Source organism: Paracoccus sp. SSK6 (assembly GCF_039770665.1).
Lineage (GTDB): Bacteria > Pseudomonadota > Alphaproteobacteria > Rhodobacterales > Rhodobacteraceae > Paracoccus.
Genome location: NZ_JBDPNJ010000006.1, coordinates 1 through 107982 on the forward strand (window position 1 = coordinate 1; position 107982 = coordinate 107982).

Genomic DNA, 107982 nt, shown 5'->3' on the forward strand with positions numbered 1-107982 from the left:
ACGCATGGCGACAACGGCATCGTCGGCGGCTTTCTCGAAGGCGGCCTTTTGTTCATCGTCCAGGTTACCCCAGAGCGACGGCGAGACGAGGATGATCGTCGAGGAATAGACGTGCCCGTCCAGCGTCAGGTTCTTCTGCACCTCGTTCAGCTTGGCCGAGACAATGACGGAAAGCGGGTTTTCCTGACCGTCGATCGCCCCTTGCTGCAGCGCGCCGATCACCTCGGGCCAGGCCATGGGCGTTGGCGCTGCGCCAAGGGCGCGGAAGGCCTCGATGTGAACCGGGTTCTCCATGGTGCGGATCTTCAGGCCCTCAAGATCGGCCGGCGTCTCGATGGGGCCGCGATTGCTGGTGATGTGGCGGAAGCCCTGCTCCCCCCATGCCAAGGCGTGCAGACCTGCGTTCTCGAACTTGGCAAGCATCTCGTCGCCGATCTCGCCATCCAGGACGGCGCGAGCATGTTCCTTGTCGCGCAGAAGGAAGGGAATGCCGAGAACGCCGACTTCGGGAACGAAGTTCGACAGCGTACCATCGGAGGCGATGGTCATCTCGACCGTGCCGAGTTGCAGCCCTTCCAGAACCTCGCGCTCGCCTCCAAGGCCGGAGGACGGGAAGTGGCGGAAGCTGAACTGGTCACCAAGGCTGGCCTTCAGGGATTCCTCGAACGCCTTGGCCCCTGCGCCATAATGGCTGTCCTCGGCCAAGGCATAGCCGATCTTGATCTCCTGCGCAGCAACAGGCGCGGCAAATACCGAACCAAGCAAGGCGGCAGCCATAAAATGCTTCATTTCTCAGGTTCCTCCCTCGGATCGGGCTGAAACTAGCTTCAGCCATACGAGATGCGCAACCTATGAACGCAACATTGAAGAACTTTGATGAAACCGTCCGTCTTTGTGAGTCGGCCGGCAACAGGACTGCAGACATTTTCTTCCGTTTCAAGCCACGGCAATCCTCCTTGGCACGATGATGCGGGCGGCGCCTGCCAGCACAGCAGCGTTCTTCCCCGACCATGTCGAGGATTGCTGCGGCCGTCGCTTTGGAACGACCATCTCCGTGTCTGGCAATTCCTCGCGACAAGCGCCTCAGTTCCGCTTGTTGCTTTACTTGCGCCTACAGACAACTAGACGTTGATCAAGCTGGCCGAACATTCACCTTGGCTGCTGGTTCTCCATATCCCGCAATGGATAAAAGTGAGCCATGACCGCAGACAAGAAGATTACGACCGGAGCAAATGACCGGCCGAAATCCACAGCATCGCGCGAGCTGCGTCAGGAATTCCAGGCGATAGCGGTGCAGTAGGCAATGCTGATGAAGAGCAACTGGATGCAATGCGCGCCGCGCTGGGGATTGAGGACTCCGTCGAAACTGGTGTTGACCGCAGCCTGGCGCTTCAGAAGGACCATCAGAGGAACGATCCGAAAGATAAGTGAGCCCCTGTCGAGGGAGTCGAGGAGATCGACGGTGCCGAGGCTGACGAGGACACCTACGGTTAGTTCCGGCCGAAGCCTTGGGTGCGCGGGCGACACCATATTACGGTGTTATGTCGGAGCCGATTTCGTGAACCGCGCAGCGGATAATACGATCAGCCGCCGCTAGCGTAGCGAGAATGATAATTCGGAAGCCCTTGTCGCCTTCTCATTTTCTAGCGCTTCCGTTCCGCCAGTCCCATGGCATGACGAACTCGATGCGTCAGACGCCACGCCTTGCTGCCCGCGCCACGACCTCCTCGGGACTGAACCGCCCCGGGTTTACCGGCGAGTAAAACACTCAAAGGATGAGCCCTATGTCAAAGCCGAGATTCACCTACCAGGAGACGGTCGATGTCCGAGAGTTCGAGCCGAAGATCCAGAAGCTGCTTGATGACCACGTCGTGGCGATGCCAGCGGAGACCATCATTGAGGTGGTCAACATCAACGATCCCGACGCGCTGAAGGCGGTCATCGAGGAGACGGGCGTCTCCAAAGCCTCAAGGGCGGACCGCATTGCCAGCGCCTCCCGCCGGGCAATCACCGAGAAGATGGATGAAGACCCGACGTTCTACAAACAGTTCTCCGAGTTGCTTGAAGAGACCATTCGCGCCTATCGCGAGAAGCGGCTCTCCGAGCGCGAGTACCTGAACAGCGTCGTAGACCTTGCGAGCAAGGTGGCACGCAAGGATCGGGGCCGGGATGTTCCCGGAAGCATCCGGGGCGATGAGGATGCACAGGCGTTCTTCGGGATCCTGGACGGTCAGCTTAAGACCAAGGGCGATGAGCCGGTGGCCAGCGACGATGCCGCCGCGATCGCACAACAGATCATCGATATCATCAAATCGCACCTGATCGTCGACATCTGGTCGAACGAAGTGGCCCAGAACAATCTGCGCAACCCCATCGATGACTACTTCTTTGACGTCCTTCGCGACGAAAAGGGCATCAACCTCCCCGTGGAGGTGCTCGACGATCTCGAGCTGAAGATCATAGACCTCGCCCGGGCCCGGTTCACGGCATGAAGCGGGAACTGCACTGCCTGCAGTACGGCGAGCAGGAGATCCAGTACCAGATTGTCCGCCGCCCGAGGAAGACACTGGAGATCGGCGTCGAGCTGGATGCGTCGGTGGTGATCGCGGCCCCGGAAGACGCGACACTAGACGCCATCGAAGCCAAGCTGCGGAGGCGCGCGGCATGGGTGACAAGGCAGCAGCGGTACTTCTCCCAGTTCCTGCCGCGCACGCCGGAGCGCAGGTTCGTCGCCGGGGAGACCCATCTCTACCTCGGCGCCAGTACCGGCTGAAGGTCGTCCCGCATGTCCAGGAAGCGTGAAGCTGATCCGCGGCTCCATCGTCGTGCAGACTCACCGGCCGACCAGGCCGGAGGTGACACGCGAACTGGTCGAGGCATGGTACCGCGACCGGGCCCACATCAAGTTTCCGGAACGGATCGAACTCTGTCTCGGTCTGTTCCCGGATCCCGAGGCATTCAGGCCGAAGGGTCTAATCGTGCGCCAGACCCGGCAGGGTGGGGGTCCATGTCCCCGGCCGGACGTCTGTTGCTGAACCGTCGCCCCGTGCAGGCACCGGTCGACGCCATCGACTACGTGATCACCCACGAGCTCTGCCACGTGGCGGAACCTCATCATGGGGCTGCCTTCTTCGAGCTCCTCGACAAGGTGATGCCCGATTGGGAGCGTCGGAAGCAGAGACTGGAACGGGCCATGGCCTGAGAACTTCCGAACCTGGTCGTGGCAGACGTAAACGCGACTCCAATCCAAGCAATTTCAACGGATCGAATTTCATCAATATTTACATAGTCTTATGATAAATTCACCAAATCCGCGCAGTCATTAGGTCCGGAGAATATCGGCCCTGAGAGATCCCTCCGGGGCCTTTTGGCGGCTGGCCCGGTGCTCAGCCCCTCCCGCATAACCCTCGAAAACAACGGAAAAATCCGGCCGCAGCCGGATCGGGAGAACGCTTTCGCGGGGGCAAGTGGCGGACAGTGAGGGATTCGAACCCTCGAGACGGTTCCCCGCCTACACACTTTCCAGGCGTGCGCCTTCGACCACTCGGCCAACTGTCCGTGGGCGCGGTCTAGCCGGTGTCGGCGGCCTGCGCAAGTCAGAGCTTTGAAATACGCTGCTGAAGTTCGGCCAACTGGCGACGAATTTCAGCCATGTCCTCGCCTTCGCTCTCGGCACCGGGCCGCTGCTTGGGCTTGCGGGCGGGCGCGGCCTCCTCTGGCTGGTCGGGCGCGTCCAGATCGGCGGGCTCCGGTCCCGAGGATCCAGTCCAGCCGCCCATCATGGCCTTCAGGAAGGCCTGCTGCTGGCGGTGCATGGCGTCAAAGCCCGGAACGCGGGCCATCGGGTTCGGCATGACCGCCATGTTTTCCATCAGCTTCGACTGGCTTTCGCGCAGCATCTCGAAACTGGCGGCCAGGAATTGCGGCACCACCGATTGCGCGCTGGTGGTATAGCTGCGCACCAGATCGGTCAGAACGTCGATGGGAAGGACGTTTTCGCCCCGGCCTTCGTGTTCGGCAATGATCTGCAGCAGATACTGGCGCGTCAGGTCGTCGCCGGACTTCAGATCCACGATCTTGACCTCTCGCCCCTCGCGGATGAAGGCGGCGATATCTTCAAGGGTCACGTAATCGCTTGTTTCGGTGTTATAAAGCCGCCGGCTGGCATAGCGCTTGATCAGCAGCGGCGTGGACGTTCCGGCCATGTCGGACCCTCGGGCAAACGGTTTCCGACATGATGGGTGCTGCATGCGCAAAAGGCAAAGAAAATTCTGCACCTGCCAAAGGGCTGTCCGGCAGACATGAAAAAAGGGGCGATGTCGCCCCTTTCCTCAGATCACTTGTTAGGCGCGATTATTTCGCGGCGACGGTGGTCGCGGCCTTCTTCACGGCCAGCTGGTTGTCGCGCGCCACGGTTTCCGCAACGGTGCGGGCTTCGGCGGCCACGTCCTTGCCAGCGGTCAGCATCAGGTCAACGGTGTCCATCTGGACCTTTTTCGCCACTTCGGCAAAGGCGGCCATGTGCTCGGCCGCGACTTCGGCGGAAGCCGAGGCGAAATCGCTCAGCGACTTGGCGTAGTCGGACGGTTCCTGCTTGACGACGGCCAGTTCACCCATGCGGGCGATGGTGTCCTTGGCCCAGCGGGCCGAAATGTCGGTCGAACGCTCGGCGGCGGTCAGCGCAACCCGGGCCAGCTTTTCGCCCAGAACGCCCTGCGATTTGAAGGCCTCCTGGAACGACGAGGTGTCGATCGGGAAATTGGCCACCATGTCCTGGAAGGTCTTTGCGAAATCGGGGGTCTTTGCCATGTCAGTCACTCCTATCAGCGCAGCGGAAGGAAGAGATTCGATGAGAGAGGTTTTCCGCAGCTAAGCCATTCTCTGACGGCAATATGAATGCTGCGCCGCGGCATTGCAAGTCTTTTATGCTGCAGCGCAGAAAAAGTTAATCGGCAGGAAAGTAATTCAACGTCATTTTTTGTCATGCCGTTTATCGCTTCTAACAATCACGCTGCCCTTTCATGGACATAGGTGCCGGGCGCAGGCGCAAGGCCCTGGCCGGGATCGCGGGCGGGCACCATCGGCCCTGCCCGTTCCGCCAGCCATTCGCCCCAGCGGGGCCACCAGCTTCCCTCGGTGAACGAGGATGATTCCTTCCAGGCCTGATGGTCCTTGCTAAAATCGCGGCTGCCCATGTAGTGGCCGTATTTCTTCTTGGAGGGCGGGTTGACGATGCCCGCGATATGGCCTGATTCGGACAGAATGAAGGTCTTGTCCGTGGACCCCATCCGCGCCACGCCGCGCCAGCTGTCCTTCCAGGGCGCGATGTGGTCCGTTTCGCAGGTGATCGCGCATAACGGCACCGTCACGTCCGAGATATGCAGCTTGTGGCCCAGCAGTTCGAAGCCGCCTTCAACAAAGGCGTTCTGCTGGCACAGCCCGCGCAGATATTGCATCGTCATCTTGCCGGGCAGGTTTGTGCTGTCGCCGTTCCAGAACAGCAGGTCGAAGGCAGGCGGCGTTTCCCCCATCATGTAGCTGCGGATGGCCGGTCCCCAGACGAGGTCGTTGGGACGCAGGAAGCTCATGGTGCGCGACATCAGCCTGGCGCGCAGCATTCCGTAACGGTTCACCTCGTCGGCGATGCCGTTGACGAAATCGTCCTGCAGGAAGCTGACGAATTCGCCCTGGTCCGAAAAGTCGGTCAGCGTCGTGAACAGGGTCGCCGAATTGACGCGGTCGTCCTCGCGCTGCTTCAACAGCGCCAGGGTCAGCGACAGCGTGGTCCCGCCGATGCAATAGCCGACGACGTTCAGCTTTCGCTGGTCGGTCAGGTCGCGCACCTTGTCCATCGCGTCCACATAGGCCGAGACATAGTCCTCGAGCCCGACATCGGCATAGCTGGCATCGGGGTTCTTCCAGCTGACGACGAACAGGGTATGGCCTTGTTCCACCAGCCATTTGATCAGGCTGTTCTGCGGCTTCAGGTCAAGGATATAGAACTTGTTGATCCAGGGCGGGAAGATCAGCAGGGGCATCTGATGCACCTGGTCGGTCGCGGGCTTGTACTGGATCAGCTCGTAAAGCGGCGTGCGGTGGACGACCACGCCCTCCGATGTGCCGACATTCTCGCCCACCGAAAAGGCGTCCCGGTCGGCCAGCGACACGACGATGTCGCCGCCATTCAGTTCGACATCGCGGACCAGGTTTTCCAGCCCCCTGACCAGGCTTTCGCCCTCGGTCTCGATGGCGCGCTCCAAGGCGTCGGGGTTGGTGGCCAGGAAGTTCGTGGGCGCCATCATGTCCACGATCTGGCTGGTCAGCCAGTTGATGCGGCGGCGGGCCGTATCGTCAGGCAGTTGCAGGTTCTGCGCGGCATCCTTCAACGCCTTGGCATTGATCAGGTACTGCCGCTTGACGAAGTTGAAGTAAGGGTGGCTTTGCCACAGCGGATTGGCAAAGCGTTTGTCGGCGGGGCTGTCGTCCTGCGGCGCGGTCACTTGCCCGCGCGCCAGGGCCATCTGGGCGTTGGCATAGTTCTTCAGCGTCTCGCCCCAATAGGTGACCTGGTTTTCCAGCACCAGCGCCGGCTGTTCCGACAGGGTCTTCAGCCAGGCATTGGCCGCGGTCATCATCAACTCCGGTCCCGGCGCCTCGATCCCCGGATTGGGCATCGACCGGCCCGACAGCGCGGACATCAGCCGCTGGCCCAAGGCCTCGATCCGCTCTATATTCTCGGCCAGCTTCCGGGCGGTCGAGGGAGAGGAGCCGCGCGCCATCGCCTCGGCCTGGGCTTCGGGGGCGCGGCTTGCTGCAGCCGCCTGCTCGGTCGCTGCCGCCTTGTCCAACCGTACCTCGGGCGCTGCAACCTGCGGGGTCGCCTGGGGAACCGATTCCGTCGCTTTTACAGCTTGGCGCTGCCGTTTTGCGGCCTTGCTGCCGGAAATTTCAGCGCCCGCTTCCGCCGCATTTCCTTTTATTGCAATTTTACTTGGTTTTTCGGTAGCTTTCTTTCCGCCATATCCTGCGCTTCTTGCCATGGCTCCGGTTCCCCCCTAATACCGATTCAATGATATGCGCAGGGCGGACAATGCGCAAACATGGGTTTTGGAACCGGATCGGCTCACCCTTGCTTCTTGTCTTGCCGCAGAAGCGAAAGGGCAACGCAGGTGACGATCAAGGGCATCAAGGGCATCGTGTCCTATGACGCGATGGAAACCATTCGGAACACGAACGAATGGATGGGCGCATCGGCCCGCGCCATCGCGTCCTATCCGGTCTTCGCGCTGACCCCCCACCCGATCTTCAAGCTGATGAGCGCATGGGGCCGCGTCACCGAACGCAGCTTTGCCCGCATGGTCATCAAGCCCGACTGGGAAATCCCGCCCATCCCCGGTGAACAGGGCCAGGACCACATCGTCTATGTGGAACCCGTGATGAAGCGGCCCTTCGGCGATCTGGTCCATTTCCGCGTCGCCCGGCGCGAGGTGCAGCCCCGCAAGGTTCTGCTGATCGCGCCGATGTCGGGCCATTACGCGACCCTGATGCGGTCCACCGTCACCTCGCTGCTGCCCGATTGCGAGGTTTACGTGACCGACTGGCACAATGCCCGCGACATTCCCGTCAGCGAAGGCAAGTTCGACATCGAGGATTACACCCAGTACCTGGTCGATTTCATGCGCCACCTGGGGCCGGACACCAATGTCATCGCCGTCTGCCAGCCCGCGCCGCTGGCGCTCGCCGCGACCGCGATCCTGGCCGAGGATGATCCGGCGTCCCAGCCGCGCACCCTGACGCTGATCGGCGGCCCGGTCGATCCCGACGCCGCCGCGACCGAGGTGACGGATTTCGGCAATCGCATGACCATGGGCGAACTGGAACATCTGGTGATCCAGTCGGTCGGCTTCAAATATCGCGGCGCCGGGCGGATGGTCTATCCGGGGCTGGCGCAGCTGACATCCTTCATCGCCATGAACGCCGAAACCCATGCCCGCGCCTTCATGGACAAGATCTGGGCCGAGGCGCGCGGCACCGGATCCGAGGGCGACAAGCACAACAAGTTCTATGACGAATATCTGGCGGTCATGGACATGACGGCCGAATTCTATCTCTCGACGGTCGAGCGGATCTTCAAGAACCTGGAAATCGCCCGCAACCAGTTTGTGGTGAACGGCCGGCATGTCGATATCAGCAAGATCACCGACGTGGCCATCATGACGGTCGAGGGCGCCAATGACGACATCTCGGCCCCCGGCCAATGCGTGGCGGCGCTTGATCTCTGCACGGGCGTTCCGGCGGAAAAGAAGAAGCAGCATCTGGAAGCGGGGGCGGGCCATTACGGCATCTTCGCGGGCAAGTCCTGGCGTCTGAACATCCGCCCGCTGGTGCTGGACTTCATCGACGACAACATGGCGGTGCCCGATTCGATCAAGCCGAAAAGGCGCCGGACCCGCGGCGGCGTGGCAGCCGATTGCGGCGTCACCGATCCGATCGGCGACAGCAGCAAGATCGCGGTCTAGGAACCGGGCCACGCGGTTTCCCGTTGTTCCCGACAGCCGCATGATGCGGCAAGGGGAACACCATGACCGACGACACGCACGCCGCGACCTTCTGGAAACGCCTTGAGGACATCAATTCGGGTATGCTCGGCCTGTCCGAGGATGCCCGGCTGACACCGATGTCCCATTACGCCGAGCCCGAGTCGAACATCCTGTGGTTCATCACGGCAAAGGGGACCGACTTGGCGAAATCGGTTGCGGATGGCGGCAAGCCCGCCGTGCATGTGGTCAGCGACGCGGCCGAAGGGCTGTATGCCAGCATCCACGGCCGCCTATCGCTGTCGGATGACGAGGCCAAGCTGGACGAATTGTGGAACGCCGTCGCCTCAAGCTGGTTCGAGGAAGGCAAGCGCGACCCCGATGTGCAATTGATGCGCTTCGACCTAGCCGATGCCGAGGTCTGGGCAACCGGCGGCAAGCTGTCCTTCATCTACGAGATCGCCAAGTCCAAGGTCACCGGCCAGAAGCCCGACATGGGCGAGCATTATTCGCTGACCTTCTGATCGGGCAACCTGCCGATCCAACCGGCAATCGCAGGCACCAGGTCGCGGGTCAGGTCGGGCGACAACGCCTCGCCCGCGATCACATGGGCATCGGGATCGTCATGCGATCCCGATGCCACCTTCATCACCGTCGCGCCGCCGCCCCATTCCGCAGCCACCCTGGCGCTGGTGCGGTGGTCGATGATGCGGTCGGCATCGGACCAGATGAACAACGCGGGCGTGATTGCGGTGCGGTAATTCCCGTGCCGCGCCCGCCGCAATAACGTCCCGACCGCCAGCACCGCCGATGCGGGATAACAGCTTGTCCAGCGCGCGCGGTGCATGTCGTTGCGGGTGACAAAGCACCGCCCGGGATCGCCCATGATGCGCAGGATCGTCCGGGCGAAGGGCAGGTCCAGCATCCAGGCCCCCCGCCCCCGCAACGCGAAGTTGGGAGAGATCAGGACGATCCCGTCCATCGCCCTGCCCATCTGCGGATCGCGTGCAGCCAGGGCGGTCAGGGTCGCGCCGGTGGACATGCCCAGGACCACGACCTTTCGGCCCATCTGCCGCGCAGCCGCCAGTCCTTCGGCCAGGTCGCGCCACCAGTCCCCGGCGCGGGCTGCGGCCAGTTCGGTCCCGCCCTGCCCATGCCCTGTCAGGCGGATCGCCAGCAGGTTCGCGCCCAGACGGCGGGCCAACTCCTCGGGCAAGGGGCGAAGTTCCGCCGGGCTGGCGGAAAAGCCATGCAGATAAAGGATCGCCAGATCCGTGGCCTGCCCCGGCTTCCCCGCCCATTGGATATAGGATGCGACTTCCGGGCGAATGCCGGCCTCTCTCTCCGCCAGCCAGGCCTGGAGATCGCCGGGCGGGTCGAGCCCGAGGGGATCAGTCCGCAGCCTGTCGCGCGGCCCGAAAACCCACAGCAGCGCCAGCCCGATGGCCAGCGCAAGCGCCAGCTTAAGCAAGAACATCGTCGACTGACCCGGCGATCAGCGCCAGACATTCCGGCGTCGAAAAGCGGTGGTCGGCACCCCTGACCAGCGTCAGGCGGATATCGTCGCCCGTCGCATGATCCAGCAGCCGCATGGCCCAATCGACCGGCACATCCGCATCCGCCGTGCCCTGCAGCATCCGCACCGGGAAGGGCAGCGGCAGCGGCTGGTTCATCACCAGATGGTCGCGCCCATCCTCGATCAGGCGACGTGTGATCACATAGGGCTGCTCGCTGTAATCGCTCGGCAGCGCCACCCGGCCCGCCGTCATCAGCGCCTGCCGCTGGGTGTCGTCGAACCCGGCCCAAAACCCCTGCTCGGTGAAATCCGGCGCGGCGGCGATGGTGACAAGCCCCGCCACCCGCTGCGGCATCGCCCGCGCGACCAGCAAGCTGATCCAGCCGCCCATGGACGATCCGACCAGCACCTGCGGCCCGTCGGTCAGCGCCTGAATCACATCGCGGGCGTCCCCGAACCAGTCGCCGATGCAGCCTTCCTCGAAGCTGCCGCTGCTGTCTCCGTGGCCGGAATAGTCGAAGCGCAGGAAGGCGCGGTTCTGCTGGCGCGCCCAATCATGCAGCCAGGCAGCCTTGGTTCCTGTCATGTCGGACTTGAACCCGCCCAGGAACACCACGCCCGGCCCGCGCCCGTTGCTGCGCTGAAAGGAGATGCGCCGTCCGGCGGGGGTTTCCAGATATTCGCTCATTCACGGCTCTCCTGCGGTGGTGCGCTTATCTTGACAGTTTTCCCGCCCCGGTCCAATGGAGGTCGCATAACCCGCAACCGGGCGTTCCGTGGGCGCCAAACCGACGAGGAGGACGTATGTCCCAGATTTCCCTGAGCTTCCCCGATGGCAATTCGCGCGACTATCCCGCCGGCATCACCGCCGCGCAGGTCGCCGAAAGCATCGCGCCCAGCCTCGCCAAGCGCGCGATCTCGGCCAGCCTGGACGGGCGGCACATCGACCTGGCTTGGCCGATCAACGACAGCGGCGCGATCAGCATCAACACGATGAAGGACGACGCCCCCGCGCTGGAACTGATCCGCCACGACTTCGCCCATGTCATGGCCCGCGCCGTGCAGGAGTTGTGGCCTGACGTGAAGGTCACCATCGGCCCGGTGCGCGATTACGGCTGGTTCTACGACTTCGACCGCGCCGAGCCCTTCACGCCGGAAGATCTGGGCCGGATCGAGGCGACGATGAAGCAGATCATCGCGCTGCGCGAACCTGTCCGCACCGAAGTCTGGGACCGCGACCGCGCCATCGCCTATTACAAGGACCGGGGCGAGCCGTTCAAAGTCGAACTGATCGACCGCATCCCCGAAGGCGAGGATCTGCGGATGTACTGGCATGGCGACTGGCAGGATCTGTGTCGCGGCCCGCACCTGCAGAACGTGGGCCAACTGCCCGCCGACGCCTTCAAGCTGACCCATATCGCGGGCGCCTACTGGCTGGGCGACAGCTCGCGCCCCATGCTGCAGCGCATCTATGGCGTGGCCTTCCGCAACCGCGATGAACTCAAGGCCCACCTGACCATGCTGGAGGAGGCCGCCAAGCGCGACCACCGCAAGCTGGGCCGCGAGATGGACCTGTTCCACATGCAGGAGGAAGCGCCGGGCCAGGTCTTCTGGCATCCGAACGGCTGGAACATCTATACCACGCTGCAGGACTACATGCGCCGCCGCCAGCGGGCCGATGGCTATGTCGAGGTGAACACCCCGCAGGTCGTCAGCCGCAAGCTGTGGGAAGAATCCGGCCACTGGGAAAACTATCAGGAAAACATGTTCATCGTCGAAGTGGACGAGGAACATGCCCGCCAGAAGACCGTCAACGCCCTGAAGCCGATGAACTGCCCCTGCCATGTGCAGATCTTCAACCACGGCCTGAAATCCTATCGCGACCTGCCCCTGCGCATGGCCGAGTTCGGATCCTGCAACCGCTATGAACCCTCGGGCGCGCTGCACGGGATCATGCGCGTGCGCGGCTTCACGCAGGACGACGCGCATATCTTCTGCACCGAGGACCAGATCGAGTCGGAAACGAAGAAGTTCATCGAGTTCCTGGCCGCGATCTATGCCGACCTGGGATTCACCGACTGGCGGATCAAGCTGTCCACGCGCCCCGAAAAGCGCATCGGGTCCGACGAAAGCTGGGATCGCGTGGAAGCCGCGCTTGGCAATGCCTGCAAGGCCGCCGGTTACGATTATGAACTGTTCCCCGGCGAAGGCGCCTTCTACGGTCCCAAGCTGGAATTCGTGCTGCGCGACGCCATCGGACGCGACTGGCAATGCGGCACCTTGCAGGTGGACCCGAACCTGCCGGAACGACTGGACGCGGAATATGTGGGCGCCGACGGCGCCAAGCACCGCCCGATCATGCTGCACCGCGCGGTCCTTGGCAGCTTCGAGCGTTTCATCGGCATCCTGATCGAGAACAGCGCGGGCAAGCTGCCCTTCTGGCTGGCGCCGCGGCAGGTGGTCGTCGCATCCATCGTGTCGGACGCCGACGCCTATGTGGCCGAGGTGGTGGACGCGCTGCGCACCGCCGGCATCCGGGCCGAGGCGGATACCCGGAACGAGAAGATCAACTACAAGGTCCGCGAACATTCGGTGGCCAAGGTGCCCGCGATTCTTGCCATCGGCATGAAGGAGGTCGAGGATCGCACCGTCTCGATCCGGCGCCTGGACCAGCAGGGATCGCGCCTGTTACCGCTAGCCGAGGCCATTTCCGCCCTGAAGGACGAAGCCACGCCGCCCGACTTGCGTTGAATCCGCGTCATTGTCGCAGCTTTCTCGCGTGCAGACCCCCGTCTGCGCGCGTTTCCTTCTTGCGTTTTTTAGCGATTCGTACATCCTCTCAACTGCGTGAGCGAATGCCTTTCTACCGCCTCCCTTCATGGGCAGCCGGAAGTTCGAAAGCGGGCTGCACGGCCTGGCGCAATCCTGCGTCGGGATGACTTGAAGGAGAGAACGGTTATGGCGACCGGAACGGTTAAATGGTTCAACGCCACCAAAGGCTATGGCTTCATCGCCCCCGATGACGGCGGCAAGGACATCTTCGTCCACATCTCGGCCGTGGAACGCGCCGGGCTGACGGGCCTGAAGGACAACCAGAAGATCGCATACGAACTGCAGTCCGGCCGCGACGGCCGCGCATCGGCCAGCGATCTGAAGCTGCTCTGATCCAGCTTTCCAAAGGTTGCGGAACGGCCCGTTCGCGGGCCGTTTTGCGTTGCGGGCGGCAGCCCCGGTGATTGAAAGGACCAGCCATGATCCCCCTGGACATCTTCGCGGACCCCGTCTGCCCCTGGTGCCTGATCGGCAAGGTCGAGCTTGACCGCGCCTTGGAAAGCCGCCCGCATCATCCGTTCCAGATCGCATGGCACCCGTTCCGGCTGAACCCGCAGATGCCCAGGGGCGGCATGGACCGGATCGAATACCTTCATGCCAAGCTGGGCGACCGTGCCGAGGAAGCCTCTCGCGCCGTGGCGCAGCGGGCGGCGGCCCTGGGCCTGACGCTGAACCCCTCGCCCATCGAGCCCGACACGACCGATGCCCACCGGCTGATGCACTGGGCCGGGCTTGAAGGCGCGCAAACGCGGGTCATGTCGGGCCTGCTGCGCGCCCATTGGCAGGAAGCGCGCAATATCGGCGATCCGGCTGAGCTGGCCCGGATCGCGGGCGCGGCAGGAATGGACAGCGATCTGGTGGCCCGCCTGCTGGGCAGCGACGCAGACCGGGCCGAGGTCGCGTCCCGCGAACAGCACGCCCGCGAGCGCGGCATCAACTCGGTCCCGACCTTCATCGTCGCCAACCAGCATGTCGTCAGCGGGGCGCAGCCGGCCAGCCTGTGGCAACAGGTCATCGCCGAATTGACGGGCTCCTGAAAACAAACTTGCACACTGTGCAAAATTTGGTTACAGGACTGGTCTGACCGAAAGGCCCCCTCATGTCCGCGACCGTTCCCGATACAAGCGCAATGCAGCGCCGCTTGCCTCTGCCCGAATTCGTGGCACTGATGGCGTTCCTGTTCGCCACCGTTGCCTTTTCCATAGACGCGATGCTGCCCGCCCTGCCCGACATCGCGGCAGAGCTAACGCCCGACAACGTCAACCGTGCGCAACTGATCCTGACAGCCTTCATGGCGGGGATGGGGCTGGGCACGCTGTTCGCAGGCCCGATCTCGGACGCGATCGGACGGAAACCGGCGATCTTCCTGGGCACGGGGATCTATATCGCCGCCACCATCGCGGCGATCTTTTCCCACTCGATCGAGTTCCTGCTGGCCGCCCGCTTCATCCAGGGACTTGGCGCATCCGGGGCGCGCATCGTCGGGCTGGCTCTGATCCGCGATCTGTATTCGGGCCGGGAAATGGCACGGATTTCCAGCTTCGTGATGATGGTCTTCATCATGATCCCGGCGCTTGCCCCATCCATCGGTGCGGGCATCATCTGGTTTTCGGGCTGGCACGGCGTCTTCGTCGCCTTCATCCTGTTCGCGCTGATTGGTTCGACTTGGCTTGCCCTGCGCCAGGCCGAAACCCTGCCGCCTTCGGAACGCAGGCCCCTGCGCCTTGGCCCCCTGACCGCTTCCGCCCGGGAAGTCTTGTCGGACCGTCAGGTGATGCTCTGCACCGTGGTCCTGACGCTCGGCTTCGGGCAGATGTTCGCGCTGCTCTCCTCGGCCCAGCAGTTGTTCGGGGAAACCTACGGCAAGGGCGACAACTTCCCGGCTTGGTTCGCGCTGATGGCGATCCTGGCCGGCACGGGAACGCTGCTGAACGCGACCTTCGTAATGCGCTTCGGAATGCGGCGGATCGCGAAATGGGCCTATGTCATGCAGACGGGCGTGTCGGCCGTCATGCTGGCGCTGACCCTGACGGATGCCCTGCCCGCGTCCTTGCGCTTTCCGGCCTTTTTCTTCTGGGCCGTCAGCGTGTTCTTCATGGCGGGCGTGACCTTCGGCAACCTGAACGCGCTCGCGCTGCAACGCATGGGCCATGTCGCGGGCATGGCCGCGTCGATCATCGCCGCGCTGTCCACCATCGCGGCGACCCTGATCGCGGCCCCGGTCGGGCTGCTTTACAATGGCACCCCTCTCCCGGCGATGATGGCGACGCTGATATGCTCAGCCTTGGCCTGGTTCCTGATGAACCGGCTGCAGGACTGACACATCCGCTGCGCGTGACTGTCGCGTCACGAAGCGCGCATTGGCAAGGTCGTTTTCCAGGTGCGCCGCAATCTGGCGCGCGTCCTTGCCATAGCCCTGCCACCGCGCGGTCAGGCGGCGCTCCAGTTCCGCCTCCGGCACGTCCAGCCAGACCTTCAGGTCATACCGCAGCCGGTTCCAGGGCGCGGCGTCCAGCAGCAGGTAATTGCCCTCGATCACCACGACGCGGGCGTCGGGGCTGACGACCCCAGCCCCGGCAATAGCCAGTTCGCGATCACGGTCGAAGACAGGAAAGACCACCTCGCTCCTCGGCACCGCCAGCCGCTCGACAAGGGCGGCAAAGCCCTCGACATCGAAGGTCTCAACCGCACCCTTCCGGCTGCGCAAGCCGCGTGCATCCAGCACCCGATCATCCAGGTGAAACCCGTCCATCGGCACCAGCACCGCGTTATCCAAACGACCGACCAAAGCTTCGGCCAGCGTGGACTTCCCCGACCCCGGCGCGCCCGCCACCGCGACCAGAACCCGCGCGCCCTCCAACGCGCGGATCCGGGCCAGCAGCGCCCGCCCTTCTTCTTTGTCGAAATACCTTGGGGGGAGTCCGAAGGACGGGGGGCAAAGCCCCCCTTCCACGCCCGTCATGCCGCCAGAACCTCGGGCACACGCGCCCCGGTCATGTAGGCCACGGCATCCGACATCGTATGCTCCTTGGGATTGATGACGCAAAGCCGGCGCCCAAGGCGATGGATATGGATCCGGTCCGCCACCTCGAACACATGGGGCATGTTATGGCTGATCAGCACGATGGGGATGCCGCGGGACCGCACGTCCAGGATCAGGTCCAGCACCCGGCGGCTTTCCTTGACGCCAAGCGCGGCGGTCGGCTCGTCCAGAATGATGACCCGGCTGCCGAAGGCCGCCGCACGCGCCACCGCCACCCCCTGCCGCTGGCCGCCCGACAGCGTCTCGACCGGCTGACCGATGTTCTGGATGGTCATCAGCCCCAGTTCCGACAGCTTCTGGCGGGAAAAGGCGTCCATCGCAGGCTTGTCCAGCATCCCGAACCACTTGCCCATAACGCCAGGCCGCCGGATTTCCCGGCCCATGAACATGTTGTCGGAGATCGACAGCGCGGGCGACAGGGCCAGGGTCTGATAGACCGTCTCGATCCCGGCCTGACGTGCTTCCAGCGGACTGGCAAAGCTGACGGGCTTGCCGTCCAGCCGGATCTCGCCTTCATCGGGCTGCACGGCGCCCGAAATGGCCTTGATCAGGCTGGACTTCCCGGCGCCGTTGTCGCCGATCACGGCCAGGATCTCGCCAGGATACAGGTCGAAGTCGGCGTGGTCCATGGCGGTCACGCGGCCATAGCGCTTGACCAGGTTGCGGGCGGACAGAAGCGGCTCGGTCATGACGAAATCTTCCTGATCCATTGGTCGATGGCGACGGCGACGATGATCAGCCAGCCGGTCGCGAAAAGCTGCCAAAGCACGTCCACGCCCGCCAACCGCAGCCCCGAGTTGAAGACGCCCACGATCAGCGCCCCGATCAGCGGTCCCAGGATCGACCCGCGCCCGCCGAACAGCGAGATGCCCCCGATCACCACGGCGGTGATGGATTCCAGGTTCGCCTCGAAGAACGAGGTAGGGCTGACCGATCCGACACGCCCGATGGACGACCAGGCGGCTAGGGCACAGATCACCCCCGACACCATATAGACGGACATCAGCACGCGCTTGGTCTGGATGCCCGCAAGCGCCGCAGCCTCGGGGTCGTCGCCCACGGCATAGACTCGCCGCCCCCAGGCGGTCTGGTAGAGCGCATACCACAGGACCGCAAAGACGATTACCATCAGCACCACGCCATAGGTCAGCACCGCCCCGCCCAGGTTGAAGCGTTCGCCAAAGAACTTCAGCAGCGGCGCCTCGGCGTCCAGGGTCTGGCTGCGGATCGTCTCGCGGTTAGACAAATAATAATTCAACGCCAGGAAGATATTCCATGTCCCCAGCGTCGTGATGAAGGGCGGCAGCTTCAGCCGCGTCACAAGCGCGCCGTTCAGCGCCCCGGTCGCGGCCCCCACCGCCAGCCCGATCAGGATCGAGATCGGCACCGGAATGCCGAAATCGACCGACAGCTTGCCCATGATGACGGAAACCATCACCATGACCGCGCCGACCGACAGGTCGATGCCCGCCGTCAGGATCACCAGCGACTGCGCGGCAGCCAGTGTGCCCACGACCGCCACCTGCTGCAGGATCAGCGACAGGTTGAAGGCGGAAAAGAAGTTGGGCGCGATCAGCCCGAAGACGATCACCGACAGCACCAGCACGATGACCGGAACCATGGTGGGGTAGCGGTGCAGGAAATGCTGCACCCGGTCCAGCGCGCCGCGCGAGTGATGCTCGAAGCTGGCGACCGTCTCGGACGGGTTGCGCGCGACCACGGGGTCGGGGGTGTCAGACATCAGGCTCTCCGGGGTTCGGGAAGGGCGGCGGCGTGACACCGCCGCCCGGATGGTCAGGTCAGCCCCAGCACTGGGCCAGGCCCTCGTCCACGCTGATCGACGGCACGCCCTCGACCGGCTCGTCGGTCACCAGGTTCACGCCGGTATCGGTAAAATCCAGCCCCTCGGTCGTCTGCGGCTTGGTGCCGTCCTTGGCGAAGGCGGCAATCGCCTCGATTCCCATGGAGGCCATCTTCAGCGGATATTGCTGCGAGGTCGCGCCGATCACGCCCGCCTTGACGTTTTCCACGCCGGGGCAGCCGCCATCGACGGACACGATGGTCGCATTGCCTTCCATGCCAAAGGATTTCAGCGCCTCATAGGCGCCAGCAGCGGCCGGTTCGTTGATCGTGTAGACCAGGTTGATCGCCGGTTCCTTCTGCATCAGCGCCTCCATCGCCTGGCGCCCGCCCTCCTCGTTGCCCGAGGTCACGTCATGGCCGACGATGCGCGCGTCATCCTCGTCGCCGATGACGTTGTTGTCCTTCACATCGACGCCGAAGCCCTCCAGGAAGCCCTGGTCGCGCAGCACGTCCACCGAGGGCGCACTGGCCGACAGATCCAACATGGCGATCTTGGCCTCCTTCGCGCCGTCGCCCATCTTGCCCGCGGCCCAGGCGCCGATCAGGCGGCCCGCCTCGCGATTGTCGGTGGCAAAGGTCGCGTCCGCCGCGTCGATGGGATCAAGCGGCGTGTCCAGCGCGATGACCAGGATGCCCGCGTCGCGCGCCTGCTTGACGGATTCCACGATGGCCTTGGTGTCAGACGCGGTAATCAGGATGCCCTTCACCCCCGCCGCGATGCAGCTTTCCATCGCCTGCTGCTGGGTTTCGTGGTCGCCGTCGATCTTGCCCGCAAAGCTCATCAACTCGATGCCAAGCTCCTGGGCCTTGGCGGTCGCGCCCTCCTTCATCTTCACGAAGAAGGGGTTGATGTCGGTCTTGGTGATGATGCAGGCCTTGACCGGATCCTGCGCGGCGGCGAAGCCCGCCGACAAGGCCAGGACGGATGCCGCCAGCGACAGGCGCAATGCAGACTGATTGATCATTCTTGAAACTCCTCCGAATGGCGGCACCTCCTCCGCCTTGCCGTTTCAGGAAGCACAAAGCATTTCCCCTTGTCAATAAATCAATCATGTTGACTAATACGGGCAGGAAGGATGACGCCGATGTTGCATGACGTGAAAGGCCGGCTCGATCTCAGCCAGAACGAACGGCAGATCCTGTCGCTGATCCGCAGACGCGGGCCCTTGCCGCGCGCCGCCCTGGCGCAGGCCACGGGCCTGTCCCCGCAGGCCATCACCAATCTGACCAGAAAGCTGATCCAGAACAGGTTTCTTGACGCAGGAGAGGTCGTGCGCGGCAAGGTCGGCCAGCCATCCACCCCCCTGTCGCTTGCCCAGGACGGGGCGCTTTTCCTGGGGCTGAAACTGGGCCGCAGGCTGGTGGAACTGGCCCTGGTGGATTTCACCGGCCAGATAAAGATCCACCGGCAAGAGATATACAGCCATCCCACCCCCGAACGGGTGCTGACCTTTGCGCGTAACGGGATCGCGACGATCCTGGCCTCGATGCCGCAGCCTGACCGAATCGCCGGTCTTGGCATCGCCACGCCCTTTCGCCTGTGGGACTGGGGATCCGAGATGGCGGGCTGGCATGACTTCGACCTGGCCGCCCATCTGAGCGATGAGCTGCCCTTTCCGGTCTTTCTGGAAAACGACGCCAGCACGGCCTGCGCGGCCGAACTGATCTTTGGCCGGTCGGTCCTGCCGCGCGATTTCGTGCATCTGTATATCGCGCATTTCGCGGGCGGCGGCGTGGTCCTGGACGGGCGCCTGCGGGTCGGGCCGCGCCGCAATGCCGGAGCGCTTGGGTCCATGCCGATCCCGGGCGGGCGGCAGTTGCTGGACGTGGCCTCTGTCTCGACTCTGGAGGAGCGCCTGGGCCGGTCCCTGCCGCCCGACGATTCCGGCTGGCAGGTGCCGCAGGATATCGCGGCCCCGTGGATCGCCGAATCGGCGCAGGCCCTGGCCTTCGTCACGCTGTCGGCCACCGCCCTGCTGGACATTCCGGTCGCCGTCATCGACGGCGCCATCCCCCAAAGCACACGCCGCACCTTGGCCGATGCCACCCGCGCTGCCTTGGCGGACCTGCCCGCCGCGGGCATCGACCGCCCCCAGGTCATCGAAGGCAGCCTGGCCCGCAGCGCCCGCATCCTGGGCGCCGCCGCCCTGCCCCTGGCGCATTTCTTCGAACCGGGTGGCGCGCTGACTTGACAGCGCCCCGCGCGTGTTTATAAGCGCGCACTTCATTGGTGTTGGCGGACCCCGCAAGGGGAAGCCTGTCGGGTCTTCGGACCAAAGGACAACGCCCTTCGATAACATGAAAGAAGGAGATCAGCGGTGACGAAACGCACCTCTGCCAAGTACAAGATCGACCGCCGCATGGGCGAAAACATCTGGGGCCGCGCCAAGTCCCCGGTGAACAAGCGGGAATACGGCCCCGGCCAGCACGGCCAGCGCCGCAAGAACAAGCTGTCCGACTTCGGCACCCAGCTGCGCGCCAAGCAGAAGCTGAAAGGCTACTACGGCGACCTGACCGAAAAGCAGTTCCGCCGCATCTATGCCGAAGCCGAGCGCGTCAAGGGCGACACCGGCGAGAACCTGATCGGCCTGCTGGAGCGCCGCCTGGACGCCGTCGTCTATCGCGCCAAGTTCGTGCCGACCATCTGGGCTGCCCGCCAGTTCGTGAACCACGGCCACATCACCGTGAACGGCCAGCGCGTCAACATCGCGTCCTACCGCGTCAAGGAAGGCGACGTGATCGCCATCCGCGAGCGTTCGCGCCAGCTGGCCATCGTGCTGGAAGCCGTCGCCCTGACCGAGCGTGACGTGCCGGACTATCTGGAAGTGGACCACAACAAGATGACCGCGACCTTCGTGCGCACCCCGGCCCTGGGCGACGTGCCCTATGCCGTCGTGATGGAGCCGAACCTGGTCGTCGAATACTACGCCAAGAACTGATCCGTCGGTTCCTGGACATTATCGGGCCGCATCCTTCGGGATGCGGCCTTTTTTCATTTCACGCCGAAGAAGCGATTGCGAACCAGGATGAACCGCGTTTTAGTCGATTTGTCTGCTTATCTCGTTCGCATGGTTTTCGCGATTCCCCTCGATTCGGCGGGATGCCGAGTCTGTTTCCAGGATGACGACATGCCTTACACGACCTCCGTTCCCGACAGCTCGATTGATCTTGAAGCCACCACCCCGATCCTGACCGTTCCCCGACCCTTGTCCTGAACGAGCTTGGAACCCCCGCCGCGTTCGATCGATACGATGTCAATGCGACCTCGGCGACCACGCTGGAGCGGGGCGACACCCTGACCCTCGTGGACGAGACCGGCGCCACCGTGGATACCGGCACCTTCGCCGGAACAGCCGTGCTATCGACCGAAACCCTTTTTGCCGGGGTGGAGACTCCCGGAATTCCGCCGGTTGTTCCCCCTGTGCCCCTGGGAAGCTTGACGGTTCAATTGAACCCGGTCGAAGTGGGCGTCTATACCGACGAGGCCGGCCGCGCTTTCCTGTTGTCGGACCAGCCCCTCAGCGAAGACCGGCTGAGCGTCATCGTCGATTTCAGCCTGATCGGGATCGATCTTCCACCCACGGTCGTGCCGCTCAACGACATCGCCGGCACCCTGGCGGGTATCCCCGTGTTGGCGCCGGTTCTGGGGCCGGTCACAAGCGCCGTCACAAGTCTGGCCCAGCAGGTGCTGGATACGGCATTGCTGTCCCTGGACTATGACCCCGCGGGCACGATGCCGCTGGACGACGACGACGTCGTCCCCTGCTTCACGCGCGGCACCTTGATCCAGACGGCTGATGGCCCCGTTGCCGTCGAGGATCTGACGGTCGGCACTCTGGTCCGCACCCGCGACAATGGCGATCAGCCCATCCGCTGGATCGGCCGGGTCACGCTGTCGCCCGCCCGCCTGCGCGCCCAGCCGAAGCTGCGCCCGATCCGCATCGCGGCAGGTGCGCTGGGGCCGAACCATCCCGCCCAGCCGCTGGTTGTGTCGCCCCAGCACCGGATCCTGGTCCGGTCGGCCATCGCGCAGCGCATGTTCGGCACGGCCGAGGTTCTGGTCGCGGCCAAGCAGCTTTTGCCGCTGGACGGATTCGACATCGCCGACGATCTGGAAACCGTCGAATATTTCCACATCCTGTTCGACCGGCACGAAATCGTCTTTGCCAACGGGGCCGAGACCGAATCGCTCTATACCGGACCCCAGGCCCTGCGCGCCGTCGGCCGCGCCGCAAGAGAGGAGATCTTCGCGCTGTTCCCCGAACTGGAACAGACGGCGGACAAGCCTGCCGCCGCGCGCGATCTTCCCTCGGGCCGCATGGCGCGCAAGCTGGCGATGCGGCATCAGCAGAACCGCAAGCCCTTGGTGGCGCTGCACTGACAGGGTGGCATCCGGCGGCCATGGCTGCCGGATTTCCCGCGCATGACACTTCCTCGGCGCGCCGCGATGGAATAGACGGGGCGCGCAAAGGATGGAAACATGACGCAGATCACCCCCCAACCCGGCATCATGGACATCGCGCTCTACGTCAGCGGCGAAAGCAGGCTGCCGGGGCGCGGCGATGTGCTGAAGCTGTCGTCGAACGAAAACCCGCTGGGATGCAGCGAAAAGGCGCGTGCCGCCTATGCTGCTGCGGCGGCGGATCTGCACCGCTATCCGAACACCGACCACGCCCCCCTGCGCCGGGCGATCGGCGAGATCCACGGCCTCGACCCCGACCGGATCATCTGCGGCGTGGGATCGGACGAGGTTCTGCAATTCGTGGTCCATGCCTTTGCCGGCGCGGGTGACGAGGTCATCACGACCGAGCATGGCTTTTCCATGTATCCCATCCTGGCCCGCATGGTCGGTGCGGTTCCTGTCACGGTCCCCGAAAACGAACGCCGCATCGACGTGGACGCGATCTTGGCGGCGATAACGGACCGCACGCGGATCGTCTTCATCGCCAACCCCGCCAATCCGACCGGCACCATGCTGACGCCGGACGAGGTGCAGCGCCTGGTGGACGGCCTGCCGCCCGCCGTGCTGCTGGTCCATGACGGCGCCTATACCGAATTCGCGGCGGACGCCGATGGCGGCGTGTCGCTGGTGGACCGTCACCCGAATGTCATCATGACGCGCACCTTCTCCAAGATCCACGGGCTTGGCGGGCTGCGCATCGGCTGGGGCTATGCCAGCCGAGAGATCATCGACGTGCTGAACCGCATCCGCCAACCCTTCAACCTGTCCACCGCCCAGATGGCCGCCGCCGAAGCCGCGATCCGCGACACGGGCTTCCGCGACCATTGCGCCGACCTGAACGCCCGGATGCGCGAGCGGCTGCGCAATTCGCTGATCCAGATGGGCATCGGCTGCGACGAAAGCTTTGCCAATTTCGTACTGGCCCGCTTCGCCGACCCGGCCGAGGCCGAGGCAGCGGACGCGGCCCTGCGCGCCGATGGCATCCTGGTCCGCCGCGTCGCGGGATATGGCCTCCCCACCGCCCTGCGCATCACCGTCGGGGACGAGGATGGCGTGACCCGCGTCCTCGACTGCCTGTGCCGCTTCATGTCGGAACGGGGCCGCGCATGACCGTGATCTATGACCGCGTGGCCCTGATCGGCCTTGGCCTGATCGCCGGGTCCATGGCCCATGCCATCCGTGAAGGCGGTCTGGCGCGCGAGGTCGTGGGCTTCGCCCGCAGCGCCGAGACGCGCGCCACCGCGCGCGAGATCGGCCTCTGCGACCGCATCACCGACAGCGCGACCGAGGCGGTGGCGGATGCCGACCTGATCGTCCTGGCCGTTCCGGTCGGCGCCATGGGGGCCGTCGCGGCCGAGATCGCGCCGCACCTGAAGCCCGGCGCGACCGTCACCGATGTGGGGTCGGTCAAGCAGTCGGTCATCGACGCCGTTTCCCCGCATATCCCCACGGGCGTCCATTTCGTGCCGGGCCATCCGCTGGCGGGAACGGAACATTCCGGCCCCCGCGCGGGCTTTGCCAGCCTGTTCCGCAACCGCTGGTGGCTGCTGACCCCCCTGCCCGACAGCGACCCGCAGGCCGTTGCGCGCCTGTCCGATCTGGTCCGCGCCATGGGCGCCAAGACCGACAGCATGGAGCCCGCGCATCACGACCTGGTGCTGGCCGTGACCAGCCACGCGCCGCACCTGATTGCCTATACGATGGTGGGCGTGGCCGATCACCTGCGCCGCGTCACGGACGAGGAGGTGATCCAGTACTCCGCCGCCGGCTTCCGCGACTTCACCCGGATCGCCGCCAGCGATCCGACCATGTGGCGCGACGTATTCCTGCACAACAAGGAGGCGACGCTGGACATCCTGGGCCGCTTCACCGAGGAACTGTTCGTGCTGCAGCGCGCGATCCGCATGGGCGACGGCCAGCAACTGTTCGATTACTTCACCCGCACCCGCGCGATCCGCCGCGGCATCATCGAGGCCGGGCAGGACACCGCCGCCCCCGATTTCGGTCGGGTCGCGACAACGGTCTAGCCTGAAACCCTTTTGCCTGCCGCTGCTCTGTTCTAACCTGGAAAGGTCAACGGGTCGGTGACGATGCGCAGGATTGAATGGGTCTTCGGCTATGGATCGCTGATCTGGGATCCGGGATTTTCGCCGGTCGAGACCGCGCGCGCCTGGGTCAGCGGCTATGCCCGCAGCTTCTGCCTGCGGTCGATCCAGCATCGCGGCACGGCGGCACTGCCGGGGCTGGTGCTTGGCCTTGACGAACAGCCGGGCGGCGAATGCGGCGGCCTTGCGCTGCGGATCGCGGACCGCGACCATGACGAGGTGCTGGCCTATCTGCGCGCGCGCGAACTGGTCACGGACGCTTACCGCGAGGCGATCCTGCCCCTGCGGCTGGAGGACGGCCGCCGGGTCGAGGCCCTGGCCTATGTCATGCGGCGCGACCACGTCCAATATGCGGGCGGCCTTGATCTGGCCGAGCAGGCCCAGATCATCGCGCGGGCGCAGGGCGGGCGGGGGCCGAATGCGGATTACCTGTTCAACACCGCCGCCCATCTGGCGCAGATCGGGCTTGCCGATGCGACAATGGACCAACTGACCGCGCAGGTGCGCAAGCTGCTGGAAAGCGACAGAAACCCGGCGGCCTGACCTTCGGATCGCTTGGCAAGTGAAGGGGCGCGCCCTACACTCGGCCTCCATGACAGCCTTGGCCATGGGAATGCGACCAGTTGACCGAACCGACCAGCAGCCAGCGGCCTGACCGTTCCGACCTTCCGCGCCGGGCAGGGACGGCAAACCGGCGGATCACGGCGACCCGCGCCCAAGGCCCCGCAAGCCCGCATTTCTCTCAGCCGGTGCGGCAGATCGTTCTGATGGTCACGGTTCTGGCCCTGGTGCTGGCGGGGGGATGGATCACCTATGGCCGCATCCTGCCGATCTTCCGGGCGAACCTGTGGCTGAACGGATTGATCCTGACGGTCTTCGCCCTGGGGATCCTGGCCTGCTTCTGGCAGGTGGCGCAGCTGATTCGCTCGGTCAGCTGGATCGAACGCTTTGCCGCGCGCCGCAGCAATGCGGTGGAAAAGGGCATCGCCGCGCGGGGCGGGCTGGACACCAGCGACCAGCCGCCGCGCCTTCTGGCGCCTCTGGCGGCGCTGCTTGGCACGCGGGGGCCGATCGGGGGCGTCATCTCGACCAGTGCGGCGGCTTCAATCCTCGACTCTGTCGCCACGCGCATCGACGAGGTGCGCGACATCACAAGATACCTGTCTAACCTGCTGATCTTCCTGGGGCTTCTGGGAACCTTCTACGGCTTGGCGACGACCATCCCCGCCGTGGTCGAGACGATCCGCACCCTGGCTCCGCAGCAGGGCGAAAGCGGAATCCAGGTCTTCGACAAGCTGATGAGCGGGCTGGAAGCCCAGCTTGGCGGCATGGCGACGGCGTTCTCATCATCCTTGCTGGGCCTTGCCGGGTCGCTGGTCGTGGGCCTTCTGGAACTGTTCGCGACCCACGGCCAGAACCGCTTTTACCGCGAACTTGAGGAATGGATGTCCGGCTTCACCCGTGTCAGCCTGGCCGGGTCCGAAGGCGAAGGCGTCGATCAGGCCGCATTGGCGGGCTTTCTGGAACAGATGGCCGTCCAGATGGACCGCCTGCAGCAGTTGCACGCCGAACGCGACATGCAGCGCGACGATGCAGCGGCCATGGCGGATGAACGGGTCGTGGTGATGGCCCAGGCCATCGAGGCCCTGGTCGGGAGCAGCGCGGCCGAGCAGGAGGCATCCTTGTCCCGCATCGCCGCCCTGACCGAATCCTTGTCGCGCCTCGCCGATGGGCAGGACAGGCTGATCGCCGGGCAGGACCGGCTGGTCGATCTGGTGCGGATGGAGGCGGAACGCCCCGGCATCCCCGCGCTGGACCTGCGCGGGATCGAGGCTGCGCTGAACCGCCTGACCACCGACCTGACCGAGGGGCGCGAGGAGATGGTGGCCGAACTGCGGTCGGACATCCTTGTCCTGACCCGCGCGGTGCGCGCGGCGCGCTTCAACGATCCGTTCCGCGACGACCTGCTGCGCGATCCCTTGGTGTCGCGGGACGGGAGCTGACCCATGGCCCTGCGCCGCGCCGCATCCGGGCACCGCTTTTCGGCCAATATCTGGCCGGGCTTCGTGGATGCCCTTGCCACGCTGCTGATGGTGCTGGTCTTCGTGCTGACGATCTTTACCGTCATGCAATCGGTGCTGCGCGAACAGATCACCGACAAGGATGACACCATTGCCGAACAGGGCCAGACGATTGCCGGGCAGACCCAGACCATCTCGGCCCAGGAACAGCGGCTGGCACGGCTCGGGCAGCAGGTTTCCGCGCTTGGGCAGGCGCTGACCGCGTCCGACGACCGCAGCGCGGCGCTGCAAGGCCAGCTTGCCGATGCCGAAGCCGAGGCGCGCGACCGCGCCGCCCGGATCGCGCGCCTGTCCTCTCAACTGGAAAGCAGCCAGGGGGAACTGGCGCAGGCCCGGTCCCGCCTGACCGATTTCGAGGCCGAGGTCGCAGCCCTGATGGCCGCACGCGCGGCCGACGCGGAACAGGCCAGGGCGCAGCAGCAACAGATGCAGGCCAGGCTGACGGAACAGCAGAATCGCGCCAGCGCCGCCGAACTGGCGGTGGCCGCCGCACGTCAGGAGATCGACGCCCAGGCCGAACAGGCCCGCCTTGCCGCCGCCCGCCGCGAGGCGCTGGAGGCCTTGGTGGCCGACCTGCGCCAGAAAGGCGCGGCGAGCGAGGCAAAGGCGGGCGCGTTGCAGGCCAAGCTGACCGAGGCCGAGGCCGCCCGCCTGACCGACGCCGAAGCCGCGCGCGCCCTGCGCGAACGGCTGGAGAGCGCGGATGCCGAACTGACCGCCATGACCCTGGCACTAGAGGAAAGCCGCAAGCGGGCCGAGGAAACGCTGACCCTGCTGGCGGCTGCCGAGGCTGCCCGCGATGAGGCCACCGCCCAGGCCGCCCGCACCGTGACCGAGGCCGAGCGTCAGGCCGCCCTGCTGGCGACGGCGGAAAAGGCCCTGGCCGACCAGAAGACCCTGTCGGACGACGGCCAGCGGCGCGTGGCCCTGCTGAACGAACAGGTCGCTTCGCTGACGGCGCAGCTTGGATCGCTGCAGGCGCTTCTGGACGCCGCGGGCTACGAGCAGAAGCAGGCGGAACTGCGGGTCGAAACCCTGGGAAAACAGTTGAACGCCGCACTGCTGCGCGCGGCCGAGGAAACCGACCGCCGCCTGACCCTGGAAGAACAGGCCCGCCAGCGCGCCGAGGAGGAGGCGAAGGATCTGGCCCGCTATCGGTCCGAGTTCTTCGGCCGCCTGTCCGAGATCCTGTCGGGCCGCGAAGGCGTGCAGGTGGTGGGCGACCGCTTCGTCTTCCAGTCCGAGGTTCTGTTCCCGCCGGGTGCCACGACCCTGTCACCCGAGGGTCACGAGCAGATCAAGCGCGTGGCCGGGATGCTGTCCGAGATTGCCGATGACATTCCGCCAGAGATCGACTGGATCATTCGCGTGGACGGCCATACCGACAACACCCGGCTTTCCGGCACCGGGCGCTATCGCGACAACTGGGAACTGAGCCAGGCGCGGGCCTTGGCCGTGGTGCGCTACATGATCGACGAACTTGGCTTTCCCGCCGACCGCCTTGCCGCCACGGGATTTGCCGATACGCGCCCCGTGATGCAGGGCAATTCGCCCGAGGCGCTGGCGGCAAACCGGCGCATCGAGCTGAAGCTGACCGAACGCTGATCGCCTGCTGCGGCCCTATACCGGCTTGTCGGCGGGCTTCGCATCCTTGGGCGCGGGAACGCCCGCCATCTGGCGCAGGTGATTTTCGATCTCGGAATTGACCTCGGCCCCGACCAGCACAACGGTCGATGCGAACCACAGCCACATCATCAGCGCGATCACGGCACCAAGCGAGCCATAGGTTTCGTTGTAGTTCGCGAAATTCGCGGCATACCAGCTGAACAGGATCGAGGTGATGACCAGCCCCACGGCGGCGATGACAGCGCCGGGCGAAATCCAGCGCCAGCGCGAATCCGGCGCGTCCGGTCCCCAGCGGTACAGCGCCGCGAGCGCCAGGATCAGGACGCCGAACATGATCGGCCAGCGGATCACCGAAACCCAGGTGCTGGTCGAATCCTCCAGGGGCAGCATCTGCAGCAGGATCGGGATGACCGCGATAAGCCCCAGCATCAGGATGATCAGCACCAGCCCGCCCAGGGTGAAGGCCATGGACACCAGGTTCAGCTTGAGGAAACCCCGTGTCTCGGTCTGGAAGAACGCGACGTTCAGCGCGGAGAGCAAGGCCTTCATGCCGCCATTGGCCGAATAGAAGGCAATCAACAGCCCGGCGATCCCCGCCAGGGACAGCGCGGTTCCCGGAGACGAGGTGATCGATTCGACCTGCCCCCGGATGATGTCCAGCGCCCCCTGCGGCAGGAAGCTGTCCAGCATGTCCAGATGCCCCGCGATCGTCGCCGGATCGGCCACCAGGCCATAGATGGACACGAACGCCGTCAAGGCGGGAAACAGCGACAGAAGACCAAAGAACGTGATCCCCCCTGCGACCGCCGTCACTCGGTCGGTGCTGATCTGCTCAAGGGTGGATTTCGCAATCGCCATCCAGTCGGCCTTGGCCAGGTCACGCAGCCCGACATCCTTGCCGGCCGGATGAACGGCGGGCCGGGTCTGCGCCTTGGCGGACGTGTCAGACGTGGCGTCCGTCTTCATCCCGAACCGCTTGCGCGTGGGATCGTCCAGATCCCCGAACAAGGCGTCAAGGACGCCGGGGGTGGTGCTCCTCATGGGCTGCTCCCGGTCGTGTCTCGATCAAAGCCGGTGGGTGCGGTCGGTGTCGCCCGCGTCCCGCTGGCCTTGTCGGGGCTGTTCGCCGCGCAGGGCCGCGCGCAGTTGATCGGCTGTCGCCGCAAATTCGGACACGACTTCGGTCGCTTGGCGCGCCACGCTGCGGAAGCCGTCCATGGCGACAGCCAGCGACTTGGCAACCCCTTCCAGGCTCTCGGACAGGCGTGTCGAGGTATGGATCAGATCTTCGACGAAGTTGCCCTTGGGGGCTTTCGGGGCCTTGTACGCCTTCGGGGCGTCGCGGTGCTGCGATGCCTCGGCCCGCAGGCGGCTGGCCTGCTGATGGTCGGCATGTTCCTGGGCGCGGACGCGGCGGCGCATCGCCTGGCGCTCATCCTCGTCCATCTGGCCAAAGCGCGGGGCATTGAACTTGCGCTGCGGATGCCTGGGACGGGGATCGTCGGAAATCGCGTCGGCGATTGCGCGCACGGCATAGACCGCCGCCGCCGTTCCACCCGCAACTCCCAGCGCGATGCCGCCCCAGACCGCGATCTTCGTGCCAAGCGCGGGCGTCGGATAGGCCGAGCGCCCGTCGGGGGACATGCGCCCCGAAGCGATCACCCGCCGCGCCTGGAACGACGGCTTGGGACCGTGGTGTCCCGAAGGCACGGGCCGCGGGCCAAAGCGGGTTTCGCTGGTCCGATCCGCCTCGGTCTGCGGACGGTCGTCGTCATGGGTCGGATACATTGCTTCTCTCCGGTCTTGTCGGATTGGTCGAATCCTCAACAGCTTGCGTGGCCGGAATGTTCCCATGCCGGGCCGGGCGGAAATCGAAAACTTGCCGCCGGGTCATTGCACCGGTATGCCCGGCCCCAACCAGGAAAGAGGCCCGCCATGATCCCCCGCTATGCCCGCCCCGAGATGACCGCCATCTGGTCACCCGAGACCCGTTTCCGCATCTGGTTCGAGATCGAGGCCCATGCCTGCGATGCCCAAGCCGACCTGGGCGTCATCCCGCGCGAGAATGCCGAGGCCGTCTGGCACGCCAAGGACGTGGAATTCGACGTGGCCCGCATCGACGAGATCGAGGCCGTCACCAAGCACGACGTGATCGCCTTCCTGACCCACCTGGCCGAGCATGTCGGATCGGACGAGGCGCGCTTCGTCCATCAGGGCATGACCAGCAGCGACGTTCTGGACACGACGCTGAACGTCCAGCTTGTGCGGGCCGCCGACATCCTGCTGGCCGATCTGGACAAGGTTCTGGCCGCGCTGAAGCGCCGCGCCTATGAACACAAGGACACGGTCCGCATCGGCCGCAGCCACGGCATCCATGCCGAACCCACGACGATGGGCCTGACCTTCGCACGCTTCTACGCGGAAATGGACCGCAACCGGAACCGTCTGGAAAAGGCCCGCTGGGAGATCGCGACCGGCGCGATTTCCGGCGCGGTCGGCACCTTCGCCAATATCGACCCGGCGGTCGAGGAGCATGTCTGCGCCAAGCTGGGCCTGCGCCCGGAACCGATCAGCACCCAGGTCATTCCGCGCGACCGCCACGCAATGTTCTTCGCGACCCTTGGCGTCATCGCCAGCAGCATCGAAAACATCGCCATCGAGATCCGCCACATGCAGCGGACCGAGGTGCTGGAGGCCGAGGAGTTCTTCAGCCCCGGCCAGAAGGGTTCGTCCGCGATGCCCCACAAGCGCAACCCGGTCCTGACCGAGAACCTGACCGGCTTGGCCCGCCTGGTGCGCATGGCCGTCATCCCGGCGATGGAGAATGTGCCGCTGTGGCATGAACGCGACATCAGCCATTCCTCGGTCGAACGGGGCATCGCACCCGATGCGACCATCACGCTGGACTTCGCGCTGAACCGGCTGGCGGGCGTGATCGACAAACTGGTCATCTATCCCGAAAACATGCTGAAGAACATGAACAAGTTCAAAGGGCTGGTCATGTCGCAGCGCGTTCTGCTGGCGCTGACGCAGGCGGGCGTGTCGCGCGAGGACGCCTATCGCCTGGTGCAAAGAAACGCCATGAAGGTCTGGGAACAAGGCGCTGATTTCAAGGAAGAACTGCTGGCCGACCCCGAGGTGACGGCGGCGCTGTCCCCGGCCGAGATCGAGGAGAAGTTCGACCTTGGCTATCACACCAAGCACGTGGACACGATCTTCCGCCGCGTGTTCGAAACCGACCAGAAATATCCGTCGTAAACCGCGCGTTAGGAAAGCTCTGCCAGATTGGCCGCAGGGACGGTCGATCTGGACAGGGTTATGACGATACAAACAGGACTGAACCAACGGCAAAAGGCGGCGGTGATCGTGCGCCTTCTTCTGGACGATGACGAGGCGTCGAGCCTGTCGCGGCTGGACAGCGAAAGCCAGACCCTGCTGGCCGAGGAAATGGCGGGGATGGAACTGATCGACCGCCAGACCCGCGACGCGATCATCACCGAATTCTGCGACCGGCTGGAATCGGTCGGCGTGACCTTTCCGGGCGACCTGGACGGCACGCTGGCGATGCTGGGTCAGCAACTGTCCGAGGACAGCACCGACCGGCTGCGCCGCCGCGCGGTGATCCAGGGCCGGGGCGATCCCTGGGCCCGCATCGGCGCCCTGCCCGCCCCCGCCGTCCTGTCTCTGGCCAACAGCGAAGCGGTCGAGATGGTGGCCCTGATGCTGTCCAAGCTGCCGGTGGAACGCGCCTCCGAGGTCTTCGTGGGCCTGCCCCGCGAACGGGCGCGGGCAGTGGCGCAGGCCATGTCCATGACGGCGGGTGTCACGCCCGAATCGCTGCATCGCGTCGGCCTGATCCTGCTGCAGGCGGCCGAGGCCCTGCCCCGGCCCGCGATTTCCACTCCTGCTACGGACCGGATGGGCGCGATCCTGAACTTCGCCACCGCCGATCTGCGCGACGACGTGCTGGACAGCCTTGACCGGCACGACGCCGATTTCGCGGGCGGCGTGCGCAAGGCGATCTTCATCTTCGCCCATATCCCCGCCCGCGTCATGCCCCGAGACATCCCCCGCATCGTGCGCGAGGTCGATCAGCCCATCCTGGTCCGCGCGCTTGCCGCAACCGACGAGCCCGAGGCGGCCGCCGCCGAGTTCATCCTGACCAACCTGTCGCAGCGCATGTCGGACGGGCTGCGAGAGGAGCGAAACGACCTGGGCAAGCTGCGCGCCTCGGACATCGAGGAGGCGATGACCGAGGTCGTCTCGGCCATCCGCCGCCTTCAGGAGGCGGGCGAGATCACGCTGATCCTGCCGCAGGATGACGGGTAAGGGTGCTTGCGCCGCACCTGCGGCCGGCGGATAAGACGGCATGACAAATTCCATCGCCATCGCGATTGTGGTCCTGATCCTGGGCCTGTTCGTCGCCGATCAGCTGTGGCTTCAGTGGCAATTGCCGCTGATGGCGGCGCGGATGGTGGATGGCTTCATCGAATATCTCAGCTTCTGGCGCTAACAGGGGGCTGACGCGTCCCAGGGCATTTGCATCACCCGAAACAGCGCGATACAGGGTCGCAACATCATCTGGTCGAGGGAGTGAACCATGGCTGTCAAAGTTGCGATCAACGGTTTCGGGCGGATCGGCCGGAACGTCCTGCGCGCCATCATCGAATCCGGGCGCACCGATATCGAGGTCGTCGCGATCAACGACCTGGGCCCGGTCGAGACCAACGCGCATCTGCTGCGCTATGACAGCGTGCATGGGCGCTTTCCGGCGCAGGTGACCGTCAATGGCGATTCCATCGACGTGGGCCGCGGCCCCATCAAGGTCACGGCGATCCGCAACCCGGCCGAACTGCCCTGGGGCGACATCGATGTCATCATGGAATGCACGGGGATCTTCGCCTCCAAGGAAAAGGTCCAGCCGCATCTGTCCACCGGCGCCAAGCGCGTCCTGATCTCGGCCCCCGGCGACAATGCCGACAAGACCATCGTCTTCGGCGTGAACGACGACACGCTGACAGCCGAGGATCTGGTCGTCTCGAACGCAAGCTGCACCACGAACTGCCTGTCGCCCGTGGCCAAGGTGCTGAACGACAGCATCGGCATCGCCAAGGGCTTCATGACCACGATCCACAGCTATACCGGCGACCAGCCGACGCTGGACACGATGCACAAGGATCTGTACCGCGCCCGCGCCGCCGCCCTGTCGATGATCCCGACCTCGACCGGCGCCGCCAAGGCCGTGGGCCTGGTGCTGCCGGAACTGAAGGGCAAGCTGGACGGCGTGGCGATCCGGGTGCCGACGCCCAACGTCTCAGTCGTGGACCTGACCTTCGAGGCCAGCCGCGACACCACGGTCGAGGAAATCAACGCCGCGATCAAGGCGGCGGCCGACGGCCCGCTGAAGGGCATCCTGGGCTATACCGAGGAGAAGCTGGTCTCGTCCGACTTCAACCACGACCCCCATTCCTCGGTCTTCCACATGGACCAGACCAAGGTGATGGAAGGCCGGCTGTGCCGCATCCTGACCTGGTACGACAACGAATGGGGTTTTTCCAACCGCATGTCCGACACGGCGGTCGCCATGGGCAAGCTGATCTGACTGAAACGGCGGGGGAAACCCCGCCGTTTTCCTTAGCGGATCTTGGTCAGGCGGCGCGAATTGGCCCGCGTCCGCTTGCCATAGGGCCGCAGGGCCGCGGCCATCATCCGTTCGGCGCTGTGGCCCCGGCCTGCCGCCTGGGCAATCGCGAACATCGCCTCGGTCGCGGCCGCCTGCTTTTCGGCGACCATGCGGAACGGCTCTCCGGGCGCCTGCGCCATGAAGCCCATCATCCCCGCCGTTCGAAGACCGATGACCATCTGCGCTTCGATGGCCATTCGGGCGAATTGCGCCCACAAGCGGACGGGGTTCCTGGGCATCATGGGAAGCATGGCGTCATCCTTTGGATCATCGGGCCAATCTGATGCGACGCAAACGTCAAGACAAGTGCGACTGTTGCACGGGTGCCTGCCATTTTACGCATGGCGCGCTTGGCAACGATCCCGTGCCGTGTATAGAGGCGGGCCATGACCGACCGCATCACCCTTCGCCGCCCCGACGACTGGCACCTGCATCTGCGCGACGGCGCGATGCTGGCAGCCGTCGCACCCCATTCCGCGGGCTTCGGCCGCGCGATCATCATGCCGAACCTGGTGCCCCCCGTGGTGACGGGGGCGCAGGCCGCAGCCTATCGCGACCGCATCCTGGCTGCCCTGCCGGAAGGCTCTGCCCTGCAGCCGCAGATGACGCTGTACCTGACCGACGCGACCGACCCCGCCGATGTGGTGGCGGCCTTCCAGGGCGGCATCATCCGCGCGGTGAAGCTGTACCCCGCCGGCGCCACGACCAATTCCGCCAGCGGCGTCACCGATTTCGACCACGTCCAGCCGGTCCTGGAGGCGATGGCCGAGGCTGGCGTGACGCTCTGCGTCCACGGCGAAGTTACCGACCCGGCGGTGGACATCTTCGACCGAGAAGCCGTGTTCATCGACCGCGTGCTGGAGCCGCTGCGCCGCCGTACCCCCGGCCTGCGCGTCGTAATGGAACACATCACCACCAGCGACGGCGTGGCCTATGCCCGGTCGGGCGGCGACGATCTGGCCGCGACGATCACCACCCATCACCTGGTCATCAACCGCAACGCGATCCTCGCAGGCGGCATCCGCCCGCACTACTATTGCCTGCCCGTCGCCAAGCGCGAATCGCACCGCCTGGCGCTGCGCGAGGCCGCGACCAGCGGCGAGGCGCGGTTCTTCCTGGGCACCGACAGCGCCCCCCATGCCGACAGCGCCAAGCTGCAACCCTGCGGCTGCGCGGGCTGCTTCACCGCGCCGAACACCATGTCGATCCTGGCCCAGGTCTTCGAGGACGAAGGCGCCCTGAACCGCCTGGAAGGCTTCACCAGCCTGCATGGCGCGGCCTTCTATCGCCTGCCCCCGAACGAGGACCGGATCACGCTGGTCAGGCGTGACGCCCCCGCCACCTACGCCACGCAGATCGACGCCGGTGATGAGACCGTGACCGTCTTCGACCCCGGCTTTCCCCTTTACTGGCATCTGGAGGACTGATGAGCCTGACCTTTCCCGCGCGCGAGGAGATCGCCCGCCTGTCCGCCCGGATGCTGCTGGAAATCAAGGCCGTCGATTTCAACGCCGCCACGCCCTTCACCTATGCCTCGGGCCTGAAGGGGCCGACCTATGTGGACTGCCGCCGGATCATCAGCTTTCCGCGCGTCCGCCAGACCCTCATGGATTTCATGGCCGCGACCGTCATGCGCGACGCGGGGTTCGAAGCCTTCGACAATGTCGCGGGCGGTGAAACCGCTGGCATCCCCTTCGGCGCCATGGTCGCCGAACGGCTGGGCCTGCCCATGACCTATGTCCGCAAGAAACCAAAGGGTTACGGACGTAATGCCCGGATCGAGGGCGTGATGAGCGAGGGCCAGCGCGTGCTGCTGGTCGAGGATCTGACCACGGACGGCGGCAGCAAGCTGTCCTTCGTGGACGCGATTCGCGACACGGGGGCCACCTGCGCGCATACGGCGGTGATCTTCTACTACGGCATCTTCCCGGAAACCACGCAGCGTCTGGCCGATCATGGTGTCACGCTGCATCACCTCTGCACCTGGTGGGACGTGCTGGCCGAGGCGAGGGCGCAGGCCGTCTTTGACGCGCAAACGCTGGCCGAGGTCGAGACTTTCCTGACCGATCCGCGCGCCTGGCAGGCCGCGAACGCCTGACTTATCCACAAGCCATCCACAGATCGGCCCCCTGAAATCGCACCGCGCGGCGTTCCCCGCGTGGCGCATCGGGTGTAGAACTGGAACAAGAACAAAAGGGGGCAGCACATGACCAACCTGCGCGCCATCATTCCGGGCCAGCCTGTCAGCGCCGAGGATACGCCCTCGATCCCCTTTTCGCTGGAAGCGGAACAGCAGCTTCTGGGCGCGCTGCTGACAAACAACGACGTGTTCGACCGCGTCAGCCAGATCATCAAGCCGGACCACTTCTATCACCCGGTTCATTCGCGCATCTTCGAGATCTGTTCCGAACGCATCCGCAAGAATGCCCTGGCCAGCCCTGTCACCATCAAGGCCTTCCTGGAACATGACGAAGGGCTGAAGGAACTGGGCGGCGCCCCCTATCTGGCGCGGATCGCGGGGGCTGCGATCAGCGCCTATGCCGCGCGCGACTATGCGCAGATGATTCGCGAATTCGCCCTGCGGCGGGAACTGATCCAGCTGGGCCAGGACATTTCCGCACGCGCCGCGACGGTCGAGGTCGGCGACGAGGCCGAGGAGCAGATCAAGGCCGCCGAACAGACGCTGTACAAGCTGGGCGAGGCTGGAACCGCGGAACGGGGCTTCCAGTCCTTCCTCAAGGCCGTGACCGGCGCGGTGCAGGCCGCCAACGCCGCCTATCAGCGCGACGGCAAGCTGTCAGGAATCTCGACCGGGCTGATCGACCTGGATGGCAAGATGGGCGGACTGAACAATTCCGACCTGATCATCCTGGCGGGCCGTCCCTCGATGGGGAAGACCTCGCTGGCGACCAACATCGCCTTCAACATCGCCAAGGCGCACAAGATGGGCGAACGGCCGGACGGGACCATCGGCACGGTCGAAGGCGGCGTGGTGGGCTTCTTCAGCCTGGAGATGTCGGCCGAACAGCTTGCCGCCCGGATCCTGTCGGAAGCGGCCGAGGTGCCCTCCGAACGCATCCGCAGCGGCAACATGGACGAAGCCGAGTTCCGCCGCTTTGTCGAGGCCGCACATGCCCTGCAGAACTGTCCGCTTTACATCGACGACACCCCCGCCCTGCCGATCAACCAGCTTGCCGCTCGCGCCCGCAAGCTGAAGCGGACGCATGGGCTGGACGTGCTGATGGTGGACTATCTTCAGCTTCTGAAGGCCGCATCCGCCAAGGACAGCCGCGTCAACGAAGTGTCGGAAATCACGCAGGGCCTCAAGGCCGTCGCCAAGGAGCTGAACATTCCGGTGATCGCCCTGTCGCAGTTGTCCCGCCAGGTGGAAAACCGCGACGACAAGCGCCCGCAACTGTCGGACCTGCGCGAATCAGGGTCCATCGAACAGGACGCCGATATCGTGATGTTCGTGTTCCGCGAAGAATACTACAAAGAGCGCGAAAAGCCCTCCGACAGCGACCTGGACGCCATGGCCAAGTGGCAGCAGGTGATGGAGCAATGCCACGGCAAGGCTGAGGTCATCCTGGGCAAGCAGCGCCACGGCCCCATCGGCACGGTGGAACTGTCCTTCGAGGGCCAGTTCACCCGCTTTGGCAACCTGGCGAAGGACCGGCAGTCGCAATGGGACTAGGCCTGCCTGTCCCCGCCGTCACCATCGGGTTGCTGATCGCCTCCAACGTCTTCATGACAGTGGCCTGGTATGGTCACCTGAAGTTCAAGACCGCGCCGCTGCTGACGGTGATCGCCGTCAGCTGGTTCATCGCGCTGTTCGAATATATCCTGCAGGTGCCCGCCAATCGCATCGGCCACGGGCATTTCAGCGCGGCTCAGCTGAAGACCATCCAGGAGGTCATCAGCCTGACCGTCTTTGCGCTATTTTCCTGGCTTTACCTGGGCGAGAAGATCGGCTGGCAGCACGGCGTGGGCTTTGGCCTGATCTGCCTGGGCGCCTGGTTCATCTTCCACGATTTCGGCTAGGCGCCGGCGCGTGCCTAGTGGGTCCAGGGCGCGCGGCGGTCGGTCGCGAAATTCTCGCCATAGCCGCGCGGGCGGACATTGGCGGCGCGCCTGTGCGGCGTCTGGACCACATAATCCAGGCCGTTTTCGCGCGCGTAATCCTCGGCCTGCTTCAGCGTGTCGAAGCGCAGGCGGACCTGGCTTTGGGTGTCGTCCGCGCTGATCCAGCCCATCAGGGGGTCGATCTCTCGCCCGACGGGCGGGAATTCCAGCACCCATTTCCTGGTCCGCGCAGTGCCGGACTGCATGGCATTGCGGGCGGGTTGATAGATGCGAGCGCGCATGAAAAGCTACCTTTCGGGGGCATGTCTTAGGGGACTTATCGCCAATGACGCCGCCCGGTTCAAGGGCCGGAACGCCTGTCCGCCGACGGCGTTGAGGCTGCGACTGCAACCAGAGGAGGTTTCCATGCCGTTTCGAACCGCTGCCGCCCTTGCGCTGCTGGCCCTGCCCGCTGCCGCCCAGGACACCGCCGCCCCCGCCGAGGGCGAAGCGCCGATGATCGCGGAAATCAAGACGGCCGAGGGCGAAAGCCGGGGCACCGCCACCGTGGTCGCGACACCCTCGGGCATGATGCTGGTCACGCTGGAGTTGCAGGACGTACCCCCTGGCATCCACGGCGCGCATATCCACATGACCGGCGAATGCACGCCCCCCGATTTCGAATCGGCAGGCGGGCATCTGGCGGGCGACAAGGAACATGGTGTGATGTCCGCGAACGGACCGCATCCGGGCGACCTTCCCAATATCCATGTCCCCGACAGCGGCAGCCTGATGGTCGAATACTTCGCCGCCGGACTGACCAAGGAAATGATCGCGGACGAGGATGGATCGACCATCATCATCCACGAACATCCCGACGATTATGTCGGCCAGCCGTCCGGCCATGCCGGCGGCCGGATCGGCTGCGGCACCTTCGCCGAGGCTGGCTAGGTCATTCGCCCGCGGCGGCGTCCGCGAAAGGCGCCGTCAATTCGGCCCTTTTCGCGGTCTTGTCATAGATGCAGACCATCCGGTCCCGCCCTTCTTCATAGCCTACCGTGACCAGGGCTGCCCCATAGCTTTCGGATCCGAACGGGTTGACCTCGACGGCGACTTTCGCGTCGGCTGGCGCCTCGATCAGGGCGCGGCAGGATTGCTCGACGGCGGCGCGGAACTCCTCCCATGCCTCGTCGCTCGAACCCCAGGCCATCGCGGGCAGGACCGTAACGAGAATGGCTGCAAGTCCTTGTTTCATCGTTTCTCTCCTTTCGCGGCACAGCAGGGAACGCCTGGGCCGCGCAATCGTTCTGCCTCAAACACAGAGAGGTGATCGAATGCCATCGGCCCGCGCAATGCTTTCCATTCTGGCCGCAACCACCTTGGCCGCCTGCACGGACTACGGCTTGACCGTGGCCGCGACGCGGTGCGACCTGAGCCAGCACCAGCAACTGGTGGGCATGAATATCGGCGAGGTTTATCTGCCCCCGCAACTGCATCGCCGCGAAATCAATCCGGGCCAGTTGGTCACTATGGAATATCAGCCGGGACGGCTGAACATCTTCCTGGATCCGAAGGGCTGGATCACCAAGGTGACCTGCGGCTGACCGCGATCACCCCCCCGCCCGGTCCACCTGGGCAATGGCGCGGGCAATCGCCTCGGCAATGGTCAGGTCGCTTGTGTCCAGCACGACCGCATCATCGGCGGGCTTCAGGGGCGCTGTCGCCCGTTCGCTGTCGCGCCGGTCGCGTTCCTGCAATTCGGCCAGCATCATCCCTGCATCCGCGCCAAGTTCAGCCGCGCGCCGGGCAGCGCGGATCTGATCCGAGGCCGTGACATACAGCTTGACCGCCGCGTCGGGGCAGATCACCGTGCCGATGTCGCGCCCGTCCAGAACCGCGCCGGGTTCCTGCATGGCAAAGCGCCGCTGGAAATCGACCAAGGCGGCGCGCACTTCGGGGATGGTGGCAACGCGGCTGGCGGCCTGCCCCGCCTGGGCGCTGCGCAGGTCGGGTCGGGCCAGGTCATCAGCGTTCAGCGTCTGCGCGGCCAACACCGGATCGCCGCCCTTGGCGCCGGTGGCCCGATACAGCAGCCCGGTGTCCAGGTGGTGAAAACCGAAATGCGCGGCAAGCGCGCGGGCGATGGTGCCCTTGCCCGAGGCGGCGGGTCCGTCGATGGCGATGATGAATGGCATGGGTCAGGTCAAACAGGTTGCGCCCCTGCATGGCATGGCGGCGCGGGAAAGGTCCAGTTGCAATCGGACAAAGAAAAACGCCGGCCCCGCAGGACCGGCGTATATCGTCAGGACGGCAGGATCAGGCGCCGCTGAGGGTCTTGGCGACCTCGGCCGCGAAATCCTCTTCCTTCTTCTCGATGCCTTCGCCGACGGCGACGCGGGCATAGCCGGTGATCTCGACTCCGGCCTCTTTCGCGGCCTGTTCGACCGTCAGGTCGGGGTTGATGACGAAAGCCTGGCCCAGCAGCGTGTTTTCGGCCACGAACTTCTTCATCCGGCCCGGGATGATGTTGTTCTGGATCACGGCTTCGGGCTTCGGCTTGGCCGAGGCGGCGTTCTCTTCCATGGCCTTGGCGGTCTGGACTTCCAGTTCGCGCGCCAGCAGCGTCTGGTCCATGGTCGCTTCGGACAGCGACAGCGGGCTGGTCGCCGCGATGTGCATCGCGAACTGCTTGCCGATGGCCTGCGCCTTGTCCTTGTCGCCCTTCAGCGCGACCAGAACGCCGATCTTGCCCATGCCTTCGGTAGCGGCGTTGTGGACGTAGGAGACAACGGTGTCGCCTTCCAGGACGTGCAGCCGGCGCAGGGTCATGTTTTCGCCGATCCGGGCGATGGCGTCGGTCAGCACTTCCGACACTGCCTTGCCGTTCAGTTGCGCGGCCTTCAGCGCTTCGACATCGGTGGCGGTGGCCAGCGCCACTTCGCTGATCTCGCGGACCAGTTGCTGGAAGTCGGCGTTCTTCGCCACGAAGTCGGTTTCCGAGTTGATCTCGACGGCGACGCCGCGGCCATCGGTGACCTGCACGCCCACCAGACCTTCGGCGGCGACGCGGTCGGCCTTCTTGGCGGCCTTGGCCAGACCCTTGGTGCGCAGCCAGTCGATGGCGGCTTCCATGTCGCCGTCGGTTTCGGTCAGCGCCTTCTTGGCGTCCATCATCCCTGCGCCGGTCGTTTCGCGCAGCTCTTTCACCATCGCGGCGGTGATAGCCATGATCCGTCTCCTTTGATCAACGCGTCAGGCGGGGCATATCCCCGCCTGACGACAATTCCGTAAAAGTTCCGTTCACCAATGCCGATCAGGCGTCGGCGGTCGCCTGTTCTTCGGCGGGCTCGTCCAGAAGCTCCTCGGGGGCTTCCGCCAGGGCGCCGACATCGACGCCAGCCGCGCCCATCTGGGCCGACATGCCGTCAAGCGCGGCGCGGCTTGCCAGGTCGCAATAGAGCGCGATGGCGCGGGCCGCGTCGTCGTTGCCCGGGATGATATAGTCCACGCCTTCGGGCGAGCAGTTGGTATCGACCACGGCCACGACCGGAATGCCCAGCTTTTTCGCCTCGGCGATGGCCAGGTCTTCCTTGTTCACGTCGATGACAAACAGCAGATCCGGCAGGCCGCCCATGTCGCGGATGCCGCCCAGCGAGGCTTGCAGTTTGTTCTGCTCACGCTCAAGCTGCAGACGCTCTTTCTTGGTCAGGCCCTCGGCGCCGCCAGCCATGGTTTCGTCGATGGCCTTCAGGCGGCCGATCGACTGCGAAACGGTCTTCCAGTTGGTCAGCGTACCGCCCAGCCAGCGGTGGTTCATGTAGAACTGGGCCGAACGCTCGGCCGCGTCGGCGATCGGCTTCTGCGCCTGGCGCTTGGTGCCGACGAACAGCACGCGGCCGCCCTTGGCGACGGTGTCGCGCACGACCTGCAGCGCCGCGTCCAGCATGGGAACGGTCTGCGTCAGGTCCAGGATGTGGATGCCGTTGCGGTCGCCATAGATGAATTCCGCCATGCGCGGATTCCAGCGCTGCGTCTGGTGACCGTAGTGAACGCCAGCTTCCAAGAGCTGACGCAGGTTGAATTCGGGAAGCGCCATGTCCATGTCCTTTCCGGTTTGCGCCTTGGCAGGGGATTCAGGGCGGATGCCCCAACCGGTGGACCTTTTGCGGATTTCTCCCGCCGAAGGCCCGCCCCTGCCTGTGAAGTGTCGCGCAGATAGACCCTGCACGGGCAATTTGCAAGGGGTCTGAAGGATATGGGCCGAAACCTGTCCATCCAGTCAAATTGCGCAAACAGCGAAGGTCGGGCAACATCAGCTTATTAGAGGGTTCCTATCATGTCCGACGACAGATTGCGGCTTGGGCGGCACTACGATTTTCACGAAGTTCTTGCGGACGGGATCGTCCACGGGATCGGCGTCGCCCTGGCCCTGGTCGGCGTGACCGCATTGATCTTTCATGCCGCCATCACGGCGGACCGGGCGGATCTTCTGGCTGCGGCGATCTATGGCGCGGGGCTTATCCTGACGCTGGCCGCGTCCTTCACCTATAACATGCTGCCGCATTCCCCCCTGAAATGGTATCTGCGGCGGGTCGATCATTCGGCCATCTTCATCCTGATCGCGGCGACCTATACGCCCTTCCTGCACAAGGCCGCGTCCGACCCGACCGTGCTGGCGCTGCTGGTGGGCATCTGGACGATGGCGGTGCTTGGCGTCGCGATGAAATGCCTGCTGCCGGGCCGCTACGACAGGCTGGCGATCCTGCTCTATATCCTGATGGGATGGAGCGGGCTGGTGGCCTTTCGCCCCATTGCGGACACCTTGCCGCCAACCTCGATGCTGCTGATCGTTGTCGGGGGCGTTGTCTATACCGCAGGGGTGATCTTCCATGTCTGGGAACGCCTGCGCTTCCAGAACGCGATCTGGCACGGCTTTGTCGTGACCGCCGCCGCCATCCACTACGTCGCGGTCCTTGTCGCCGTCTGATAGCGATAACCCGATTTGCGCCCTTGTGGGGCAAAGCGCTTGCATCGCCCTTCGCCAGCGGGCAGTTTGCCCGCGAATTGCGGTAGATAAGGTGCGCCATGAACCCTGAACTCCAGTCGCAAAAGACGCGGGCGCTGTGCAGGCTGGCCCCGGTGATCCCGGTGATCGTCATCAAGAACGCCGAACGGGCGGCGGGTCTGGCCCAGGCCCTGGTCACCGGCGGGCTGCCGGTGCTGGAAATCACGCTGCGCTCGGACGCGGCACTGGACGCGATCCGGGTGATGTCGGGCGTGTCCGGCGGGCATGTGGGTGCGGGAACGGTGCTGACGCCGGACGACGCGAAACGCGCCAAGGACGCGGGCGCGACCTTCGCCGTCTCGCCCGGCCTGACCGACCGGCTGATCGCCGCCTGCGAGGAGGTGGAGCTTCCGCTGCTGCCCGGCGCCGCCACCGCGTCCGAGGTGATGCGCGCCGCAGATGCGGGCTATGACATGCTGAAGTTCTTCCCGGCCGAGGCCATCGGCGGCGCGCCCGCGCTGAAATCGCTGGCCGGGCCGCTGCCCAGGATCAGCTTCTGCCCGACCGGCGGCGTGTCGTTGGCCAATGCGGCCGAATACCTGTCCCTGCCGAACGTGGTCTGCGTCGGCGGCAGCTGGATCGCCACCGACGCGGATGTCAGCGCCGAGAACTGGGGCGCCATCCAGGAACGCGCCCACGCCGCATCCCGGCTGAGCCGGGGCTGATCTTGGCCCCCGACGACAGGCGCGCCCGCCGCAACGTGATCGTGCTGGTCGCGGCGCAGGCGATCCTGGGCGCGCAGATGTCGGTGATCTTCATCGTCGGCGGCCTGGCGGGGCAGATCCTGGCGCCAAACCCCTGCATCGCCACCCTGCCCCTGTCGATGATCGTCCTGGGATCGGCGCTGACCGCACGTCCCCTGGCGCGCTTCATGCAGGATCGCGGCAGGCAGGCCGGGTTCCTGCTGGCCGTTCTGGCAGGCGGCATGGGCGCGGCCCTGGCGGCCTGGGGCCTGTCGTCCGGGTCGTTCTGGCTGTTCATGGCCGGATCGCTGCTGACCGGCATCTACATGTCCGCGCAGGGTTTTTACCGCTTCGCCGCGACCGATCTCGCGTCGGAGGACTACGCCCCCCGTGCGATCAGCTGGGTCATGGCGGGCGGGCTGGCGTCGGCGGTCATCGGCCCGGCCGTGGTGCGCGTGACCGACGGCCTGACGGCGGTCCCGTTCCTGGCGACCTATCTGGCGGTAATCGGGCTGAATGCGCTTGGACCCTTCCTGTTCGCGTTCCTTGACAGCCCCAAGCCCGCGCCAACCGAGACGGGTCAGACGGCAGGCCGCACGCTGGCCGAACTGCTGCGCCAGCCGCAGATCGCGGTCGCGATGATCTGCGGCATGGTCGCCTATGCGCTGATGAACCTGGTGATGACCTCGACCCCGCTGGCGGTGGTGGGCTGCGGCTTCGCGCCCACGGATGCGGCGAACATCGTCAGCGCGCATGTGCTGGCCATGTTCGCGCCCAGCTTCTTCACCGGCCACCTGATTGCCCGCTTCGGCGCCGAGAAGATCGTCGCCCTTGGCCTGCTGCTGCTGGCCTTCGCAGGCGCCACCGCCTTGTCGGGGGTTGAACTGTCGCATTTCTTCGCCACCCTGATCCTGCTGGGGATGGGCTGGAACTTCGGCTATATCGGCGCCACCGCCATGCTGACCCGCGCCCACGCACCCGAGGAACGGGGCCGCATCCAGGGCCTGAACGACGCGGTGGTCTTCGGAGGCGTGTTCCTGGCCTCGCTGTCCTCGGGCGGGCTGATGAATTGCAGCGGTGGATCGGTCGTCGCGGGCTGGAACGCGGTCAACCTGGCGATGCTGCCCTTCCTGGTGCTGGCGGGCGGGTCGCTGATCTGGCTGGTGCTGCGCCCGAAAGAGGCGTAGCGCGGGGGCCAGCCCCCGCACCCCCGGGATATTTAAGCTCAAGTGAACATCAGAACAGGGATTTCTGTTCCGGGGACTTGGGTTTGCGGGACGGTTTCGGGGGCGCTCCTTCGGGGCGGGCATTGATGCGGCCCTCCGCAAACTCAAGTTCAAACTGCGGCACCTGCTGCGCGGCTTGGGCCGAGGTGATCACGCTATCGGGACCATGCACGACGACAAAGCCTCGCTTCAGCGTTTCCTTGTAGCCCAGCGACAGGCGCAGGCGGTCCACCCGTTCCATCGCCTGTTTTCGGTTGTGGATCGCCCGCCGCGTCCCCTGATCCAGCCGCCGCGACAGATCGGCCAGCTTCTGGTCCTGCACGGTAATCGCCCGCCGTGTCGTCACCATCACCCGCGCCAATGACGCATCCAGCCGTTCCTGCAGCGCCGTCATCCGATCCCGCCGCCGCTCCAGCCGCCGTGTCGCTGCGGCATCCAGCCGATGCTCCAGCCGATGCAGCGCGTGACCCTTGCCATCCATGAACCGCCGCAACAGCGCAACCGGCATGGGCCGCACCGCCAGTTGATGCCTGCGCGCACGGACCAGCCCGTGCAGCGCGGGATCCAGCCGCCCCGCCCACAGATCCAGCCGCTGCCGCGCCGCTTCGGTCAGCGCCGCAGGGCGGCCAAGCGCACGGGACAGATCGCGCAGCCGCTGCCTGGGCCGTTCGACATGAACATTGGCGCAGCGCGTCAAGCGGGCCTGTGATTCCGCCAGCCGCGCCGACAGTTCGGCCAGCACCGGCACCGCCATTTCCGCCGCAGCGGTCGGCGTGGGCGCCCTCCGGTCGGACGCGAAGTCGATCAGCGTTGTGTCTGTCTCGTGCCCCACCGCGGAAATCAGCGGGATGCGGCTTTCGGCAGCCGCGCGGATCACGGCCTCCTCGTTGAAGCCCCACAGATCCTCAAGGCTGCCGCCGCCCCGCGCGACGATCAGCAGGTCCGGGCGGGGGATCGGCCCACCCTGGGCCAAGTCGTTGAAGCCCCGGATCGCGGCGGCCACCTGCGGGGCGCAGCCTTCACCCTGGACGGCCACCGGCCAGATGATGACGCGCGTCGGAAAGCGGTCGCGCAGCCGGTGCAGGATGTCACGGATTACCGCACCCGAAGGCGAGGTCACGACCCCGATCACGCGCGGCAGGGATGGTAATGGCCGCTTGCGCGCCTCGTCGAACAGCCCCTCGGCCGCAAGGGCCTGACGGCGCTTTTCCAGCATCGCCATCAGCGCGCCAAGGCCCGCAGGCTCGATCTGATCGACGATCAGCTGGTATTTCGACTGGCCGGGAAAGGTGGTGATGCGGCCGGTGGCGATGACCTCCATTCCCTCCTCGGGGCGCTGCGCCAGCCGGGACGCCTGCCCCTTCCAGGTCACGGCGGCCAGAACCGAGCGGTCGTCCTTCAGGTCGAAATACAGATGCCCCGAGGACGGGCGCGAGACGCGGCCGATCTCTCCGCGCACGCGGACGCGGCCGAACTGATCCTCCAAGCTGCGCTTGACCGCGCCCGACAGTTCGGAAACCGTGAATTCATGGGCGTTGCTGCCCGGCGCGTCTTCCAACAAATCCATGCGTCTTGTTCCCTTCCGCGCCCCAGACTAGAACGCCGCGACCAGAAGCGAAAGGGCGGCCCATGAACATCCTGATCCTTGGCGGCGGCGGGCGCGAACATGCGCTGGCCTGGGCTGTCCGGCAGAACCCGAAATGCGACCGCCTGATCGTGGCGCCGGGCAATGCGGGCATCGCCAATATCGCCGAATGCGCCGACCTGAACATCCTGTCGCGTGCCGAAGTCCTGGAATTCGCCCAGGAAAACGCCATCGACTTCGTGGTAATCGGCCCCGAGGCGCCCCTGGCCGCAGGCGTGTCCGACGCCCTGCGCGATGCCGGTTTCCTGGTCTTCGGCCCGTCCCAGGCAGCCGCCCAGCTTGAGGCGTCCAAGGCATTCACCAAGGAAATCTGCGACGCCTGCGGGGCACCGACCGCCGCCTGGGCCCGCTTCACCGATGCCGCCAGCGCCCGTGATTATGTCACCGCCCAAGGCGCGCCTATCGTCGTCAAGGCCGATGGTCTGGCCGCCGGCAAGGGCGTCACCGTCGCCGAAACCGTGGATCAGGCGCACGGGGCCATCGACGCCATCTTCGACGGCGAGTTCGGCGAGATGTCGGTCGTGATCGAGGAGTTCATGGCGGGCGAGGAAGCCAGCTTCTTCATCCTCTGCGACGGCACCGATTGCCTGCCCGTCGGCACGGCACAGGACCACAAGCGCGTGGGCGACGGCGACACCGGCCCGAATACCGGCGGCATGGGCGCCTACAGCCCCGCCCCGATCCTGACCGAAGCCTTGCAGGAACAGGTCATGGCGCAGATCATCCGCCCCACGGTGGCGGAAATGGCCGCGCGCGGAATGCCGTTCCAAGGCGTCCTCTATGCCGGGCTGATGATTGACGGGGGTCGCGCCCGGCTGGTCGAATACAATGTCCGCTTCGGCGATCCCGAATGCCAGGTGCTGATGATGCGCCTAGGCGGGCAGGTGCTGGACCTTCTGCTGGCCTGCGCCGAGGGACGGCTGGCGGGCCTGTCAGTCAACTGGGCCGACGATTACGCGCTGACGGTGGTTATGGCCGCAGCGGGCTATCCGGGAAGCTACCAGAAAGGCAGCATCATCAAGGGGCTGGACAGCCTGTCCGAAAGCAGCTTCGCCATGACCTTCCACGCAGGAACCGCCAGGAAGGATAACCAGACCATCGCCACCGGTGGCCGTGTCCTGGCCTGCACCGGACGCGGCGCCACCTTGGCCGAGGCGCACGCCCGCGCCTATGCCCAGGTGGATGCCATCGACTGGCCCGAGGGCTTCTGCCGCCGCGACATCGGCTGGCGCGCGCTCTAGGCTTCCTCTTCACCCAAATATCCCCGCCGGAGGCATCCGACGGGGACACAGGCGCCACCATCACAGGTTGGAATACAGCCCTTCATAGATCGGCAGCAGCGTGTCCGTTTCGAACAGGCTGCTGACCGAGGTGCCGTTCCAGATGTTCAGGATCGCCTGCGTGAACATCGGCGCGGTCGGCACGATGCGGATGTTCGGGGCCGATTTCACCGCATCGGTCGGCTGGATCGAATCGGTGATGACCAGCGACTTCATCACCGACTTGCTGACGCGTTCCACCGCCGGGCCGGACAGAACGCCATGGGTGATATAGGCGTGAACCTCGGTCGCACCGCTGTCGGTCAGGGTCTGCGCAGCCTTCACCAGCGTGCCTGCGGTGTCGCAGATGTCGTCCACGATGATGCAGACCTTGCCTTCGACATCGCCGATGACCGTCATCTCGGCCACCTCGCCCGCCTTCTCGCGACGCTTGTCCACGATCGACAGCGGCGCACCGATCCGCGTCGCCAGTTCGCGGGCGCGGGCCACGCCGCCCACGTCGGGCGACACGACCATCAGGTCGTTCATCCGTCCCCGGAAATGATGCTGCACATCCAGGGCAAAGACCGGCGCCGCGTAAAGGTTGTCCACCGGAATGTCGAAGAAGCCCTGGATCTGGGCCGCGTGCAGGTCCAGCGTCAGGACGCGGTCGATGCCCGATTCGGTCAGCAGGTTCGCCACCAACTTGGCGCTGATCGGCGTGCGGGCCTTGGCGCGGCGGTCCTGGCGGGCATAGCCGAAATAGGGGATGACCGCCGTGATCCGCGCCGCCGACGACCGGCGCAGGGCGTCGGCCATGACCATCAGTTCCATCAGGTTGTCGTTCGCCGGATTCGAGGTCGGCTGGATGATGTACATGTCCTCGCCGCGCACATTCTCGTAGACCTCGACGAAGATTTCCTGGTCGTTGAAGCGTTCCACCCGCGCATCGCAGAGGCTGACATTCATCCCCCGGTGCATCGACATGCGCCGGGCAATGGCAGCGGCCAGGGTGCGGTTGGCATTGCCGGAAATCAGCTTGGGTTCGGTCATGACGGGCATGGAAGGGGGCCTTTGCACGGGGATTCGCCAGATTGCGCCCGCCTTAGCACCCGGCTAGCCTGCGGGCAAACTGCAAGGGGATCGTTATGGCTAACATCGACTACTACTTCGGAACGATCAGCCCCTGGGCCTATCTGGCAGGCGACCGGCTGGAACGGATCGCCGAACGGCACGCTGCAACGATCACCTACAAGCCGCTGGATATCCTTCAGCTTTTCGACCGGACAGGCGGCGTTCGGCCCTCCAGCCGCCACCCCAGCCGGATGGAGTATCGCGCACAGGAACTGCCCCGCTGGGCCGATCACCTGGGGATGGCCCTGAACCTGAAGCCTGCCCATTGGCCGGTGAACATGGCGCCGTCTTCCTATACCATCATTGCCGCGCAGCAGGCAGGGGACGGCGACCTTGGCGGGCTGGTGCAGGGCTTCCTGCGCGCCGTCTGGGCCGAGGAGCGCGACATCAGCGACGATGCCGTCATCCGCGACATCCTGGGCGCGCATGGCTTCGACCCCGCCTTGACCGACAAGGGCCTGTTTATCGGCGCCGAAACCTATGGTCGCAACCTGGAACAGGCGGTCGAGGCTGGTGTCTTCGGATCGCCCTTCTATGTGGTGCGGGAAAGCGGACAGAAGTTCTGGGGCCAGGACCGGCTGGATTTCCTCGACCGGCATCTGTCCACGCTATGACCGGCATCCACAAGCGCCACTGGCCGGGCGACAAGGACCGCCCGGCACTGGCCCTGCATTGCATGATGGGCAGCGCGGGCTATTGGGGACCGATCGCCAGGCGGCTGGAGGGTCGCGCCGATCTGACCAGCTTCGACATGCCGGGGCATGGCCGCAGCGGGCCTTGGGTCCAAGGGGCCGAGGGACCGGATTTCCACACCGCCGTCACCCGGATCGCGGCCAGCTTCATCGACCGGCCGCTGGATCTGGTCGGCCACAGCCTTGGTGCGACCGTCGCCCTGCGCATCGCGGTGGCAGCGCCCGAGGCGGTGCGCAGCCTGACCCTGATCGAGCCCGTGCTGTTTGCCGCGGCGTCCGATGTTGAGCAGAAAGAGCGCGACCGGATCATTGCCGAGCATCTGGCCCAAGGCCGCAGCGAGGATGCCGCCCGCGCCTTTATCGATGTCTGGGGCGCGCAGCCCTTCGATGACCTGCCCCCGCCTGCCCGCCAGACGATGACGACGCAGATCCCTCTGGTGGCAGCGGCCGACGAGACCCTGACCCATGACCGCGCGAATATCCTGCGGGCTGGCGGGCTGGAGGCCATCGACGCCCCTGTCCTGATCATCGTCGGAGAGCGATCCCCCACCGTGATCCACGGTATCGCCGATGCCTTGGCGGAACGCCTTGCCGATGTGGGCCGCGCCACCGTGCCGGGGGCTGGTCACATGCTGCCCCTGACGCATCCAGACGAAACCGCCGGACTGATCGCGGTCAACCTCGACCGCGCCTAGAGCGTGAAGTCGTCGTCATGCCGGACCGCGCCGATGGCCAGCCATTCGGCGCGGATCCGCGCGACCCTGGTGTCGCCCCAGGTGCGGAAGACGATCTCGAAGCCCGTCGTGGCGATCTGTTCGGCGCAGATATCCGCCCGCTGGTTCGCCCCACCCTCGATGTCCCACATGCCGGTGGTCACATAGACCACCGGCGGCGCAGCGAAGGGCTCTGGGAATGTCACGGCCTGGCGGACAGCGCGCGGCCCCTCGCCCGACCACATGACGCCCTGATCCTCGAAGGCGGAAAACAGCAGCCTGGATCCCTGGCAAATTCCCACCGCATGATGACCAAACCGCTGCATTTCCCGTCCCCTGCCTCAAATCCCCGCCAGGTTAACCGGGCGGCAGGGCCGTGGAAACTTGCCAATAGGACAGGTTGCGGCAGGGCTCAGGCAAAGGCTTCCTCGAAAGCCCGTTCCAGAACTTCTATCCGGCCCTGCCCATCGACCAATGCGGCATCGAAGCGCATTTCAGGCAGCGGCGCATGGCCTTCCTTTTCGCAATATTCCAGCGCCGCGCGCATGATGCGGCCCTGCTGGGCTGCGCCCAGCCGCTGCGCGGCTTCGCCATGCGTTGCGGATTGCTTGACCTCGACAAAGATCAGGCATTGCCCGGCCTGGCAGATCAGGTCGATCTCTCCCGCCTTGCCGCGCCAGCGTCGCGCAAGAACCGTCATGCCCCTGCCTTCAAGATGGCGGGCCACGCCATCCTCGGCCAGGGTTCCCGCCAGATGAGCAAGCCGTCCGCGCGTGCGCCGGGCAGCAGACACCGGCTTGGGCGCCACCGGCTGAGCCCAAGCGAAATCCGATCCCCTGCCATAGCCCATGTTCACCCCTTGCCTTTGTCCAAGGACAGCGCGATCTGGTAAACATCGCGCCGCGCCAATCCCAGTTCCGCCGCGACCTCTTTCGCCGCGTCCTTTACCGTCATCCGTTCCAGCCGGGCCTGAAGCGCCTGCCGGATCGTGTCGTCATCGGCCATCACGGCACCCGGCCGATCGACCAGCATCACGACCTCGCCCTTTAGGGCGGCCATGCGCGGATCCTGCGCCAGTTCGGCAGCGGTGCCCCGGATCACCTCCTCGAACTTCTTGGTCAATTCCCGCGCCACCACCGTAATGCGATTCGCATCAACCTCGCAGATCTCTCTCAATGTCTGGTTAACGCGCCGGGGGCTTTCGAACAGGATCAGCGTGGCATCGACCCCCATCCACTGCCGCAGCCACGTCATCCGCGCCCCCTGCGTCGTCGGAGGAAACCCCGCGAACAGGAAGCGGTCCGATGGCAGCCCCGACAGGCTGAGCGCGACAAGGGGTGCGGAAGGTCCGGGGATCGCATGGACCCGGTGGCCGGCAGCGGCGGCCTCTCGGGCCAGGCGGAAGCCCGGATCGGCCACCAGCGGCGTCCCCGCGTCCGAGGCATAGGCGACGCTTTGCCCCTGTTCCAAGGCCGCCAGCAGCGCGGGGCGGGCGCGGTCGCCGTTGTGGTCGTGATACGGCAAAACGCGCCGCCCGCGCAGGGGAACGCCATGGATGTCCAGCAGGTGGCGCAGCACGCGCGTATCCTCGGCCGCCAGCACATCCGCCGCGTTCAGCACGTCGAGCGCGCGCAGCGTGATGTCGCGCGCGGTGCCGATGGGCGTCGCCACGAGATACAGGCCCGCGTCGAGCCGCTTCGCCTCGACATGGGCGGCAAGGCGCTGCGGGGGCTGGATGTCCATTGCGTTTTCCTTCCGACTGATTGCCAAGCCAGCCTCTTGGTCCTAGGCTACCCGCATCTCGGCGATACCTTACAGCAGGGAAGTTTCATATGGTCGTTTCCGCCACAACCCGGCCCGGTGCCGGATTGCGCCGCGTCTTTGCCGGTGCCGCTGCCATCCTGTCCGCCTTCCTCCTTGCGGCTTGCGAGCCCACGGGCGGGTCGCAACAGGCCAGCGGTCCTGCCATCGGACCGCTGATCAACCCCGGAGAGCCGGTGCGCGTTGCCCTGCTGGCCCCCGGCGGCAGCGGATCGGCCGACCTGGAATGGCTGTCGCGCAGTCTGAAGAACGCCGCGCGGATGGCTGCGGCCGATGCGCAGGGCGCCAATATCGACCTTCGCGTTTATGACACCGGCACCAGCACGGCGCAGGCCGTGGCGCAGGCCAATGCCGCCGTGGATGCCGGGGCGCAGATCATCGTCGGCCCGCTGTTCGCCGAAGGCGCGAATGCCGTGGGCAATGCCATGCGGCCGCGCAACGTGAACGTCCTGACATTCTCGAACAATGCCGAGATCGCGGGCGGCAACGTCTTCATCCTGGGCAACAGCTTCGCCAATGTCGCCAACCGGCTGGTCGCCTTTGGCGCACGTCAGGGCAAGCGCAACATCTATGTCGTGGCCGAGGACGACATCGCGGGCCAGCTTGGCGGCCGCGCGATCGAGACCGCCATCGCCCGCAACGGCGGGCGCCTGGCCGGGCGCAGCAACCACCCCGTCTCGATCAGCGGCATCGACGCCGTGACCCCGCAGATCGTCGCGGCCGCCCAGTCCGGCAAGGTCGATGCGGTGTTCATGACCGCCAACAACCAGGCGGTCCTGCCCTATCTGACCGAAAAGCTGGCCGCCGCCGGGGTCCGGTCGCCCGTCACGCAGATGATGGGGCTGACCCGCTGGGACCAGCCCGCCAACCGCATCGGGATGCCGCAACTGCAGGAAGGCTGGTTCGCGATCCCGGACCAGGGCCTCAAGTCGCAGTTCGACGCCCGCTATCGCTCCGCCTATGGCGAGCAGCCGCATGAACTGGCAAGCCTTGCCTATGACGGGGTCGCGGCCATCGCCTCGCTGGTGCGCAGCGGCAAGCGCAATGCGCTGACGACCACCGGGCTGACGCAGAACGCGGGCTTTACCGGGGTTGGCGGGGTGTTCCGGCTGCGCCCGGACGGAACCTCGGAACGGGCGCTTGCGGTGGCGACCCTGCGCGGCAACCGGCTGGTCATCCTTGATCCTGCCCCGCGCGGCTTTGGCGGGGGCTTCGGGTTCTGATCTTGGCCGACCTGCCCGATACGACTGTTCGGCAAAGCGCCCCGGCCCTGTCCGGGGCGCATCCGATCTTTGACCCTGCCAGTTTCCTGCCGATCCTTGACCAGGCCCTTGCCGGGCTGACCGACCGCAAGGAAATCCGCGCCCGCACCGTGTCGCTGCTGTCGGACGCACGGGCCGAGGCGATGCGCGACATCGAGGCCGGGCTGGCCAGCCATCCCCGCGCCGCGCGCGAAACCGTGCGGGCCATCGCCAGCCTGACCGACGGCATCGTCATCGCCACCCATCACGTCGCCACCACCTGCCTGCATCCGCAGCAATCCCCTTCGGACGCCGAACGGCTGGCGGTGCTGGCCGTCGGCGGCTACGGCCGGGCCGAGATGGCGCCGCAATCGGACGTGGACCTGCTGTTCCTGACGCCGTGGAAGATCACCGCCTGGGCGGAAAGCGTCGTCGAATCGATGCTGTATATCCTGTGGGATCTGAAGCTGAAGATCGGCCATTCAATCCGCAGCGTGGACGACTGCATCCGCCTTGGCGCGAGCGACATGACCATCCGCACCTCCTTGGTGGAACACCGGCTGGTGACGGGCTATGCGCCCCTGGCCGAAGAGCTGCGCGAACGCCTGTGGACCGAGCTTTTTTCCAAGACCATCCCGGAATTCATCGAGGCCAAGCTCGATGAACGCGCCGCCCGCCACCAGCGGCAGGGCGGGCAGCGATATGTCCTGGAACCCAACGTCAAGGAGGGCAAGGGGGGCTTGCGCGACCTGCAGACGCTGTACTGGATCGCGAAATACATCCATCGCGTGGACCGCGCCGCCCAACTGGTCGATCTGGGCGTCTTTACGCGGGAAGAACACCTGGCCTTCTGGCAGGCCGAGGATTTCCTCTGGGCCGCGCGCTGCCATCTGCACCTGATCGCGGGCCGCCCCGTGGACGTGCTGTCCTTCGACATGCAGGTCGAGGTCGCGCGCCGCATGGGCTACAAGGACACCTCGGCCCGGCGCGGGGTCGAGTATTTCATGCAGGATTATTTCCGCCACGCCACCCATGTCGGCGAGCTGACCCGCGTCTTCCTGACCGAGTTGGAAGCCCGTCACGTCCGCAGCGCGCCCTTCCTAGGCCGGCTGTTCCGCCGCCGCCGCAAGATGAAGCCGGGATTCACCGACCAGCATGGCCGTCTTGGCATCGCGAACGACGCCGAGTTCCTGAAGGATCCCCTGAACATCCTGCGCCTGTTCGAGGAAGCGTTGCGCACCGGCATCCTGATCCATCCCGATGCCATGCGCCTGGTCGCGGCTAATCTGGACCTGATCGACGACAAGGTCCGGTCGGACCCCGAGGCCACACGCATCTTCATGGACCTGCTGCTGAAGCACGGCAATCCCGAACGGGGTCTGCGCCGCATGAACGAACTGGGCGTGCTGGCGGCCTTCATCCCCGAATTCGAACCCGTCGTGGCGATGATGCAGTTCAACATGTATCACCACTACACGGTGGACGAACATTCGATCCAATGCGTCGCCGCCCTGGCCGAGATCGAACGGGGCGAGCATCCCGAGGATCTGCCCCTGTCCAGCGAGATCATGGAAACGGGCATCAACCGCCGCGTCCTCTATCTGGCGACCCTGCTGCACGATATCGGCAAGGGACGGCGCGAGGATCACTCGATCCTGGGCGCGCGGCTGGGGCGGCGGATCGCGGCACGCTTCGGCTTTTCGCAGGATGACATCGACACGGTGGAGTGGTTGATCCGCAACCACCTGCTGATGTCCGACGTGGCGCAGAAGCGCGACATCGCCGACCCCCGCACGCTGCGCGACTTCGCCAAGGCGGTGAAGACCCGCAAGCGTCTGGACATGCTGCTGGTCCTGACCGTCTGCGACATCCGGGGCGTCGGCCCCGGCACCTGGAACAACTGGAAGGCCGCGCTGCTGCGCAAGCTGCACACGGATACCGCCGAGGTTCTGGAAAACGGGCTGGAGGAGCTGAATCGCGACCGCCGCCAGAACGAGGCCAAGCGCAGCCTGCGCCACATGCTGATCGCCAAGGGGTGGGAGGCCAGGGCGATCCGAACCGAACTGGGACGGCATTACGACAGCTATTGGTCAGGCCTTCCGACCGAGACGCAGGCCACCTTTGCCGAACTGCTGGGCGATATCGGCCCGGATGAAATCCGCACCGACCTGCGCGCCGACCATGACAGGGACGCCACGCGGGCGGCCTTCGTGCTGGCCGACCATCCGGGCATCTTTTCCCGGCTTTGCGGGGCGCTGACGCTGATGGGCGCGAACGTCGTGGACGCGCGGACCTATACGACGCGCGACGGCTTTGCCACGGCCGTCTTCTGGGTCCAGGATCCCGATGCCCGCCCCTTTGCCGAAGACCGGCTGCCCAAGCTGCGCCAGACCATCCTGCGCACGCTCAAGGGCGAAATCGTCGCGCGCGAGGCCTTTGCCACCCGCGACAAACCCAAGAAGCGCACGCGGGAGTTCAGGTTCCCCACCCATGTCACCTTCGACAACGAAGGCAGCGACATCTATACCATCATCGAGGTCGATACCCGCGACCGTCCCGGCCTGCTTTACGACCTGACCCGGACGATGGCCGCGAACCATATCCAGATCGTCAGCGCGGTCATTGCCACTTTCGGCGCGCAGGTGGTGGACAGTTTCTACGTCAAGGATATGTTCGGCCTCAAACTGCACAGCGATGCCAAGCGCGACGCCTTGGAAAAGAAACTGCGTGCGGCCATCGCCGACGGGGCAAAACGGGCAGAGGCATAATCCATGAAATCGGGACTGGTGCGGGGATTCCTTTCGGTAGGGATCTGGACCTTCGTGTCGCGTGTCTCGGGCTTTGTCCGCGATATCCTGATGGCCGCCTGGCTGGGCAGCGGCGCAGTGGCCGACGCCTTTTTCGTGGGCCTGTCGCTGCCCAACATGTTCCGCCGCTTCTTTGCCGAGGGCGCGTTCAACACTGCCTTCGTGCCGATGTTTTCCAAGAAGCTGGACGACCGCACTGATGCGCAGCGCTTCGCGTCCGAGGCCTTTTCAGGCCTCCTGATGACTGTGCTGCTGCTGTCCGCCGTCGCCATGGTCTTCATGCCGGTTCTGGTCTGGCTGATGGCCTCTGGCTTTGCGGGGGACGAGCGTTTTCCGCTGGCCGTGCAATATGGCCGGATCATGTTCCCCTATATCCTGCTGATCTCGCTGGCTTCGATGATCTCGGGCGTGCTGAACGCCAATGGCCGCTTCACCGCCGCCGCCGCCGCGCCGGTGCTGCTGAACCTGCTGTTCATCGCCGCCATGGCGATCGCCTGGTGGCAAGGCTGGGACGTGGGCCTGACGCTGGCCTGGGCCACGCCCCTGACCGGGATCGCCCAGCTTGCGCTGGTCTGGTGGGACGCGCATCGCACCGGCTGGAGCTTCCGCCCCCGCCGCCCGCGCCTGACACCCGACATGCGCCGCCTGCTGGCCGTGGCCCTGCCTGCGGCCTTTGCCGGCGGCGTCGTGCAGATCAACCTGCTGGTGGGCCGCCAGGTCGCCAGCCATTTCGAGGGCGCGATTTCCTGGCTGTCCTATTCCGACCGTCTGTATCAGCTACCCCTCGGCGTCGTCGGCGCCGCCGTGGCCGTGGTCCTGCTGCCCGAACTATCCCGCCGCCTGCGCGCGGGCGATCACGCCGGCGGCCAGTCCGCCTATTCCCGCGCGACTGAGTTCGGCCTGTTCCTGACCCTGCCCGCCGCCTTCGCCATCGCCGTGATCGCGGAACCCATGGTCCGCACCCTGTTCGAACGCGGGGAGTTCACCGCCGAAGATACCACCCAGACGGCCCGCGCGCTGCTCGTCTATGCCTTCGGCCTGCCCGCCTTCGTCCTGCAGAAGATCCTGCAACCGCTGTATTTCGCGCGCGAGGACACGAAGACCCCCTTCCGCTATGCCCTGTGGTCGATGGTCGTGAACGCAATCGTGGCCTTCGGGCTGATGCCGGTTTTCGGCTTCCTGGCCGCTGCCCTTGGCACCACCGTCGCGGCCTGGATCATGGTCGCGCAACTGTGGTGGGGCACGCGGACCATGGGCGATTCTGCCCGTGCCGACACGCGCCTGCGCCGCAAGACGCCGCTGATCGTGCTGTCATCGGCGCTGATGGCGGGGGCGCTGTGGCTGATGATGGGCTGGCTGGACCGCGCGGGCGTCAGCCGCGTACCGGGCCTTGCAGCCCTCGTCTTCGGCGGTGCCGCGATCTATTTCGCGCTCAGCTTCGCGACACGCGCCTATCGGCTGTCGGATCTCAAGGCCTCGGTCCGGCGCGGTTAACGCGCCCGGATCTGGCGCAGGACCCGCTGCACGCCGCCATCGACCAGCAGGAAGCTGAGCAGGAAGCCCGTGGCGAAACCCGCGAACTCGGCGATCCAGCCGTAACCGGCGCCGCCGAAGACGATGCCGAAGACAAGCTGGAACGCCAGCAGCATCCCGATCAACATGAAGGCGCGCATCCGGTTGGCATGGACCGCCCCAAGCCGCGACCACAGCAGGAAGGTGAAGGCACCCACCAACCCATAAACCGCCGGATAGCCGCCGATCAGCGGTCCCGGCCGGCCGGGCAGGATCGAGATCGCCGCCGTGTAGACCAGCGCGCCGCCGATGGCCGACCCAAGGAACAGCGCCGCGACGGCCCAGGGCCGGAACTCCCGCGCTATCATGTTGCCCAGCGCCAGCGTGAAGACCACGACGAACAGCGCATGGGTGAAGGACGAATTGACGAAGCTGTAGGACAGGATGCGATAGATCTGGTCCCAATCGATCGCGCCCAGTTGCCACATGCGCTGCACCATTTCCGGCGCAAAGGCCGTCATCTGCATGGCGGACAAGCGCAAGCCCACGCCCTGCGCCCCGCCGACCAGACCCGTCTGGCCCAGCAGGAATACGATTTCCCCAGCAATGGCAGGCAAGGCAAGCGCCCAGAGGACCGCAGGCAGCGGGTTGAGGGGCGAGGTGGGCATGGCCTGGCGCATCGGTTTTCCTTCGCGGTTGCGGTCGCTTTGGGCAAGGGCTAAGCCACTGGCAGCGAAAATCCAAGCAGGCCCGACATGACCGAGACGACGAAGACCCGTTTCACCCCCCGCATCTTTTCAGGGATCCAGCCCTCGGGCGGGCTGACGCTTGGCAACTATCTGGGCGCGCTCAAGCGTTTCGCGGCGCTTCAGGGCGATCAGGCCGAGACGATCTATTGCCTTGTGGACCTGCACGCGATCACCGTCTGGCAGGATCCCGAAACCCTGCGCCGCAACATCCGCGAGGCCGCGGCGGCCTTCATGGCGGCGGGCGTGGATCCGCAGCAGTCGGTCCTGTTCAACCAGAGCCAGGTCTCGGCCCATGCGGAAATGGCCTGGCTGCTGAACACCGTGGCGCGCGTCGGCTGGATGTACCGGATGACACAGTTCAAGGACAAGGCGGGCAAGAACACCGAAAACGTCAGCCTTGCCTTGCTGGCCTATCCTTCGCTGATGGCCGCGGACATCCTGACCTATCAGGCGACCGCCGTGCCGGTGGGCGAGGACCAGAAGCAGCACATGGAGCTGACCCGCGACATCGCCGCGAAGTTCAACCACGACTATGGCGTCGAGCATTTCCCGATGACCGAGCCGCTGATCGAAGGCGCGGCCACCCGCGTCATGTCGCTGCGGGATGGGTCCAAGAAGATGTCGAAATCCGATCCTTCGGACGCCAGCCGCATCAACCTGACCGACAGCGCCGATGCCATCGCGCAAAAGATCCGCAAGGCCCGCACCGACGCCGACCCCCTGCCCGGCAGCACCAAAGGCCTGAAGGACCGGCCCGAGGCGCGGAACCTGGTCAACATCTATGCCGCGCTTGCCGACGAGACGCCCGACCAAGTCCTGGCGCGGTTCGAGGGACAGGGCTTCGGCGCCTTCAAGCCCGCGCTGGCGGACCTGGCCGTCGCCTCGCTGGAACCGATCACACGGCGGATGAACGACTACATGGCCGATCCGGCGGAAATCGACCGCATCCTGGGCCAAGGCGCCGTGCGCGCGGATGAGATCGCGACCCCGATCCTGGAACGCACGAAAGAGATCATGGGCCTGCTGCGCACCCGGCCCTGATTCGTCCCGCCTTTCCAAAGCCGCCGATGCCCCATGCATCGGCGGCTTTTTCATGCGGGTCTCATGCCCGCTTTCCGAACTCCCGACTTAATCTGTCAACTATTTGTTTTTGCTGGATTTTCCTTGCAGACAGGAATGCGCCGCGTTATACGGAAGCCAACAAAGCCAGCCAGCGAACCCGCCAGCCAGCTTTTCGGACCCCAGCAAGCCAGCTTCACGCCAGTCCGCCCGTGGTCCTGCCTGCCAGCATCATGCCAGCACCCGCACCGCTATCGCCAGCAAGACAGCCCCGCGCCATCCCGCCAGCCTATAGCGACCGCATCACCTCTGCCGCGATCTCGAAGCTGCGCAGCCGCGCCGCATGGTCGTGGATCTGCCCGGTCAGGATCACCTCGTCCGGGCGATGCTGCGCGATCAGCGCCTGCATCTGGTCCCTGACCTGCCCCGCATCGCCGACTGCGCTGATCTTCAGCGCCTGATCGACCATGTGGCGCATCTGCGGTCCGATCTCGGCATCCAGGTCGCGTACCGGGCGCGGCAGCTTGCCGGGCATCCCGGTCCGCAGCCGCGCAAAGGCCAGTTGCATCGAGGTCCGCAGATACTTCGCCTCCTCCACGTCATCGGCGGCAAAGACGTTGATCGCGATCATCACCTGCGGCTTGTCGTTCCAGGGGCCGGGGCGGAAGCGGTCGCGGTAAATGGCAATGGCCCGCTCCATGTCGGAGGGCGCGAAATGGCTGGCAAAGGCATAGGGAAGGCCAAGATGCGCGGCCAGTTGCGCACCGAAGAGGCTGCTGCCCAGGATCCAGACCGGCACATTCGTCCCCTCGCCCGGCAAGGCACGCACCGGCGCGCCGGGACGTTCGGGGCCAAGATAGTCCAGCAACTCGACCACATCCTGCGGAAAGCTGTCGGCCGTCGGATCGCGCCGCAGCGCGCGGATCACGGCGCCATCCCCGCCCGGCGCGCGGCCAAGGCCCAGGTCGATCCGATCGGGGAAGGCGGTCGCCAGCGTCCCGAAGGATTCGGCCACCGTCAGCGGCGCATGGTTCGGCAGCATGATGCCGCCCGCCCCGACCCGAAGGCGGGACGTGGCCTGCGCCACCAGACCGATCAGCACCGCCGTCGCCGCGCTGGCGATGCCCGGCATGTTGTGGTGTTCCGCCAGCCAGAACCGGCGATAGCCCCAGCCCTCGGCCTGGCGCGCCAGGTCAAGCGTGTTGCGGATGGCGTCCTGGGCTTCGAAGCCCTCGGGGACGGGGGACAGGTCGAGAAGGGAAAACGGAATGCTCATCCTGTCGAGTTATGGTCTTGCCCTCCGAATGCAAGCGACCGGCTGCAGATTCTGCAACCGGCCTTCTTCTTTGCCCAAATACCCTCGGGGGTGAATGGCGCGCCTGCGCGCCAGAGGGGCGCGAGCGCCCCCTGCCGCTCAACCCATCTTGCGCAGATAGGTCCAGGTCGGCACGCGGGCATTGCGGGCCACAGACCAGCTTTCCGCGTCGCCCAGATAGACGAACCCGCAATTGGTCAGAACGCGGGCCGAGCCGGGATTGTCCTGGAACGCCTCGGCAAACAGCGTCCGAGCCTTGTGCGGATTGGCGCGCACCAGGGCATCGACCGCCTCGGTCGCGAAGCCGGTATTCCAGAAACCCGCGCCGATCCAGAAGCCCAGTTCGGACTGGTTGCCCTCCATCCGCGTCAGGGACACAACGCCCAGCAGTTCGGCCAGCTTGTTCTCGGACCCGTCGATGGCCCAGACATCCTCGGTCCGGTCGGGCGACAGGGCGCGGGCCACGAAGCCTTCGGACGCGCCCGGCGGCAGCGGATGCGGGATCGCCCGCGTTCCTTCGGCCACGCGCTTGTCCGAGGTGTAATGCGCGATCATCCCCGCATCCGAAGGACGCAGGGGCCGCAGGACGAAACGTTCGGTGGCGATGACGGGCTGGTTCAGCGCGGAGTCCGATATCTTCAGATCGTCCAAGCGCGTTCCCTCCCGCATCGGTGCAGACATGACCATCTTCCCTCCCCGGAAAACAGGCGGGGGACCGGCTTCCGCCGATCCCCCTGTAACACTGAAATGTTAAGCTCGGGTTACTCGGCTGCTTCGAGGGTCGCGGGAACCACCGAAATAAAGGTGCGGCCCTTCAGGCCCTTCTTGAAGGTCACCTGGCCATCGGTCAGCGCGAACAGGGTATGGTCCTTGCCCATGCCGACATTGTCACCCGCCCACCACTTGGTGCCGCGCTGACGCACGATGATGTTGCCGGCGACGGCTTCCTGGCCGCCATACAGCTTGACGCCAAGACGACGGCCAGCCGAATCGCGACCGTTGCGGGACGAACCGCCTGCTTTCTTGTGTGCCATGGGTCAGACTCCTTACGCGTTTTCTTTGGTGCGGGCGCCAACGGCGGTCTTCACGCCGGTCGATGCCGCGCCTTCGGCCAGAACGTCGGTCACGCGCAGCAGGGTCAGCTGCTGGCGATGCCCGCGCGTGCGCTGCGAGCTGTGCTTGCGGCGGCGCTTGACAAAGGTGATGACCTTGTCGGCCTTGATCTGGTCGATCACTTCGGCCTGCACGCAGGCACCGTCAACCAGCGGGGCGCCCAGGGTCTGGCCGACCATCAGGATTTCGTTGAACTGGACCTTGTCGCCAGCCGCGGCATTCAGCTTTTCAACGCGCAGGACATCGCCCGCCTGCACCTTGTACTGCTTGCCGCCCGTCTTCAGAACCGCGAACATCGCATCGTTTCCTTCGTTTCCGCGTCCTTCGGCCCCGGATCGCTCCGGCGTTCGGCCTTGCCGCCTTCGGACAGCGCATCCCCTGCAAGGGGATGGGTTTCAAAATAACACGCCGGCCAAGAGCATGTGCCCGGCCGGTCTGGCTGCATATGGCGGAAGGCGTCCTGCAAGTCAAGCAGGCAACAGTGGCGATATTTCCCTGTCCGCCTGGAACCCCTGCGCCGGGCAGGGTTTCCTCATCTCCCCTCAAGGACATCGCCCATGCAAAGTTTCACCTGCCCCGCCTGCAACACCCGCGTGTATTTCGACAACCTGTTCTGCGCCTGCGGCCAGCCCTTGTTCTATGAACCCGAGGCCCGCGCCATGGTGAACAAGGCCGATCCATGCGCCAAGCGAGACAGCATCCAGTGCAACTGGGCGGTGGTGCCGGGCAAGACGCTGTGCCGGTCCTGCGCCATGTCCGACACGGTGCCTGCCCTGAACGTGGGCGACAACCGGCAGCTTCTGGAACGGGCCGAGCGGGCGAAACGCTGGGTGCTGGCGAACCTGTCGAACTGGCAGTGGTTCACCGATGCCGACGCAGGGATGCGGCCGCATTTCCAGATGCTGTCGGAAAATACCGGCACCGGCCGGGCCGAGCAGATCATGATGGGCCATGACGACGGCGAGATCGTCATCAACGTGACCGAGGCCGACGAGCTGATCCGCCTGCAGCGCCAGCATCAACTGGGCGAGCAATACCGATCCATGGTCGGCCATTTCCGGCACGAACTGGCACATTTCCTGTTCGACCGGCTAGCCGCCGCGCCGGGCTTCACCGACGAATTCCGCCCCCTGTTCGGGGACGAGACCGCTGACTACGCCGCCGCCCTGCAAGAGCATTACGACAACCCCAAGGATCCGGGCGAAGACTTCATCACCGCCTATGCCACGTCCCACCCGCACGAGGACTGGGCCGAGACGGTGGCCCATCTGCTGCACATGGTGGATTTCACCGACAGCTTCGTCAGCGCAGGCCTGTCGATGAAGGGAGTGCCCGAGGGTTATCAGCCCTATGCCGACCAGAATGCCGACAACCTGCTGACCATCGCGGCCGCCGTCGCCATCGCCATCAACGACATCAACCGCGCGCTGGACAATTCGGACCTGTATCCCTTCATCCTGACGCCCAGGATCCGGGAAAAGATCATCTTCGCGCATGGCTGGATCAGCAACCATGCCGAACGGGGGGCTTAGGACGCCGCCTTTTCCTCCAGGATCAGCCACTCCTCCTCGGCCTCGGACAGCGCCTGCTGGCGTTCGGCAAGCGCCTCGGTTGCCTTCTGGAACTTGGCGGGGGCGGTCGTGAACAGGTCGGGCTGCGCCAGGAACTCGGACAGCTTGGCGATCTCGGCCTCCAGCCGCTCGATCACGGCAGGGAGCGCGTCGAGGCGATGGCGTTCGGTGAAGGTCAGGCCGGATTTCGCGGCCTTCGGCTTCTCGGGTGCGGCCTCGACCTTCTTCGGCGCGGCTTCCGCAACAACGGGCGCATCCTCGCCCCGCTGCGCACGGTAATCGGACCAGCCGCCCGCATAGACAGTGGCGCGGCCATCGCCTTCCATCGCCACGGTGGTGTCGGCCACCCGGTCGATGAAGTCGCGGTCGTGGCTGACCAGCAGCACGGTGCCGTCGTAATCGCCCAGCAGATCCTGCAGCAGGTCCAGGGTTTCCACGTCCAGGTCGTTCGTGGGTTCGTCCAGCACCAGAAGGTTCGACGGGCGCGCCATCAGCCGCGCCAGCAACAGCCGCGCCTTCTCGCCCCCTGACAGGCTGCGCACCGGCGCGCGGGCCTGCGCATCGTCGAACAGGAAGTCCTTGAGATAGGCCACCACATGCCGCGGCTGGCCGCGCACCATGACCTGATCGGCACGCCCCGAGACGCGCATGTCAGGATCGCCCGTCAGCGATTCCCACAGTGTCTGGTCGGGGTTCAGCGCCGACCGGGTCTGGTCGAAAACCGCCAGTTCCAGGTTGGTGCCCAGCGTGACCGTGCCCGCGTCGGGAACGATCTCTCCGGTCAGCATCTTGATCAGCGTGGTCTTGCCCGCGCCGTTGGGGCCGACAAAGGCCACCCGGTCGCCCCGGTTCACCAGCAGGTCGAAGGGCCGCAGGATGGTGCGGGTGCCGAAGGCCTTGGCAATGCCCTTGGCCTCGATCACCTTCTTGCCAGACTGCGGGCCGCTGTCCAAGGCCATGGCCGCCGTGCCCTGCCGCCGGATCTGGGCGCTGCGTTCGGCGCGCAGCGCGGCAAGCGCGCGAACGCGGCCCTGGTTGCGCTTGCGGCGCGCGCTGATGCCTTCGACGGCCCAGCGGGCCTCGGCCTTGATCTTGCGGTCCAGCTTGTGGCGGGCGTCATCCTCGGCGGCCCAGACGGCCTCACGCCAGTCCTCGAAACCCTCGAAGCCCTTTTCCTGGCGGCGCACCTCTCCCCGGTCGATCCACAGGGTGGCGCGGGTCAGGCGGCGCAGGAAGGCGCGGTCGTGGCTGATGATGACGTAAGCCGCGCGGGTCTGGGACAGGTGATCCTCCAGCCAGCCGATCGCCTCGATGTCCAGGTGGTTGGTCGGTTCGTCCAGCAGCATCAGTTCGGGCGCCTGCGCCAGCAGCCGGGCCAGGGCAGCGCGGCGGCGTTCCCCGCCGGATGCGGTATCAACGGGACGCGCGGGGTCGAACTTCAGCCCCTCGGCGGCCATTTCGACGCGGTAAGCCTCGGACTCCGGCAGGCCGGATGCCGCGAATTCGCCCAGGGTGGCAAAGCCCGACAGGTCGGGATCCTGCTCCATATAGCCGGTGGACACGCCTGCGCTCAGGACGACCTCGCCCCTGTCTGGCTCGACCAGGCCCGCCATGACCTTCATCAGCGTCGATTTGCCCGATCCATTGCGGCCCACAAGGGCCACCCGGTCGCCCGGCTGGATGGTCAGGGACAATCCGTCGAAGACGGGATCGCCGCCAAAGGTCAGGGATATGTCGGTCAGTTGAAGAAGGGGTGCGCGTGCCATGCCCCGCGCCCTATCGCGGGCCGAACGCAGGGTCAATGGAGACACCCGCAGGCAGGGGCTTGCATGACGCGCAAAGGACAATCACAACAGCGCCACGAGGCAGGAGATACCCATGGCGCGCAAGATCATCATCGACACCGATCCCGGTCAGGACGACGCCGTGGCGATCCTGCTGGCGCTTGCCAGTCCCGAACTGCAGGTGCTGGGACTGACGGTGGTCGCCGGGAACGTGCCGCTGCCGCTGACGGAACTGAACGCGCGCAAGATCGTGGAACTGGCCGGGCGCCCTGACATCCCGGTCTTCGCAGGCTGCGACGGGCCCTTGTCGCGCAAGCTGGTCACGGCCGAGAATGTCCACGGCCAATCGGGACTGGACGGGATCGACCTGCCCGAACCCGCCATCGCCCTGCAGCCGCAGCACGCCGTCGATTTCATCATCGACACGCTGCGCCGCGAACCGGAAGGCACGGTGACGCTGGTCCCCGTCGGGCCGCTGACGAACATCGCCCAAGCCTTCCGCCGCGCGCCCGAAATCGTGGCCCGCGTCCAGCAGATCGTCCTGATGGGCGGCGCCTATTTCGAGGTGGGCAACGTCACCCCCGCCGCCGAATTCAACATCTATGTCGATCCCGAAGCCGCGGTCGAGGTCTTTGCCGCAGGCGTGCCGCTGGTCGTGATGCCGCTGGATGCCACGCACCAGGCGCTGACCTCTCGCGGCTGGATCGAGGGGATGCGCGCCCTGCCCGGCCGCTGCGGCCCGGCCATCGCAAGCTGGACCGATTTCTTCGAGCGCTTCGACAAGGAAAAATACGGAAGCGAGGGCGCGCCGTTGCACGACCCCTGCACCATCGCCTGGCTGCTGCGCCCCGACCTGTTCGAGGGCCGCGAGATCAATGTCGAGATCGAGACCGAGGGCCGCTTCACCACGGGCATGACGGTGGCGGACTGGTGGCGCGTATCGGGGCGCCCCGCCAATGCGCTGTTCATCCGCAATCTGGACCGGGAAGGCTTCTTCGACCTGCTGACCGAACGGCTGGCACGGCTTCCCTAGGGCGGATCGGCAAATATGGCCGAACGGGCGGGATCAGGAAACGCATGCGTTTCCCTCGCCCGCGTGTGACGGTGCCATCAGGAACGGTGCCATCCGCAATTCCGAGAGGCCAGCGCCCGACCCGGTGGGCGGGAAGCGCCCGCCGGGTCGGGCGCTGACCAGGCTTTTCGGGCCCGACGGTGCGGATGGATATGTTGGCACGTGGCGAAGGCGATGGCCTTCGCCAGACCGAACACGGCAGGGGTGTAAATGCCGCCCCGGCTAGGGCTTGCTGCCGGGCAAGGGCACGGTCCCCGCGCCGTCGCCCAGTTCCTTGTTCAGCCGCGTGACCAGATCCTGCGTCAGGTCGATGGCGTCCAGGGACACAAAAACCGTGCGCCGGTCCAGAACCGCGACCGCGCCGCGTTCCTGCATCATCTCACCCATCAGGGGCAGCGCGGCGCGATAAAAGGCCACACGATCTGCCTCGGCCCAGGCATTCAGCTCCTGCACGACCTGGGCACGCTGACGCCGAACCTCGGTCGCGCGGATGTCAAAAGCCTCGGCCTGCTTGCGAAACTCGGCCGGATCAAGGGTGCCGCGCTGCTCGGTCAGCTTGGCTTCCTCGGCCGACAACTGGGCGGCAAGGCGCTCGTTTTCGGCCTCAATCTTGCCGCCTTCCTCCTCCAGCACACGCTGCGTCCGCTTGCCCCAGTCGGAGGCCGCAAACAGCGCCTCCTGATCGACGGTCAGGATGGGCGCCCCGGCAAGGGGCTTGGCATCGGCGGGGGTGCGGATCGTGCGCGACGGCAGTTCCGGCGCATCTGCCGTGCCGTCCGGCACACCCTGCGCCGCAGCGCCGCCCGCCATGGCAAGCAGCGCACCGGCAGCAAGCAGCCGCGCGAGCCGCATCAGAACTTCGTCGAGATGGTCAGGTCGAAGTTCTGCTCCTCGTCATAGTCTTCCTTCTTGAGCGCCTTCGAGAAGTTGAACCGCAGCGGGCCGATGGGCGTCGTCCAGAACAGCGACGCCCCGACCGAGGCGCGGATGTTCATTGAATCATCCACGATATTGCCATTGGTGCCGACCGTGTCGTCCAGGCCCCAGATGGACCCGACATCCGCGAACAGACCGCCCGAGATCCCGTATTCCTCGGGCAGGCCGACGGGGAACTGCGCCTCGGTGCGGACCACCCAGAAATAGTTGCCGCCCAGACCATCCTCGTTCTCGGCCGCGAGGTCGCGCGGGCCGATGCCGTTGGGCTCGAACCCGCGGATGCGCGTGCCACCGCGATAGCGGTCCAGGATCCAGGTCGAATAATCGCCATAGGAATGGATTGCCCCTGCCTCGAATTCGGCGCGCAGGGTGACCTCCTCGCGCCAGGCATTGCTTTCCACCCCGGCCAGGGCGCTTGTGGTCACGCTTTTCGTATCACCGCCAAGGCCCGCAAAGTCCTGCGAAAAGCGCAGCTTGTAGCTGGTCAGCGGATCCAGCCCGGTGATGCGCGTGTCCCACAGATAGCTGTAGCCAAGCGCCGAGGTGACGCGCTGCCCTTCCTCGCGTTGCAGGATTTCCGAACTGTCATCCTCGACCCCGCCCAGCGTTTCCTTGGACAGGCGATAGCGCAGTTCCAGCCGCCCGTTCTGGGAAATCGGAAACTCGATCGACGGACGCACCCCCACCGAACGGGTGTTGTAGTCCGAGTTCAGCGCCTCGGTGACGTTGTAATAGGTGTTGAAGCCGAAGCGCAGGTCGCGGCCCAGGAAATAGGGTTCGATGAAGGTCAGCGACGACGACTGGTCGCCATCCGCAGTCGAAATCGACACCCCCACCGTCTGCCCCCGGCCCAGGAAGTTGTTTTCCTGCAAGGACGCGTTCAGCCCCACACCGGATGCCACGCCATAGGACGCCCCGAAGGACAGCGAGCCGGTCGGCTGTTCTTCCACGTTCACATCGACGATCACCTGTTCGTCGCTGCTGCCGGGGCGGCTTTCGACCTGGGCGTCGCTGAAATAGCCAAGCGCGCGGATACGCTCGGCCGCGTTGCGGATTTCGCGCGGGCTGAAGGGATCGCCCTCGACCGTGTTGAACTGGCGGCGGATCACCTGGTCCAGCGTGGTCGTGTTGCCCTCGATGTCGATGCGTTCCACGAAGACGCGCGGGCCACGGGTGATGGCAAAGGTCAGGTCCAGCGTCTGGTTCTGCGGATTGCGCGTCACGCGGGGTTCGATGTTGACGAAGTTCAGCCCCTGCTGGATCGCCACCGTTTCCATCCGCCGGATGGTGTTGTCGATGGCGGCGGGGTTGTAGATATCGCCCCGGCCAACCCGGTTCTGCGCGGCGAATGCCGCCGCATCGACGCCCGGAATTTCCGAGACGGTGTTGACCTGCGCAAAGCGATAGCGCGGCCCTTCCTGGATGTTGAAGGTGATGTAGAAGGCATCGCGTTCGCGCGCCAGTTCCGGCGCCACGGCCTGCACCCGGAAATCGGCATATCCGCGCGAGCGATAGAAGTCGGTCAGCAGCTGTTCGTCCAGTTGCAGCCGTTCGGGGGCAAAGGTGTCCCGGCGGATGAAGGTGCGCAGGATGCCCGCCTGCTTGGTATCCAGCACGTTGCGCAGGCGGCGGTCGCTGAAGGCGCGGTTGCCGGTAAAGCCGATGCGCTCGATTTCCGTCACATTGCCTTCGCGGACCTCGAAAACCAGATCGACACGGTTGTCGCTGCGGCGGATGATGCGCGGATCGACGCGGGCGGCCAGGCGGCCCTGCGCGGCATAGGCCTGGGCGATGTTGTTCGCGTCCTGCAGGGCCTGGCTGGGCTGATAGACCCGGCGCGACTTGCTTTGCACGACCTCGGCCAGTTGCTCGTCCTTGATGCGGCGGTTGCCCTCGAAGCTGATCTGGTTGATCGTCGGATATTCGCTGACCCGGATCACCAGCACGCCGCCTTGCGGAACGATCTCGACCGTCTCGAACAGGCCGGAGTTCTGCAGGCGCTGCAGCGCGTCGTTCAATTCGCCCGCCGACACGTCCTGGCCGCGCGCGATATTGGCATAGGACAGCACGGTCGCCGGTTCGACCCGCTGCGAACCCTCGATCCGCACGTCGTTGAAGACATAGGCTGCCGCAGCACCAGGGATCAGCGCCGCCGGGGCCGAGATCGTCAAGGCGGTCATCAGCGCGACCGCGCCCTTGCCCAGTTTCCGTGTCATTGCTGCCCCTCTTGTCGTCAGCCGGCCTTGGCGCTGCTTTCGGCGCCTTCTTTTGCGTCAAGCTTGTGCATCAATCCGCCTGCCCTGTCAAAAGCGCATCGCGGTCAGGGACAGAAAAGATCGTTGGTGAGCCCGAAAATCATCAGCGACAGCACCGCCGCCATGCCGATCGCCGTCAGCAGGTTCAAGGCCCTGTCCGAGGGCGGGCGGCCCGTCACGGCCTCCCAAGCATAGAACATCAGGTGCCCTCCATCCAGAACCGGGATCGGCAGCAGGTTCAGGAAGCCGATGGCCGCCGACAGGACCGCGATCCACCACAGGAAGCTGCCGCCCCCCGCGCTTGCCGCCTGCCCCGTGCTTTCGGCGATGCTGATCGCGCCGCCCAGGTTGCAGGTGCCGATCTGGCCCGAGATCATGGCCCACATCCCCTCCAGCGACGAGGTGATGATCCCCCAGGTCTGCACCACGCCCAGCCACAGCGATTCCAGCGGCCCTGCCTGCCGGGTCGCAGGCGCGAAGAAGCTTTCGCCCCCCGTGACGCCGATCAGCCAGCGGCGTTCATAGCCGCCACCCTCGGCCGGCAGATCCTGCATCTTTGGGACCAGCGTGTAATCCGCGACGTCTTTGCCGTGACGCCAGACCTGCAGGGCCAGCGGCTTGCCCTGTGCGGCCTCGACCGCTCCCCGCATCTGAGTGAAGCGACTGACAGGTTGGCCTTCGATGGCCGTCACCACATCGCCCGCGCGCAGGCCCGCCTCGGCCGCGGCGCTGCGCGGGGCCACACCGCTGATGCGGGCGGGCATGGGGTCGGGGCCGCGCACGGTGATCTCGGTCCCGTCGCGCTGCACCGTCCAGTCCTGGTGATCGGCAACCGGCAGGGTTTCCGCGATCCGGCCGATGTCGCGCCAGGTCTGAACCGGCTGGCCGCCCACTGCCAGGATCCGGTCGCCCGGCTGCAAGTCGTTGACGATGCCCGGCGGGGCCTCCGCGATGGTGCCGACCTGCGGCTCCTCGGTCGGCAGGCCCTGGAACAGCGCAAAGCCGCCGAAGACCAGGATCGACAGCACGAAGTTGAAGACCGGCCCCGCCAGCAGCGTGGCAAAGCGCGCCCAAAGCGGCGCCCCCGCCAGCGTTTGCCGCCGCAGCGCCGGATCGACCGGGCGGCCGGTGCCCGCGCTGGCGGCATTCGCATCGCCCAGGAAACGCACATAGCCGCCCAGCGGGATCGCCGCCACCTGCCACAGCGTGCCCCGGCGGTCGCGGCGCGACAGCAGGCGGGGGCCGAAACCCACGGAAAAGACCTCGGCCCGGATGCCCGACAGCCTGCCGATATAGTAATGGCCGAACTCATGCACCGTGACGATCGCCGCCAGCGCCACGAAGAAGGCCGCCAGCGTCCACAGCGTGCCGCCGAATTGCGGGATCAGGTCGGTCATGCGGCGGCTTCCTTGCGTGCTTCGCGGTCCCAATGCAGGACCGTCTCCAGGTCAGCCGGATCATCGCCGAAGCCCGCGCGCGCCGACAGGGCCTGCAAGGTCATTTCCACGCGAGGCGCCATCTGCGTGAACCCGATCCGGCCCGCGATGAAGTCATCCAGAGCCTGTTCCTTGGCCGCGTTGAAGACGGCACCCGCCATGCCGCCCGCAGCCATCACCTCTCGCGCAAGGCGCAGGGCGGGCCAGCGGACCTCATCCGGCGCGCGGAAGGTCAGGCTGCCAAGCGCGGCCAGATCCAGCGGCGCGACCGGCAGCGGGACGCGGTTGGGCCAGTTTAGCGCGAAGCCTATGGCATGGCGCATGTCGGGCGCGCCAAGATGGGCGATGGTGCCGCCATCGACATGGCTGACCATGGCGTGAATGATCGATTCCGGGTGGACCAGAACGGTGATCTGATCGGGGCGGAGACCGAAAAATTCCTTCGCCTCAATCACCTCCATGGCCTTGTTGAACATCGACGCGCTGTCGATGGTGATCCGCTGGCCCATGGCCCAGTTGGGATGGGTCGAGGCCTCGGCCACCGTCGCCGCCGCCAGCCGCTCCAGTGGCCAGTCGCGAAAGGCGCCGCCGGATGCGGTAATGGTCACATGCTTGACGGATTCGAGGATATCCTGTCCAAGCGCCTGAAAAATGGCTGAATGTTCGGAATCAACCGGCAGGATGGTCGCCCCACTGGCCTTGGCGGCCTTGCGCAGCAGCGGCCCGGCGCAGACCAGCGATTCCTTGTTCGCAAGTGCCAGAACGCCCCCTTGCGCCAAGGCGGTCAGCCCCGGAACCAGGCCCGCAGCGCCCACGATGGCGGACAGAACCCAGTCGGCGGGCCGCTGCGCGGCATCGACCAAGGCCTGCGGTCCTGCCGTGGCCTCGACCCCGCTGCCGGCCAAGGCATCGCGCAACTCGCCCAGCAGTTCGGGATGCGCGGTCACGGCGACCTCGGCCCGCAACTCGCGCGCCATCTGCGCCAGCCGCGCGATGTTGCGCCCTCCGGTCAGCGCGACCGTATGATAGGCCGCAGGTCCGCCCGCGCGGCGGATCAGGTCAACGCCATTCGCCCCGACCGAGCCGGTGGCGCCAAAGATCGAGATGCGCCGCATGGGTCAGGTCACCGTCGGAAGATAGTCCAGAAGCTCGATCAGCATCGTCGCAAGCACCGCGCCGGTGACCGCGTCGAACCGATCCATGAAGCCGCCATGGCCGGGGATCAGGTTGGAACTGTCCTTGACCCCTGCCCGGCGCTTCAGCCAGCTTTCCGCGATGTCGCCCATCTGTCCCGCAAGGCAGACCAGGGGCGATATCCAGATCAGCAGCCCGTCGCCATGCCCGGTCGCATAAAGCACCGCGCCTAGCAGGGCCGCGCAGATCCATCCGGCGACCGTTCCCGACCAGGTCTTCTTGGGGCTGAGCGACGGCCAGAACTTCGGCCCCCCGATTATCCGGCCGAAGAAATAGCCCGCCGTGTCCGACAGGATCACGATCCCCATCAGCCACAGCACGAAGGACAGCCCGAACTGTTCGCGGAAGCCGACCAGGCCATAGGCGACCAGCAGGATCGCCAGTCCGAAGATCGCATAGGTCCAGCGGTCGCGCGTGGCGGCGCCGGGGATGCCCGCGACCAGCGGAAACAGCAGCGCCAGGATCGCCGCCGGATGGTCGAACATCTGCGCCACGACCTGCGACATGAAGGCAATGACCGCCAGCGCAAAGGGCCGCCAGGCGCCGAAGATGCCGGGATGCAGCCGGGGATTCTTCCAGCCGGTCATCGCCGCCAGTTCCCAGAAGGTGATGGCCGAGATCAGCGCCATCGCCAGCCGCAGCCAGACGCCCGTCGCCACCGCCAGCATGATGCCGATGCCCAGCAGCACCAGCGTCGAGGCGACGCGGCGCGACAGGTCGGCCCATTTGCCCGGAGGAGGCTTCACCGCGTTGACGCGCCCGGCGCTCATACGCCCCCGAAGCGGCGGTCGCGCAGGCCAAAGCGGTCCAGGATCTGCGCAAGGTGGTCAGGCGTGAAATCGGGCCACAGGGTCGGCGTGAATTCGTATTCCGCGTAAGCAGCCTGCCAGGGCAGGAAGTTCGAGGTCCGCGTCTCGCCCGAGGTGCGGATCACCAGATCCGGGTCGGGATGGCCCGCAGTGTCCAGGCAGGCAGCCAGATCGGCCTCGGTCGGCGTCTCCACCTCGCCCCGCGCGATCTTCTGCGCCAGACGGGTTGATGCGCGGGTCAATTCGTCCCGCCCGCCGTAATTGATCGCGACCGTCAGGTTCAGGTGGCTGTTGCCCGCCGTCCGCGCCTCGATCGAGGACATCAGCGCCTGCAGCTTGTCGTCCAGCCGTTCGCGCCCGCCGATGAAGCGCAGCCGCACGCCCTCGGCAGCCATACCCTCGGCCTCGTACTGGATATAGCGGCGAAAGATCTTCATCAGACCAAGGACTTCCTCGGTCGTGCGCTTCCAGTTCTCGGTCGAGAAGGCATAGACGGTCAGCCAGTTCACGCCCAGGTCGGGACAGGCACGGACGATCTGCTTGACCCGCTCGGCCCCGCGGCGGTGGCCCACCAGCCGGGGCCAGCCGCGTTCGGTGGCCCAGCGGCCATTGCCGTCCATGATGATGGCGACGTGACGAGGCCGCTGATCGACCCCGCCCGATGTCAGCAGCGGTGCGGTTTCAGCGGCCATCACTATCCCTCAGACCTGCATGATTTCGGCTTGCTTGCCTTCCAACGCCTGATCGACGCTGGCGATCATCTTGTCGGTCAGCTCTTGCACGGCGGTTTCCCAGAACTTCTGGTCATCCTCGGGCATGCCGTTCGACTTGCCCTTCTTGATCTGGTCCATGCCGTCGCGGCGCACGTTGCGGATCGCGACGCGGGCGCTTTCGGCATATTGCGCGGCGACCTTGGTCAGTTCGCGGCGGCGTTCCTCGTTCAGTTCGGGGATCGGCAGCATGATGATGGTGCCGTTCAGCTGCGGATTGATCCCCAGGCCGGATTCGCGCAGCGCCTTTTCCACCTTGCCGACCATCGACTTGTCCCAGACGTTGATCGTGACCATGCGCGGTTCCGGCACGTTCACCGTGCCAAGCTGGTTGATGGGCGTCATCTGGCCATAAGCCTCGACCTGCACCGGTTCGATCATCGAGGCCGAGGCGCGACCCGTGCGCAGGCTGGAGAACTCATGGCGCAGACTTTCCATCGCGCCCTTCATCCGCCGTTCCAGGTCGTCGATGTCGATTTCGATGTCCTCTGCCATGGGGAAACTGCCTCTGTCCTTGAATTTTGTCTGCTTGTAGCGGGATTTCCAGATCTTGGCAAAGCCTTTGCCCCGCGAATCGGCAGCCGTCCGCTGCCAATGCGGGGTTGCCGGACGGCCCTAGTTATGCACCCGCGTATAGGTGCCCTTGCCTTCCAGGATCGTGCGGAACCCGCCCGGTTCGTCCAGCGAGAAGACGATGATTGGCAGGCGGTTGTCGCGGGCAAGCGCGATGGCCGACGCGTCCATCACGCCCAGATGCTTCTGCAGCACCTCGTCATAGCTGACCTCGCCGTAACGCTTGGCATCGTCGTGCTTTTTCGGATCCTTGTCATAGACCCCATCGACCTTGGTGCCCTTGAAGATCGCCTCGCAATTCATCTCGTTCGCGCGCAGCGTGGCGGCGGTGTCGGTGGTGAAATACGGGTTGCCGGTGCCTGCCGCGAAGATGACGATCCGCTTCTTTTCCAGGTGCCGGATGGCGCGGCGGCGGATATAGGGCTCGCAGACCTCGTCCATGCGGATGGCGCTGATCACGCGGCAATGCAGGCCCTTGGCCTCCAGAGCGGATTGCATGGCCAGCGCGTTCATCACGGTGGCGAGCATCCCCATGTAGTCCGCCGTCGTCCGCTCCATTCCCTGGGCGCTGCCTTGCAGGCCGCGGAAGATGTTGCCGCCGCCGATGACCATGCAGACCTCGACCCCCATTTTCTGGACCGATTCGACCTCGTCGGCGATGCGCGCGACGGTGGGGGGGTGCAGGCCATAGCCTTGGTCGCCCATCAGCGCCTCGCCCGAGATCTTCAGCATCACCCTGCCGTATTGCGCGGGCGCCGCGCCCCCAAGAACGTTCATGTCGATTCCTTCGTGTCAGCGCCGGTCGCTTTCATCGCAGCGCAAAATGTCGCAAAAGGCGGCCGTGATCAACTGCCCGAAAGCCGCCCTGCCGTGATCGACATGCACCAGATCGACCCTGGGCGCCACCTGCTGATCGCGGGGCCCACCGCCAGCGGCAAGTCGGCGCTGGCGTTACGCGTGGCGCGCGATCAGGGCGGGCTGATCGTCAATGCGGATGCGCTGCAGATCTGGTCCTGCTGGCGGGTGCTGACGGCGCGTCCCTCGCCGCAGGATGAGGCAGAGGCACCCCACGCGCTTTACGGCCATGTCGCACCGGGCGTCACCTATTCCGTCGGCGACTGGCTGCGCGACGTGGCAGGGCTGCTGGACCGGCGGCTGATCATCGTGGGCGGGACCGGGCTTTACCTGACCGCGCTGACGCAGGGGCTGGCCTATGTGCCGCCTGTGCCCCCTGCCATCCGGGCCGAAGGGGATGCCCGGCTTGCATCCGACGGCGGGCTGGCGCGCATGGTGGCCGATCTTGACCCCGCCACCCGCGCCCGCATCGACCTGCAGAACCCCGCCCGCGTCCAGCGCGCGTGGGAGGTGCTGACCGCCACCGGACGCGGGCTGGCAGACTGGCAGGCCGACACCCCGCCGCCGCTGATCGGCCCGGATGACGCGCAGCGCATCCTGGTGACGGCGGACCGCGACTGGCTGGCCGACCGCATCGCACGGCGCTTTCATGCGATGATGCGGCAGGGCGCGCTGGAGGAAGCCCGCGCGATTCTGCCCTCCTGGGATCCCGCGCAGCAATGGGCGCGCGCCATCGGTGCGCCCGAACTGATCGCCCATCTTCGCGGTAAGATGGATCTGCCCACCGCGACGGAACGCGCGATCATCGCCACCCGGCAATATGCCAAGGCGCAGCGCATCTGGTTCCGGGGTCGGATGAAGGACTGGCAGGCCGTGATGTCCGACCCGGGAAACACAGCAGGCAACTGATCCTGCCTGAACGGCGTTGTGTCAGAAACGCCCCTCGGCGATAATTCGCTTATTGTCCTTCATGTCAGGCGAATCTCATGTCCGTGTTCGAGCATTCGCAGTGGAAAACCGGCTTTCCGTTCTCGGCCAGCAGGATCCGGTCCGGCCGCCCGTTGCAGGTCAGCGGCGTCAACGCGCCAGTGATTCCCGAAGCACCTGAACGGTTGCCCGATGTCCTGTCGGCCACGCCGCCCATCGACAGTCCCGTGCCTGCCGCCATGCAGCCTGCCTTGCGCGAAGGCCATCCCATCGGCCGGCAGCACGGGATGCGGATCCTGCCGATGGAGGCCTTTGTCTGGGGCAGCCGGACGCAGCCGCCGCAGCCGCGCACCCGCCCGGATCACGTGCTGATCTGGGTCACGGAAGGGCGTGCGCAGTTCGACCTTCCCCGTGATCGCTTCTGCCTGCGGGCGGGCGACCTGCGCCATATCCCGGCAGGCACGGCCTTTGCCGCCTTGCCCGCAAAGGGAGCGCGGGGCCATGTCGTCCTGATTTCGACCCGTCTTGGGACGCAGGCGGATCCGCCCTTGCCCGATCGCATCATGGCCGCCCATGTCGGCAGCCACGCCGCGCAACTGGACGCCACGCTGCGCGCCATCGCGGTCGAAACCCCGGACAGCGACCCCGCGATGTTGGCCTGCCTGTTGAACCTGCTGTCATTGCGCCTGCGTCAGCTTGCGCCAAGCAAGCCCCATGGCGCGTGGGAATCCAACCTGCCTGATCTTCCCCTGATCGACCGTTTCCAGGCATTGGCCCGCCAGCGGCTTGGCGAATGCCCTTTGGTTGCGGAACTGGCCGCCGAACTGGGCAGCAGTACGCTGCTGCTGGATCAGGCCTGCCTTGCGGCGCATGGCAAGCGCGCGGTGGAACTGGTCCACGATCTTCGGCTGGAATGCGCGGCCCGGATGCTGCGCGAAACTACGCAGCCGGTGCAGCGCATTGCGGCTGACCTGGGCTATTCAAGCCACGCCCATTTCACACGCGCCTTCGTCTCCGCAACCGGACGCAGGCCCGAGGTGTTTCGCGCTCAGTCCTGCTGATCGGCAGGCTGCCTGCCGCGAAAGCCGGTGGCGACGACGAATTTCTCGGACGAATCGCTGCGGCTGGCGGGCGGCTTGACATTGGCGACCTTGTCGAAGTTGCGCTTCAGCATCGCCTGCATCTCGGTTTCCGCCCCGCCCGCCAAGACCTTGGCGACGAAAGTTCCACCGGGTTCGAGGATGTCGAAGGCCAGCGCCGCCGCAGCCTCCACCAGGGCAACGATGCGCAGGTGGTCGGTGCCCTTGTGCCCCGAGGATGCGGCGGCCATGTCGGACATCACGACATCGGCAGGACCGCCCAGCCATTCCTTGACCTTTTCGTCCGCGCCCTCGGACAGGAAATCAAGCTGGTGGATTTCGGCCCCGGCAATCGGATCGACCTCTTGCAGATCGACGCCCAAGACCTTGCCGATGGCCTTGCCGCCCTTCTCGCCAAGCGCGTTCACACGGACCACGGCGACCTGGCACCAGCCGCCGGGCGCGCAACCCAGATCGACCACCCGCGCGCCGGGCACCAAGAAGCGATACTTGTCGTCCAGTTCCAGGATCTTGTAGGCCGCGCGGCCGCGATAGCCTTCGCGCTTGGCGCGGGCCACATAGGGGTCGTTCAACTGCCGTTCCAGCCACAGCTTGCTGGACAGCTTGCGGCCCTTGGCGGTCTTGACCCGCACGCGCAGGTCGCGCTGCCCCCGCCCACTGGATTTGCCCTCGCGGCTTCCCGGCGCCTTTGTCATTCATGCCACTCCGTTCAGTCCTTCCGAGGCCAGCACCCCATCGCGCACCATCTGGGCATAAAGCAACCCCTCTCGCAGCCCGCGATCCGCAACCGACAGCTTGCTGGTGGGCCAGATCCGCATCAGCGTCTGCAGGATCGCGGCGCCCGACATGATCAGCGCGTGGCGTTCGCGCCCAATGCGCGGGTCGGCGCGGCGACCGTCGGGACCAAGCTGCAAGTATGAATGGATCACCCGGTCGATCTGGGTGCTGGTCATCTCCAGCCCGTCCACCTTGGTCCGGTCATAGCGGCGCAGGCCCAGGAAGCTGGCCGCAACCGTCGTGACCGTGCCCGAGGTGCCGATGATCTGGAACCCCTCGTCCGGCGAGCCCTGGGCATAGGGGGTGAAGCCCGCCAGCATTTCCTCGAAATACCAGCTCATCAACGCAAAGCGGCCCTGGTCGTCCTCGACATCCGCGAACTGGTCGCGCAGCGTCGCCACCCCCAGCGGCACGCTGATCCAGTCCACCACCCGCGCATCCCCCGGCTGCGGATTACCGAAGCCGTCCGACAGCCGCATGATCGCGCGCGGGCGTTCCTTGGGCTCAACATCCTCAAGGTCGATCCAGACCAGCTCGGTCGATCCGCCGCCGATGTCCACGACCATCAGCGTTTCGGTCTTGTGGCTGACCAGCGGCGCGCAGGAAATCACCGCCAGGCGGGCCTCCTCCTCGGCGCTGATGGTCTCGATCTGCAACCCCGTCTCGCGCCGGATCGTGCGCAGCAGGTCGCGCCCGTTGCGCGCGCGCCGGCACGCCTCGGTCGCGACCAGGCGCATGTTGCGCACGCGGTGCTGCTCCAGCTTGCGCCGGCAGACCTGCAATGCGTGGACCGTGCGCGCCATCGAACTGCGGGACAGCCGTCCCGAAGCTTCCAGCCCCTGCCCAAGCTGAACGGGCTTGGAGAAGCTGTCGATGACCTGGAACTGACTGCCCTTCGGTCGGGCAATCAGCATCCGGCACGAGTTTGTGCCAAGGTCGAGGGCAGCATAAAGCGCCCCCTCCTCGGGGTTTCGGGTGCCAGACGGCTCTACCGCAGGTTTCGGGAACGCGTCCGCACCCGCAGGACGCTTGGGCGCCATGACAACACGCCCTCCGATATCAAGTTGAACAAAACGTAACCTGCGCCCCCCGGCCATTCAAGGGGCGGCAAATCGGCGATTGTCGAACAGGTGCCAGTCGGTTGATAACGGTGCCAAGTTTAGCGCCAGGATGCCATGCCGACCACCTTTCTGACCGGACCCGTCGCGCCCCTTGCCGGGACCACTGCGAACAGCGCCATTGCCAAGTCGCCTGTCGCTGGCCCCTTGTGGCTTGGGTCTGAGGGATTGCAGGGCGACGCGCAGGCCGACCGCCGCGTCCATGGTGGCCCGGAGAAGGCGGTCCATCACTATCCGCTTGATCATTACGCGGACTGGCGCGCCGACTTGGGCGACCTGGCCCTGCTGGACGCGCCGGGGGCGTTCGGAGAGAATGTTTCGACAAGCGGCATGACCGAGGAGACGGTCGCCGTGGGCGACATCTTCCGGCTGGGCGGTGCCTTGATCCAGGTGTCGCAAGGCCGCCAGCCCTGCTGGAAGCTGAACCACCGCTTTGGCATCCCCGACATGGCGCGGCGCGTGCAGGACACGGGCCGGACGGGCTGGTATTACCGTGTGCTGCAACCCGGCCTTATCTCGCCTGGAGACGAGCTTGACCTGATCGACCGGCTGGCCCCCGACTGGACGCTGCGGCGGCTGTGGCGGGCCATGTATGTGGACCGCCTGAACCGCGCCGAACTGGAGGCCATCGCCGCCCTTGACGTGCTGGCGGAAGGCTGGCGGCGCTATGCCACCCGCCGCCTGGAGAGCGGCCGAATCGAGGATTGGCGCCCGAGGCTGGAGGGCAAGGCATGAAGCCCCCCTTGGTGATCTCCATCCAGAGCCAGGTCGTCCACGGCCATGTCGGCAACTCCGCCGCCGTCTTTCCCATGCAGGCGGCGGGTCTGGAGGTCGCGGCCATCCCCACGGTGATCTTTTCCAACACGCCGGATTACCCGACCCTGCGCGGCGCGCCCGTGCCGCCGGATCTGTTCGCCGACCTGCTGCTGGGGGCCGACGAACGCGGCCTGCCGCAGCGCGCCGCTTGGCTGATGACCGGCTATATCGGCTCGATCGAGGTCGGGCACATGGCGGCCGAGTTCGTGGCGCGCTGCAAGGCGGCCAATCCGGGCCTGCGATACATGTGCGATCCGGTGATGGGCGATCACGGGCCGGGCCTTTACGTGCCCGCCGAACTGGCGGACATCATGCGCGACCGGCTGCTGCCGCTGGCCGATCTAGCGACGCCGAATTCCTTTGAACTCGGGCACCTGACGGGCCGCGCGATCACCGGCATGGCCGACCTGCAAGCCGCCGCCGCCGACCTGCGCATGGCGCCGGGCGCCACCCTGGTCGCCACCGGCTGCGTGCTGGAAGACAGCCCCGCCGATCATCTGGAAAGCGTCATCCTCGGGCCCGATGGCGCCACGCGCCACCCGATCCGCCGCCTGCCCATGGCCCTACCCGGCACCGGCGATCTGTTCGCGGGCTTGATTGTGGCGTCCCTGGGCAAGGGGCGCAGCCTGTCTGACGCGGTCGGGATGGCGCAGAACCTGACCTCGACAGCGCTGGCCCATGCCGACCGGATCGGCGCGAACGAGGTGGTCCTGTCCGAGCCCGGCTTCCGCGCCGCCCTGCTGACCCTGTGACACCGGAGGAGAAGATGGAGATTGGCAGCGACCTGCCCGATGCCACCGTGGCCCGCATCCGCGACAGTTTCGCCCGGCAAGGCCTGATGAGCCTGCTGGGCGCCGAACTGGCGGATGTGAAGGCCGGGCTGGTCACGATCCGCCTGCCCTTTCGGCCCGAACTGACGCAGCAGCACGGCTATTTCCACGCGGGCGGGACGGCGTCGATCGCGGATTCGGCGGGCGGCTATGCGGGATTCACGCTGTTTCCCGACGACAGCTCGGTCCTGACGGTGGAATTCAAGCTGAACCTCATCAATCCGGCGCAGGGCGACTGGCTGGAGGCCCAGGGCCGCGTCGTCAAGCCGGGCCGCACGCTGACCATCTGCCAGCTGGATGTCTGGGGCATCGCCCCCGGCAAGCGCGTCCATGTCGCGACCGGGTTGCAGACGCTGATCTGCGTGCAGGGCAAGCCCGCCTGACATCGTGACAACCTGCGCCTGTTAGCGTAAACGGCCGCGAAACATGCGGAAGGATTGCATCATGTCACAGGCTCGGATCGGGCTGATCGGATTGGGGACGATGGGCGCGGCACTGGCGCTGAACATCGCCGAGAAGGGGTTTCCGATTGCGGTCTGGAACCGCACGACCGCCGTGACGCGGGCCTTCGCGGCCGGTGCCGGTGATCTGGCCGAAAGAATCGTCCCGACCGAGACGCTGGCCGATCTGGTCGCGGCCATCGCCCCGCCGCGCGCGATCATCCTGATGGTGCCTGCGGGCCAGCCGGTCGATGACCAGCTTGCCGCCTTGGCGCCGCTGCTGGATGCCGACGACCTGGTGATCGACGCGGGCAACGCCGATTTCCACGACACCAACCGCCGCAACGCTGTCGGCCTGCCTTTCCGATTCCTGGGCATGGGCGTGTCGGGCGGAGAGGAAGGCGCGCGCCACGGCCCCGCCATCATGGGCGGGGGCGACGCGGCCGACTGGGCGCGCGTGGCCGATGTGATGACCGCCATCGCCGCGCGGGCCGAGGACGGCACCCCCTGCGCCGCCCGCATGGGCGATGCGGGCGCCGGGCATTTCGTGAAGATGGTCCATAACGGCATCGAATATGCCGACATGCAGATGATCGCCGAGGTCTATGGCCTCTTGCGCGACGGCATGGGCATGGAGGCCGCCGCGATCTCGGACATCTTCGCGCATTGGAACCGGGGCGCGCTGAAATCCTATCTGATCGAGATTTCGGGCATCGTGACCGCCGCTGCCGATCCGCATAGCGGCAGGCCGATGGTGGACGTGATCCTGGACCGCGCGGGACAAAAGGGCACCGGCCGCTGGACCGCCATCGAGGCGCAGCACCTGTCGGCCCCGATCCCGGTGATCGAGGCCGCCGTGATGGCGCGCAACGTGTCCGCCCGGCTGGACGAACGGCTGGCGGGTCAGGCGCTGTTCGGCGCGGCGCCGCAGCCCTGCGTCATTGATCCGCAGGTGCTGGAACAGGCGCTGATCGCGGGCAAGATCCTCTGCTATGCGCAGGGCTTCGCGATGATCCAGGCCGCCTCCGACCGATTCGGCTGGACGCTGGACCTGCCCGAGATCGCGCGCGTCTGGCGTGCGGGCTGCATCATCCGATCCGCCATGCTGAACGACATGGCAGCCGCCCTGGCCGCCGATCCGATTCGCAACCTGATCATGGCGCCCTTCTTCGCCGGGCTGATCGAAACCGCCATGCCGGCGCTGCGTCAGGTCGTGTCGCAGGGCGCGGCTGCGGGCCATGCGCTGCCTGCCCTGGCATCCGGCCTGATGTGGTTCGACCTGATGCGCACGGGACGCGGCACCGCGAACCTGATCCAGGCGCAACGCGATTTCTTCGGCGCGCACGGGTTCCAGCGGATCGACGGTCTTGACGATCCGCACGGGCCCTGGGGCATTTCCGCCTGACGGAAAAAGGCAGGCGCTCGGGTCGCCTGCCCCTTTTTCGGCGAACGGTTAACGCTGGCGAATCTCGCCCGACGCCGGATCCACGCGTATCTCGACCTCGCGGTTATCAGTGGTCTGGTACTCGACCTCCCAATAGCCGTCGTCGTCCCATGACACGTCCGAGATATAGGACAGGTCGCCGCCCAGGCCGGTCTCCAGCTTGGACACCACATGCGACAACGGCAACGACCCGGCCGGAGGCGTCTGCTGCGCGGCCAGGACCGTGGGCGCGGCGATCAACGCCGCCAGCGCGACTGCGGGAACAGTGGCTTTCATCGGAAAACTCCTTTCACGTGGTGACGCAATCAACCGCTTGGCCGCCCAGGGGTTCCTTCGCGGGATTGCGGTCAGCCCTTGCAGGACCAGCGGGCCGCGCCTATATTCGACCTGTCCGGGGCAACCTGGACTATGGACATAAACGCGCATGGAATAAGCGGATCGGACCCGGGGGCGGTACCCGGCGACTCCACCAGATCACCCTCGTTGGGGGGCCTTGGGGTCGAAACAGGATCGACGAACGTCTAAAGATGTTTGCTTTGTCTCGGTGAGCTACCACCGTTATCGGTGCAAAATGTACAGTTGCCAACGACAACCGTGCTCCGGTCGCTCTGGCTGCGTAAGCAGCTCGGGTAACCGAAAACTAAGCCCTTGCGCCTAGCAGCGTAAGGCGGGGCCCGCAGGAGCCTGGCAACAGAATCCTGCATTTCCAACCATTTGCCCGATATGTCTGCCCAGGCGCCTTCATGCCGCTGATCCGGGCATCGCAGGTTTCTTGCCCAAGCGTAAGCCGCCCCCCTTTTCAATACCCGTCATATGCCTATGCTGGCCGGGAATTCGAAGGGGACTGGCATGGCGCGAACCGGAATCGACTATGGCGGAATGATGCACCGCGCGCTGCAGGGGCTGATCGCCGACGTGCTGGAACGCGTCGCCGAACACGGCCTGCCGGGGGATCACCACTTCTTCATCACCTTCGACACGCGCGACGAAGGGGTCGAGATGGCCGACTGGTTGCGCGAACGCTACCCCGAGGAAATGACCATCGTCATCCAGCACTGGTTCGACAACCTGACCGTGGACGACGAAGGCTTCACCGTCACCCTGAACTTCGGCAACTCGCCCGAGCCGCTGCGCATCCCCTTTGACGCGCTGCGCACCTTCGTCGATCCATCCGTCGAATTCGGCCTGCGCTTCGAGACGCAAGAGGCCGAGGAGGACGATGAGGACGAAGAAGGCGAAGGCACCGACGGCGAGGATGGCGACGACAGCCCCGACGGCGCCCCCAACGGCGGCGGCGAGGTCGTGCAGCTGGATCGCTGGCGGAAATAGCGAAAGGGGCGCCTGAAGCGCCCCGAGATCAGACCATCATTTCCTTGGTCGCCGACAGCTTCAGGTCGGGATGGTCGCGCTGCACGCGGTCGATGTCCCATTGCAGCCGCGTCAGATAGACCAGATCGCCGTCATGGTCCTGCGCCAGATGGCCCTTGTTGGCATTGGCAAAGGCCTCGACCTTGTCCTTGGGGCCGGTCACCCAGCGGGCACTGGTGAACTGCGAGCCCTCGAAGCGGACGGGGATACCGTATTCGATCTCGATCCGGCTGGCCAGGACTTCGAACTGCAACGCGCCCACGACGCCGACGATGAAGCCCGACCCGATCATCGGCTTGAAGACCTTGGCCGCGCCTTCCTCGGCGAATTGCATCAGCGCCTTTTCCAGGTGCTTGGCCTTCATCGGATCGGTCGCGCGCACCGATTGCAGCAGTTCCGGCGCGAATGACGGGATGCCGGTAAAGCGCAGCGCCTCGCCCTCGGTCAGGGCATCGCCGATGCGCAGCTGGCCGTGGTTCGGGATGCCGATGATGTCGCCCGCCCAAGCCTCCTCGGCCAGTTCCCGGTCGGCGGCGAGGAACAGCACCGGGTTCGACACCGCCATTGGCTTCTTCGACCGGACATGCAGCAACTTCATGCCACGTTCAAAATGCCCCGAGGCGAGGCGCACGAAGGCCACCCGGTCGCGGTGCTTCGGATCCATGTTGGCCTGCACCTTGAAGACAAAGCCGGTAACGGCCTTCTCCTCGGGCGCGATCTCGCGGCCGGCGCTGTTCTGGGGCTGCGGCTGGGGACCGAATTCGCCGATGCCGATCATCAGCTCCTTCACGCCGAAGCTGTTGATGGCGCTGCCGAACCAGATCGGTGTCATGTGCCCTTCCAGGAAGGACTTGCGATCGAAGGCGGGCAGCAGCTCTCGCGCCATCTCGACCTCTTCGCGCAGTTTCTCCAGCAGGTCGGCGGGGACATGCTCGGCCAGCTTGGGGTCGTCCAGGCCGGAAATCTTGATCGATTCGGCCACCCGGTTGCGGTCGGCCCGGTCCATCAGTTCCAGCCGGTCGTGCAGCAGGTCATAGCAGCCCAGAAAGTCGCGGCCCGATCCGATGGGCCAGCTTGCGGGGGCCACGTCGATTGCCAGGTTTTCCTGAATCTCGTCGATGATCTCGAAGGTGTCGCGGCTTTCGCGGTCCATCTTGTTGCAGAAGGTCAGGATCGGCAGGTCGCGCATCCGGCAGACCTCGAACAGCTTGCGGGTCTGGGATTCGACGCCCTTCGCCCCGTCGATCACCATGATCGCCGCGTCTACTGCGGTCAGGGTGCGATAGGTGTCTTCGGAAAAATCGCTGTGGCCCGGCGTATCGACCAGGTTGAAGCGATAGGTGTCGAAGTCGAAGGACATGGCCGAGGCCGAGACGGAAATCCCCCGGTCCTGTTCCATCTTCATGAAGTCCGATCGTGTGCGCCGCGCCTCGCCCTTGGCGCGCACCTGCCCCGCCATCTGGATCGCCCCGCCGAACAGCAGGAACTTTTCGGTCAGGGTGGTCTTGCCGGCGTCCGGGTGCGCAATGATCGCGAAGGTGCGGCGGCGGGCGATTTCGGGCGGAAGCTGGGGGCGGTTTGTCATGGGCGGCCTGTAGCCTGCGAAACGGAAATGCGCAATCGCCAAGGATTTTGGCGGCAGGCTTTGCAGGCTGTTCTGATGATGGTGCTGCGAGAGAGGATTGAACTCTCGACCTCACCCTTACCAAGGGTGTGCTCTACCACTGAGCTACCGCAGCGCTGTGAGGGGCGTTTAGACAAAGCGGATGGCTGACGCAAGGGGGATCGGCAGAAAAATCCGCAGCGTCCCGATCCCGCGTCGGTGCGGGCTTTGCTGGACTGCGGGAGCAACCGGCGCTAACAGGTGCGGATGAACGAGCGCCCGGACGACAAGAAAAAGCAGGAAACGCGCGAGGATCGGCTGCGGGCCGCCCTGCGCGCCAATCTGCAGCGCCGCAAGGCGCAGGCGCGCGCGCGTGCCGCGCAGGACGACACCGGGCAGCAGGACAGCGATACAGGCAAGGACGACGCTTAGATGGACCAGATCATCGTTCGCGGGAACGGCCCGCTTTCGGGGGAAATCCCCATTGCGGGGGCCAAGAACGCCTGCCTGACCTTGATGCCCGCGACGCTGCTGACGGACCAGCCGCTGACGCTGACCAACGCGCCGCGCCTGTCGGACATCCGCACCATGACCGCGCTGCTGCAAAGCCTGGGGGCAGAGGTTGCCAGCCTGCAGGAGGGCCAGGTGCTGGCGCTGTCCAGCCACGCGCTGACCAGCCACCGCGCGGATTACGACATCGTGCGCAAGATGCGCGCCTCGATCCTGGTGCTGGGGCCGATGCTGGCGCGCGACGGCCGGGCCGAGGTCTCGCTGCCCGGCGGCTGCGCCATCGGCGCGCGTCCGGTGGACCTGCACCTGAAGGCCTTGGAGGCGATGGGCGCGGAACTGGACCTGCGCGACGGCTATGTCCATGCCAAGGCGCCTTCGGGCGGGCTGCGCGGGGCGGTGGTCGATTTCCCGCTGGTGTCCGTTGGCGCGACCGAGAATGCGCTGATGGCCGCGACCTTGGCCAAGGGCACGACGGTCCTGAAGAACGCCGCCCGCGAGCCCGAGATCGTCGATCTCGCCCGCTGCCTGCGCGCCATGGGGGCGCAGATCGAGGGCGAGGGAACCAGCACCATCACCATCCAGGGCGTGGATGCGCTGCACGGCGCGACCCACCCCGTCGTCACCGACCGCATCGAGCTTGGCACCTATATGCTGGCGCCCGCGATCTGCGGGGGCGAGGTCGAATGCCTGGGCGGCCGGATCGAGCTTTTGTCGGCCTTCTGCGAGAAGCTGGACGAGGCCGGGATCAGCGTCGTGGAAACCGCGCGCGGGCTGAAGGTCAGCCGCAAGAATGGCGGCATCCGCGCCGTCAACGTCACGACCGAGCCCTTCCCCGGCTTTCCCACCGACCTGCAGGCGCAGTTCATGGCACTGATGTGCGTGGCCGAAGGCACCAGCGTGCTGGAGGAGACCATCTTCGAGAACCGCTTCATGCACGCCCCCGAACTGACCCGCATGGGCGCCCGGATCGAGGTTCACGGCGGCCATGCAACGGTGACGGGGGTTGACGGGTTGCGCGGGGCGCCGGTGATGGCGACCGACCTGCGCGCATCCGTCAGCCTGATCCTGGCAGGCCTTGCGGCCGAGGGCCAGACGACCGTCAGCCGGGTTTATCATCTGGACCGGGGCTATGAACATGTCGTGCGCAAGCTGCGCGGCGTGGGCGCCCATATCGAACGCGTGAAAGAGGAGTAGGCCATGTCCCCCGAATCTCGGATTGCTGACGCCCGTTTCGCCGATGCCGATCCTGCGCCGCTGGCGCTGATGGCCGAGGACGAACAGGATCTGCGCATCCTGTCCGCGCTGCTGCAGGACGCGATCCTGCCCGCGTCCGAGATGTCCTATGACCCGCGCGGGCGGACGCTGGCCCTGCTGGTCAACCGCTTCCGCTGGGAGGATGCCGATCAGGCCGCCGCCGAGGGGCGCGATTACGAACGCGTCCGGTCCGTCCTGCTGATCCGGGATGTCCAGCGCGTGCTGTCCGACGGCATCAGCCGCGACGGCGATACGGTCCTGGAACTGCTGGCGATGGTCTGGCAGCCCGGCGCGGACGGCACCGGCCGGCTGCTTCTGGAATTCGCGGGCGACGGGACGCTGGCAGCCGAGGTCGAGTGCATCAACATCGACCTGCGCGACGTGACGCGGCCCTATCGCGCGGTGTCGGGCAAGGCGCCTGCGCATCCCGAATAAGGCCACAAAGCCACCCGCAGCGGCGCTTGAGGCGGGTCGGGGTTGCAGCTAACAAGGCATGAGACCAGAGGACAGATCATGCCCGTCACGTTGAACACCTCCCAGCCCGATTTCGAGGCACGCTTCATCGATATGCTGTCGGCCAAGCGCGAGGATTCGACCGATGTGAACGACGCCGTGGCCGCGATCATCGCCGATGTGCGCAAGCGGGGCGATGCCGCGCTGCGCGATCTGACCAGCCGCTTCGACCGGCTGGACCTGACCCCCGACGGCTTGCGCTTCTCGCCCGAGGAGATCGCGGCGCAGGTCGCCCATGTCTCGCCCCAGGACCGCGCGGCGCTGACGCTGGCCGCAGACCGCATCCGCGCCTATCACGCGCGCCAGATGCCCCAAGACGAAAGCTGGACCGATCCGCAGGGCGCCACGCTGGGCTGGCGGTGGACGCCGGTTTCGGCTGCGGGGCTTTATGTGCCGGGGGGCCAGGCGGCCTATCCGTCCTCCGTCCTGATGAACGCGATCCCCGCGCGGGTGGCGGGGGTGGAGCGGCTGGTGATCTGCGTGCCGACACCGGGCGGCGTGATCAACCCGCTGGTGCTGCTGGCCGCGCAACTGTCCGGCGTGGACGAGATCTATCGCATCGGCGGGGCGCAGGCCGTTGCCGCCATGGCCTATGGCACGGATACCATCGCGCCGGTGGACAAGATCACCGGGCCGGGCAATGCCTATGTCGCGGCGGCGAAGCGCCAGGTGTTTGGCCGTGTCGGCATCGACATGATCGCCGGCCCGTCCGAAGTCCTGGTCATCGCCGAGAGCGATCAGAATCCCGACTGGCTGGCGCTGGATCTGCTGGCGCAGGCGGAACATGATGCCGATGCGCAGTCCATCCTGATCACCACCGATCCCGCGCTTGGCCATGCCGTCGCGGGTGCCGTGGACCGCATCCTGCCCACCCTGCCCCGCGCGCAGATCGCGGGGGCAAGCTGGCGCGACTATGGCACCATCATCATCGCCCGCGACCTGGACGAGGCAGCAAGCCTGTCGAACCGCATCGCGCCCGAGCATCTGGAGCTTTGCGTGGACGACCCCGAGGCCCTGGCCGCGAAATGCGTCCATGCCGGCGCGATCTTCCTGGGGCCACATACGCCCGAAGCGGTCGGCGATTATGTCAGCGGCCCGAACCACGTCCTGCCCACGGCGCGGTCGGCGCGCTTTTCGTCGGGACTGTCGGTGCTGGATTTCCTCAAGCGCACCACGATGGCGCGGCTGACGCCCGGCGCGCTGAATGCCGTGGGCCACGCCGCCATGCGGCTGGCCGCCGCCGAAGGGCTGCAGGCCCATGGCGAATCGATCCGTGCGCGGCTGGATCTGCTGAACGAAAGGGCCCCCGAATGACCCGGATCATCCAGATCGAGATCGACGATTCCCAGGCCCCTCCCGCCACGCCCGAGATGGAGCAGGAACGCCGCGTGGCGATATTCGACCTGATCGAGGACAACAGCTTCACCGTTCCGGGCCGCGAAGGCCAGCCTGCGCCCGAAGGGCCGTTCAGGCTGGACCTGTGCATCCGCGAACGGCGCCTTGTCTTCGACGTGGCCGCTGAACACGGCGACAAGGTGGCCGAATTCCACCTGTCCCTGGGCCCGTTCCGGCAGGTGACCAAGGACTATTTCCAGATCTGCCAAAGCTATTTCGACGCCGTGAAGCGCCTGCCCCCCGCCCAGATCGAGGCCATCGACATGGCCCGGCGCGGCATTCACAACGAAGGCGCCCGGACGCTGCAGGAGCGGCTGGAGGGCAAGGCCGAACTGGATATCGACACCGCCCGGCGCCTGTTCACCCTGATCTGCGCATTGGTGCCCCAAGGCTGACAATGGCCCAGAACGCGATCCCTGCCTCGGTCCTGTTCTGTTGTGATCACAACTCCATCCGCTCGCCCATTGCCGAAGGGATGATGAAGAAGTTCTATGGCCGCGCGGCCTATGTGCAGTCGGCGGGCGTCAAGAACGACATGGAGGTGGACGGCTTCGCTATCGCAGTCTGCGACGAGATCGGCGTCAGGATCGAGAACCACCGCAGCCGCAGCTTCGAGGAGATGAGGGACTGGGGCGACGACCTGGGCGGCTTCGACCTGATCGTGGCCCTGTCCCCCGCCAGCCAGCGGCAGGCGCTGGAACTGACGCGGGTGTTCCATCTGGACGTGGAATACTGGCCCATCATGGACCCCACGGGCCTGGCCGAAGGGCGCGAGGCGCAGCTTGCCGCCTATCGCCAGACCCGCGACCAGATCCGGGCGCGCATGATCGAACGCTTCGGTCCGCCCACGGCCGAAGCCTAGACTGCGGTTCGTTCCCCGCGCGCCTCCTCGGCCAGCAGCCACAGCGATGCGGCGATGATCAGGCCCGACCCGATCCACATGCTGCCCGGCGGCACGAAGCCGAAGGCGATGATGCCAAGGCCCACGTTGAAGGGCAGCTTCACGTGGTCGAAGGGTTGCAGGAAGGCCGCGTCCGCGATGGCATAAGCCCGCGCCAAGGCGTATTGCGCAAGCGCGGTCAGCAGCCCCGCGACGATCAGCGCAAGGATGGCGTCGATACCCGTCACCGCCAGCCCGCCCGCATTGGGCAGCAGCGCCAGCGCGAAGTTCAGCGGCGTCAGCAGCGCCAGCAGATAGAGCGTCAGGGTCGCCGGAGTCTCGGTCGCGGTCATGCGCTTGGTCATCAGCGACGCCGCCGCCCACAAGGCCGCCGCGCCCACCGGTGCCAGGGTCCACAGGGTGAAGGCGTCGGACCACGGCGCCAGGATCACCGCGCCGCCCGCAAAGCCCACCAGCACCGCCAGCCATCGCGCCGCCGTCACCTTTTCGCGCAGCAGCAGCGCCGCGCCAATGGTGACAAAGAACGGCGACAGCATGATCAGCGAAATCGCCTGCCAGATCGGCACATGCGCCAGCCCGAAGCCCCACAACTGCACCCCGCCCACGCCAAAGGCCACGCGCAGCACATGCGCGGGCAGCCGCCGCGTTGCGAATGCCGCCAGCCCGCTCCCCTGCCAGGGCAGCAGCGCCAGAAGCGCGATGCCGTATTGCCAGAAAGTCGCAGTCGGCGCGGCGACGCCGCCCTTCATCGTGACATATTGCAGCATGGTGTTGACGCAGGCGAACATCGCCCCCGCCGCGACCATCAGCAAGGCGCCGCGGCTTGCGGACCGGATGGCAAGGTGAGGCATCATGCGAGACCTGGACAAGAAAAAACCGCGCCGTTCCCTTACGGGCGGCGCGGCAGTTTGGCAATGCTGACGGGGTAAGGATCAGCGGCGCCAGTTGGTGGGCACGTCCCAGACGGGACGCGCGATCTCGTATGCGACCTGATCGCGGGTCAGGCCGATGTCGCAGAGTTGCGCATCGCTCAGATGCGCCAGATCCTGGCGCGACCGACGGACGCTCAGCATGGTCAGGATACGCTTGCCCAATGACGGGCGCGGTGAAGTGCCGTGCCCGGCAAGGACATGAAGCGATGCGGTCTTGAAAGACATCGTTCATCTCCGGTGATTGAACGCATCATCAATCGTGATGCGTATAAGGTGTATAATTTCCGTCCTTGATAGATAGACCCGGTAGATGTATTTTTGAAACGAATGTTTTTGATCCCATCCATCAGGAATGTTGAACCATGCGCAATCTGGACATCGGTACGCTGCGTTCGCTTCAGGCGGTGGCGGAATACGGCGCCGTCACCCGCGCGGCCGAGGCGCTGAACATGACGCAAAGCGCCCTGTCGATGCAGATGAAGCGGCTGGAGGATCTGTTCGGAGAGCCGATGCTGCAAAAGCAGGGCCGGGGCGTGGTGCTGACCGACCTTGCCCTGGAACTGCTGATCGAGGCGCGCAAGCTGGTGGCGCTGAACGACGCCATCGTGTCGCGCTTCACCGGCCAGCGGCCCGAGGCCCGGCTGCGCGTCGGCCTGACCAGCGACTGGCTGTTCATGAAGGTCGCCCAGGCGGTGCGCGCCTTCCGGCAGGACAATCCGCGTGTCGAGCTGATCATCAACGACGGGCGCAGCAGGGATCTGCGCCAGCAGATGAAGCGCGGCGAGCATGACGTGATCCTGACCACGGAGTTCGAGACGCCGCCGGGCGCGGTCCACCTGGCCAAGATCGACCTGGCCTGGTTCGGTGCCGTCGGGGGCACCGCCTGGACGCAGCGCCCCCTGCCCTTGGCGAACTCGCCCCATTGCGCCTATTACCCCGTCGGGCTGACGGCGCTGGAACGCGCGGGCATCGAATGGGTGCAGGCCGTGGCCGATGGCGGCAGCGACACCTGGCGGGTCAACGCCGCCGCCGATCTGGGCATCACGATCCTGCCGCGCGGCATCGCTCAGGCGGGGCTGGAGCCGGTGGAGCATGGCGGCGCCCTGCCCCCCCTGCCGCCGACCTGGCTGAACGTCTATGTGGCCGACGGTCCCGCCCGGCGCGAGGCCGCGGATTTCGCGGGCTATCTTCGCCGCGCCGTCTGCGAGGTCGCCGCGATGGCCGCATAAGGCCCTGGCCTTGTGCGGGCGCGCCACTTGATCCCGCCTGCGAACTGGGACACACAGGCCAGGTTCGCAGGAGGATGGCCATGACCCGGATCGACGATACCTTTCAGCGCCTTCAGGCCCAGGGGCGCAAGGCCTTCGTGACCTATATCATGGCCTCGGATCCCGATGACGCCACCATGCTGGAGATCATGCGCGGCCTGCCGGGCGCCGGGGTGGACATCATCGAACTGGGGGTGCCCTTCACCGATCCCATGGCGGATGGGCCCACGATCCAGGCGGCGGGCCAGCGCGCGCTTGCTGCAGGCGGTAGCGTGACGCGCACGCTGGAGATCCTACGCGAGTTCCGCAAATCCGACGACACAACTCCGGTCGTTCTGATGGGCTATTACAACCCCATCTATGCCCGGCCGGGCGGCGTCGCGCGGTTCCTGACCGAGGCCAAGGAGGCCGGGGTGGACGGGCTGATCGTCGTGGACCTGCCGCCCGAAGAGGACGAGGAGCTTTGCATCCCCGCCAATCGCGCCGGGTTGAACTTCATCCGCCTTGCCACGCCCACCACCGATGACCGCCGCCTGCCCGCTGTGGTCAAGAACACCTCGGGCTTCGTGTATTACGTCAGCGTGACGGGCATCACCGGCGGTCCCGCCGCCAATGCCGCCGAGGTCGCGCCCGAGGTCGCCCGCATCCGCGCCGCAGCCAAGCTGCCGGTCGTCGTGGGCTTCGGCATCTCGACCCCCGATGCGGCGGAACAGATCGCCAGTGTCGCCGACGGCTGCGTGGTGGGCAGCGCCATCGTCAAGAAGATCGCCGAAGGCCGCCCCGTGGCCGAGGTGCTGGACTTCGTGCGCGACCTGGCCGCCGGGGCGCATCGCGGCTGATGATCCGGCTGCGCGACGCCAGACCGCAGGACGTACCCGCCATCGCGGCGATCTGGAACCCGATCGTCCGCGACACCGTCATCACCTTCTGGCCCACGGAACGCAGCGAGGCGGAAATCGCCACGCTGATCCGCGACCGCCAGGCCGGAGGACATCCCTTCATCGTCGCCGAAGACGCAAGTGGGGTGGTGGGCTTTGCGACCTACACCCAGTTCCGCCACGGCGGCGGCTATGCCCGCAGCATGGAACACACCATCTACCTGGCACCCGAGGCGCGGGGCAGCGGCACCGGCCGCCTGCTGCTGGACGGCTTGGAGGATCGCGCCCGCAGCGCCGGACACCGGCTTTTGATCGGCGGCATCACGGCATCGAACGAAGGATCGCTGCGGTTCCACCTGCGGGCGGGCTATGCCGAATGGGGACGGATCCCCTGCGCTGGCTGGAAGTTCGGCACGTTCCACGACCTTGTGCTAATGGGCAAGGATCTGGCGGGCTGACCGGCGGCCGCGACACCCTGCCCCTACACTTGGCGCGCGTTAGCGGCTAACCTGTCCCCATGGACATGCGCGCGAATGATATCCCCTGCCCCTGCCTGCCGAAGCCCCGCAGCTTCTGGCAGCGCATCGGCGACCGGCTGGCCGCGCTGCTGGGCAGCCCGCGCGCGGCGGTCCCGCCCGAACGCTCGGTGGCCTTCACCATCGCCGTGATCGCCCTTGGCGCCAAGCTTGCCAAGGCCGACGGCACCGTGGGCCGGGCCGAGGTCGCGGCCTTCCGCCGCGTCTTCATCATCCCGCGCGCCGAGGAAAAGAACGCCGCCCGCGTCTTCGACCTGGCGCGGCAGGACGTGGCGGGCTTCGATGCCTGGGCGCGCCGCATCGCCGCCATGTTCCCCCCGGGAGATCCGGTCCTGGCCGACGTGATCGAGGGGTTGTGCATCATCGCCGTGGCCGATGGCGGGATGCACGAAAACGAGATCCTGTTCATCGACGAGGTCGGCCGCATCTTCGGCCTGCCTGCCGAACGCACAGCCGCGATCCGCCTGCGCCATGACCGCCAGACCGGCTGCCCGCCCTGCGACGTGCTGGGCATCCCGCTCGACACCCCCCTGCCCGAGGCGCGCAAGCGTTTCCGCGCCCTGATCCTGGAAGCCCATCCCGACCGCGCCATCGCGCGCGGCCTGCCGCCCGAGGCCGTGCGCCTGGCCGAGGCCCGCACCCGCCGCCTGAACGAGGCCTGGGAGAAGTTCCGCCAGATGCGTCGCGGCACCGTCCCCGAGCCCGCCGAATAGGCGGGTCTTGTCGCGCCGGGTGCCAGCGACTAGGTTCGGCATGACCCTTTGACGGACCCCACGATGCCCCAAGACGCAGCACCTGCCTATCAGGTCCTGGCCCGAAAATACCGGCCCGAGACCTTTGCCGACCTGGTCGGCCAGGACGCCATGGTGCGCACGCTGAAGAACGCCTTTGCCGCCGACCGCATCGCGCAGGCTTTCGTGATGACCGGCATTCGCGGCACCGGAAAGACCACGACCGCGCGGATCATCGCCAAGGGCATGAACTGCATCGGTCCCGACGGCCAGGGCGGTCCGACGACGGAACCCTGCGGCACCTGCGAGCATTGCGTGGCGATCAGCGAAGGCCGCCATGTCGATGTGCTGGAAATGGACGCCGCGTCCCGCACCGGCGTGAACGACATCCGCGAGATCATCGAGTCGGTGCATTACCGGGCGGCATCCGCACGCTACAAGATCTACATCATCGACGAAGTCCACATGCTCTCCACCAGCGCCTTCAACGCGCTGCTAAAGACGCTGGAGGAACCGCCCCCGCATGTGAAGTTCATCTTCGCCACGACCGAGATTCGCAAGGTTCCCGTCACGGTCCTGTCGCGCTGCCAGCGCTTCGACCTGCGCCGGATCGAGCCCGAGGTGATGATCGCCCTGCTGCGCCGCATTGCGACCGCCGAAGGTGCGCAGATCACCGACGACGCCTTGGCGCTGATCACACGCGCTGCCGAAGGCTCTGCCCGCGACGCGACCAGCCTTCTGGACCAGGCGATCAGCCACGGCGCGGGGGAAACCACGGCGGAACAGGTCCGCGCCATGCTGGGCCTTGCCGACCGCGGCCGCGTCATCGACCTGTTCGAGATGATCCTGCGCGGCGATGCGGCCTCCGCCCTGACGGAACTGCAGTCGCAATATGCCGACGGCGCCGATCCGGTGGCCGTGCTGCGCGACTTGGCGGAAATCACGCACTGGATCTCGGTCGTGAAGATCACGCCGGATGCGGGCGACGATCCGACGATCGCGCCGGACGAACGCGTGCGTGGCAAAGAACTGGCCGACCGTCTGGCGATGCGCGTGCTGACGCGGTTGTGGCAGATGCTGCTCAAGGCACTTGAGGAGGTGTCCGCCGCGCCGAACGCGATGATGGCGGCGGAAATGGCGATCATCCGTCTGACCCATGTGGCCGACCTGCCTGACCCCGAGGCGCTGATCCGCCGGGTACAGCAGGCCCAGGCGGCGGGCGATTTCGCGCGTTCCGCTGCCCCGGCAGCGCCCGCGCAGGCACCCCGCGCGGCTCGCCCCGCGCCGGTCATCGCACAACGGTCAGGCGCCGCGACGGCCTTGGCGGTCAGCCCGGACGCCTTCGCGGCCTGGCCTGACTTTGCCTCGGTCCTGGATCTGATCCGGCGCATGGGAGACATGCTGCTGCTGGTGCAGGTCGAACGGCATGTGGGCCTTGTCCGCTACAGCCCCGGCCGGATCGAGTTCGAGCCGCGCGGCAACGCCCCGCGCGATCTGGCGCAGAAGCTGGCCGAACGCCTGCGCGGCTGGACCGGCGGGCAACGCTGGGCGGTCACCGTCACCAACGAAGGCGGCGCGCCCACCATTGCCGAACAGCAGGCGGCGGAGCAGCGCGAACGCGAGGAACGCGCCCTGCAACTGCCCATCGTGCAGCAGGTGCTGGCGACCTTCCCCGGCGCCACGCTGAAGCGCGTGACCCGTGCCGCGCCCGAACCGCAGGTCGAGGATGTGGCGGATGGCGCCGCCAACCCGCACGAACTGACCCAGGGCCCCGTGGCCGAGGTCGAGGAATGGGATCCCTTCGAGGACGAGGAATAGAACATGATCAAGGGTTTGGGCGGCTTTGGCGACATGGCCAAGATGATGAAGGCCGCCAAGGACATGCAGGACCGGATGCAGCAGATGCAGGCCAGCCTGGACACCATCACCGTGACCGGCGAGTCGGGTGCCGGTCTGGTCAAGGCGACTGCCACCGCCAAGGGCGAGTTGACCGCCTTGGAAATCGACCCGTCGATCTTCGTGCCCTCGGAAAAGGAGGTGGTCGAGGATCTGATCCTGGCCGCCATCAAGGACGCGCAGCGCAAGGCACAGGAAAAGATGCAGTCCGAAATGGCTCGAATTACCCAGGAACTGGGCCTGCCCGCCGACATGAAGCTGCCCTTCTGAATGGCGGCCCGTGAATAATGGACGGCAGTGACGACATCCAGACGCTTGTCGGGCTGATGGCGCGGTTGCCGGGGCTTGGGCCACGGTCCGCCCGGCGGATCGTGCTGCACCTGATCCGCAAGCGCAGCGGGCAGATGTCGCAACTGGCCGGGCTTCTGGAGCGCGTGGCGGTCAATTCCCGCGAATGCGTGACCTGCGGCAATATCACCGACCGTGACGAATGCGCGATCTGCTCGGATCCCGCCCGCGCGACCGGAGAGATTTGCGTGGTGCAGGACGTGGCCGATCTGTGGGCGATGGAGCGTGGCCGCGCCTTCGGCGGGCGGTATCACGTGCTGGGGGGCACGCTGTCGGCGCTGGATGAGGTCGGGCCGGACGACCTTGGCATCCCCGCCCTGATCGACCGGGTGGAGCGGGAAAAGATCCGCGAGGTCATCCTGGCCCTGAACGCCACCGTCGATGGTCAGACGACTGCGCACTACATCGCCGACGCCCTGGTGGATTCAGGCGCAACCGTCACGGGGCTTGCGCAGGGTGTGCCTATCGGCGGAGAGTTGGACTACCTGGACGACGGCACGATCAGCGCGGCGCTGCGCGCGCGGCGCAAGCTTTAGGAGATCTGCTGCGCTTGTCCGGCGGAAACAGGAAACGCATCGCGTTTCGCCGCCCGCGTGTGACAGTGCCGCCGGAAACGCCACCATCCCGCGACCAGGAGAGGCCAACGCCCACCGGGTCGGGCGCTGGCCGTGCCTTTGGGCCCGGCGGCGTGGGTGGATAACGCGGCGCGTGGCGAAGGCGATGGGCCTTCGCCAGTCACGGCCTCAAGCCTCGGCCAGTTCCCCTGCCAGCGCCTTCTCGATCAGCGCCCGCGTCTCATCAATCCCATACAGCGCGATGAAACCACCAAAGCGCGGCCCTTGGTCGGCGCCCAGCAGCACCTGATACAGCGCCGCGAACCAGTCGCGCAGCGGCTCGAAGCCGTGGTCCTTGCCGATGGCGAAGACCATCGACTGCAGCGCCTCGGGGTCGGCGAGCTGGTCCCAGGCGGCCAAGCGCCCGGCCAGATCCTCCATGGCGCGGCGCTCCACTTCGGTCGGCGCGCGGAAAGTCCGGGTCGGTGCAACGAAATCGGTGAAATAGCGCACGGCAAAGCCCGCCGCCTGGTCCAGCCCCGGATGCGTCTTGGGGCTGGCCTCGGGCGCATAACGGCGGATGAAGCCCCAGAGCCCGTCCTTGTCCTTCGCCCCCGCGACGGACGCCAGATTCAGCAGCATCTGGAACGGCACCACCATGTCGCTGGCAGGCACCTCACCGCCGTGGATGTGCCAGACCGGGTTTGCAAGCTGCTGGTCCACCGTCTGGTCGGGATAGGCGCGCAACTGCTGATGATATTCATCGACGGCCTTCGGGATGACATCGAAATACATCCGCTTGGCCGTCTTGGGCTTCTGGTACATGAAATAGGACAGGCTCTCGGTCGCCGCATAGGTCAGCCATTCGTCGATGGACAGCCCATTGCCCTTGGACTTGCTGATCTTCTGGCCGTGTTGGTCCAGGAACAGCTCATAAGTGAAATGCTCGGGTGCGCGGCCGCCAAGAATCCGGCAGATGCCGTCATAGATCGGCGTGTTGGTGGAATGGTCCTTGCCATACATCTCGAAGTCCACGTCCAGCGCGGCCCAGCGGGCGCCGAAATCGGGCTTCCATTGCAGCTTCACCTGACCGCCCGTGACCGGCAGCGTGGTTTCCACGCCATCCTCGTCGTCAAAGGTGATCGTGCCGTTCTTCGCGTCCACATGCTTGATCGGAACATACAGAACCTTACCGGTCTTGGGGCTGATCGGCAGGAAACAGGAATACGTCTGCTGGCGTTCCTCGCGCAAGCTAGCCAGCATCACCTCCATGATCGCGTCATAACGCTCAGCGGCCAGCAGCAGCGTGTCGTCGAATTGGCCCGACTTGTAGAATTCGGTCGCGCTGATGAATTCGTACTCAAACCCGAAAGTATCCAGGAAGCGGCGCAGCATGGCGTTGTTGTGGCCGCCGAAGCTGTCATATTCGCCGAAGGGGTCCGGCACCGTGGTCAGCGGTTCCTGCAGGTGCTGCTTCAGCATGTCCTGGTTCGGGACGTTTTCCGGCACCTTGCGCATCCCGTCCATGTCGTCGGAAAAGCAGAACAGCCGCGTGGGAATGTCGCTGATGATCTGAAACGCGCGGCGGATCATCGTGGTCCGCGCGACCTCTCCGAAGGTGCCGATATGGGGCAGGCCGGATGGGCCATAGCCCGTCTCGAACAGGACATAGCCCTTGTCGGGATCCTTCTTCTCGTACCGTTTCAGCACCCGGCGCGCCTCCTCGAACGGCCAGGCCTTCGATTGCATTGCGGCGTCGCGCAGGGTGGTCATGGCGTCTTCTCCTGTTCCAAGACCTTGACGCCTTATTGAAAGGGGGCTCAATCGTCAATAATTTGCGCCCGAACTGATTTCCAGAGGACCAGCCATGACCATCGACCTGCCCTCGTTCTCGCCCTGCGATGCCTTGGTGGCGGTCATGGTCGCGGTGCTGGCCTCGGACCAGACCTATCGCACGTCCGAACTGGTGGCGATCCAGCGCAGCGTGGACCATTACCCCGTCTTTGCCGAATATGACGACGACCGGATCCGCGCCATCAGCCAGACCGTGATGACCCTGTTCGAGGATGAGGACGGCATCGACGCCCTGTTCGGCCTGATCCGCGACGCCCTGCCGGAAAAGCTCTACGAGACCGCCTATGCCCTGGCCTGCGACGTGGGCGCGGCGGACGGGCGCCTGTATGAAGGCGAGGTCGCCATGCTGGCCGAGATCCGGCACCAGTTGAACATCCCCCGCCTGCACGCCGCCGCCATCGAACTGTCGGCCCAGGTGCGCCACCGCGTCCTGTAGTCAGGACCAGATCGCCAGCATGTCGCGCTGAAGCCGCTTGGCGTCGCGCGTCCAGGACAGCACGCCCGCGGGCAGTTCCTGCCCCGCCGTCGCGGCCTGCCGCCGCGCATCCGTGCAGAGGATGGCGAAGGCGGATTGCGCGCCATCCGGGCGTTGCAGATAACCCGCAAGGTTCGACACGAAGTTCAGCGTTCCGGTCTTGGCGCGGATCTGCGCGGCCTGCGCCGGATCGCGGCCCAGATCCTCGTTCAGCGGGTTCAGCTTCAGCAGGTCGGGCAGGCCCGCCGCAACGCCAGGGCCCGCCAGCAACCGTGCCATGCCCTGCGCCGTGACGCGGCTGTCGGGCGACAGCCCCGAATGATCGGCCAGCGTGAAATCCGCGCCCTGCCCCTGTTCCGCCAGCCAGGCCATCATCGCGCGGGCCGAGGCTGCGGGATCCGTTGCGCCGCTGGCATGCAGGCCCACGGCCTCGGCGGTCAGGTTGGTCGAGAAATAGAGCATCCCGCGCAGGATCTCCTCCAGCGGCGGGCTGGAATGGCTGGCCACGACCTCGCCCGGCGGCAGGTCGTCGATAACTTCAGGCGCGGGCAGGACCAGACCTTGGGCGCGGCACAGTGTCTGGAACACATCGCCCGCATAGAGTTCCGGCCTGCGAACAGGCAACCAGCGGCTGCCGGGGCGCGCGGTGGCGGCGCGCGAGACGGCCCAGATTTCGCGGGTGCCATCTTCTTGCCAGGAAAACAGGTCGGCCTGATCGCCCGGTGCCGCCGTGATCGTATAGGCGCGCGGGGAATGGGCCGAACCCCGCGCCTCCAGCGACATCTGCGATCCGCCCTGCCGCCAGCCCAGATGCACGCGGTTGAAGTTCAGGATCATCCCCGACAGCGCGGGGTTATAGGCCAGGTGATCGGCCTGCGGTGGCGCGATCTCCTCGATCTGCGGCAGGGCGCCGCCCCAGACGGCAAAGCGCGCGGGCGCAGGCTGGCCGGCCGCGGCAAGATCGCCCGCCAGCCGCGCAAGATCGTCGGTGGACAGCACCGGATCGCCGCCCCCGACCAGGACCAGCATGTCCCCCGCGCGAATGATCCTTGTGGCGAAGGTGCGGATTCGCCCCAGCTTGGCCAGCGCATACAGCGCCGTCACCGCCTTGAGGGTGCTGGCGGGCATCATCGGCGCGGCCGCCAGCGCGGCATCCGCCAGATTGTCGCCGGGCAGATCCATGCGCACATAGGCGACGAGGCCGGGCAGCCCCGCCGTGGCGACCACCGGACCCGCCGTAAAGGCGGGCTTGGCGGGCGGACGGGCCCAAGCCGGCGCCACCACCGGCAGGGCGGCAAGGCCCGCCAGAAGGGCGCGCCGGTGCATCATCGCCCCGCCCTCAGCGCGGTCGAGGATTGGCGCGACATCGGCAGGTTCAGCAGCACCCAGGCGGGCGGCCTGCGCAGGGCCAGCGTCCCCGCCTGCGACAGCGGCAGGCGCGCGCGCGCCATGGCTTGGGCAGCGGTCGAATGGCGGGCCGATGTTCGTGATCCCGGCCGGGCCAGCACGCCGATGGGGACGCTGGCCGCGATCTGTTTCCAGCGGTCCCAGCGGTGGAATTGCACCAGATTGTCCGACCCCATCAGCCAGACGAAGCGCACGCCGGGATAGAGCCGCTTCAGCGCCGTGATGGTGTCCGCCGTCATCCGCGTGCCAAGGCGCCGTTCGATGTCGGTCACGACCACGCGCGGATCGGTCAGCAACCGCCGGGCATGGGCAAGCCGTTCCGCCATTGGTGCAGGCCCCCGCGCCTTCAACGGATTGCCGGGCGAGACAAGCCACCAGACGCGGTGCAGCCGGAACTGGCACAGCGCGGCCCGGGTGATCGCCACATGGCCTTCATGGGCGGGATCGAAGGATCCCCCCAGCAGGCCGATGCGCATCCCCGGCAGCGCAAGGGGAAGCCCCGCCCGGATCAAAGCGCGATGGCCGAGATCAGCCTGCCGTAATCGGCCTCGCCCTCATGCGTGGCGCGGCGATAGCTGAAGAACTTGTCGGGGTTGGAATAGGTGCAATGGCCGGACCATTCGGCCTCGACCCCCGCATCGCGCAGCCGCATCAAGCCAAAGGACGGCAGGTCGAACATCGGCCGTCCGTTCGGCCCGCCGCTGAAGAAGCGGTCATAGGCGGAATCCTCGGCCAGGAAGCTGTCCATGAAATCATGGCCCACCTCATAGGCGCGCTGGCTGATGGTGGGGCCGATCACCGCGCGGATCTGCGTGGCGCCAAGCGTGCGCATGGCATCGACCGTCGCCTCGATGATGCCGTCCCGCGCGCCGCGCCAGCCTGCGTGGCAGGCGCCGATGACGCCCGCATCCGGGTCGGCCAGCAGGATCGGCTGGCAGTCGGCGGTCAGCACGGCCAGGGCCACGTCCCGGCGGGCGGTGACGATGCCGTCGGCCTCGGTATTGGCGACCGTCGGAATGTCGCTGGTATCAGACAGCGTGACCACATCGGCGGAATGGACCTGCTTCACGGTCGTCAGCGCATCGGCGGGAACGCCCATGGCGGCCGCCACGCGGGCGCGGTTCAGGGCCACCATCTCGGTCTGGTCGGTCGAGCGGCGGCCGCAGTTCAGCCCCGCGAACAGGCCCGAGGATGCGCCACCCTTGCGGGTGAAGAAACCGTGCCTGACATCGCGAAGCAGAGGATGGGTCAGGATCTCAAGCGTGGTCTGCATGAAGCCTCAGCGCGTCAAATCCGGGCACCGGGGGCGCCCCTTTCGGCCAGATGGCCATGGCCTTGAACAGGTGACCCATTTCATCCGGGTGGGTCAAGCGCCGAAGCGCCGCCAATGCGCCCGCGTCCCCTGCCGCCGCCAGCCGGTCCGCGCGCTGCGCCGCGCCCAGCGACAGCAGCCAGTCGCCCTGGTGGATCGGAGGCGAGGCCACCGCCCCCGCCCGGATCGCCGCGGCGGCCAAGGGGGCGAAATCGACATGGGCGGTCAGGTCGGCTTCGCCGGGATGGGCGAGCGGATCCTCGGGGGCGTGATTGCGCAGCGCCTGGAAGGTGTCGCCATAGCCGTTCCAGCCGCCGTAATCGACAAAGATCGCCGCGCCGCCATGCGCCGCGATCCCGCGGGCGATGGCTTCGACAATGGCGGGCGCGGCGGGGCATTCCTCGACCACGTCGCCGGGCTGGCCCTCGCGGGGCAGTTGCACCACGGGGCCGAGACCGAGGCGCAGGCCGGTCTCCGACAGGCCGACCATGCGCTCACACCAGCCAACCGGGGTGCGCTGATATTGGCGGATCGGCAAGGCGTCGAAGAACTCGTTTGCTATCAGGAACAAGGGTTTGCCTGGCAGTTGCTCGACGCTGTCGAGATGCGTGACCGCGCCAAGCCGATCCTGCTGGATCTGGCGCAGATGCAGGGACGCCTCGATCAGCGCGACTTCGGCCGCCTCGGCCATGCCGGGGGCCTTGCGGATCGCGCGCAGCATGTCGGCCATCAGGGTGCCGCGCCCTGGTCCGATCTCGGCCAGGGTGAAGGGCGCGGGGCTGCCCTGGTCCATCCAGGCCTGCGCCAGCACCAGCCCGCAAAGCTCTCCGAACATCTGATGGATCTCGGGCGCGGTGGTGAAATCGCCCTTGGCGCCGAAGGGATCGCGCGTGGCGTAATAGCCGTAGCGGGGATGGAGCAGGCAGATCTCCATATAGTCCGCCAGCGTGATCGGACCCGTGGCCCGGATGCGTCCTGCAATGATTTCACCCAGGGGCGTCATGCGGCAGCCACCGCCAGACGGCGCCAGGCCCGCCAGATGAAGAACAACCCGATCAGCACCATGGGCAGCGACAGAAGCTGGCCCATGGTCAGGCCGACCACTGGGCCGCCGATGACATGGCCCCAAGGGTTGTCCGGCGTGATGAACTGCGCGTCCGCCACGCGGAACAGTTCCACGAACATGCGCGCCAGCCCGTATCCGGCCAGGAAGACCCCGAAGGCCAGACCCGGACGGCGCAGCCCGCCCGCGCGGACCAGCGCGAACAGGATCAGGCCCAGAAGCAGCCCCTCCAGCCCTGCCTCGTAAAGCTGGCTGGGGTGGCGGGCGCAGGGGCCCACCACGCCGGGGCAGGCTTGCGCGGCCTCGCCCGGAAAGATCACGCCCCAAGGCAGGTCGGTCGGGCGGCCCCACAATTCGGCGTTGATGAAGTTGGCGATGCGGCCGAAGAACAGGCCGATGGGCGCGACCACCGCCATGGCGTCTGCCAGCCGCAGGGCCGGGATGCCGTTCGCGCGGCAGAACAGCCATGTGGCGACGATCACGCCCGCGAAGCCGCCGTGGAAGCTCATCCCGCCCTGCCAGACCTTGATGATCTCGGCCGGGTTCGCAAGGTAGAAGCCCGGCTCGTAGAACAGCACGAAGCCCAGCCGGCCGCCCAGGATCACCCCCAGGATGACCCAGGTCAGCAGATCGTCCACCCGGTCCGCCGCCATCGGCGCCCGGTCGCCCCAGATGCGGTCGCGGCGCATCATCGCCATGATGATCCGCCAGCCGATCAGCAGCCCCGCCAGATAGGCCAGCGCGTACCAGCGCAGCGACAGGGTCAGCCCGCCCAGATGGATGGTGAAGATCTCGGGGGCGATATTCGGAAAAGGGATCATTGGGCCTCGCTTGTGCGCGGCGCACGCTAGTCAGCGGGGACGCGGTGTCAACCTGCGGGACGGGCGGCGGTCTTGTGCGATTGCAGCATCGACCGCATTGAACCCCGCCGCCGCGCAGCCCATATAGGCGGGCAAGCACGTATCGGGGGCGAAGGCCAAATGACCACGCAAAACAAGTTCTTTGACGACATCTCGAAGCTGATGACCAATGCCATGGGCGTGGCCCACGGCGCCAAGACCGAGGCCGAGACCGCCATGAAGGGCTGGATCGACCGCTGGCTTGCTGATCGCGACTTCGTGACCCGCGAGGAATTCGAGGCCGTGCGCGAGATGGCCATCAAGGCGCGTACCGAAAACGCCGAATTGAAGGCGCGGCTGGACGCGATGTCTGCGGGCCGTCAGGGCTGAACCCGGTCCCGCAGCGCGCCGGAACGGTCATACAGCAGCACCTCGCCCGCGTGGGTCACGACCACGGTCCAATCGCGGGCAAAGGTCACGGCCTGGGCCTGCGCGCCTTCGGGCAGCGTGATCGCGTCAGGCAGGCCGGGAAGCACCGGCTGGCTGAAGCGGATCCACAGCAGCGCGACGATGGCGATCATGCCAAGGCCCATCACAAGCGCCAGCCCCGTCACCAGCCAGCGCAGCAGCCGCAATTCCGGCACCGCTTTCGCCGCCGCTTTCCAGTCGCTATCATCCTTGTCCATGTCGAACCTTGTTGTCACCATCCCGGCCAATCCGCCCGAGCGGCTTGATAAGGCGCTTGCCCTGGCGGTGCCAGAGGCTGCGGCCCTGTCGCGGTCGCGGCTGGCCCAACTGATCGCGGACGGCGCCGTCAGCGGCCCGGACGGGGTGGTCCGCAACGGCAAGGCCCGCGTGGCCGAAGGACAGGATTACCTGATCCACGTCCCCGACCCCGAACCCGTCGAAACCCGGCCCGAGGCGATCCCGCTGGTCATCGTCCATGAGGACGACGACCTGATCGTCATCGACAAGCCCGCCGGGATGGTCGTCCACCCTGCCCCCGGCAGCCCGAACGGCACGCTGGTCAACGCGCTTCTGGCCCATTGCGGCGACACGCTGTCGGGGATCGGCGGCGAAAAGCGCCCCGGCATCGTGCATCGGATCGACAAGGACACCTCCGGCCTGCTGGTGGTTGCGAAATCCGACCGTGCCCATCACAGGCTGGCGGCGCAGTTCGAGGCGCATACGGCGCAGCGCCGCTATCTGGCGCTGGCCCATGGGGTGATCGACGGCGCCGACGCGCGCCTGCGCGGCACGCCCGGCGTCAGCTTCGAGGACGGGGCGGTGCTGAAGATCACCTCGCGCCTGACCCGCCACGCGACGGACCGGCAGCGGCAGGCGGTCTATTTCGACAAGGGCCGCCATGCGGTCACGCGGGCACGGATGCTGGAACGCTTTGGCACGCCGCCGGTCGCCATGCTGGTCGAATGCCGGCTGGAAACCGGGCGGACGCATCAGATCCGCGTCCACATGGCCCATGCCGGGCTGGGGCTGATCGGCGATCCGGTCTATGGCGGGGCGCGGCGGGCGTCGGCCAAGGCGCTTGGTGCGGCGGCCGAGGCGGTCAGCGTCTTTCCCCGGCAGGCGCTTCACGCGGCCCATCTGGGCTTTGACCATCCGGTGACGGGCGAGAGCTTGTCCTTCGACAGCCCCCTGCCCGCCGACATGCAGGCACTTCTGGACGCCCTGCGCCTGACGGGAACGTGAAGCCCTGGCGCCTGACCTGTTCACGATTTCCAGACAGAATGACCCCAAGGCCCTTATCCGGGCACAAACACCCTTGTCCCAGGTTGTCGGAACCCCGCCCGCGCGGGTTGCGTTGCCCGGACATCTGCGAAAGGCCAGCGACATGGCAAGTTACGGAAACCTACCCGCCCCCAGCCCCGAACAGGGGCTGAACCGCTATCTGCAGGAAATCCGCAAGTTCCCCCTGCTGGAACCCGAGGAAGAATACATGCTGGCCAAGGCCTGGGCCGATCACCAGGACAGCGAGGCCGCCCACAAGCTGGTCACGTCCCACCTGCGCCTGGCCGCCAAGATTGCCATGGGCTATCGCGGATACGGCTTGCCGCAGGCCGAGGTGATCTCCGAGGCGAACGTGGGCCTGATGCAGGCGGTCAAGCGGTTCGACCCCGAGCGCGGCTTCCGTCTTGCGACCTATGCGATGTGGTGGATCCGCGCATCCATCCAGGAATACATCCTGCGGTCCTGGTCGCTGGTGAAGATGGGGACGACCAGCGCGCAGAAGAAGCTGTTCTTCAACCTGCGCAAGGCCAAGTCCCGCATCGGCGCGCTTGAGGAAGGCGACCTGCGCCCCGAAAACGTCGCCCAGATCGCCAACGACCTGAACGTGACCGAGCAGGAGGTGATCGAGATGAACCGCCGCCTGTCGGGTGGCGACGCGTCCCTGAACGCGACGGTCGGTTCGGGGGATGGCGAATCGACATCCCAATGGCAGGACTGGCTGGAGGACGAGGACGCCAACCAAGCCGAGGCCTTTGCCGAATCCGAGGAACTGGACACCCGCCGGCAGATGCTGATGCAGGCGATGGACGTGCTGAACGACCGCGAAAAGGACATCCTGATCGAACGCCGGTTGCGCGACGATCCCCTGACGCTGGAGGATCTGTCGGCCCGCTACGATGTCAGCCGCGAACGGATCCGCCAGATCGAGGTCAGGGCCTTTGAAAAGCTGCAGGACCGGATGCGGGTGCTGGCGCGGGACAAGGGGATGCGGGTTCCCGAAGGGGTTGCCTGAACCTGTCCAGCAGGCGCAATTGACCTGCCCTTGGCGCGCGCTATGGTCGCCTGAATGATGGCAGACCGGACCCGATGACCGCGCTTGTGAAATTTCAACGGCTCGAAGCCCAGGGGTCGTGGCGCGCGACCCCGGACGCGCCCCTGCGCGAAGTCATCGTGGCGTTGGGCGAGGCCACGCTGGTCCTGTCCGACCCCGGCACCGACCGCCCCCTGTCGCACTGGTCCCTGCCTGCGGTCGTGCAGCTGAACCCCGGCAGCCTTCCCGCCATCTATGCGCCCGGAGCCGAGGGGACGGACGAGACCGTCGAGATCGACGACCCGCTGATGATCGAGGCGATTTCCAGGGTCCAGGGGGCGATTGCCAGCCATCGCGCCCATTCCGGGCGCCTGCGCGGGGTTCTGCTGGTCCTGGCGATCCTGATGGTCCTGGGGGGACTGGCCTTCTGGCTGCCGGGCGCCCTGATGACCCATGCCGCCCGCATCGCACCGCCCGCGCAGGCGCGCGACATCGGCATGGCAATCCTTGCCGATCTTGAGAAGACCGCGGGCGCGGTCTGCACGCGCGCCTCGGGGCAGGCGGTGCTGGATCACCTGGCGCCGCGGCTGCTTGATCCGGGCGCGATCATCCGCGTCGTCCCCGGCCCCCTGGGCGGCGCGCGCCGCCTGCCGGGCGGCTTGTATGTCATCGGCAACGACCTGCTGCGGGCCGCCCCCGGCCCCGAGGTGGCTGCGGCGCATCTGGTCGCGGCCCAGCTTGCCAGCGATGATGCGGATTTGCGGTCGGTCGCCATCGCCCATGCCGGATTGCCTGCATCGCTGCGGCTGATGACCCTGGGCCATATGTCCCGCGACGCGATGGCGGGATATGGCGCCGCGATGCTGCTGCAACCCACCCCTCGTCCCGCCGATGCCGATCTGCTGGCCGCATTGTCGGATCGCGGGATTCCGGCGGAACCCTATGCCCGTTCCATCGACCCCACGGGGCAGACCGTCCTGCCTTTGATCGAGGGCGATCCGTTCCGCGACAATCC

At 66.2% G+C, this 107982-nt stretch carries 115 protein-coding genes, 2 tRNA genes and 1 other RNA gene (1 of these 118 only partly in view); 65 read left to right on the forward strand and 53 right to left on the reverse strand.

The features are described from left to right. Positions 1–789 (reverse strand): TRAP transporter substrate-binding protein (locus AAIL68_RS05945; protein ID WP_347138683.1); only part of this gene is annotated, 789 nt, incomplete at its 3' end. A gap of 480 nt (positions 790–1269) precedes the next feature. Then, the gene (locus AAIL68_RS05950) at positions 1270–1404 is read right to left on the reverse strand and encodes a hypothetical protein (protein WP_347138684.1); all 135 of its coding nucleotides are present in this window, start codon (positions 1402–1404) and stop codon (positions 1270–1272) included. 380 nt (positions 1405–1784) lie between these two features. Here AAIL68_RS05950 and AAIL68_RS05955 point away from each other — a divergent pair, with 380 nt between their 5' ends. From AAIL68_RS05955 to AAIL68_RS05965, 3 genes are all read left to right on the forward strand, one after another. Further along, positions 1785–2492 (forward strand): type I restriction enzyme endonuclease domain-containing protein, encoded by a 708-nt coding sequence (locus AAIL68_RS05955; RefSeq protein WP_347138685.1) that lies wholly within the window; start codon positions 1785–1787, stop codon positions 2490–2492. After that, a complete protein-coding gene (locus tag AAIL68_RS05960; protein WP_347138687.1) occupies positions 2489–2773 on the forward strand; it encodes a YgjP-like metallopeptidase domain-containing protein in 285 nt (94 codons plus the stop codon). Before AAIL68_RS05955 ends, AAIL68_RS05960 begins: the two co-directional genes overlap by 4 nt. 234 nt (positions 2774–3007) lie before the next feature. Next, on the forward strand, positions 3008–3202 hold the full coding sequence (locus tag AAIL68_RS05965; RefSeq protein ID WP_347138688.1) for a M48 family metallopeptidase: 195 nt from the start codon (positions 3008–3010) through the stop codon (positions 3200–3202). A gap of 266 nt (positions 3203–3468) precedes the next feature. On the opposite strand, the gene AAIL68_RS05970 is transcribed toward AAIL68_RS05965, so the two are convergent. The 4 genes from AAIL68_RS05970 to phaC all read right to left on the reverse strand — a co-directional run bounded on the left by AAIL68_RS05970 (position 3469) and on the right by phaC (position 6848). Continuing rightward, positions 3469–3558, reverse strand: a tRNA-Ser gene (locus tag AAIL68_RS05970). Positions 3559–3596: 38 nt separating this feature from the next. Then, positions 3597–4205 carry a polyhydroxyalkanoate synthesis repressor PhaR gene (gene phaR / locus AAIL68_RS05975; protein WP_347138689.1) on the reverse strand — a complete coding sequence of 203 codons (609 nt, stop codon included), beginning with the start codon at positions 4203–4205 and terminating at the stop codon, positions 3597–3599. Between the two features lie 148 nt (positions 4206–4353). Continuing rightward, entirely contained in the window at positions 4354–4809 is a 456-nt protein-coding gene (locus tag AAIL68_RS05980) for a Phasin (RefSeq protein WP_347138690.1), read from the reverse strand. 197 nt (positions 4810–5006) lie between these two features. Continuing rightward, a complete protein-coding gene (gene phaC, locus AAIL68_RS05985; RefSeq protein ID WP_347138691.1) occupies positions 5007–6848 on the reverse strand; it encodes a class I poly(R)-hydroxyalkanoic acid synthase in 1842 nt (613 codons plus the stop codon). A gap of 336 nt (positions 6849–7184) precedes the next feature. Between phaC and phaZ the strand changes: the two genes are divergently transcribed. After that, on the forward strand, positions 7185–8519 hold the full coding sequence (gene phaZ, locus AAIL68_RS05990) for a polyhydroxyalkanoate depolymerase (RefSeq protein ID WP_347138899.1): 1335 nt from the start codon (positions 7185–7187) through the stop codon (positions 8517–8519). A gap of 62 nt (positions 8520–8581) precedes the next feature. Continuing rightward, positions 8582–9061 (forward strand): pyridoxamine 5'-phosphate oxidase family protein, encoded by a 480-nt coding sequence (locus AAIL68_RS05995; protein WP_347138693.1) that lies wholly within the window; start codon positions 8582–8584, stop codon positions 9059–9061. Here the strand turns inward: AAIL68_RS05995 and AAIL68_RS06000 are convergent. Together AAIL68_RS06000 and AAIL68_RS06005 are read right to left on the reverse strand one after the other, a co-directional pair. Then, complete coding sequence (locus tag AAIL68_RS06000; protein WP_347138694.1) at positions 9043–10014, reverse strand: alpha/beta fold hydrolase; 972 nt, start codon at positions 10012–10014, stop codon at positions 9043–9045. The genes AAIL68_RS05995 and AAIL68_RS06000 overlap by 19 nt on opposite strands. Next, positions 10001–10741 (reverse strand): alpha/beta hydrolase, encoded by a 741-nt coding sequence (locus tag AAIL68_RS06005; protein ID WP_347138696.1) that lies wholly within the window; start codon positions 10739–10741, stop codon positions 10001–10003. Before AAIL68_RS06005 ends, AAIL68_RS06000 begins: the two co-directional genes overlap by 14 nt. 116 nt (positions 10742–10857) lie before the next feature. Between AAIL68_RS06005 and thrS the strand changes: the two genes are divergently transcribed. The 4 genes from thrS (at position 10858) to AAIL68_RS06025 (ending at position 15205) form a co-directional block, all read left to right on the forward strand. Further along, complete coding sequence (gene thrS / locus AAIL68_RS06010) at positions 10858–12804, forward strand: threonine--tRNA ligase (RefSeq protein WP_347138697.1); 1947 nt, start codon at positions 10858–10860, stop codon at positions 12802–12804. Between the two features lie 207 nt (positions 12805–13011). Next, positions 13012–13218, forward strand: coding sequence for a cold-shock protein (locus AAIL68_RS06015; protein ID WP_089388183.1), 207 nt, complete (start codon positions 13012–13014; stop codon positions 13216–13218). A gap of 86 nt (positions 13219–13304) precedes the next feature. Next, positions 13305–13922, forward strand: a complete 618-nt coding sequence (locus AAIL68_RS06020) for a DsbA family oxidoreductase (protein WP_347138698.1) — start codon at positions 13305–13307, stop codon at positions 13920–13922. Between the two features lie 62 nt (positions 13923–13984). Further along, on the forward strand, positions 13985–15205 hold the full coding sequence (locus AAIL68_RS06025) for a multidrug effflux MFS transporter (RefSeq protein WP_347138699.1): 1221 nt from the start codon (positions 13985–13987) through the stop codon (positions 15203–15205). Here AAIL68_RS06025 and AAIL68_RS06030 read toward each other — a convergent pair. From AAIL68_RS06030 to AAIL68_RS06045, 4 genes are read right to left on the reverse strand one after another with little or no spacing between them, the layout of a single operon-like run. Then, the gene (locus AAIL68_RS06030; protein WP_347138700.1) at positions 15164–15847 is read right to left on the reverse strand and encodes a nucleoside/nucleotide kinase family protein; all 684 of its coding nucleotides are present in this window, start codon (positions 15845–15847) and stop codon (positions 15164–15166) included. The genes AAIL68_RS06025 and AAIL68_RS06030 overlap by 42 nt on opposite strands. Beyond that, a complete protein-coding gene (locus AAIL68_RS06035) occupies positions 15844–16617 on the reverse strand; it encodes an ATP-binding cassette domain-containing protein (RefSeq protein ID WP_347138701.1) in 774 nt (257 codons plus the stop codon). The genes AAIL68_RS06030 and AAIL68_RS06035 overlap by 4 nt, the downstream gene beginning before the upstream one ends. Continuing rightward, the gene (locus tag AAIL68_RS06040) at positions 16614–17669 is read right to left on the reverse strand and encodes an ABC transporter permease (RefSeq protein WP_347138702.1); all 1056 of its coding nucleotides are present in this window, start codon (positions 17667–17669) and stop codon (positions 16614–16616) included. The genes AAIL68_RS06035 and AAIL68_RS06040 overlap by 4 nt, the downstream gene beginning before the upstream one ends. A 58-nt stretch (positions 17670–17727) precedes the next feature. Then, positions 17728–18756, reverse strand: a complete 1029-nt coding sequence (locus tag AAIL68_RS06045; protein ID WP_347138703.1) for a sugar ABC transporter substrate-binding protein — start codon at positions 18754–18756, stop codon at positions 17728–17730. Positions 18757–18867: 111 nt separating this feature from the next. Here AAIL68_RS06045 and AAIL68_RS06050 point away from each other — a divergent pair, with 111 nt between their 5' ends. The 8 genes from AAIL68_RS06050 to AAIL68_RS06085 all read left to right on the forward strand — a co-directional run bounded on the left by AAIL68_RS06050 (position 18868) and on the right by AAIL68_RS06085 (position 28044). Next, positions 18868–19983 (forward strand): ROK family transcriptional regulator, encoded by a 1116-nt coding sequence (locus tag AAIL68_RS06050; protein ID WP_347138704.1) that lies wholly within the window; start codon positions 18868–18870, stop codon positions 19981–19983. Between the two features lie 126 nt (positions 19984–20109). Continuing rightward, a complete protein-coding gene (rpsD, locus tag AAIL68_RS06055; RefSeq protein ID WP_347138705.1) occupies positions 20110–20730 on the forward strand; it encodes a 30S ribosomal protein S4 in 621 nt (206 codons plus the stop codon). Positions 20731–21227: 497 nt separating this feature from the next. Continuing rightward, positions 21228–22172, forward strand: a complete 945-nt coding sequence (locus tag AAIL68_RS06060) for a Hint domain-containing protein (RefSeq protein ID WP_347138706.1) — start codon at positions 21228–21230, stop codon at positions 22170–22172. Positions 22173–22271: 99 nt separating this feature from the next. Then, positions 22272–23363: a histidinol-phosphate transaminase gene (gene hisC, locus AAIL68_RS06065; protein ID WP_347138707.1), complete on the forward strand. Its 1092-nt coding sequence runs from the start codon at positions 22272–22274 to the stop codon at positions 23361–23363. Then, positions 23360–24280 (forward strand): prephenate/arogenate dehydrogenase family protein, encoded by a 921-nt coding sequence (locus tag AAIL68_RS06070; RefSeq protein WP_347138708.1) that lies wholly within the window; start codon positions 23360–23362, stop codon positions 24278–24280. The genes hisC and AAIL68_RS06070 overlap by 4 nt, the downstream gene beginning before the upstream one ends. A 63-nt stretch (positions 24281–24343) precedes the next feature. Beyond that, on the forward strand, positions 24344–24901 hold the full coding sequence (locus AAIL68_RS06075; protein ID WP_347138709.1) for a gamma-glutamylcyclotransferase: 558 nt from the start codon (positions 24344–24346) through the stop codon (positions 24899–24901). Positions 24902–24981: 80 nt separating this feature from the next. Continuing rightward, on the forward strand, positions 24982–26361 hold the full coding sequence (locus AAIL68_RS06080) for a hypothetical protein (protein ID WP_347138710.1): 1380 nt from the start codon (positions 24982–24984) through the stop codon (positions 26359–26361). 3 nt (positions 26362–26364) lie between these two features. Further along, entirely contained in the window at positions 26365–28044 is a 1680-nt protein-coding gene (locus AAIL68_RS06085) for a peptidoglycan -binding protein (RefSeq protein WP_347138712.1), read from the forward strand. Between the two features lie 15 nt (positions 28045–28059). Here the strand turns inward: AAIL68_RS06085 and AAIL68_RS06090 are convergent, their stop codons facing one another. Both AAIL68_RS06090 and AAIL68_RS06095 read right to left on the reverse strand, forming a co-directional pair. After that, entirely contained in the window at positions 28060–29106 is a 1047-nt protein-coding gene (locus tag AAIL68_RS06090) for a YihY/virulence factor BrkB family protein (protein WP_347138713.1), read from the reverse strand. 24 nt (positions 29107–29130) lie between these two features. Next, positions 29131–29853: a hypothetical protein gene (locus tag AAIL68_RS06095; RefSeq protein ID WP_347138714.1), complete on the reverse strand. Its 723-nt coding sequence runs from the start codon at positions 29851–29853 to the stop codon at positions 29131–29133. 147 nt (positions 29854–30000) lie between these two features. Here AAIL68_RS06095 and purB point away from each other — a divergent pair, with 147 nt between their 5' ends. The 4 genes from purB to gap all read left to right on the forward strand — a co-directional run bounded on the left by purB (position 30001) and on the right by gap (position 33667). Next, positions 30001–31323 carry an adenylosuccinate lyase gene (gene purB / locus AAIL68_RS06100; protein WP_347138715.1) on the forward strand — a complete coding sequence of 441 codons (1323 nt, stop codon included), beginning with the start codon at positions 30001–30003 and terminating at the stop codon, positions 31321–31323. 60 nt (positions 31324–31383) lie between these two features. After that, the gene (locus AAIL68_RS06105; RefSeq protein ID WP_347138716.1) at positions 31384–32394 is read left to right on the forward strand and encodes a FliG C-terminal domain-containing protein; all 1011 of its coding nucleotides are present in this window, start codon (positions 31384–31386) and stop codon (positions 32392–32394) included. Positions 32395–32434: 40 nt separating this feature from the next. Further along, positions 32435–32578, forward strand: a complete 144-nt coding sequence (locus tag AAIL68_RS06110; RefSeq protein ID WP_347138718.1) for a hypothetical protein — start codon at positions 32435–32437, stop codon at positions 32576–32578. An 87-nt stretch (positions 32579–32665) separates the two neighbouring features. Continuing rightward, positions 32666–33667 (forward strand): type I glyceraldehyde-3-phosphate dehydrogenase, encoded by a 1002-nt coding sequence (gene gap / locus AAIL68_RS06115; protein WP_347138719.1) that lies wholly within the window; start codon positions 32666–32668, stop codon positions 33665–33667. A 32-nt stretch (positions 33668–33699) separates the two neighbouring features. On the opposite strand, the gene AAIL68_RS06120 is transcribed toward gap, so the two are convergent. Beyond that, the gene (locus AAIL68_RS06120) at positions 33700–33999 is read right to left on the reverse strand and encodes an antibiotic ABC transporter (RefSeq protein ID WP_347138720.1); all 300 of its coding nucleotides are present in this window, start codon (positions 33997–33999) and stop codon (positions 33700–33702) included. Between the two features lie 135 nt (positions 34000–34134). Between AAIL68_RS06120 and pyrC the strand changes: the two genes are divergently transcribed. The 4 genes from pyrC (at position 34135) to AAIL68_RS06140 (ending at position 37789) form a co-directional block, all read left to right on the forward strand. Next, a complete protein-coding gene (pyrC, locus tag AAIL68_RS06125) occupies positions 34135–35175 on the forward strand; it encodes a dihydroorotase (RefSeq protein WP_347138721.1) in 1041 nt (346 codons plus the stop codon). After that, positions 35172–35846 (forward strand): orotate phosphoribosyltransferase, encoded by a 675-nt coding sequence (locus AAIL68_RS06130; protein ID WP_347138901.1) that lies wholly within the window; start codon positions 35172–35174, stop codon positions 35844–35846. Before pyrC ends, AAIL68_RS06130 begins: the two co-directional genes overlap by 4 nt. Before the next feature lie 108 nt (positions 35847–35954). After that, the gene (locus AAIL68_RS06135; RefSeq protein ID WP_347138722.1) at positions 35955–37442 is read left to right on the forward strand and encodes a replicative DNA helicase; all 1488 of its coding nucleotides are present in this window, start codon (positions 35955–35957) and stop codon (positions 37440–37442) included. After that, positions 37433–37789 carry a DMT family protein gene (locus tag AAIL68_RS06140; RefSeq protein WP_347138723.1) on the forward strand — a complete coding sequence of 119 codons (357 nt, stop codon included), beginning with the start codon at positions 37433–37435 and terminating at the stop codon, positions 37787–37789. The genes AAIL68_RS06135 and AAIL68_RS06140 overlap by 10 nt, the downstream gene beginning before the upstream one ends. Positions 37790–37803: 14 nt before the next feature. Here the strand turns inward: AAIL68_RS06140 and AAIL68_RS06145 are convergent, their stop codons facing one another. Then, positions 37804–38112, reverse strand: coding sequence for an ETC complex I subunit (locus AAIL68_RS06145; RefSeq protein ID WP_347138724.1), 309 nt, complete (start codon positions 38110–38112; stop codon positions 37804–37806). Between the two features lie 124 nt (positions 38113–38236). On the opposite strand from AAIL68_RS06145, the gene AAIL68_RS06150 reads away from it, so the two are divergent. Then, entirely contained in the window at positions 38237–38761 is a 525-nt protein-coding gene (locus tag AAIL68_RS06150) for a superoxide dismutase family protein (protein WP_347138725.1), read from the forward strand. A gap of 1 nt (position 38762) precedes the next feature. Here the strand turns inward: AAIL68_RS06150 and AAIL68_RS06155 are convergent, their stop codons facing one another. Beyond that, positions 38763–39065 (reverse strand): hypothetical protein, encoded by a 303-nt coding sequence (locus AAIL68_RS06155; protein WP_347138726.1) that lies wholly within the window; start codon positions 39063–39065, stop codon positions 38763–38765. A gap of 124 nt (positions 39066–39189) precedes the next feature. Between AAIL68_RS06155 and AAIL68_RS06160 the strand changes: the two genes are divergently transcribed. Then, the gene (locus tag AAIL68_RS06160; protein WP_347138727.1) at positions 39190–39414 is read left to right on the forward strand and encodes an I78 family peptidase inhibitor; all 225 of its coding nucleotides are present in this window, start codon (positions 39190–39192) and stop codon (positions 39412–39414) included. A 6-nt stretch (positions 39415–39420) separates the two neighbouring features. On the opposite strand, the gene AAIL68_RS06165 is transcribed toward AAIL68_RS06160, so the two are convergent. The 3 genes from AAIL68_RS06165 to rpsB form a co-directional block, all read right to left on the reverse strand. Further along, positions 39421–40005: a d(CMP) kinase gene (locus tag AAIL68_RS06165; protein WP_347138728.1), complete on the reverse strand. Its 585-nt coding sequence runs from the start codon at positions 40003–40005 to the stop codon at positions 39421–39423. 121 nt (positions 40006–40126) lie between these two features. Beyond that, positions 40127–41038, reverse strand: a complete 912-nt coding sequence (gene tsf / locus AAIL68_RS06170; RefSeq protein ID WP_347138729.1) for a translation elongation factor Ts — start codon at positions 41036–41038, stop codon at positions 40127–40129. Between the two features lie 85 nt (positions 41039–41123). Further along, positions 41124–41912, reverse strand: coding sequence for a 30S ribosomal protein S2 (rpsB, locus tag AAIL68_RS06175; protein WP_347138730.1), 789 nt, complete (start codon positions 41910–41912; stop codon positions 41124–41126). A 234-nt stretch (positions 41913–42146) separates the two neighbouring features. On the opposite strand from rpsB, the gene AAIL68_RS06180 reads away from it, so the two are divergent. The 3 genes from AAIL68_RS06180 (at position 42147) to AAIL68_RS06190 (ending at position 44745) form a co-directional block, all read left to right on the forward strand. Further along, positions 42147–42797 (forward strand): hemolysin III family protein, encoded by a 651-nt coding sequence (locus AAIL68_RS06180; RefSeq protein ID WP_347138731.1) that lies wholly within the window; start codon positions 42147–42149, stop codon positions 42795–42797. A gap of 98 nt (positions 42798–42895) precedes the next feature. Continuing rightward, positions 42896–43540, forward strand: a complete 645-nt coding sequence (gene eda, locus AAIL68_RS06185) for a bifunctional 4-hydroxy-2-oxoglutarate aldolase/2-dehydro-3-deoxy-phosphogluconate aldolase (RefSeq protein WP_347138732.1) — start codon at positions 42896–42898, stop codon at positions 43538–43540. A gap of 2 nt (positions 43541–43542) precedes the next feature. Continuing rightward, positions 43543–44745: an MFS transporter gene (locus tag AAIL68_RS06190; RefSeq protein ID WP_347138734.1), complete on the forward strand. Its 1203-nt coding sequence runs from the start codon at positions 43543–43545 to the stop codon at positions 44743–44745. Positions 44746–44794: 49 nt separating this feature from the next. Here AAIL68_RS06190 and xseA read toward each other — a convergent pair whose 3' ends face one another. Beyond that, a complete protein-coding gene (gene xseA, locus AAIL68_RS06195) occupies positions 44795–46351 on the reverse strand; it encodes an exodeoxyribonuclease VII large subunit (RefSeq protein ID WP_347138735.1) in 1557 nt (518 codons plus the stop codon). Positions 46352–46413: 62 nt separating this feature from the next. Here xseA and purD point away from each other — a divergent pair, with 62 nt between their 5' ends. Further along, entirely contained in the window at positions 46414–47670 is a 1257-nt protein-coding gene (gene purD / locus AAIL68_RS06200) for a phosphoribosylamine--glycine ligase (RefSeq protein WP_347138736.1), read from the forward strand. 60 nt (positions 47671–47730) lie between these two features. Here purD and AAIL68_RS06205 read toward each other — a convergent pair whose 3' ends face one another. After that, positions 47731–48750: a ribose-phosphate pyrophosphokinase gene (locus AAIL68_RS06205; protein WP_347138737.1), complete on the reverse strand. Its 1020-nt coding sequence runs from the start codon at positions 48748–48750 to the stop codon at positions 47731–47733. Positions 48751–48836: 86 nt separating this feature from the next. Here AAIL68_RS06205 and AAIL68_RS06210 point away from each other — a divergent pair, with 86 nt between their 5' ends. Next, positions 48837–49436, forward strand: coding sequence for a 2-hydroxychromene-2-carboxylate isomerase (locus AAIL68_RS06210; RefSeq protein WP_347138738.1), 600 nt, complete (start codon positions 48837–48839; stop codon positions 49434–49436). Next, positions 49433–50209 (forward strand): alpha/beta fold hydrolase, encoded by a 777-nt coding sequence (locus tag AAIL68_RS06215; RefSeq protein WP_347138739.1) that lies wholly within the window; start codon positions 49433–49435, stop codon positions 50207–50209. The genes AAIL68_RS06210 and AAIL68_RS06215 overlap by 4 nt, the downstream gene beginning before the upstream one ends. Here the strand turns inward: AAIL68_RS06215 and AAIL68_RS06220 are convergent. From AAIL68_RS06220 to rsmI, 3 genes are all read right to left on the reverse strand, one after another. Continuing rightward, the gene (locus AAIL68_RS06220) at positions 50206–50553 is read right to left on the reverse strand and encodes an H-type lectin domain-containing protein (protein WP_347138741.1); all 348 of its coding nucleotides are present in this window, start codon (positions 50551–50553) and stop codon (positions 50206–50208) included. The genes AAIL68_RS06215 and AAIL68_RS06220 overlap by 4 nt on opposite strands. A gap of 86 nt (positions 50554–50639) precedes the next feature. Continuing rightward, entirely contained in the window at positions 50640–51077 is a 438-nt protein-coding gene (locus AAIL68_RS06225) for a YraN family protein (RefSeq protein WP_347138742.1), read from the reverse strand. Positions 51078–51079: 2 nt separating this feature from the next. After that, on the reverse strand, positions 51080–51970 hold the full coding sequence (rsmI, locus tag AAIL68_RS06230) for a 16S rRNA (cytidine(1402)-2'-O)-methyltransferase (protein ID WP_347138743.1): 891 nt from the start codon (positions 51968–51970) through the stop codon (positions 51080–51082). Positions 51971–52059: 89 nt separating this feature from the next. Here rsmI and AAIL68_RS06235 point away from each other — a divergent pair, with 89 nt between their 5' ends. From AAIL68_RS06235 to murJ, 3 genes are read left to right on the forward strand one after another with little or no spacing between them, the layout of a single operon-like run. Further along, entirely contained in the window at positions 52060–53271 is a 1212-nt protein-coding gene (locus AAIL68_RS06235; protein WP_347138744.1) for a penicillin-binding protein activator, read from the forward strand. Positions 53272–53282: 11 nt separating this feature from the next. Next, the gene (locus tag AAIL68_RS06240) at positions 53283–56057 is read left to right on the forward strand and encodes a [protein-PII] uridylyltransferase (protein ID WP_347138902.1); all 2775 of its coding nucleotides are present in this window, start codon (positions 53283–53285) and stop codon (positions 56055–56057) included. 3 nt (positions 56058–56060) lie between these two features. Next, on the forward strand, positions 56061–57590 hold the full coding sequence (gene murJ / locus AAIL68_RS06245) for a murein biosynthesis integral membrane protein MurJ (RefSeq protein WP_347138746.1): 1530 nt from the start codon (positions 56061–56063) through the stop codon (positions 57588–57590). Here murJ and AAIL68_RS06250 read toward each other — a convergent pair. Further along, a complete protein-coding gene (locus AAIL68_RS06250) occupies positions 57587–58288 on the reverse strand; it encodes a rhomboid family intramembrane serine protease (RefSeq protein ID WP_347138747.1) in 702 nt (233 codons plus the stop codon). The two genes, murJ and AAIL68_RS06250, sit on opposite strands and share 4 nt — an antisense overlap. A gap of 75 nt (positions 58289–58363) precedes the next feature. Here AAIL68_RS06250 and trpS point away from each other — a divergent pair, with 75 nt between their 5' ends. Further along, positions 58364–59398 carry a tryptophan--tRNA ligase gene (trpS, locus tag AAIL68_RS06255; protein WP_347138748.1) on the forward strand — a complete coding sequence of 345 codons (1035 nt, stop codon included), beginning with the start codon at positions 58364–58366 and terminating at the stop codon, positions 59396–59398. Between the two features lie 307 nt (positions 59399–59705). On the opposite strand, the gene AAIL68_RS06260 is transcribed toward trpS, so the two are convergent. The 4 genes from AAIL68_RS06260 to rplU form a co-directional block, all read right to left on the reverse strand. Further along, complete coding sequence (locus AAIL68_RS06260; RefSeq protein WP_347138750.1) at positions 59706–60692, reverse strand: LLM class flavin-dependent oxidoreductase; 987 nt, start codon at positions 60690–60692, stop codon at positions 59706–59708. Positions 60693–60830: 138 nt separating this feature from the next. Further along, positions 60831–61382 carry a GNAT family N-acetyltransferase gene (locus tag AAIL68_RS06265; RefSeq protein WP_347138751.1) on the reverse strand — a complete coding sequence of 184 codons (552 nt, stop codon included), beginning with the start codon at positions 61380–61382 and terminating at the stop codon, positions 60831–60833. A 110-nt stretch (positions 61383–61492) separates the two neighbouring features. Next, positions 61493–61765: a 50S ribosomal protein L27 gene (gene rpmA, locus AAIL68_RS06270; protein WP_347138752.1), complete on the reverse strand. Its 273-nt coding sequence runs from the start codon at positions 61763–61765 to the stop codon at positions 61493–61495. Between the two features lie 12 nt (positions 61766–61777). After that, entirely contained in the window at positions 61778–62140 is a 363-nt protein-coding gene (rplU, locus tag AAIL68_RS06275; RefSeq protein ID WP_347138754.1) for a 50S ribosomal protein L21, read from the reverse strand. 261 nt (positions 62141–62401) lie between these two features. Here rplU and AAIL68_RS06280 point away from each other — a divergent pair, with 261 nt between their 5' ends. Beyond that, positions 62402–63376, forward strand: a complete 975-nt coding sequence (locus AAIL68_RS06280) for a putative zinc-binding metallopeptidase (protein ID WP_347138755.1) — start codon at positions 62402–62404, stop codon at positions 63374–63376. On the opposite strand, the gene AAIL68_RS06285 is transcribed toward AAIL68_RS06280, so the two are convergent. Beyond that, positions 63373–65181, reverse strand: a complete 1809-nt coding sequence (locus tag AAIL68_RS06285; protein WP_347138756.1) for an ATP-binding cassette domain-containing protein — start codon at positions 65179–65181, stop codon at positions 63373–63375. The two genes, AAIL68_RS06280 and AAIL68_RS06285, sit on opposite strands and share 4 nt — an antisense overlap. Before the next feature lie 112 nt (positions 65182–65293). Between AAIL68_RS06285 and AAIL68_RS06290 the strand changes: the two genes are divergently transcribed. Next, positions 65294–66232, forward strand: coding sequence for a nucleoside hydrolase (locus tag AAIL68_RS06290; protein WP_347138757.1), 939 nt, complete (start codon positions 65294–65296; stop codon positions 66230–66232). A gap of 261 nt (positions 66233–66493) precedes the next feature. Here the strand turns inward: AAIL68_RS06290 and AAIL68_RS06295 are convergent, their stop codons facing one another. The 8 genes from AAIL68_RS06295 to pyrH form a co-directional block, all read right to left on the reverse strand. Further along, on the reverse strand, positions 66494–67123 hold the full coding sequence (locus AAIL68_RS06295; protein WP_347138758.1) for an OmpH family outer membrane protein: 630 nt from the start codon (positions 67121–67123) through the stop codon (positions 66494–66496). Next, complete coding sequence (gene bamA, locus AAIL68_RS06300; protein ID WP_347138759.1) at positions 67123–69423, reverse strand: outer membrane protein assembly factor BamA; 2301 nt, start codon at positions 69421–69423, stop codon at positions 67123–67125. The genes AAIL68_RS06295 and bamA overlap by 1 nt, the downstream gene beginning before the upstream one ends. Positions 69424–69527: 104 nt before the next feature. Next, positions 69528–70859, reverse strand: coding sequence for an RIP metalloprotease RseP (gene rseP / locus AAIL68_RS06305; protein WP_347138761.1), 1332 nt, complete (start codon positions 70857–70859; stop codon positions 69528–69530). Next, on the reverse strand, positions 70856–72013 hold the full coding sequence (dxr, locus tag AAIL68_RS06310; RefSeq protein ID WP_347138763.1) for a 1-deoxy-D-xylulose-5-phosphate reductoisomerase: 1158 nt from the start codon (positions 72011–72013) through the stop codon (positions 70856–70858). Before dxr ends, rseP begins: the two co-directional genes overlap by 4 nt. A 3-nt stretch (positions 72014–72016) precedes the next feature. Further along, positions 72017–72862, reverse strand: a complete 846-nt coding sequence (locus AAIL68_RS06315; protein ID WP_347138765.1) for a phosphatidate cytidylyltransferase — start codon at positions 72860–72862, stop codon at positions 72017–72019. Then, complete coding sequence (gene uppS / locus AAIL68_RS06320) at positions 72859–73593, reverse strand: polyprenyl diphosphate synthase (protein WP_347138767.1); 735 nt, start codon at positions 73591–73593, stop codon at positions 72859–72861. The genes AAIL68_RS06315 and uppS overlap by 4 nt, the downstream gene beginning before the upstream one ends. 9 nt (positions 73594–73602) lie before the next feature. Beyond that, on the reverse strand, positions 73603–74166 hold the full coding sequence (gene frr, locus AAIL68_RS06325) for a ribosome recycling factor (RefSeq protein ID WP_347138769.1): 564 nt from the start codon (positions 74164–74166) through the stop codon (positions 73603–73605). A 120-nt stretch (positions 74167–74286) separates the two neighbouring features. Next, complete coding sequence (gene pyrH / locus AAIL68_RS06330; RefSeq protein ID WP_347138771.1) at positions 74287–75021, reverse strand: UMP kinase; 735 nt, start codon at positions 75019–75021, stop codon at positions 74287–74289. Between the two features lie 102 nt (positions 75022–75123). Here pyrH and miaA point away from each other — a divergent pair, with 102 nt between their 5' ends. Beyond that, complete coding sequence (miaA, locus tag AAIL68_RS06335; RefSeq protein WP_347138904.1) at positions 75124–76008, forward strand: tRNA (adenosine(37)-N6)-dimethylallyltransferase MiaA; 885 nt, start codon at positions 75124–75126, stop codon at positions 76006–76008. A 77-nt stretch (positions 76009–76085) separates the two neighbouring features. Beyond that, a complete protein-coding gene (locus AAIL68_RS06340; RefSeq protein ID WP_347138773.1) occupies positions 76086–77087 on the forward strand; it encodes an AraC family transcriptional regulator in 1002 nt (333 codons plus the stop codon). On the opposite strand, the gene AAIL68_RS06345 is transcribed toward AAIL68_RS06340, so the two are convergent. Beyond that, the gene (locus tag AAIL68_RS06345; RefSeq protein ID WP_347138774.1) at positions 77075–77821 is read right to left on the reverse strand and encodes an RlmE family RNA methyltransferase; all 747 of its coding nucleotides are present in this window, start codon (positions 77819–77821) and stop codon (positions 77075–77077) included. The two genes, AAIL68_RS06340 and AAIL68_RS06345, sit on opposite strands and share 13 nt — an antisense overlap. Then, positions 77822–78943 (reverse strand): Ppx/GppA phosphatase family protein, encoded by a 1122-nt coding sequence (locus AAIL68_RS06350; RefSeq protein WP_347138776.1) that lies wholly within the window; start codon positions 78941–78943, stop codon positions 77822–77824. 135 nt (positions 78944–79078) lie between these two features. On the opposite strand from AAIL68_RS06350, the gene AAIL68_RS06355 reads away from it, so the two are divergent. The 4 genes from AAIL68_RS06355 to gndA all read left to right on the forward strand — a co-directional run bounded on the left by AAIL68_RS06355 (position 79079) and on the right by gndA (position 82512). After that, positions 79079–79756 carry an MOSC domain-containing protein gene (locus AAIL68_RS06355; RefSeq protein WP_347138778.1) on the forward strand — a complete coding sequence of 226 codons (678 nt, stop codon included), beginning with the start codon at positions 79079–79081 and terminating at the stop codon, positions 79754–79756. Then, positions 79753–80589: a pyridoxal kinase gene (pdxY, locus tag AAIL68_RS06360; protein WP_347138779.1), complete on the forward strand. Its 837-nt coding sequence runs from the start codon at positions 79753–79755 to the stop codon at positions 80587–80589. The genes AAIL68_RS06355 and pdxY overlap by 4 nt, the downstream gene beginning before the upstream one ends. A gap of 14 nt (positions 80590–80603) precedes the next feature. Further along, a complete protein-coding gene (locus AAIL68_RS06365; RefSeq protein ID WP_347138781.1) occupies positions 80604–81050 on the forward strand; it encodes a PaaI family thioesterase in 447 nt (148 codons plus the stop codon). Positions 81051–81111: 61 nt separating this feature from the next. Next, positions 81112–82512: an NADP-dependent phosphogluconate dehydrogenase gene (gene gndA, locus AAIL68_RS06370; protein ID WP_347138783.1), complete on the forward strand. Its 1401-nt coding sequence runs from the start codon at positions 81112–81114 to the stop codon at positions 82510–82512. A gap of 48 nt (positions 82513–82560) precedes the next feature. Here the strand turns inward: gndA and AAIL68_RS06375 are convergent, their stop codons facing one another. Then, positions 82561–82827: a PepSY domain-containing protein gene (locus AAIL68_RS06375; RefSeq protein ID WP_347138784.1), complete on the reverse strand. Its 267-nt coding sequence runs from the start codon at positions 82825–82827 to the stop codon at positions 82561–82563. A 74-nt stretch (positions 82828–82901) separates the two neighbouring features. Here AAIL68_RS06375 and ssrA point away from each other — a divergent pair. Together ssrA and AAIL68_RS06385 are read left to right on the forward strand one after the other, a co-directional pair. Then, positions 82902–83256: a transfer-messenger RNA gene (gene ssrA / locus AAIL68_RS06380) on the forward strand. 144 nt (positions 83257–83400) lie between these two features. Further along, on the forward strand, positions 83401–83880 hold the full coding sequence (locus AAIL68_RS06385; protein ID WP_347138786.1) for a ClpXP protease specificity-enhancing factor SspB: 480 nt from the start codon (positions 83401–83403) through the stop codon (positions 83878–83880). Positions 83881–83908: 28 nt separating this feature from the next. On the opposite strand, the gene AAIL68_RS06390 is transcribed toward AAIL68_RS06385, so the two are convergent. Together AAIL68_RS06390 and AAIL68_RS06395 are read right to left on the reverse strand one after the other, a co-directional pair. Further along, the gene (locus AAIL68_RS06390) at positions 83909–85504 is read right to left on the reverse strand and encodes a peptide chain release factor 3 (RefSeq protein ID WP_347138788.1); all 1596 of its coding nucleotides are present in this window, start codon (positions 85502–85504) and stop codon (positions 83909–83911) included. 79 nt (positions 85505–85583) lie between these two features. After that, positions 85584–85658, reverse strand: a tRNA-Thr gene (locus AAIL68_RS06395). Positions 85659–85789: 131 nt separating this feature from the next. Between AAIL68_RS06395 and AAIL68_RS06400 the strand changes: the two genes are divergently transcribed. The 6 genes from AAIL68_RS06400 to AAIL68_RS06425 all read left to right on the forward strand — a co-directional run bounded on the left by AAIL68_RS06400 (position 85790) and on the right by AAIL68_RS06425 (position 90056). Then, positions 85790–85954, forward strand: coding sequence for a hypothetical protein (locus AAIL68_RS06400; protein WP_347138790.1), 165 nt, complete (start codon positions 85790–85792; stop codon positions 85952–85954). Next, positions 85955–87226 (forward strand): UDP-N-acetylglucosamine 1-carboxyvinyltransferase, encoded by a 1272-nt coding sequence (murA, locus tag AAIL68_RS06405; protein ID WP_347138791.1) that lies wholly within the window; start codon positions 85955–85957, stop codon positions 87224–87226. A 21-nt stretch (positions 87227–87247) separates the two neighbouring features. After that, a complete protein-coding gene (locus AAIL68_RS06410; RefSeq protein ID WP_347138905.1) occupies positions 87248–87721 on the forward strand; it encodes a DUF2948 family protein in 474 nt (157 codons plus the stop codon). A 78-nt stretch (positions 87722–87799) separates the two neighbouring features. Beyond that, positions 87800–89113 carry a histidinol dehydrogenase gene (hisD, locus tag AAIL68_RS06415; RefSeq protein WP_347138792.1) on the forward strand — a complete coding sequence of 438 codons (1314 nt, stop codon included), beginning with the start codon at positions 87800–87802 and terminating at the stop codon, positions 89111–89113. Further along, on the forward strand, positions 89110–89589 hold the full coding sequence (locus tag AAIL68_RS06420) for a UPF0262 family protein (RefSeq protein ID WP_347138794.1): 480 nt from the start codon (positions 89110–89112) through the stop codon (positions 89587–89589). The genes hisD and AAIL68_RS06420 overlap by 4 nt, the downstream gene beginning before the upstream one ends. Before the next feature lie 2 nt (positions 89590–89591). Then, positions 89592–90056, forward strand: a complete 465-nt coding sequence (locus tag AAIL68_RS06425; RefSeq protein ID WP_347138795.1) for a low molecular weight phosphatase family protein — start codon at positions 89592–89594, stop codon at positions 90054–90056. Here AAIL68_RS06425 and AAIL68_RS06430 read toward each other — a convergent pair. Beyond that, the gene (locus AAIL68_RS06430; RefSeq protein ID WP_347138796.1) at positions 90053–90949 is read right to left on the reverse strand and encodes a DMT family transporter; all 897 of its coding nucleotides are present in this window, start codon (positions 90947–90949) and stop codon (positions 90053–90055) included. The two genes, AAIL68_RS06425 and AAIL68_RS06430, sit on opposite strands and share 4 nt — an antisense overlap. Positions 90950–91027: 78 nt before the next feature. Beyond that, positions 91028–91252 (reverse strand): DUF1127 domain-containing protein, encoded by a 225-nt coding sequence (locus tag AAIL68_RS06435; RefSeq protein ID WP_347138798.1) that lies wholly within the window; start codon positions 91250–91252, stop codon positions 91028–91030. Between the two features lie 137 nt (positions 91253–91389). Between AAIL68_RS06435 and AAIL68_RS06440 the strand changes: the two genes are divergently transcribed. From AAIL68_RS06440 to recR, 7 genes are all read left to right on the forward strand, one after another. Next, positions 91390–92256 (forward strand): LysR family transcriptional regulator, encoded by an 867-nt coding sequence (locus AAIL68_RS06440; protein WP_347138799.1) that lies wholly within the window; start codon positions 91390–91392, stop codon positions 92254–92256. A gap of 80 nt (positions 92257–92336) precedes the next feature. Next, a complete protein-coding gene (gene trpA / locus AAIL68_RS06445; protein ID WP_347138801.1) occupies positions 92337–93134 on the forward strand; it encodes a tryptophan synthase subunit alpha in 798 nt (265 codons plus the stop codon). Next, positions 93134–93631, forward strand: coding sequence for an N-acetyltransferase family protein (locus AAIL68_RS06450; RefSeq protein WP_347138803.1), 498 nt, complete (start codon positions 93134–93136; stop codon positions 93629–93631). Before trpA ends, AAIL68_RS06450 begins: the two co-directional genes overlap by 1 nt. Positions 93632–93696: 65 nt before the next feature. Further along, complete coding sequence (locus AAIL68_RS06455; RefSeq protein WP_347138804.1) at positions 93697–94422, forward strand: molecular chaperone DjiA; 726 nt, start codon at positions 93697–93699, stop codon at positions 94420–94422. 63 nt (positions 94423–94485) lie between these two features. Continuing rightward, complete coding sequence (locus AAIL68_RS06460; protein WP_347138806.1) at positions 94486–96258, forward strand: DNA polymerase III subunit gamma/tau; 1773 nt, start codon at positions 94486–94488, stop codon at positions 96256–96258. Between the two features lie 3 nt (positions 96259–96261). Further along, entirely contained in the window at positions 96262–96606 is a 345-nt protein-coding gene (locus tag AAIL68_RS06465; protein WP_347138807.1) for a YbaB/EbfC family nucleoid-associated protein, read from the forward strand. A gap of 17 nt (positions 96607–96623) precedes the next feature. Continuing rightward, the gene (gene recR / locus AAIL68_RS06470) at positions 96624–97220 is read left to right on the forward strand and encodes a recombination mediator RecR (RefSeq protein ID WP_347138809.1); all 597 of its coding nucleotides are present in this window, start codon (positions 96624–96626) and stop codon (positions 97218–97220) included. 207 nt (positions 97221–97427) lie between these two features. Here recR and AAIL68_RS06475 read toward each other — a convergent pair whose 3' ends face one another. Next, the gene (locus AAIL68_RS06475) at positions 97428–99011 is read right to left on the reverse strand and encodes a lysine--tRNA ligase (protein ID WP_347138810.1); all 1584 of its coding nucleotides are present in this window, start codon (positions 99009–99011) and stop codon (positions 97428–97430) included. Between the two features lie 94 nt (positions 99012–99105). Between AAIL68_RS06475 and AAIL68_RS06480 the strand changes: the two genes are divergently transcribed. Further along, positions 99106–99528: a tellurite resistance TerB family protein gene (locus tag AAIL68_RS06480; RefSeq protein WP_347138811.1), complete on the forward strand. Its 423-nt coding sequence runs from the start codon at positions 99106–99108 to the stop codon at positions 99526–99528. On the opposite strand, the gene AAIL68_RS06485 is transcribed toward AAIL68_RS06480, so the two are convergent. Genes AAIL68_RS06485 through lgt form a run of 5 tightly spaced genes read right to left on the reverse strand, consistent with a single transcriptional unit; the run spans position 99529 to position 104170 of the window. Beyond that, on the reverse strand, positions 99529–100896 hold the full coding sequence (locus AAIL68_RS06485; protein ID WP_347138813.1) for a D-alanyl-D-alanine carboxypeptidase: 1368 nt from the start codon (positions 100894–100896) through the stop codon (positions 99529–99531). Next, positions 100893–101483 carry a nicotinate-nucleotide adenylyltransferase gene (locus AAIL68_RS06490; protein ID WP_347138906.1) on the reverse strand — a complete coding sequence of 197 codons (591 nt, stop codon included), beginning with the start codon at positions 101481–101483 and terminating at the stop codon, positions 100893–100895. Before AAIL68_RS06490 ends, AAIL68_RS06485 begins: the two co-directional genes overlap by 4 nt. Then, the gene (pgeF, locus tag AAIL68_RS06495) at positions 101483–102247 is read right to left on the reverse strand and encodes a peptidoglycan editing factor PgeF (protein ID WP_347138815.1); all 765 of its coding nucleotides are present in this window, start codon (positions 102245–102247) and stop codon (positions 101483–101485) included. Before pgeF ends, AAIL68_RS06490 begins: the two co-directional genes overlap by 1 nt. Continuing rightward, complete coding sequence (locus AAIL68_RS06500; RefSeq protein ID WP_347138816.1) at positions 102231–103289, reverse strand: SAM-dependent methyltransferase; 1059 nt, start codon at positions 103287–103289, stop codon at positions 102231–102233. The genes pgeF and AAIL68_RS06500 overlap by 17 nt, the downstream gene beginning before the upstream one ends. Further along, complete coding sequence (lgt, locus tag AAIL68_RS06505; RefSeq protein WP_347138818.1) at positions 103286–104170, reverse strand: prolipoprotein diacylglyceryl transferase; 885 nt, start codon at positions 104168–104170, stop codon at positions 103286–103288. The genes AAIL68_RS06500 and lgt overlap by 4 nt, the downstream gene beginning before the upstream one ends. 159 nt (positions 104171–104329) lie before the next feature. On the opposite strand from lgt, the gene AAIL68_RS06510 reads away from it, so the two are divergent. Next, positions 104330–104578, forward strand: coding sequence for an accessory factor UbiK family protein (locus tag AAIL68_RS06510; RefSeq protein ID WP_347138819.1), 249 nt, complete (start codon positions 104330–104332; stop codon positions 104576–104578). On the opposite strand, the gene AAIL68_RS06515 is transcribed toward AAIL68_RS06510, so the two are convergent. Further along, positions 104569–104874, reverse strand: a complete 306-nt coding sequence (locus AAIL68_RS06515; protein ID WP_347138821.1) for a DUF6476 family protein — start codon at positions 104872–104874, stop codon at positions 104569–104571. The genes AAIL68_RS06510 and AAIL68_RS06515 overlap by 10 nt on opposite strands. Here AAIL68_RS06515 and AAIL68_RS06520 point away from each other — a divergent pair. The 3 genes from AAIL68_RS06520 to AAIL68_RS06530 form a co-directional block, all read left to right on the forward strand. Then, positions 104873–105898 (forward strand): RluA family pseudouridine synthase, encoded by a 1026-nt coding sequence (locus AAIL68_RS06520; RefSeq protein ID WP_347138822.1) that lies wholly within the window; start codon positions 104873–104875, stop codon positions 105896–105898. The genes AAIL68_RS06515 and AAIL68_RS06520 overlap by 2 nt on opposite strands. Positions 105899–106040: 142 nt before the next feature. Further along, the gene (gene rpoH / locus AAIL68_RS06525; protein WP_347138824.1) at positions 106041–106949 is read left to right on the forward strand and encodes an RNA polymerase sigma factor RpoH; all 909 of its coding nucleotides are present in this window, start codon (positions 106041–106043) and stop codon (positions 106947–106949) included. 74 nt (positions 106950–107023) lie between these two features. Next, on the forward strand, positions 107024–107982 hold the 5' portion of the coding sequence (locus AAIL68_RS06530; protein WP_347138825.1) for a hypothetical protein. Its footprint extends 64 nt past the window's final position; only the first 959 of its 1023 coding nucleotides appear in the window; its start codon is at positions 107024–107026; its stop codon lies beyond the right edge, outside the window.

Excerpts from the sequence above, each read along its gene's own strand:
- AAIL68_RS05950 (WP_347138684.1), bottom strand. The coding sequence starts at position 1,404 with ATGGTCCTTCTGAAGCGCCAGGCTGCGGTCAACACCAGTTTCGACGGA.
- AAIL68_RS05955 (WP_347138685.1), top strand. The coding sequence starts at position 1,785 with ATGTCAAAGCCGAGATTCACCTACCAGGAGACGGTCGATGTCCGAGAG.
- AAIL68_RS05960 (WP_347138687.1), top strand. The coding sequence starts at position 2,489 with ATGAAGCGGGAACTGCACTGCCTGCAGTACGGCGAGCAGGAGATCCAG.
- AAIL68_RS05965 (WP_347138688.1), top strand. The coding sequence starts at position 3,008 with ATGTCCCCGGCCGGACGTCTGTTGCTGAACCGTCGCCCCGTGCAGGCA.
- phaR (WP_347138689.1), bottom strand. The coding sequence starts at position 4,205 with ATGGCCGGAACGTCCACGCCGCTGCTGATCAAGCGCTATGCCAGCCGG.
- AAIL68_RS05980 (WP_347138690.1), bottom strand. The coding sequence starts at position 4,809 with ATGGCAAAGACCCCCGATTTCGCAAAGACCTTCCAGGACATGGTGGCC.
- AAIL68_RS05995 (WP_347138693.1), top strand. The coding sequence starts at position 8,582 with ATGACCGACGACACGCACGCCGCGACCTTCTGGAAACGCCTTGAGGAC.
- AAIL68_RS06000 (WP_347138694.1), bottom strand. The coding sequence starts at position 10,014 with ATGTTCTTGCTTAAGCTGGCGCTTGCGCTGGCCATCGGGCTGGCGCTG.
- AAIL68_RS06005 (WP_347138696.1), bottom strand. The coding sequence starts at position 10,741 with ATGAGCGAATATCTGGAAACCCCCGCCGGACGGCGCATCTCCTTTCAG.
- thrS (WP_347138697.1), top strand. The coding sequence starts at position 10,858 with ATGTCCCAGATTTCCCTGAGCTTCCCCGATGGCAATTCGCGCGACTAT.
- AAIL68_RS06015 (WP_089388183.1), top strand. The coding sequence starts at position 13,012 with ATGGCGACCGGAACGGTTAAATGGTTCAACGCCACCAAAGGCTATGGC.
- AAIL68_RS06020 (WP_347138698.1), top strand. The coding sequence starts at position 13,305 with ATGATCCCCCTGGACATCTTCGCGGACCCCGTCTGCCCCTGGTGCCTG.
- AAIL68_RS06025 (WP_347138699.1), top strand. The coding sequence starts at position 13,985 with ATGTCCGCGACCGTTCCCGATACAAGCGCAATGCAGCGCCGCTTGCCT.
- AAIL68_RS06030 (WP_347138700.1), bottom strand. The coding sequence starts at position 15,847 with ATGACGGGCGTGGAAGGGGGGCTTTGCCCCCCGTCCTTCGGACTCCCC.
- AAIL68_RS06035 (WP_347138701.1), bottom strand. The coding sequence starts at position 16,617 with ATGACCGAGCCGCTTCTGTCCGCCCGCAACCTGGTCAAGCGCTATGGC.
- AAIL68_RS06040 (WP_347138702.1), bottom strand. The coding sequence starts at position 17,669 with ATGTCTGACACCCCCGACCCCGTGGTCGCGCGCAACCCGTCCGAGACG.
- AAIL68_RS06045 (WP_347138703.1), bottom strand. The coding sequence starts at position 18,756 with ATGATCAATCAGTCTGCATTGCGCCTGTCGCTGGCGGCATCCGTCCTG.
- AAIL68_RS06050 (WP_347138704.1), top strand. The coding sequence starts at position 18,868 with ATGACGCCGATGTTGCATGACGTGAAAGGCCGGCTCGATCTCAGCCAG.
- hisC (WP_347138707.1), top strand. The coding sequence starts at position 22,272 with ATGACGCAGATCACCCCCCAACCCGGCATCATGGACATCGCGCTCTAC.
- AAIL68_RS06070 (WP_347138708.1), top strand. The coding sequence starts at position 23,360 with ATGACCGTGATCTATGACCGCGTGGCCCTGATCGGCCTTGGCCTGATC.
- AAIL68_RS06075 (WP_347138709.1), top strand. The coding sequence starts at position 24,344 with ATGCGCAGGATTGAATGGGTCTTCGGCTATGGATCGCTGATCTGGGAT.
- AAIL68_RS06085 (WP_347138712.1), top strand. The coding sequence starts at position 26,365 with ATGGCCCTGCGCCGCGCCGCATCCGGGCACCGCTTTTCGGCCAATATC.
- AAIL68_RS06090 (WP_347138713.1), bottom strand. The coding sequence starts at position 29,106 with ATGAGGAGCACCACCCCCGGCGTCCTTGACGCCTTGTTCGGGGATCTG.
- AAIL68_RS06095 (WP_347138714.1), bottom strand. The coding sequence starts at position 29,853 with ATGTATCCGACCCATGACGACGACCGTCCGCAGACCGAGGCGGATCGG.
- purB (WP_347138715.1), top strand. The coding sequence starts at position 30,001 with ATGATCCCCCGCTATGCCCGCCCCGAGATGACCGCCATCTGGTCACCC.
- AAIL68_RS06105 (WP_347138716.1), top strand. The coding sequence starts at position 31,384 with ATGACGATACAAACAGGACTGAACCAACGGCAAAAGGCGGCGGTGATC.
- AAIL68_RS06110 (WP_347138718.1), top strand. The coding sequence starts at position 32,435 with ATGACAAATTCCATCGCCATCGCGATTGTGGTCCTGATCCTGGGCCTG.
- gap (WP_347138719.1), top strand. The coding sequence starts at position 32,666 with ATGGCTGTCAAAGTTGCGATCAACGGTTTCGGGCGGATCGGCCGGAAC.
- AAIL68_RS06120 (WP_347138720.1), bottom strand. The coding sequence starts at position 33,999 with ATGCTTCCCATGATGCCCAGGAACCCCGTCCGCTTGTGGGCGCAATTC.
- pyrC (WP_347138721.1), top strand. The coding sequence starts at position 34,135 with ATGACCGACCGCATCACCCTTCGCCGCCCCGACGACTGGCACCTGCAT.
- AAIL68_RS06135 (WP_347138722.1), top strand. The coding sequence starts at position 35,955 with ATGACCAACCTGCGCGCCATCATTCCGGGCCAGCCTGTCAGCGCCGAG.
- AAIL68_RS06140 (WP_347138723.1), top strand. The coding sequence starts at position 37,433 with ATGGGACTAGGCCTGCCTGTCCCCGCCGTCACCATCGGGTTGCTGATC.
- AAIL68_RS06145 (WP_347138724.1), bottom strand. The coding sequence starts at position 38,112 with ATGCGCGCTCGCATCTATCAACCCGCCCGCAATGCCATGCAGTCCGGC.
- AAIL68_RS06150 (WP_347138725.1), top strand. The coding sequence starts at position 38,237 with ATGCCGTTTCGAACCGCTGCCGCCCTTGCGCTGCTGGCCCTGCCCGCT.
- AAIL68_RS06155 (WP_347138726.1), bottom strand. The coding sequence starts at position 39,065 with ATGAAACAAGGACTTGCAGCCATTCTCGTTACGGTCCTGCCCGCGATG.
- AAIL68_RS06165 (WP_347138728.1), bottom strand. The coding sequence starts at position 40,005 with ATGCCATTCATCATCGCCATCGACGGACCCGCCGCCTCGGGCAAGGGC.
- tsf (WP_347138729.1), bottom strand. The coding sequence starts at position 41,038 with ATGGCTATCACCGCCGCGATGGTGAAAGAGCTGCGCGAAACGACCGGC.
- rpsB (WP_347138730.1), bottom strand. The coding sequence starts at position 41,912 with ATGGACATGGCGCTTCCCGAATTCAACCTGCGTCAGCTCTTGGAAGCT.
- AAIL68_RS06180 (WP_347138731.1), top strand. The coding sequence starts at position 42,147 with ATGTCCGACGACAGATTGCGGCTTGGGCGGCACTACGATTTTCACGAA.
- eda (WP_347138732.1), top strand. The coding sequence starts at position 42,896 with ATGAACCCTGAACTCCAGTCGCAAAAGACGCGGGCGCTGTGCAGGCTG.
- xseA (WP_347138735.1), bottom strand. The coding sequence starts at position 46,351 with ATGGATTTGTTGGAAGACGCGCCGGGCAGCAACGCCCATGAATTCACG.
- purD (WP_347138736.1), top strand. The coding sequence starts at position 46,414 with ATGAACATCCTGATCCTTGGCGGCGGCGGGCGCGAACATGCGCTGGCC.
- AAIL68_RS06205 (WP_347138737.1), bottom strand. The coding sequence starts at position 48,750 with ATGCCCGTCATGACCGAACCCAAGCTGATTTCCGGCAATGCCAACCGC.
- AAIL68_RS06210 (WP_347138738.1), top strand. The coding sequence starts at position 48,837 with ATGGCTAACATCGACTACTACTTCGGAACGATCAGCCCCTGGGCCTAT.
- AAIL68_RS06215 (WP_347138739.1), top strand. The coding sequence starts at position 49,433 with ATGACCGGCATCCACAAGCGCCACTGGCCGGGCGACAAGGACCGCCCG.
- AAIL68_RS06220 (WP_347138741.1), bottom strand. The coding sequence starts at position 50,553 with ATGCAGCGGTTTGGTCATCATGCGGTGGGAATTTGCCAGGGATCCAGG.
- AAIL68_RS06225 (WP_347138742.1), bottom strand. The coding sequence starts at position 51,077 with ATGGGCTATGGCAGGGGATCGGATTTCGCTTGGGCTCAGCCGGTGGCG.
- rsmI (WP_347138743.1), bottom strand. The coding sequence starts at position 51,970 with ATGGACATCCAGCCCCCGCAGCGCCTTGCCGCCCATGTCGAGGCGAAG.
- AAIL68_RS06235 (WP_347138744.1), top strand. The coding sequence starts at position 52,060 with ATGGTCGTTTCCGCCACAACCCGGCCCGGTGCCGGATTGCGCCGCGTC.
- murJ (WP_347138746.1), top strand. The coding sequence starts at position 56,061 with ATGAAATCGGGACTGGTGCGGGGATTCCTTTCGGTAGGGATCTGGACC.
- AAIL68_RS06250 (WP_347138747.1), bottom strand. The coding sequence starts at position 58,288 with ATGCGCCAGGCCATGCCCACCTCGCCCCTCAACCCGCTGCCTGCGGTC.
- trpS (WP_347138748.1), top strand. The coding sequence starts at position 58,364 with ATGACCGAGACGACGAAGACCCGTTTCACCCCCCGCATCTTTTCAGGG.
- AAIL68_RS06260 (WP_347138750.1), bottom strand. The coding sequence starts at position 60,692 with ATGAGCATTCCGTTTTCCCTTCTCGACCTGTCCCCCGTCCCCGAGGGC.
- rpmA (WP_347138752.1), bottom strand. The coding sequence starts at position 61,765 with ATGGCACACAAGAAAGCAGGCGGTTCGTCCCGCAACGGTCGCGATTCG.
- rplU (WP_347138754.1), bottom strand. The coding sequence starts at position 62,140 with ATGTTCGCGGTTCTGAAGACGGGCGGCAAGCAGTACAAGGTGCAGGCG.
- AAIL68_RS06280 (WP_347138755.1), top strand. The coding sequence starts at position 62,402 with ATGCAAAGTTTCACCTGCCCCGCCTGCAACACCCGCGTGTATTTCGAC.
- AAIL68_RS06285 (WP_347138756.1), bottom strand. The coding sequence starts at position 65,181 with ATGGCACGCGCACCCCTTCTTCAACTGACCGACATATCCCTGACCTTT.
- AAIL68_RS06290 (WP_347138757.1), top strand. The coding sequence starts at position 65,294 with ATGGCGCGCAAGATCATCATCGACACCGATCCCGGTCAGGACGACGCC.
- AAIL68_RS06295 (WP_347138758.1), bottom strand. The coding sequence starts at position 67,123 with ATGCGGCTCGCGCGGCTGCTTGCTGCCGGTGCGCTGCTTGCCATGGCG.
- bamA (WP_347138759.1), bottom strand. The coding sequence starts at position 69,423 with ATGACACGGAAACTGGGCAAGGGCGCGGTCGCGCTGATGACCGCCTTG.
- rseP (WP_347138761.1), bottom strand. The coding sequence starts at position 70,859 with ATGACCGACCTGATCCCGCAATTCGGCGGCACGCTGTGGACGCTGGCG.
- dxr (WP_347138763.1), bottom strand. The coding sequence starts at position 72,013 with ATGCGGCGCATCTCGATCTTTGGCGCCACCGGCTCGGTCGGGGCGAAT.
- AAIL68_RS06315 (WP_347138765.1), bottom strand. The coding sequence starts at position 72,862 with ATGAGCGCCGGGCGCGTCAACGCGGTGAAGCCTCCTCCGGGCAAATGG.
- uppS (WP_347138767.1), bottom strand. The coding sequence starts at position 73,593 with ATGGCCGCTGAAACCGCACCGCTGCTGACATCGGGCGGGGTCGATCAG.
- frr (WP_347138769.1), bottom strand. The coding sequence starts at position 74,166 with ATGGCAGAGGACATCGAAATCGACATCGACGACCTGGAACGGCGGATG.
- pyrH (WP_347138771.1), bottom strand. The coding sequence starts at position 75,021 with ATGAACGTTCTTGGGGGCGCGGCGCCCGCGCAATACGGCAGGGTGATG.
- miaA (WP_347138904.1), top strand. The coding sequence starts at position 75,124 with ATGCACCAGATCGACCCTGGGCGCCACCTGCTGATCGCGGGGCCCACC.
- AAIL68_RS06340 (WP_347138773.1), top strand. The coding sequence starts at position 76,086 with ATGTCCGTGTTCGAGCATTCGCAGTGGAAAACCGGCTTTCCGTTCTCG.
- AAIL68_RS06345 (WP_347138774.1), bottom strand. The coding sequence starts at position 77,821 with ATGACAAAGGCGCCGGGAAGCCGCGAGGGCAAATCCAGTGGGCGGGGG.
- AAIL68_RS06350 (WP_347138776.1), bottom strand. The coding sequence starts at position 78,943 with ATGGCGCCCAAGCGTCCTGCGGGTGCGGACGCGTTCCCGAAACCTGCG.
- AAIL68_RS06355 (WP_347138778.1), top strand. The coding sequence starts at position 79,079 with ATGCCGACCACCTTTCTGACCGGACCCGTCGCGCCCCTTGCCGGGACC.
- pdxY (WP_347138779.1), top strand. The coding sequence starts at position 79,753 with ATGAAGCCCCCCTTGGTGATCTCCATCCAGAGCCAGGTCGTCCACGGC.
- AAIL68_RS06365 (WP_347138781.1), top strand. The coding sequence starts at position 80,604 with ATGGAGATTGGCAGCGACCTGCCCGATGCCACCGTGGCCCGCATCCGC.
- gndA (WP_347138783.1), top strand. The coding sequence starts at position 81,112 with ATGTCACAGGCTCGGATCGGGCTGATCGGATTGGGGACGATGGGCGCG.
- AAIL68_RS06375 (WP_347138784.1), bottom strand. The coding sequence starts at position 82,827 with ATGAAAGCCACTGTTCCCGCAGTCGCGCTGGCGGCGTTGATCGCCGCG.
- AAIL68_RS06385 (WP_347138786.1), top strand. The coding sequence starts at position 83,401 with ATGGCGCGAACCGGAATCGACTATGGCGGAATGATGCACCGCGCGCTG.
- AAIL68_RS06390 (WP_347138788.1), bottom strand. The coding sequence starts at position 85,504 with ATGACAAACCGCCCCCAGCTTCCGCCCGAAATCGCCCGCCGCCGCACC.
- AAIL68_RS06400 (WP_347138790.1), top strand. The coding sequence starts at position 85,790 with ATGAACGAGCGCCCGGACGACAAGAAAAAGCAGGAAACGCGCGAGGAT.
- murA (WP_347138791.1), top strand. The coding sequence starts at position 85,955 with ATGGACCAGATCATCGTTCGCGGGAACGGCCCGCTTTCGGGGGAAATC.
- hisD (WP_347138792.1), top strand. The coding sequence starts at position 87,800 with ATGCCCGTCACGTTGAACACCTCCCAGCCCGATTTCGAGGCACGCTTC.
- AAIL68_RS06420 (WP_347138794.1), top strand. The coding sequence starts at position 89,110 with ATGACCCGGATCATCCAGATCGAGATCGACGATTCCCAGGCCCCTCCC.
- AAIL68_RS06425 (WP_347138795.1), top strand. The coding sequence starts at position 89,592 with ATGGCCCAGAACGCGATCCCTGCCTCGGTCCTGTTCTGTTGTGATCAC.
- AAIL68_RS06430 (WP_347138796.1), bottom strand. The coding sequence starts at position 90,949 with ATGATGCCTCACCTTGCCATCCGGTCCGCAAGCCGCGGCGCCTTGCTG.
- AAIL68_RS06435 (WP_347138798.1), bottom strand. The coding sequence starts at position 91,252 with ATGTCTTTCAAGACCGCATCGCTTCATGTCCTTGCCGGGCACGGCACT.
- AAIL68_RS06440 (WP_347138799.1), top strand. The coding sequence starts at position 91,390 with ATGCGCAATCTGGACATCGGTACGCTGCGTTCGCTTCAGGCGGTGGCG.
- trpA (WP_347138801.1), top strand. The coding sequence starts at position 92,337 with ATGACCCGGATCGACGATACCTTTCAGCGCCTTCAGGCCCAGGGGCGC.
- AAIL68_RS06450 (WP_347138803.1), top strand. The coding sequence starts at position 93,134 with ATGATCCGGCTGCGCGACGCCAGACCGCAGGACGTACCCGCCATCGCG.
- AAIL68_RS06455 (WP_347138804.1), top strand. The coding sequence starts at position 93,697 with ATGCGCGCGAATGATATCCCCTGCCCCTGCCTGCCGAAGCCCCGCAGC.
- AAIL68_RS06460 (WP_347138806.1), top strand. The coding sequence starts at position 94,486 with ATGCCCCAAGACGCAGCACCTGCCTATCAGGTCCTGGCCCGAAAATAC.
- AAIL68_RS06465 (WP_347138807.1), top strand. The coding sequence starts at position 96,262 with ATGATCAAGGGTTTGGGCGGCTTTGGCGACATGGCCAAGATGATGAAG.
- recR (WP_347138809.1), top strand. The coding sequence starts at position 96,624 with ATGGACGGCAGTGACGACATCCAGACGCTTGTCGGGCTGATGGCGCGG.
- AAIL68_RS06475 (WP_347138810.1), bottom strand. The coding sequence starts at position 99,011 with ATGACCACCCTGCGCGACGCCGCAATGCAATCGAAGGCCTGGCCGTTC.
- AAIL68_RS06480 (WP_347138811.1), top strand. The coding sequence starts at position 99,106 with ATGACCATCGACCTGCCCTCGTTCTCGCCCTGCGATGCCTTGGTGGCG.
- AAIL68_RS06485 (WP_347138813.1), bottom strand. The coding sequence starts at position 100,896 with ATGATGCACCGGCGCGCCCTTCTGGCGGGCCTTGCCGCCCTGCCGGTG.
- pgeF (WP_347138815.1), bottom strand. The coding sequence starts at position 102,247 with ATGCAGACCACGCTTGAGATCCTGACCCATCCTCTGCTTCGCGATGTC.
- AAIL68_RS06500 (WP_347138816.1), bottom strand. The coding sequence starts at position 103,289 with ATGACGCCCCTGGGTGAAATCATTGCAGGACGCATCCGGGCCACGGGT.
- lgt (WP_347138818.1), bottom strand. The coding sequence starts at position 104,170 with ATGATCCCTTTTCCGAATATCGCCCCCGAGATCTTCACCATCCATCTG.
- AAIL68_RS06510 (WP_347138819.1), top strand. The coding sequence starts at position 104,330 with ATGACCACGCAAAACAAGTTCTTTGACGACATCTCGAAGCTGATGACC.
- AAIL68_RS06520 (WP_347138822.1), top strand. The coding sequence starts at position 104,873 with ATGTCGAACCTTGTTGTCACCATCCCGGCCAATCCGCCCGAGCGGCTT.
- AAIL68_RS06515 (WP_347138821.1), bottom strand. The coding sequence starts at position 104,874 with ATGGACAAGGATGATAGCGACTGGAAAGCGGCGGCGAAAGCGGTGCCG.
- rpoH (WP_347138824.1), top strand. The coding sequence starts at position 106,041 with ATGGCAAGTTACGGAAACCTACCCGCCCCCAGCCCCGAACAGGGGCTG.